This window comes from Pedobacter sp. AC402 (assembly GCF_979252805.1).
Map to the genome: position 1 here is coordinate 1 of NZ_CEEDAI010000009.1, position 115,343 is coordinate 115,343.

The 115,343-nt window shown below is 37.3% G+C and carries 111 protein-coding genes, 7 tRNA genes and 4 pseudogenes (1 of these 122 running past the window's edge); 51 read left to right on the plus strand and 71 right to left on the minus strand.

Going from position 1 to position 115,343, the window contains the following annotated elements:
- From AC0IWE_RS10305 to AC0IWE_RS10315, 3 genes are all read left to right on the plus strand, one after another.
- On the plus strand, positions 1-186 hold a 186-nt coding region (locus AC0IWE_RS10305), incomplete at its 5' end, for a hypothetical protein (RefSeq protein ID WP_471793008.1).
- Between the two features lie 102 nt (positions 187-288).
- Positions 289-585 carry a hypothetical protein gene (locus AC0IWE_RS10310; protein WP_471793009.1) on the plus strand — a complete coding sequence of 99 codons (297 nt, stop codon included), beginning with the start codon at positions 289-291 and terminating at the stop codon, positions 583-585.
- A gap of 140 nt (positions 586-725) precedes the next feature.
- Positions 726-1,106, plus strand: coding sequence for a hypothetical protein (locus AC0IWE_RS10315; protein WP_471793010.1), 381 nt, complete (start codon positions 726-728; stop codon positions 1,104-1,106).
- Between the two features lie 452 nt (positions 1,107-1,558).
- On the opposite strand, the gene AC0IWE_RS10320 is transcribed toward AC0IWE_RS10315, so the two are convergent.
- Both AC0IWE_RS10320 and AC0IWE_RS10325 read right to left on the minus strand, forming a co-directional pair.
- A complete protein-coding gene (locus AC0IWE_RS10320) occupies positions 1,559-2,017 on the minus strand; it encodes a DUF502 domain-containing protein (RefSeq protein WP_471793011.1) in 459 nt (152 codons plus the stop codon).
- 115 nt (positions 2,018-2,132) lie between these two features.
- Complete coding sequence (locus tag AC0IWE_RS10325) at positions 2,133-4,592, minus strand: bifunctional UDP-N-acetylmuramoyl-tripeptide:D-alanyl-D-alanine ligase/alanine racemase (protein ID WP_471793012.1); 2,460 nt, start codon at positions 4,590-4,592, stop codon at positions 2,133-2,135.
- A 61-nt stretch (positions 4,593-4,653) separates the two neighbouring features.
- Between AC0IWE_RS10325 and AC0IWE_RS10330 the strand changes: the two genes are divergently transcribed.
- From AC0IWE_RS10330 to AC0IWE_RS10370, 9 genes are all read left to right on the plus strand, one after another.
- Complete coding sequence (locus AC0IWE_RS10330) at positions 4,654-5,142, plus strand: regulatory protein RecX (protein WP_055910922.1); 489 nt, start codon at positions 4,654-4,656, stop codon at positions 5,140-5,142.
- A 94-nt stretch (positions 5,143-5,236) separates the two neighbouring features.
- Positions 5,237-5,312 (plus strand) — tRNA-Gly (locus AC0IWE_RS10335).
- Positions 5,313-5,383: 71 nt separating this feature from the next.
- Positions 5,384-5,467: transfer RNA gene (locus tag AC0IWE_RS10340), tRNA-Leu, on the plus strand.
- Positions 5,468-5,807: 340 nt separating this feature from the next.
- A tRNA-Gly gene (locus AC0IWE_RS10345) sits at positions 5,808-5,880 on the plus strand.
- A gap of 70 nt (positions 5,881-5,950) precedes the next feature.
- Positions 5,951-6,034: transfer RNA gene (locus AC0IWE_RS10350), tRNA-Leu, on the plus strand.
- Between the two features lie 118 nt (positions 6,035-6,152).
- Complete coding sequence (locus AC0IWE_RS10355) at positions 6,153-6,971, plus strand: helix-turn-helix domain-containing protein (RefSeq protein ID WP_471793013.1); 819 nt, start codon at positions 6,153-6,155, stop codon at positions 6,969-6,971.
- Between the two features lie 38 nt (positions 6,972-7,009).
- Positions 7,010-7,252 (plus strand): FAD-dependent oxidoreductase, encoded by a 243-nt coding sequence (locus AC0IWE_RS10360; RefSeq protein WP_471793014.1) that lies wholly within the window; start codon positions 7,010-7,012, stop codon positions 7,250-7,252.
- Complete coding sequence (locus tag AC0IWE_RS10365) at positions 7,209-8,570, plus strand: FAD-dependent monooxygenase (RefSeq protein ID WP_471793015.1); 1,362 nt, start codon at positions 7,209-7,211, stop codon at positions 8,568-8,570. Before AC0IWE_RS10360 ends, AC0IWE_RS10365 begins: the two co-directional genes overlap by 44 nt.
- 152 nt (positions 8,571-8,722) lie before the next feature.
- A complete protein-coding gene (locus AC0IWE_RS10370) occupies positions 8,723-11,263 on the plus strand; it encodes a multicopper oxidase domain-containing protein (RefSeq protein ID WP_471793016.1) in 2,541 nt (846 codons plus the stop codon).
- Positions 11,264-11,589: 326 nt separating this feature from the next.
- Here AC0IWE_RS10370 and AC0IWE_RS10375 read toward each other — a convergent pair whose 3' ends face one another.
- Both AC0IWE_RS10375 and AC0IWE_RS10380 read right to left on the minus strand, forming a co-directional pair.
- Positions 11,590-11,844: a hypothetical protein gene (locus AC0IWE_RS10375; RefSeq protein WP_055903959.1), complete on the minus strand. Its 255-nt coding sequence runs from the start codon at positions 11,842-11,844 to the stop codon at positions 11,590-11,592.
- A 183-nt stretch (positions 11,845-12,027) separates the two neighbouring features.
- Positions 12,028-12,846 (minus strand): alpha/beta hydrolase, encoded by an 819-nt coding sequence (locus tag AC0IWE_RS10380; protein ID WP_471793017.1) that lies wholly within the window; start codon positions 12,844-12,846, stop codon positions 12,028-12,030.
- 186 nt (positions 12,847-13,032) lie between these two features.
- Here AC0IWE_RS10380 and AC0IWE_RS10385 point away from each other — a divergent pair, with 186 nt between their 5' ends.
- Together AC0IWE_RS10385 and AC0IWE_RS10390 are read left to right on the plus strand one after the other, a co-directional pair.
- Positions 13,033-13,449: an AI-2E family transporter gene (locus AC0IWE_RS10385; RefSeq protein ID WP_471793018.1), complete on the plus strand. Its 417-nt coding sequence runs from the start codon at positions 13,033-13,035 to the stop codon at positions 13,447-13,449.
- Between the two features lie 8 nt (positions 13,450-13,457).
- Positions 13,458-14,084, plus strand: coding sequence for an AI-2E family transporter (locus AC0IWE_RS10390; protein ID WP_471793019.1), 627 nt, complete (start codon positions 13,458-13,460; stop codon positions 14,082-14,084).
- 395 nt (positions 14,085-14,479) lie between these two features.
- On the opposite strand, the gene AC0IWE_RS10395 is transcribed toward AC0IWE_RS10390, so the two are convergent.
- A complete protein-coding gene (locus AC0IWE_RS10395; RefSeq protein ID WP_471793020.1) occupies positions 14,480-15,019 on the minus strand; it encodes a peroxiredoxin in 540 nt (179 codons plus the stop codon).
- Positions 15,020-15,139: 120 nt separating this feature from the next.
- On the opposite strand from AC0IWE_RS10395, the gene AC0IWE_RS10400 reads away from it, so the two are divergent.
- The 9 genes from AC0IWE_RS10400 to AC0IWE_RS10440 all read left to right on the plus strand — a co-directional run bounded on the left by AC0IWE_RS10400 (position 15,140) and on the right by AC0IWE_RS10440 (position 27,008).
- Positions 15,140-16,330: an SGNH/GDSL hydrolase family protein gene (locus tag AC0IWE_RS10400; RefSeq protein WP_471793021.1), complete on the plus strand. Its 1,191-nt coding sequence runs from the start codon at positions 15,140-15,142 to the stop codon at positions 16,328-16,330.
- A 169-nt stretch (positions 16,331-16,499) separates the two neighbouring features.
- A complete protein-coding gene (locus tag AC0IWE_RS10405; protein WP_471793022.1) occupies positions 16,500-17,012 on the plus strand; it encodes a protease in 513 nt (170 codons plus the stop codon).
- 122 nt (positions 17,013-17,134) lie between these two features.
- Positions 17,135-17,551, plus strand: a complete 417-nt coding sequence (locus AC0IWE_RS10410; RefSeq protein ID WP_471793023.1) for an SRPBCC family protein — start codon at positions 17,135-17,137, stop codon at positions 17,549-17,551.
- Positions 17,552-18,020: 469 nt separating this feature from the next.
- Positions 18,021-19,412, plus strand: coding sequence for a TolC family protein (locus AC0IWE_RS10415; protein ID WP_471793024.1), 1,392 nt, complete (start codon positions 18,021-18,023; stop codon positions 19,410-19,412).
- A gap of 13 nt (positions 19,413-19,425) precedes the next feature.
- On the plus strand, positions 19,426-22,710 hold the full coding sequence (locus tag AC0IWE_RS10420) for an efflux RND transporter permease subunit (protein WP_471793025.1): 3,285 nt from the start codon (positions 19,426-19,428) through the stop codon (positions 22,708-22,710).
- A 14-nt stretch (positions 22,711-22,724) separates the two neighbouring features.
- The gene (locus AC0IWE_RS10425) at positions 22,725-23,825 is read left to right on the plus strand and encodes an efflux RND transporter periplasmic adaptor subunit (protein WP_471793026.1); all 1,101 of its coding nucleotides are present in this window, start codon (positions 22,725-22,727) and stop codon (positions 23,823-23,825) included.
- Positions 23,826-23,849: 24 nt separating this feature from the next.
- The gene (locus AC0IWE_RS10430) at positions 23,850-24,791 is read left to right on the plus strand and encodes a helix-turn-helix domain-containing protein (RefSeq protein ID WP_055903935.1); all 942 of its coding nucleotides are present in this window, start codon (positions 23,850-23,852) and stop codon (positions 24,789-24,791) included.
- 287 nt (positions 24,792-25,078) lie between these two features.
- The gene (locus tag AC0IWE_RS10435; RefSeq protein ID WP_471793027.1) at positions 25,079-26,083 is read left to right on the plus strand and encodes a phosphotransferase enzyme family protein; all 1,005 of its coding nucleotides are present in this window, start codon (positions 25,079-25,081) and stop codon (positions 26,081-26,083) included.
- A gap of 61 nt (positions 26,084-26,144) precedes the next feature.
- A complete protein-coding gene (locus AC0IWE_RS10440; protein WP_471793028.1) occupies positions 26,145-27,008 on the plus strand; it encodes a dienelactone hydrolase family protein in 864 nt (287 codons plus the stop codon).
- Between the two features lie 330 nt (positions 27,009-27,338).
- On the opposite strand, the gene AC0IWE_RS10445 is transcribed toward AC0IWE_RS10440, so the two are convergent.
- From AC0IWE_RS10445 to AC0IWE_RS10520, 16 genes are all read right to left on the minus strand, one after another.
- Positions 27,339-28,301 (minus strand): hypothetical protein, encoded by a 963-nt coding sequence (locus AC0IWE_RS10445; protein WP_471793029.1) that lies wholly within the window; start codon positions 28,299-28,301, stop codon positions 27,339-27,341.
- A gap of 8 nt (positions 28,302-28,309) precedes the next feature.
- Entirely contained in the window at positions 28,310-29,407 is a 1,098-nt protein-coding gene (locus AC0IWE_RS10450; protein WP_055903923.1) for a toxic anion resistance protein, read from the minus strand.
- A 27-nt stretch (positions 29,408-29,434) separates the two neighbouring features.
- Positions 29,435-30,049, minus strand: a complete 615-nt coding sequence (locus AC0IWE_RS10455; protein ID WP_055903920.1) for a TerD family protein — start codon at positions 30,047-30,049, stop codon at positions 29,435-29,437.
- 4 nt (positions 30,050-30,053) lie between these two features.
- Positions 30,054-30,608, minus strand: a complete 555-nt coding sequence (locus AC0IWE_RS10460; protein WP_055903917.1) for a TerD family protein — start codon at positions 30,606-30,608, stop codon at positions 30,054-30,056.
- 2 nt (positions 30,609-30,610) lie between these two features.
- On the minus strand, positions 30,611-31,447 hold the full coding sequence (locus AC0IWE_RS10465) for a phosphoribosyltransferase family protein (RefSeq protein WP_055903913.1): 837 nt from the start codon (positions 31,445-31,447) through the stop codon (positions 30,611-30,613).
- Entirely contained in the window at positions 31,434-31,700 is a 267-nt protein-coding gene (locus AC0IWE_RS10470) for an HAD family hydrolase (RefSeq protein WP_471794028.1), read from the minus strand. Before AC0IWE_RS10470 ends, AC0IWE_RS10465 begins: the two co-directional genes overlap by 14 nt.
- On the minus strand, positions 31,700-32,137 hold the full coding sequence (locus AC0IWE_RS10475; RefSeq protein WP_471793030.1) for a hypothetical protein: 438 nt from the start codon (positions 32,135-32,137) through the stop codon (positions 31,700-31,702). Before AC0IWE_RS10475 ends, AC0IWE_RS10470 begins: the two co-directional genes overlap by 1 nt.
- Before the next feature lie 46 nt (positions 32,138-32,183).
- A complete protein-coding gene (locus AC0IWE_RS10480; RefSeq protein ID WP_055903906.1) occupies positions 32,184-32,999 on the minus strand; it encodes a DUF475 domain-containing protein in 816 nt (271 codons plus the stop codon).
- 334 nt (positions 33,000-33,333) lie between these two features.
- Positions 33,334-34,239, minus strand: coding sequence for a WD40/YVTN/BNR-like repeat-containing protein (locus AC0IWE_RS10485; protein WP_471793031.1), 906 nt, complete (start codon positions 34,237-34,239; stop codon positions 33,334-33,336).
- Complete coding sequence (locus AC0IWE_RS10490) at positions 34,211-34,351, minus strand: hypothetical protein (RefSeq protein WP_471793032.1); 141 nt, start codon at positions 34,349-34,351, stop codon at positions 34,211-34,213. Before AC0IWE_RS10490 ends, AC0IWE_RS10485 begins: the two co-directional genes overlap by 29 nt.
- 7 nt (positions 34,352-34,358) lie before the next feature.
- Positions 34,359-34,790 (minus strand): DUF2147 domain-containing protein, encoded by a 432-nt coding sequence (locus AC0IWE_RS10495; protein WP_471793033.1) that lies wholly within the window; start codon positions 34,788-34,790, stop codon positions 34,359-34,361.
- Positions 34,791-34,889: 99 nt separating this feature from the next.
- Positions 34,890-35,270 (minus strand): DoxX family membrane protein, encoded by a 381-nt coding sequence (locus AC0IWE_RS10500; RefSeq protein WP_055903898.1) that lies wholly within the window; start codon positions 35,268-35,270, stop codon positions 34,890-34,892.
- A gap of 411 nt (positions 35,271-35,681) precedes the next feature.
- Positions 35,682-36,098 (minus strand): VOC family protein, encoded by a 417-nt coding sequence (locus AC0IWE_RS10505; protein WP_471793034.1) that lies wholly within the window; start codon positions 36,096-36,098, stop codon positions 35,682-35,684.
- Positions 36,099-36,416: 318 nt separating this feature from the next.
- Complete coding sequence (locus AC0IWE_RS10510; RefSeq protein WP_471793035.1) at positions 36,417-36,833, minus strand: hypothetical protein; 417 nt, start codon at positions 36,831-36,833, stop codon at positions 36,417-36,419.
- Positions 36,834-37,349 (minus strand): DinB family protein, encoded by a 516-nt coding sequence (locus AC0IWE_RS10515; protein WP_471793036.1) that lies wholly within the window; start codon positions 37,347-37,349, stop codon positions 36,834-36,836.
- Between the two features lie 150 nt (positions 37,350-37,499).
- A complete protein-coding gene (locus AC0IWE_RS10520) occupies positions 37,500-37,847 on the minus strand; it encodes a hypothetical protein (protein ID WP_471793037.1) in 348 nt (115 codons plus the stop codon).
- Between the two features lie 135 nt (positions 37,848-37,982).
- Here AC0IWE_RS10520 and AC0IWE_RS10525 point away from each other — a divergent pair, with 135 nt between their 5' ends.
- Together AC0IWE_RS10525 and AC0IWE_RS10530 are read left to right on the plus strand one after the other, a co-directional pair.
- Entirely contained in the window at positions 37,983-38,810 is an 828-nt protein-coding gene (locus AC0IWE_RS10525; RefSeq protein ID WP_471793038.1) for a GlxA family transcriptional regulator, read from the plus strand.
- A gap of 16 nt (positions 38,811-38,826) precedes the next feature.
- Positions 38,827-38,943: a helix-turn-helix domain-containing protein gene (locus AC0IWE_RS10530; protein WP_471793039.1), complete on the plus strand. Its 117-nt coding sequence runs from the start codon at positions 38,827-38,829 to the stop codon at positions 38,941-38,943.
- Positions 38,944-39,355: 412 nt separating this feature from the next.
- Here the strand turns inward: AC0IWE_RS10530 and AC0IWE_RS10535 are convergent, their stop codons facing one another.
- The 4 genes from AC0IWE_RS10535 to AC0IWE_RS10550 all read right to left on the minus strand — a co-directional run bounded on the left by AC0IWE_RS10535 (position 39,356) and on the right by AC0IWE_RS10550 (position 40,691).
- Positions 39,356-39,568, minus strand: coding sequence for a hypothetical protein (locus AC0IWE_RS10535; protein ID WP_055903882.1), 213 nt, complete (start codon positions 39,566-39,568; stop codon positions 39,356-39,358).
- Positions 39,569-39,819: 251 nt separating this feature from the next.
- On the minus strand, positions 39,820-39,993 hold the full coding sequence (locus AC0IWE_RS10540) for a helix-turn-helix domain-containing protein (protein ID WP_471794029.1): 174 nt from the start codon (positions 39,991-39,993) through the stop codon (positions 39,820-39,822).
- On the minus strand, positions 39,950-40,393 hold the full coding sequence (locus AC0IWE_RS10545) for a hypothetical protein (RefSeq protein ID WP_471794055.1): 444 nt from the start codon (positions 40,391-40,393) through the stop codon (positions 39,950-39,952). Before AC0IWE_RS10545 ends, AC0IWE_RS10540 begins: the two co-directional genes overlap by 44 nt.
- Positions 40,394-40,448: 55 nt before the next feature.
- On the minus strand, positions 40,449-40,691 hold the full coding sequence (locus AC0IWE_RS10550) for a cupin domain-containing protein (RefSeq protein WP_471793040.1): 243 nt from the start codon (positions 40,689-40,691) through the stop codon (positions 40,449-40,451).
- A gap of 183 nt (positions 40,692-40,874) precedes the next feature.
- Here AC0IWE_RS10550 and fucP point away from each other — a divergent pair, with 183 nt between their 5' ends.
- The 3 genes from fucP (at position 40,875) to AC0IWE_RS10565 (ending at position 44,789) form a co-directional block, all read left to right on the plus strand.
- A complete protein-coding gene (fucP, locus tag AC0IWE_RS10555) occupies positions 40,875-42,185 on the plus strand; it encodes an L-fucose:H+ symporter permease (RefSeq protein WP_471793041.1) in 1,311 nt (436 codons plus the stop codon).
- Positions 42,186-42,191: 6 nt separating this feature from the next.
- On the plus strand, positions 42,192-43,829 hold the full coding sequence (locus AC0IWE_RS10560; RefSeq protein ID WP_471793042.1) for a UxaA family hydrolase: 1,638 nt from the start codon (positions 42,192-42,194) through the stop codon (positions 43,827-43,829).
- A gap of 177 nt (positions 43,830-44,006) precedes the next feature.
- Positions 44,007-44,789, plus strand: a complete 783-nt coding sequence (locus AC0IWE_RS10565; protein ID WP_471793043.1) for an L-fucose dehydrogenase — start codon at positions 44,007-44,009, stop codon at positions 44,787-44,789.
- Positions 44,790-45,504: 715 nt separating this feature from the next.
- On the opposite strand, the gene AC0IWE_RS10570 is transcribed toward AC0IWE_RS10565, so the two are convergent.
- The 7 genes and pseudogenes from AC0IWE_RS10570 to AC0IWE_RS10600 form a co-directional block, all read right to left on the minus strand.
- Positions 45,505-45,774 carry a hypothetical protein gene (locus AC0IWE_RS10570; protein WP_471793044.1) on the minus strand — a complete coding sequence of 90 codons (270 nt, stop codon included), beginning with the start codon at positions 45,772-45,774 and terminating at the stop codon, positions 45,505-45,507.
- Positions 45,737-46,135: a DNA glycosylase family protein gene (locus AC0IWE_RS10575; RefSeq protein WP_471793045.1), complete on the minus strand. Its 399-nt coding sequence runs from the start codon at positions 46,133-46,135 to the stop codon at positions 45,737-45,739. The genes AC0IWE_RS10570 and AC0IWE_RS10575 overlap by 38 nt, the downstream gene beginning before the upstream one ends.
- A gap of 176 nt (positions 46,136-46,311) precedes the next feature.
- Positions 46,312-46,398, minus strand: a tRNA-Leu gene (locus AC0IWE_RS10580).
- A 42-nt stretch (positions 46,399-46,440) separates the two neighbouring features.
- Complete coding sequence (locus AC0IWE_RS10585) at positions 46,441-47,205, minus strand: MBL fold metallo-hydrolase (protein ID WP_471793046.1); 765 nt, start codon at positions 47,203-47,205, stop codon at positions 46,441-46,443.
- A gap of 43 nt (positions 47,206-47,248) precedes the next feature.
- Positions 47,249-47,521 carry a hypothetical protein gene (locus AC0IWE_RS10590; protein ID WP_055903999.1) on the minus strand — a complete coding sequence of 91 codons (273 nt, stop codon included), beginning with the start codon at positions 47,519-47,521 and terminating at the stop codon, positions 47,249-47,251.
- Between the two features lie 530 nt (positions 47,522-48,051).
- Positions 48,052-48,759, minus strand: a complete 708-nt coding sequence (gene lolA1, locus AC0IWE_RS10595) for an outer membrane lipoprotein periplasmic chaperone LolA1 (protein ID WP_471793047.1) — start codon at positions 48,757-48,759, stop codon at positions 48,052-48,054.
- A 61-nt stretch (positions 48,760-48,820) separates the two neighbouring features.
- Positions 48,821-51,420 (minus strand): annotated as a pseudogene (locus AC0IWE_RS10600) (FtsK/SpoIIIE family DNA translocase).
- Positions 51,421-52,325: 905 nt separating this feature from the next.
- On the opposite strand from AC0IWE_RS10600, the gene AC0IWE_RS10605 reads away from it, so the two are divergent.
- Positions 52,326-52,982, plus strand: a complete 657-nt coding sequence (locus AC0IWE_RS10605; RefSeq protein ID WP_463493707.1) for an ankyrin repeat domain-containing protein — start codon at positions 52,326-52,328, stop codon at positions 52,980-52,982.
- Between the two features lie 69 nt (positions 52,983-53,051).
- On the opposite strand, the gene AC0IWE_RS10610 is transcribed toward AC0IWE_RS10605, so the two are convergent.
- The 7 genes and pseudogenes from AC0IWE_RS10610 to pyrF form a co-directional block, all read right to left on the minus strand.
- Positions 53,052-53,270: a PspC domain-containing protein gene (locus AC0IWE_RS10610; protein WP_029277136.1), complete on the minus strand. Its 219-nt coding sequence runs from the start codon at positions 53,268-53,270 to the stop codon at positions 53,052-53,054.
- A gap of 110 nt (positions 53,271-53,380) precedes the next feature.
- The gene (locus AC0IWE_RS10615) at positions 53,381-53,596 is read right to left on the minus strand and encodes a hypothetical protein (RefSeq protein WP_055903824.1); all 216 of its coding nucleotides are present in this window, start codon (positions 53,594-53,596) and stop codon (positions 53,381-53,383) included.
- A 51-nt stretch (positions 53,597-53,647) separates the two neighbouring features.
- Positions 53,648-54,931 (minus strand): DUF2851 family protein, encoded by a 1,284-nt coding sequence (locus tag AC0IWE_RS10620; protein ID WP_471793048.1) that lies wholly within the window; start codon positions 54,929-54,931, stop codon positions 53,648-53,650.
- 97 nt (positions 54,932-55,028) lie between these two features.
- Positions 55,029-55,937: a DMT family transporter gene (locus tag AC0IWE_RS10625; RefSeq protein WP_471793049.1), complete on the minus strand. Its 909-nt coding sequence runs from the start codon at positions 55,935-55,937 to the stop codon at positions 55,029-55,031.
- A gap of 13 nt (positions 55,938-55,950) precedes the next feature.
- Entirely contained in the window at positions 55,951-56,142 is a 192-nt protein-coding gene (locus AC0IWE_RS10630; RefSeq protein WP_471794030.1) for a GxxExxY protein, read from the minus strand.
- An 86-nt stretch (positions 56,143-56,228) separates the two neighbouring features.
- Positions 56,229-56,342 (minus strand): GxxExxY protein, encoded by a 114-nt coding sequence (locus AC0IWE_RS10635; protein ID WP_471793050.1) that lies wholly within the window; start codon positions 56,340-56,342, stop codon positions 56,229-56,231.
- A gap of 64 nt (positions 56,343-56,406) precedes the next feature.
- Positions 56,407-57,245: pseudogene (pyrF, locus tag AC0IWE_RS10640) on the minus strand (orotidine-5'-phosphate decarboxylase).
- 425 nt (positions 57,246-57,670) lie between these two features.
- Here pyrF and rho point away from each other — a divergent pair.
- Both rho and pssA read left to right on the plus strand, forming a co-directional pair.
- On the plus strand, positions 57,671-59,425 hold the full coding sequence (gene rho / locus AC0IWE_RS10645) for a transcription termination factor Rho (protein WP_055903813.1): 1,755 nt from the start codon (positions 57,671-57,673) through the stop codon (positions 59,423-59,425).
- A 65-nt stretch (positions 59,426-59,490) separates the two neighbouring features.
- Positions 59,491-60,186 (plus strand): CDP-diacylglycerol--serine O-phosphatidyltransferase, encoded by a 696-nt coding sequence (gene pssA, locus AC0IWE_RS10650; protein ID WP_471793051.1) that lies wholly within the window; start codon positions 59,491-59,493, stop codon positions 60,184-60,186.
- A 112-nt stretch (positions 60,187-60,298) separates the two neighbouring features.
- Here pssA and folK read toward each other — a convergent pair whose 3' ends face one another.
- The gene (folK, locus tag AC0IWE_RS10655; protein WP_471793052.1) at positions 60,299-60,805 is read right to left on the minus strand and encodes a 2-amino-4-hydroxy-6-hydroxymethyldihydropteridine diphosphokinase; all 507 of its coding nucleotides are present in this window, start codon (positions 60,803-60,805) and stop codon (positions 60,299-60,301) included.
- Between the two features lie 40 nt (positions 60,806-60,845).
- Between folK and sppA the strand changes: the two genes are divergently transcribed.
- The gene (gene sppA, locus AC0IWE_RS10660; protein WP_471793053.1) at positions 60,846-62,612 is read left to right on the plus strand and encodes a signal peptide peptidase SppA; all 1,767 of its coding nucleotides are present in this window, start codon (positions 60,846-60,848) and stop codon (positions 62,610-62,612) included.
- A 932-nt stretch (positions 62,613-63,544) separates the two neighbouring features.
- Here sppA and AC0IWE_RS10665 read toward each other — a convergent pair.
- Positions 63,545-64,174: a hypothetical protein gene (locus tag AC0IWE_RS10665; protein WP_471793054.1), complete on the minus strand. Its 630-nt coding sequence runs from the start codon at positions 64,172-64,174 to the stop codon at positions 63,545-63,547.
- 89 nt (positions 64,175-64,263) lie between these two features.
- Here AC0IWE_RS10665 and AC0IWE_RS10670 point away from each other — a divergent pair, with 89 nt between their 5' ends.
- The 7 genes and pseudogenes from AC0IWE_RS10670 (at position 64,264) to murA (ending at position 71,111) form a co-directional block, all read left to right on the plus strand.
- Complete coding sequence (locus AC0IWE_RS10670; protein WP_463493686.1) at positions 64,264-65,943, plus strand: helix-hairpin-helix domain-containing protein; 1,680 nt, start codon at positions 64,264-64,266, stop codon at positions 65,941-65,943.
- Positions 65,944-66,004: 61 nt separating this feature from the next.
- Entirely contained in the window at positions 66,005-66,607 is a 603-nt protein-coding gene (locus AC0IWE_RS10675; protein ID WP_055903794.1) for a DUF4254 domain-containing protein, read from the plus strand.
- Positions 66,608-66,638: 31 nt separating this feature from the next.
- On the plus strand, positions 66,639-67,670 hold the full coding sequence (locus tag AC0IWE_RS10680; RefSeq protein ID WP_471793055.1) for a glycosyltransferase family 9 protein: 1,032 nt from the start codon (positions 66,639-66,641) through the stop codon (positions 67,668-67,670).
- Positions 67,663-68,160, plus strand: a complete 498-nt coding sequence (locus tag AC0IWE_RS10685) for a SixA phosphatase family protein (protein ID WP_471793056.1) — start codon at positions 67,663-67,665, stop codon at positions 68,158-68,160. The genes AC0IWE_RS10680 and AC0IWE_RS10685 overlap by 8 nt, the downstream gene beginning before the upstream one ends.
- A gap of 115 nt (positions 68,161-68,275) precedes the next feature.
- Positions 68,276-68,686 carry a hypothetical protein gene (locus AC0IWE_RS10690; protein ID WP_471793057.1) on the plus strand — a complete coding sequence of 137 codons (411 nt, stop codon included), beginning with the start codon at positions 68,276-68,278 and terminating at the stop codon, positions 68,684-68,686.
- Between the two features lie 311 nt (positions 68,687-68,997).
- Complete coding sequence (locus tag AC0IWE_RS10695; RefSeq protein WP_055903785.1) at positions 68,998-69,690, plus strand: DUF4290 domain-containing protein; 693 nt, start codon at positions 68,998-69,000, stop codon at positions 69,688-69,690.
- A 93-nt stretch (positions 69,691-69,783) separates the two neighbouring features.
- Positions 69,784-71,111 (plus strand): annotated as a pseudogene (murA, locus tag AC0IWE_RS10700) (UDP-N-acetylglucosamine 1-carboxyvinyltransferase).
- Between the two features lie 301 nt (positions 71,112-71,412).
- On the opposite strand, the gene AC0IWE_RS10705 reads toward murA, so the two are convergent.
- From AC0IWE_RS10705 to AC0IWE_RS10740, 8 genes are all read right to left on the minus strand, one after another.
- Entirely contained in the window at positions 71,413-72,774 is a 1,362-nt protein-coding gene (locus tag AC0IWE_RS10705; protein ID WP_463493675.1) for a pyridoxal-phosphate dependent enzyme, read from the minus strand.
- 155 nt (positions 72,775-72,929) lie between these two features.
- Positions 72,930-74,024 carry a DNA-processing protein DprA gene (dprA, locus tag AC0IWE_RS10710; protein ID WP_471793058.1) on the minus strand — a complete coding sequence of 365 codons (1,095 nt, stop codon included), beginning with the start codon at positions 74,022-74,024 and terminating at the stop codon, positions 72,930-72,932.
- A 51-nt stretch (positions 74,025-74,075) separates the two neighbouring features.
- Complete coding sequence (locus tag AC0IWE_RS10715; protein WP_055903776.1) at positions 74,076-74,342, minus strand: hypothetical protein; 267 nt, start codon at positions 74,340-74,342, stop codon at positions 74,076-74,078.
- 145 nt (positions 74,343-74,487) lie between these two features.
- Positions 74,488-75,978, minus strand: a complete 1,491-nt coding sequence (locus tag AC0IWE_RS10720) for a S41 family peptidase (protein ID WP_471793059.1) — start codon at positions 75,976-75,978, stop codon at positions 74,488-74,490.
- Between the two features lie 2 nt (positions 75,979-75,980).
- Entirely contained in the window at positions 75,981-76,430 is a 450-nt protein-coding gene (locus AC0IWE_RS10725; RefSeq protein ID WP_471793060.1) for an HAD hydrolase-like protein, read from the minus strand.
- A gap of 8 nt (positions 76,431-76,438) precedes the next feature.
- Positions 76,439-76,588, minus strand: a complete 150-nt coding sequence (locus AC0IWE_RS10730; protein WP_471793061.1) for a hypothetical protein — start codon at positions 76,586-76,588, stop codon at positions 76,439-76,441.
- On the minus strand, positions 76,588-77,067 hold the full coding sequence (locus AC0IWE_RS10735; RefSeq protein WP_055903767.1) for an ATP-grasp domain-containing protein: 480 nt from the start codon (positions 77,065-77,067) through the stop codon (positions 76,588-76,590). The genes AC0IWE_RS10730 and AC0IWE_RS10735 overlap by 1 nt, the downstream gene beginning before the upstream one ends.
- A gap of 92 nt (positions 77,068-77,159) precedes the next feature.
- Positions 77,160-77,810: an ABC transporter ATP-binding protein gene (locus tag AC0IWE_RS10740; protein ID WP_055903763.1), complete on the minus strand. Its 651-nt coding sequence runs from the start codon at positions 77,808-77,810 to the stop codon at positions 77,160-77,162.
- Positions 77,811-78,093: 283 nt separating this feature from the next.
- On the opposite strand from AC0IWE_RS10740, the gene AC0IWE_RS10745 reads away from it, so the two are divergent.
- The 8 genes from AC0IWE_RS10745 (at position 78,094) to sucC (ending at position 83,522) form a co-directional block, all read left to right on the plus strand.
- Positions 78,094-78,729 carry a hypothetical protein gene (locus AC0IWE_RS10745; protein WP_471793062.1) on the plus strand — a complete coding sequence of 212 codons (636 nt, stop codon included), beginning with the start codon at positions 78,094-78,096 and terminating at the stop codon, positions 78,727-78,729.
- 2 nt (positions 78,730-78,731) lie between these two features.
- The gene (locus tag AC0IWE_RS10750) at positions 78,732-79,028 is read left to right on the plus strand and encodes a winged helix-turn-helix domain-containing protein (protein WP_025142943.1); all 297 of its coding nucleotides are present in this window, start codon (positions 78,732-78,734) and stop codon (positions 79,026-79,028) included.
- 44 nt (positions 79,029-79,072) lie between these two features.
- Positions 79,073-79,384 (plus strand): hypothetical protein, encoded by a 312-nt coding sequence (locus AC0IWE_RS10755; RefSeq protein WP_471793063.1) that lies wholly within the window; start codon positions 79,073-79,075, stop codon positions 79,382-79,384.
- A 2-nt stretch (positions 79,385-79,386) separates the two neighbouring features.
- Positions 79,387-80,079, plus strand: a complete 693-nt coding sequence (locus AC0IWE_RS10760) for a hypothetical protein (protein WP_471793064.1) — start codon at positions 79,387-79,389, stop codon at positions 80,077-80,079.
- A gap of 74 nt (positions 80,080-80,153) precedes the next feature.
- A complete protein-coding gene (locus tag AC0IWE_RS10765; RefSeq protein ID WP_471793065.1) occupies positions 80,154-80,954 on the plus strand; it encodes a DUF4153 domain-containing protein in 801 nt (266 codons plus the stop codon).
- A gap of 98 nt (positions 80,955-81,052) precedes the next feature.
- Positions 81,053-81,361: a hypothetical protein gene (locus AC0IWE_RS10770; RefSeq protein ID WP_471793066.1), complete on the plus strand. Its 309-nt coding sequence runs from the start codon at positions 81,053-81,055 to the stop codon at positions 81,359-81,361.
- A 110-nt stretch (positions 81,362-81,471) separates the two neighbouring features.
- Entirely contained in the window at positions 81,472-82,158 is a 687-nt protein-coding gene (locus tag AC0IWE_RS10775; protein ID WP_471793067.1) for a hypothetical protein, read from the plus strand.
- 164 nt (positions 82,159-82,322) lie between these two features.
- A complete protein-coding gene (gene sucC, locus AC0IWE_RS10780) occupies positions 82,323-83,522 on the plus strand; it encodes an ADP-forming succinate--CoA ligase subunit beta (protein ID WP_055903741.1) in 1,200 nt (399 codons plus the stop codon).
- A gap of 386 nt (positions 83,523-83,908) precedes the next feature.
- On the opposite strand, the gene AC0IWE_RS10785 is transcribed toward sucC, so the two are convergent.
- The 3 genes from AC0IWE_RS10785 to AC0IWE_RS10795 are packed head-to-tail and all read right to left on the minus strand — an operon-like array spanning position 83,909 to position 85,132.
- Positions 83,909-84,115, minus strand: a complete 207-nt coding sequence (locus AC0IWE_RS10785; protein WP_082458621.1) for a helix-turn-helix domain-containing protein — start codon at positions 84,113-84,115, stop codon at positions 83,909-83,911.
- Positions 84,116-84,119: 4 nt separating this feature from the next.
- Positions 84,120-84,713 (minus strand): hypothetical protein, encoded by a 594-nt coding sequence (locus AC0IWE_RS10790; protein WP_471793068.1) that lies wholly within the window; start codon positions 84,711-84,713, stop codon positions 84,120-84,122.
- 2 nt (positions 84,714-84,715) lie between these two features.
- On the minus strand, positions 84,716-85,132 hold the full coding sequence (locus AC0IWE_RS10795) for a hypothetical protein (RefSeq protein ID WP_471793069.1): 417 nt from the start codon (positions 85,130-85,132) through the stop codon (positions 84,716-84,718).
- 372 nt (positions 85,133-85,504) lie between these two features.
- On the opposite strand from AC0IWE_RS10795, the pseudogene AC0IWE_RS10800 reads away from it, so the two are divergent.
- A pseudogene (locus AC0IWE_RS10800) lies at positions 85,505-86,367 on the plus strand (sigma-70 family RNA polymerase sigma factor).
- Positions 86,368-87,281: 914 nt separating this feature from the next.
- Here AC0IWE_RS10800 and AC0IWE_RS10805 read toward each other — a convergent pair.
- The 19 genes from AC0IWE_RS10805 to AC0IWE_RS10895 form a co-directional block, all read right to left on the minus strand.
- Positions 87,282-88,145 (minus strand): AMP nucleosidase, encoded by an 864-nt coding sequence (locus AC0IWE_RS10805; protein WP_055903993.1) that lies wholly within the window; start codon positions 88,143-88,145, stop codon positions 87,282-87,284.
- Positions 88,146-88,230: 85 nt separating this feature from the next.
- On the minus strand, positions 88,231-89,469 hold the full coding sequence (clpX, locus tag AC0IWE_RS10810) for an ATP-dependent Clp protease ATP-binding subunit ClpX (protein WP_055903726.1): 1,239 nt from the start codon (positions 89,467-89,469) through the stop codon (positions 88,231-88,233).
- Positions 89,453-90,160 (minus strand): ATP-dependent Clp endopeptidase proteolytic subunit ClpP, encoded by a 708-nt coding sequence (clpP, locus tag AC0IWE_RS10815; protein ID WP_055903722.1) that lies wholly within the window; start codon positions 90,158-90,160, stop codon positions 89,453-89,455. Before clpP ends, clpX begins: the two co-directional genes overlap by 17 nt.
- 58 nt (positions 90,161-90,218) lie before the next feature.
- Positions 90,219-90,578 carry a four helix bundle protein gene (locus AC0IWE_RS10820; RefSeq protein ID WP_471793070.1) on the minus strand — a complete coding sequence of 120 codons (360 nt, stop codon included), beginning with the start codon at positions 90,576-90,578 and terminating at the stop codon, positions 90,219-90,221.
- Between the two features lie 53 nt (positions 90,579-90,631).
- Positions 90,632-91,981, minus strand: a complete 1,350-nt coding sequence (tig, locus tag AC0IWE_RS10825) for a trigger factor (protein WP_471793071.1) — start codon at positions 91,979-91,981, stop codon at positions 90,632-90,634.
- A 166-nt stretch (positions 91,982-92,147) separates the two neighbouring features.
- Positions 92,148-92,229: transfer RNA gene (locus tag AC0IWE_RS10830), tRNA-Leu, on the minus strand.
- Positions 92,230-92,440: 211 nt separating this feature from the next.
- Positions 92,441-92,522: transfer RNA gene (locus tag AC0IWE_RS10835), tRNA-Leu, on the minus strand.
- 163 nt (positions 92,523-92,685) lie between these two features.
- A complete protein-coding gene (locus AC0IWE_RS10840; protein ID WP_471793072.1) occupies positions 92,686-92,988 on the minus strand; it encodes a hypothetical protein in 303 nt (100 codons plus the stop codon).
- Between the two features lie 76 nt (positions 92,989-93,064).
- Complete coding sequence (locus AC0IWE_RS10845; protein ID WP_471793073.1) at positions 93,065-93,862, minus strand: ABC transporter substrate-binding protein; 798 nt, start codon at positions 93,860-93,862, stop codon at positions 93,065-93,067.
- 104 nt (positions 93,863-93,966) lie between these two features.
- Complete coding sequence (locus AC0IWE_RS10850; RefSeq protein WP_471793074.1) at positions 93,967-94,644, minus strand: ABC transporter ATP-binding protein; 678 nt, start codon at positions 94,642-94,644, stop codon at positions 93,967-93,969.
- A 74-nt stretch (positions 94,645-94,718) separates the two neighbouring features.
- Positions 94,719-97,139, minus strand: a complete 2,421-nt coding sequence (locus AC0IWE_RS10855; RefSeq protein ID WP_471793075.1) for an ABC transporter permease — start codon at positions 97,137-97,139, stop codon at positions 94,719-94,721.
- Positions 97,140-97,215: 76 nt separating this feature from the next.
- On the minus strand, positions 97,216-97,776 hold the full coding sequence (locus tag AC0IWE_RS10860; RefSeq protein WP_471793076.1) for an ABC transporter permease: 561 nt from the start codon (positions 97,774-97,776) through the stop codon (positions 97,216-97,218).
- A complete protein-coding gene (locus AC0IWE_RS10865; protein ID WP_471793077.1) occupies positions 97,776-99,617 on the minus strand; it encodes an ABC transporter permease in 1,842 nt (613 codons plus the stop codon). The genes AC0IWE_RS10860 and AC0IWE_RS10865 overlap by 1 nt, the downstream gene beginning before the upstream one ends.
- Before the next feature lie 232 nt (positions 99,618-99,849).
- Entirely contained in the window at positions 99,850-102,225 is a 2,376-nt protein-coding gene (locus AC0IWE_RS10870) for an ABC transporter permease (RefSeq protein WP_471793078.1), read from the minus strand.
- 77 nt (positions 102,226-102,302) lie between these two features.
- Complete coding sequence (locus AC0IWE_RS10875; protein ID WP_471793079.1) at positions 102,303-104,684, minus strand: ABC transporter permease; 2,382 nt, start codon at positions 104,682-104,684, stop codon at positions 102,303-102,305.
- 73 nt (positions 104,685-104,757) lie between these two features.
- Entirely contained in the window at positions 104,758-107,130 is a 2,373-nt protein-coding gene (locus tag AC0IWE_RS10880; protein WP_471793080.1) for an ABC transporter permease, read from the minus strand.
- An 84-nt stretch (positions 107,131-107,214) separates the two neighbouring features.
- Positions 107,215-109,584, minus strand: a complete 2,370-nt coding sequence (locus tag AC0IWE_RS10885; RefSeq protein ID WP_471793081.1) for an ABC transporter permease — start codon at positions 109,582-109,584, stop codon at positions 107,215-107,217.
- Positions 109,585-109,755: 171 nt separating this feature from the next.
- Positions 109,756-110,454 carry an ABC transporter ATP-binding protein gene (locus AC0IWE_RS10890; protein ID WP_113951873.1) on the minus strand — a complete coding sequence of 233 codons (699 nt, stop codon included), beginning with the start codon at positions 110,452-110,454 and terminating at the stop codon, positions 109,756-109,758.
- A 132-nt stretch (positions 110,455-110,586) separates the two neighbouring features.
- Positions 110,587-111,831: an efflux RND transporter periplasmic adaptor subunit gene (locus AC0IWE_RS10895; RefSeq protein ID WP_471793082.1), complete on the minus strand. Its 1,245-nt coding sequence runs from the start codon at positions 111,829-111,831 to the stop codon at positions 110,587-110,589.
- Positions 111,832-112,101: 270 nt separating this feature from the next.
- Between AC0IWE_RS10895 and AC0IWE_RS10900 the strand changes: the two genes are divergently transcribed.
- The 3 genes from AC0IWE_RS10900 to AC0IWE_RS10910 all read left to right on the plus strand — a co-directional run.
- Positions 112,102-113,472: a sigma-54-dependent transcriptional regulator gene (locus AC0IWE_RS10900; protein WP_471793083.1), complete on the plus strand. Its 1,371-nt coding sequence runs from the start codon at positions 112,102-112,104 to the stop codon at positions 113,470-113,472.
- Between the two features lie 67 nt (positions 113,473-113,539).
- Positions 113,540-114,895 carry a sensor histidine kinase gene (locus tag AC0IWE_RS10905; protein ID WP_055903678.1) on the plus strand — a complete coding sequence of 452 codons (1,356 nt, stop codon included), beginning with the start codon at positions 113,540-113,542 and terminating at the stop codon, positions 114,893-114,895.
- Positions 114,896-114,979: 84 nt separating this feature from the next.
- A protein-coding gene (locus AC0IWE_RS10910) for a bifunctional alpha,alpha-trehalose-phosphate synthase (UDP-forming)/trehalose-phosphatase (protein WP_471793084.1) crosses the window boundary here: on the plus strand, positions 114,980-115,343 show its 5' portion. Its footprint extends 1,826 nt past the window's final position; only the first 364 of its 2,190 coding nucleotides appear in the window; it begins with the start codon at positions 114,980-114,982; the stop codon falls past the right edge of the window.

The window sequence follows — 115,343 nt, forward strand, 5'->3', positions numbered from 1 at the left end:
TTTTTTGCCGTACTTCGTTCGGTTGTGCAGCCACCGATATTAACCAGGTCTACCTCGCTAACACCACTGGTTTTCGCATTTATCGTGAAACACTTTCGCGTTTTCGTGCGCCGCTTCAAAGGCAAATTTTGCGACTTTTTGTTGATGGGCTGCAAAGGTGCAATAACTTTGCGACGTGGAAGGTAATACAGAAAGCGTTTTTGAAGATAAAAACTATCAGTTTATAAATGAGGGGATTTGGCAATAGATTGCGAAAGTGGTTGATCAAAAACGAACGAAACGGTAGCCATGATTACTTACGACTGTTGGAAATCAAAAGCTGTAATTAGTTTAAAATCTGGTGAGCAATATGAATGGAAATCAAGTGGAATATGGAAAAAACAGTGGACGGTAAGCAATTATAACAACGAACACATCATGTACAGTTCCAGCAACAATTATGGCGCAATCTCTTCAGATACCGACAATGAATTATTGATTTTAGCAGGTCTATTTATTAAACAGATTTTGCCCAGACAAACGGGCATTGCTACTTATTGTATGTATTATGCCAATTATCTCAACATCAACGCTTCATCACCATAATTAATAGTAAAATTAACCCTTTTGTGAGATGGAACAGGTATTAAACTGGAGAAAAGGTTTATTTGATAGTAACTATCAGGTAGTAAATAATGGTTTGCTGAGATTTTCTTTAAATTTTAGTTCATGGAAAAATTCTGCAATTGCCACTACTAGGAGGAATCTACCTGTTAAAGAGCGAAGGATTTTCTAAACCCGAAACTAAGATTGTAGATCATAAAAACACAGTTTTAGCCGTAATTACGTATGATTGGTTGAGTTTTAAAGCCAGAATCATATTTGCCACAGGCGAAACTTTCGATTGGAGCTACCAGAACAGTTGGTTAAGTCGCTGGTCGTTAAATAACCATAAAGATAAACAGATTTTATATAACGCATCTGCGGGTAATGGATTGATACATACGAATGTAGATGATGATATGGTTATATTGTGCGGCCTTTTTATAAGAGAATACTATTCACGGCTCCTCTTCGGATTTATCATTGTTGTATTTATCATGCTTAGTTTCAAAAGCGTTTTTTAAAGCTTATTAGAAACTTTTATGTACATAGCCTGGTCTTTGCGCCTCCAAGTTATTGAGTTAAGAGTTTCTCACCACAGATGGACACAGGTAAACACGGATCTTTAGGGCTGAGTATATTCTTTTGATCTGTGGGTAATTTTATTTGGCGGTGACTAGGGCTTACTCAATGTCATTGTTAGCGTGTAGCTAAGTTTAAGTGACAATGATTAGAAAAGTAATCTTAAATAATTCATAATATGATAGATGCTGAAACAAGTTCAGAAGGACGGTTACTCGGGAGAGTAGAGCTAGAATTGTTACAGGAATTACTAGTTGTTTTAAAGCCCGCTAACGCCACCACTCACTACCAGTTTCATAGCGTCGGCTGCTGTCATGTGTAAATCGGTAACCTTTTCTCTGCTTCCGATACCAAAGCTGGCCGGCAAAAGAATAAGATAATGGAAAATATACTGCTACCTCATTAGGCAGGTTCGTTTATGCAGATCGTTCTGTGTTAAAAATCCAATCTTTTTTAATCCACCTTCCACCTCTACCGGCGCAGGGTGATTAAACTTCTTTTCATCGCCCACAAAGGCTTCTGTTAAATCTTTGATGGATGAATAGATAAAGTTAAGCAAGGGCAGCCTTTGCATAATCCGCTGGAACCAGTTATACATTGGTTCGGTTACCAAATTGGTTACAAAAATTCCTGCAAGTAAAATGAGGGTTAATACGGTTAATAAACCCAAACCTGGGATATTCCGGCTTTCGCCTGTGCGTGGATTTACACCTAAAATATTGTTTACGTTTAACCAGCTATCAACGGTTGTAACTGCCCAAACTACAATAAAAATACTCACGGCAATGGGCACAACAATTAATAAACCTTTAATCAAATAGTTTAAAATAGCTTTCCCGACTTTATTATTCATGGTGCAAAAATAACAATTTTTAATTCATTTGCGTGGCACGTTCAATAGTCATTCGCCATTGGTTCAATCGTAATTGATTCATCGGTGTAGGGTGCATAATCCATCAATTGATAAACTATTCATAAAAATAAACCCGCTTAACCCGCTGGGAGATATTTGTCAAAATTTCATAAGGGATTGTATTGATATCTTTTGCCAGTTGCATAATACTGTGTTCTTTATTAAAAACGATGGCCTCATCACCAGGTTTTACATCAATACCGGTTACATCCAACATGGTCATATCCATACAAACAGAACCTACTACAGGAACTAAATTACCGTTAATCAGCATTTTACCAACACCGTTACCAAAATAACGTGTATAACCATCAGCATATCCAATTTTTACAGTCGCTATTTTACCGCCGTTTGGCATTACACCTTTTCTGCTATAACCAACAGTTTCACCAGGTTGCAGGGTTTTTACTTGTGTAACGGTTGTTTTAAGTACCATTACGGTTTGCAAGCCCCGATTATTGGCCAAAGCAGAATCAAAACCGTATAAACCGATGCCTAAACGCACCATATCCAGCTGCCCTTCAGGCCAGCGCGAAATGCCGGAAGTATTAGAAATGTGGAGCAAAGGTTTGTAACCTAAAACATTGATCAGTTGATTGGCAACGGTTTTAAATTTAGTAATCTGTTGTTGGGTAAATCCATCGTGTTCTGCAGCATCACTTGCCGCCAGATGAGAAAATATACTCTGAACTTTTACCCGCTCCGAATCTTTCAACAACATGGAAAGCTGGTCTATTTCTGACTCATCAAAACCCAAACGGTGCATTCCGCTGTCTATTTTGATGTGTATAGGGTAATCAAAATCATAATCAGAGAGGGAATTTAAAAAACTGTTCAAAATTTCAAGACTGTAAATTTCGGGTTCGAGGTGATGTTTTATGATCGCTTCGAAAGCAGATTCTTCAGGGCTCATTACCATAATAGGCAAAGTAATTCCAGCTTTTCGTAAAGCAATACCTTCATCGGCATAAGCAACAGCCAGATAATCTACCTTATGAAACTGCAATAAATTGGCTATTTCAAAACTTCCGCTACCATAAGAGAAAGCCTTCACCATAGCCATTATTTTTACTCCCGGTTTAACCTTTGCACGATAAAAATGCAGATTGCCCACCATGGCATTCAGATCGATTTCTAAAACAGTATCATGTATTTTTTGGGTAAGCAATTTACTGATTCTACCGAATTCGAAGCGCCTAGCTCCTTTTACCAATATGGTTTCATGGTTAAACTGCAAACCCGGAAAAGCTTCAATAAAGGCATTGGTATCATCAAAAAACTGGGTTTCGAAGTTAAAAATGCCAGCAAAGCGCGAAATATGTGCGCCAATACCAATTAATCGGTTTACTTTCTTCTGCAAGAGCAATTCGGCTATTTCCGTATATAAATCGAAATCGTCCCTTCCTGTTTCAAATAATTCGGAAAGAATAACTGTTTTCTTAGGATGCTGGTTTTGCTGATTTAAGAAATCAAGTGCTATCGCCAGCGATGAAATATCAGCACTGTATGAATCATCGATAATGGAACATTGGTTAATTCCGTTTTTCAGTTCCAAACGCATGCTCACATGACTTAGCTTCTCCAGACGCAAATCGGCCTGCTCTGGTGTGTAACCTAAAGCGAGCAGCGTTGCCCAGCAAATCATGCCATTTTCTATCGAAGCTTTATCTTTAAAAGGCAGAATACATTCAATCTCACGATTTTGATAAATTGCCCGCAGATAACAATTTCCTTCAATGGGCTCTACAGCAACCACCTGTAAATCAGCGGCCTGCTTACTGCTCCAGCTAAACTGTTTTTTACCTGGCAATTCTTTAATGCTTATTTCGCTTACATATTCTGGCGAATAAATAAAAAGTTCGGATGAAGCAAAAAGTTTCAGTTTCTCAGTCAGTTTTTCTTTTTTGGAACTGAACCCTTCGGCATGTGCTTCGCCAATATTGGTTAAAATCCCTACTTCAGGTTTTATAATTTCAGCCAGACTTTGCATCTCATTTACAGCAGAAATTCCGGCCTCAAAAATACTAAGGGTATGATCTGCTTCAATCTGCCAGATGGAAAGCGGTACGCCAATTTGAGAATTATAACTTTTCGGACTTTTAACAATGTTAAAATCAGCGGCTAATAGCTGATACAACCATTCCTTAACAATCGTTTTACCATTACTGCCGGTAATGCCAATCGTTTTTAAATCGAACTGTTCGCGGTGATAAACGGCTAGTTTTTGCAGGGCAGACAAGGCATCGTAAACCAATAAAAAATTGCAATCGGGGTATTGGTTTACATATTTTGCTTCGGTAATTACGAAATTACGGATATCTTTTGCGTAAGCGTCTTTTATAAATTCGTGTCCGTCGCGGTGGGATGATAGTGCAAAAAAAACAGAATGCTCCGGCACCAAAACAGAACGGCTATCAATCACCAGGTATTGAATAATAACCTCTCCATCAACCACTTTGGTATCGGCTTTTAAAATTTCGGCTATTTTGGCAACGGTATATATTGGGTTTAGCATGCTATTATATTCAGAAAAATACGGTAATCGCTTTAATTTTTACGAATTTCAGTAATTAATTATGAAAAGCAGTAAACAAGAGACAGTAATATTAGATAAAAAACAAGCTTTGGCCAAAGCAGAAAGTTTTTGTGTTTACCAGGAGCGTTCGCAGAAAGAAGTACGTTATAAATTGGTAGAATGGGGCATGCGTGGCGATGAACTTGAAGAAATAATTAGCGAGCTGATTGTAAACAATTTTTTAAATGAGGAAAGGTTTGCAAAAAGTTATGCATCAGGTAAATTTAACATTAAACACTGGGGCCGGATTAAAATTAAACAAGGTTTAAAATTGAAAGGTGTACCGGATAAAATTTTGCAAAAGGCAATTTACAGCATCGATGACGATGATTACATACTTACCATAGAAAAATTGGCCCTTAAAAAAGCACAGAGTTTAAGTGAAAATGATCCGTTTAAAAGAAAAAATAAGCTGATGAACTATCTTCAGGCAAAAGGTTTTGAAACTGATTTAATTTTACTTGCACTGAAAGCCAGCAATTTAAATTAAATATTAATTTTTTAACAAGAAATCTCTTGACAGAAATATAAATCTGCCTATATTTGCATCACCAAAACGAAACAACAACATCAGTTTTGTAAATGCGAAAGTAGCTCAGTTGGTAGAGCACGACCTTGCCAAGGTCGGGGTCGCGAGTTCGAATCTCGTCTTTCGCTCCAAATAATGCCTTCCTACCAGAAGGCATTTATTTTAAAGTTAACCAAGCCGATGGAGATCGGTAGCGGCTAATGCTCGGGTGGTGGAACTGGTAGACACGCAGGACTTAAAATCCTGTGCTTTCAAAGGCGTGCGGGTTCGATTCCCGCCCCGAGTACACAAAAAAAATCGAACAAAAACCTTTCAGAAATGAAAGGTTTTTTTGTTTATAAGGATTTTTGAATCCATTAAATTTAAAATTACTCTTAGTTTTATTTTTTTCATCAGCCATAATTCCACGATCATTAAAGTTAGTGCAACAAAAAACATGATCAGCAATGCGCTTTGAACCGTAGTTTCTACAGAAAATTTGTTTCTATTTAAAAAACACAATTTTTATCCCGCTGATTATGAGACTTTAACAATCACTATTGAAAATTTTATTTTATTTTTTTGATTTGGAAAGTTTAATTTCTATATTTGCAACCCCAAAGGAATACAACACAATGTATTAATTTGCGAAAGTAGCTCAGTTGGTAGAGCACGACCTTGCCAAGGTCGGGGTCGCGAGTTCGAATCTCGTCTTTCGCTCTAAATGCCTTCCTACCAGAAGGCATTTATTTTAAAGTTAACCTACCGAAGGATTTCGGAACAGGCTAATGCTCGGGTGGTGGAACTGGTAGACACGCAGGACTTAAAATCCTGTGCTTTCAAAGGCGTGCGGGTTCGATTCCCGCCCCGAGTACACAAAAAATCGAACAAAAACCTTTCAGAAATGAAAGGTTTTTTTGTTTCGTAACTATTGCCAATGTGCAACGTGGCAAATATTTGGAAAACCAATCCAAAATTGATTAACTTTCGATATGCAGCACCAAGAGTTCGAACCTTATGAAGCACTTCAGGATACCATAAAATGTTTCTGGCACAACAAAAGAGAATTCGGGCCAATTGAATCAGGTTTTGAGGTAATTCCCGATGGTTATGCAGAAATTATCTTTCATTTTGGAAATGGATGCAGTGCTTTTTATAATGGTAAACTACAACCTTTGCCATCACCATTTATGATTGGCCTGCTCAACCAACCTGTTCATTTTTATGCAAAAAATCAGTTGGAGATTTTGGCCATCAGGTGTTTCCCGTGGACGGTATTCGATCTGCTTGGGTTATCGGCCGACAAAGAAGAATTACACATTTTTGAACATCCGCTCGCACAGCTACAGCCTGTTTTAAGTGACCTTGTTAAGCAAGATAGAATAAAAGAGGCTATAGAACAGTTACAAACTTTTTTGCTGAATTTGAGATCGGGAATCGCTACCGACAGTTTGTTATTTAAAGCTGGTGCGGCCATGCAGTGGGCAAATGGTGCTATCCAGGTAAGCGAAGTGGCTATAGCTGCACACGCCACAGTGCGTACATTGGAAAGAAACTTTAAGCAATCTTCGGGCTACACTGTTAAAGATGTGGCAGGCTTAATGCGCTTTGAGCAAGTACGGAACCAGTTATGGCTTAATCCAAGTGCAAACATTGCCAGCCTGGCCCACGAGTTTGGCTATACAGACCAACCGCACCTCAGCAGGGAGTTTAAACGTTACAGCGGCACCACACCAGCAGCCTTTGCCCGAAAGGCAAAAAAGGGCAAAAAGCTGGTGAGCAATAATTTTGTCGCATTTATACAAGGCTAAACAGATATTAGTGGTGAATTTTGTGCTTCAATTATTTAATGATGAACACAACAATTAAAAACCATACCTTAACTGATACAAATCTAATTTACGATGTTATTATTTCAGGTGCCGGGCCGGTAGGCCTTTTTCTCGCCTGCGAACTGGCACTGGCCAAATGTTCGGTATTGATCTTAGAAAAAGCTGATGATCGATATTCTCCCCTGAAAAAACTTCCTTTTGGTTTGAGAGGACTTAATGCAACCAGCATTCGAAGCACTTCACAGGCGCGGCCTGCTTGAAGATCTTCAGTTACATAAACAGATAAAAAATCCTCACTTAAAACAAGTATCCCAACGCCAGGGCGGGCATTTTGCAGGCATCGTGTTTTATGAGGATCATATCGATACTGCACAATGGAAATATCGATTGCCAGGCAAAACGCAAACCAGTTTAATAACTGAAATGGAAGAGCTTGAAACAATACTGCAACGCCGCGCAACAACACTTGGGGTAACCATTGAATACGGAAAAGCACTAAAATCTTTCCAACAAAACGATGAGAGTATAACAGTTCAATCAGAGCATCAAATTTTTCAAAGTAAATGGTTAGTAGGCTGCGATGGTAGCAGAAGCATAGTACGTAAAACCGCTGGTTTTGAATTTGCAGGTACAGAACCAGAATTTACAGGTTATTCTACAAAAATTGATCTTTTAGATCCCGAAAAGCTCAGTCCTGGGCGAAATGTTACCCCTACTGGCATGTATCTGCAATCGCAGCCAGGCTATGTAATTATACAAGATTTTGATGGCGGTGCATTTCACCATTCAAAAAAGCCAATTACCCTCGAACATGTTCAGCAGGTTTTACGAAAAGTATCAAATACAGATGTTACGGTAACTGCATTGCACATTGCCACCACCTGGACCGATCGGGCGAGGCAAGCCACCACTTACCGTAAAGGACGGATACTTTTAGCCGGAGATGCCGCACATATCCACGCGCCATTGGGCGGCCAGGGGCTTAACCTAGGTTTAGGAGATGCCATGAACCTCGGTTGGAAACTTGCAGCAACGATTAAAGGTAAGGCACCACAAACTTTGTTGGATACTTATTTTACAGAAAGACATCCCATTGGAGAGCAGGTACTGGATTGGTCGCGTGCCCAGGTAGCCATTATGCAACCAAACCCACATGCAAAGGCATTGTATGCAATTTTCCGTGATCTGATGAACACAAAAGATGGTGCTACCTATTTTGCAGGGAGGATTTGGGGCGTTAATACCCATTACAAATCAGATTCCCAACATCCATTGGTTGGCCGCAGCGTACCGGATTTTGTATTGGAAAACGGCACAACAATCGGACAGTTAATGCATAATGGCAAAGCAATATTACTTGATTTTAATACTGATACTAACCTTGAACAGTTTGTGGCCGATTGCAGCAATCAAATTGAATACATTTCAAATCATGCGAAAGATCAACTTGGCTTTGGCGCAATCCTGATCCGCCCTGATGGAATTGTGGCCTGGGTTTCTGAAACCGAGGTAGATTACAGCGAACTTTACAAAGCTATTGCTCGCTGGTTTGCAATTAAACCAAAAATTGAACACTAAAATTAATTCATCTTCTGTACTCATGCATCAGTTTGATAAATTAGTGCATAAACCCATCCTGAAACCATATAATGATATAAGATTTACCTAAAATTATATAAACTTCCACCCTCATTTAGCGATAGGTTTGCTGTACAATGAACAGCATATAGATGAGAAATATAATTTTTAGTATTTTAATGGGTTTTTCAATGGCAGTTTCTGCCCAGGATATGAAAAACATGAAGATGCCCGATCAGGAAAATCCCAATCCTACAACATACACTTGCCCAATGCATCCTGAAGTACTATCGGCCAAACCCGGGAACTGCCCAAAATGCGGAATGAAACTGGTTGAAAAAAAAATAAGTGCAGCAAAAAGCAAAACCCAAAACATAAATATGCCCAGTATGCAACATGACGCAAAGCATGATGCGATGGAAAATAAAGAAACGGGTAATATGGAGATTGGCAAACCTTCCGCTTTGTTTGATAATATTAAAAATGCAAAGGCGAACCTTGGTCCGATTAAAACCCTGCCGGCTCACTATCCTCCCCGTACAGTACGCTACGATTTATATGTTGCAGATACAACGGTTACCTATGCAGGCAAACCAAAACATGCCATCGCAGTTAATGGAAGCATCCCTATGCCTACCCTAACCTTTACCGAGGGCGATACCGCAGAAATTTATGTACACAATAAGCTAAAAGAAGAAACCTCTTTACATTGGCATGGGCTTTTTTTGCCTAACCGTTATGATGGTGTACCCAATATGACACAGATGCCTATTAAACTAGGTGCAACGCATCTATATAAGTTTCCGATTGTGCAGAACGGCACACATTGGTACCATAGCCATACCAAGCTTCAGGAGCAGATTGGCATGTATGGCGCATTTATCATCAAAAAAAGAAGAGAGTGGGATATTCCTTCCATCCCCTTGGTATTGAGCGAATGGACCAATATGAACCCCATGGAAGTACAAAGGAGTTTACATGCAGCTACAGATTGGTTTTCCATTAAAAAAGGAACCACCCAGAGTTATACGGAAGCCATTCGGACTGGCAATTTTAAAACCAAGGTGGCCAACGAGTGGAAACGAATGAATGCGATGGATGTAAGCGATGTTTATTACGATAAATTCTTAATAAACGGGAAAAATGAAGTTAGTAATCCTCAATTTAAGGCGGGTGATAAAGTACGGTTGCGCATTGCCAATGCAGGTGCATCCTCATATTTCTGGCTTAAATATGCTGGCGGAAAAATAACCGTGGTAGCAACCGATGGAAATGATGTTGAACCTGTAGAGGTAGACAGGTTGATTATTGCAGTATCAGAAACCTATGATGTGGTGGTAACCATTCCGGAAAATAAAAGTTACGAGTTTTTAGTTACCCCCGAAGACAGGACAAAATCGGCCTCCTTATGGCTGGGAGATGGTGAAAAAGTTTCAGCAGGAAAAATGCCAAAACTAAAATATTTCGCCGGAATGAAGATGATGAACGACATGATGGACATGAATGGAAACATGGTAGAAATGAAAGGAATGAAAATGCAGAATCAGGTTATGGACATGAACACCGTAATGTATCCGGAGATTACAGGGCCGGAAAATGGTACTGATACGCATGACCCAGACCAAATGGCGGGCATGAATATGAATACAGAACCTGCAAAGGTTGTTACTTTAAATTACAACATGCTGCGCGATCCTAAAAAAACGATTCTACCTAAAGGGCCGTTAAGAACTTTAAAATTCGATCTTACCGGAAACATGAACCGTTATGTGTGGACATTAGATAATAAAACTGTTTCAGAATCAGATAAGATTTTGATTAAAAGGGGAGAAAATTTAAGAATCATTCTTTACAACAATAGCATGATGCGCCACCCGATGCATTTGCATGGCCACGATTTTAGGGTAATAAACGGACAGGGCGAATATGCACCAATGAAAAATGTACTCGATATTATGCCTATGGAAAGGGATACCATTGAATTTGCAGCATCGGAAGCGGGCGGAGACTGGTTTTTTCATTGCCATATATTATACCACATGATGAGTGGCATGGGCAGGGTATTCAGTTATGAAAACTCTGCACCAAACCCTGATCTGCCAAATCCAAAACTTGCCCAACGCAAATTATTTTGGGACGATAGGATGCCGCACTTAATGGGCCGGATCGGTATAGAAAGTAGTGGTAGCGATGGTCAGTTGATGTTGGCACAAACCCGCTGGTCGCTCAATACCATGTGGCATTTAGGCACCAATGCCATGATGGGGTATGAAAGTGAAACCACGCTTGGCCGATACATTGGACGAAACCAATGGCTGTTTCCTTATGTAGGCTTCGATTACCATTACAAAAAATTTAATCCTGATGAGAAAAATATCTTTGGAAGTGACGAACGCAATATGTTCGGCCAGCTTAGCAACAAAGAAAACAGAAAAACAATTGTTGCCGGTATTGCCTATACCCTACCCATGCTATTGATTGCCGATGCCAGGATTGATGGAAATGGAAAACTGAGGTTTCAATTGGGGAGAGAAGATATACCGGTATCTAAACGGTTACGTGCTAATTTTATGGTTAATACCGATAAAGAGTATGCCGCTGGCCTTCGCTACATACTTACCAAATACATTGCAATTTCTACCCATTACGACAGTGATATGGGGATTGGAGGGGGCTTTACTTTTAATTATTAGTGTTCTCCGCATTTATGTGTTAGCGAGAAATTCTATTTAATAATCGTTTTCAACTACAGAAAAACATGAAATCACAAAGCACCAGTTGTACGATAGACCTTGTTAAGGTATGAAGCATTTTTAAAGCAATAGCTAATAGTGATCGTTGTAAATTGTTTCGCAGGCTGAAAAAGCCTTCGCGCAATGACGATTCAGTTGTGCCTGTAGCCATACCATGATACTTTTAAAATTTACCTAATGGTCGGTTCCTCACCGACCATTAATTCAAATGCAAAACGCCTTAACTAAAATAACAGCCTCAAACGCTTGCTCAGCAAAACAGACTGTTAGCTTAAAATAATCTGATAATTCACATTTACTCTTTTCGGATAGTTACTTTGTTCGTTGTTTAAGGAAACAAATGCAGCATTACCATGAACTTCATTTTTTAATGCGTGCTCATAATGTGCCTGGATAGTTTCTTGATAATCGTGCTGAAGGCCTTTTGTAGTTTCGGCTAAAAGATTTCTGTCATTCAAGTTTTCTGGCAATAAAGTAATATCGCAGTTTCCTTCACTGATTTCTTTGACTAAGTATTTCATTTTTGGTTTTAAATCTTCGTTTCCTGTTTTATAAATAAGATTTCGAGAACGGTCAAAAATATGGTAAGTCTTTATTTTGTATGTAATCTAAAAGTTAATTTTTTACCTAAAATGATGTATCAGTTTTAATGCAGCATGTATGCTTATCACCACATTAAACTTCTTTATTGCTAAAAAAACTGCTTATTGTTTGGCATTAAAATAATTATTCATAAAAACACTCTGAAACTTGATGGCATTTGCCCAGTAATCCCAGTTATGTACACCGGGCCGGATTGTAAAATCGTGAGGGATATTGTTGTACGAAAGCTCATCGTGCAAACGCACATTCATTTTATAAAAAAAATCTTCAGTACCACATTCAATTGCAATGGCAAGCGAGCCAGGTTTTATTTTGTAAATCATATCAATCACACTATTCTGTTTCCAACGTTCAGGATATTCATCCTCAGGACCCAATCGTTTTGATATATTCCATCCATTTGGAAAAGGTTTAATATCCACACCACCGCTCATACTGCCAACGGCACCATATACATCAGGGTGTTTAATGGCCAGATAAAGCGCACCATGCCCACCCATACTCAAACCCGTAATTGCACGGCCTTTCTTTTCGGCAATGGTTTTGTAATGTTCATCAACATAAGTTACCAACTCTTTGGCTACATAGGTTTCATATTTCCATTCGGGATCAACCGGACTATCGAAATACCAGCTCGTTACATTTCCATCAGGGCAAACGATGATAAACTGATACTGATCAGCCAGATTTTTAATTCCAGGTACTTTTTTAACCCACTCTGCATAATTGCCACCAGCACCATGAAGCAGGTAAACCACCGGAAAAGATTTTCCGGTTTTATAACTATCAGGTTTAATAATTACAGCTTTGATATTCTTGTTCATCGATTTGCTATAGGTAGAAGCCGTATCAACTTCGGCAGCCTGAATAACATTTACAAAAAGGAAGAGACAGATGACTATTGAAAAATAATTTTTCATTGGGAATTTACCGTTAAAAAGACAAAAATTGATGATAAATTTATAAAATAACTTAACATTGTTTACCATTTCAATGGAATGAAATAAAAAAGATACCTGCAACCGAAATTGCATTCCCATAAGATCTACATAACTTTAAAACAATTTTGTTACATTACGGTTATTGAACGACGAAACAATATACAAATGCTTAAAACTTACCCATTTTACATCAAGGCTCCTGTTATTTTATTAGGGCTTGTAATTACTGTATTTATGATGAGTGTGCTGAGGGATATCCTTGTGCCACTGGCCTTTGCCGCGCTAATAGCCATTCTGCTAAATCCACTCACCAATCGTTTCGAACGAAAAATGCCCAAAATATTAAGCATCATATTATCAATGCTTATTGGAATTTTAGTAGTAGTGGCCATACTTTATTTTCTCTCCTCTCAAGTGGCTCACTTTTTTGATGACCTGGAAAGCATTAAACAAAAACTATCTCAATTGTTAGAAGAAATCAGGCATTGGCTGCAAACAACTTTAGGCATTTCGTCGCAAAAGCAAATGCAAATGGTTAACGATGCTGCAAATGGAAGCAAAGCATTAATTGGCCAAACCTGAGTGGCTTAATGGGGGTTTTAAGTGTTGTGTTTCTAATTCCTGTTTATACTTTCTTGATTCTGTTATACAAAACCTTAATTCTTAATTTTATTTACGAAGTATTTTCGGAAGAAAACAAAGAAAAAGTTGCAGAGATTTTGGGCGAAACCAAAGCTGCAATCCAAAGTTACATTATTGGCTTACTGATCGAAACCTCGATTGTAGCGGTAATGAATTCTGCAGCCTTGTTAATTCTTGGCGTGCAAAATGCGATTTTAATAGGCGTTATTGGGGCAATACTTAACCTGTTACCTTATATTGGTGGTATTATAGCCATCGCTTTACCCGTATTAATGGCCACTTTAACCAAAGATGGTTTTACCACTCAACTGTTAATTATCGCGGCTTATGCATTAATCCAATTTATTGACAATAATATTCTTGTACCGCGTATTGTATCGAGCAAGGTGCAAATAAATGCCTTAATTTCCATCGTGATTGTATTAATGGGAGCAGCATTATGGGGCGTACCAGGCATGTTCCTTTCCATTCCATTTATTGCAGTACTAAAAATCATTTTCGATCGGATTGAAGGATTAAAACCCTGGGCAAATTGCTCGGCGACAATATACCTACTGAACACATGGGGCAGGTAAAAAGGTTTAGAAGAAAGAAAAAGTTGGCAACCACTACTTAGCTGGGAAATAACTAAGTAGCTTAACATCACAATACATTATTGCAAGATTAGCTTTTAGCAATGCTTCGGTAGCGGCTCATACTGATGAAAAATCATAACGGCTGCTACCGGATTTATTAATAATTTGCTAAAAACAATCCATACAACCGATTAGCTTGGCATTACTTGTGCTACATGGCCCCTATTAATTGCCACCACAATATTAATCTGGATAAAATGGAAAGCGGGAACAAGCCTACATCGAGGGTCCAAATTGCGCGCCTGATTTTTCAAATGATTGTTATCTTTAAAATTGCCCTTCAAGTGAAAGATTGCTTTCAAATGGTCATCTGCATTTATAATTAGCGACTTAAATTATTTCTTTTTTAAAAAAGCCAACACACTACTGGCATGTTCATCACCTTTAAGCATACCTTTAAATTTGAATACTACTTTTCCATCCAGGCCTACTAAAAACGTTTCTCTTCCGGTTAAAAACATCACGTCCTTTACACCAAACATTTTTAAAACTTCATTATTTGGATCACTCAAAAGGGTAAATGGCAAATTATGGTGTTTCTTAAAATCGGCATGACTTTGCACGCTTCCAGAATTTATTCCGATAACCATAGCATCAGTTGATTTAAATTCTTCGTAACTATCCCTAAATGCACAGGCTTCTTTAGTGCAAACACTGCTTTCATCTTTCGGGTAAAAATAAATTACCAGTTTTTTCTTTCCGATATAATTGCTAACCTTAAAATCTTTCCCGGCGTCATCTTTAAGTATAAAATCAGGAATTTTACTCCCAACCTCTATTCTTTGGGTTTTCATTTGTGCTTTTTCCTGAGCTTGAGTGGCTATACATACAATGCATATAAAGGTTAATACAAGGCTTGTTATCTTCGTTTTCATAAATTTATTAGGGTTTATAGTTACATACGTTAAATTATACCAAATGGATGGCAGTTTTCTGCACGAATCTATCCAATAATACTTTACAAATTTTATTACTTTTGGCTTAATCTGATTGATATGAAATTAACCTCTTTTCTTTACTTAATGGTTTTGTTAACTGCATTAAATGCTAAAAGCGTTGCACAAAACAAACTTGAATCTTCTTCATTTATTACATTTAATAATTTTAGCAGCAATACAGCCGAAAAACTGACCAAAAATGAGCCTGTAACTGTTGCATTTTTAGGTGGATCAATTACCAATATGGAAGGCTGGCGCGGTTTGGTATGCAATTACCTCAGCAAAACCTATCCTCAAAACAAATTTAAATTTATTAACGCAGGTATTCCATCATTAGGAAGTTTACCCCATGCTTTCCGCTTGCAACGCGATGTGTTGGATAGTGGAAAAGTAGACCTGTTATTTGTAGAATCGGCAGTGAATGACCATGTGAATGGAACACCAGAACAAGCCCAAAAACGGGCATTGGAAGGCATAATCAGGCACGCTTTAAGTAAAAATCCAAAAACCGATATTGTACTGATGGCATTTGCCGATGAAAATAAAAACGAAGATTTTAACAAAGGTACAATCCCCGCTGAAGTAAAAATACATAGCGATTTGGCCGAATATTATCATTTGCCATTTATTAACCTCGCTTTAGAAGTAGATAAACGCATAGCCAACGGAGAATTTACCTGGAAAACTGATTTTAAGGATCTTCATCCATCACCATTTGGTCAACAACTTTATTTTAACACGATAAAAACCTTTCTCGAAGAAAACCAGAAAAACACCAAAAAAGCATCAGCAGGGATTCCCAAAATCATTGATAAATTTGCGTATACCAAAGGGCAGTATCTTAACATTACTGCTGCCGGAAATTTAAATACGTTTAGCATCAATAAAAACTGGAAACCCAATGATGGCATCAATACCAGAACCGGTTTTGTAAATATCCCTGTTTTAGAAAGCACCACCAGAAACAGCACTTTCGATTTGATTTTTAAAGGTAATGCGGTCGGAATTGCAGTATTATCTGGTCCCGATGCCGGCGCGCTGCACTATCGGATAGATAATGGTGTTGAAAAAATGGTCGATCTTTACACCCAATGGAGTTCGGGCCTGCATTTACCCTGGTACCTGTTACTTGCCGATCAATTAGGGGCTGGCGAACACAAGTTGAGCGTTCGCATCAGCGATATGCATAACCAAAAATCAACAGGTTACGCCTGCCGCATTGCCTACTTTTTAGTGAATGCTAATTAATTGCATTAAAACTTTCATCCTTCGCGAATAGCAATCCAAAACCATTTAAAATGCAAATTTACAACCTGCATTAAATTCATTTAATCAAAATAGTTAATCGTTTTAGTAAAATCAGATTCCAATCAAACAATATCAATTTCCATTTGCTTATATAAACAAAAAACATCTCATGAAAAACATTAAATTGATTATCCCTGCTCTTTTATTATTACTTTCTGCCTGCAGCGAAGCCACCAGAAATACAGCCAACAGCAAAAGCGAAAATAGTACAACTCAAAATGAATGCGATTCATTGGTAGCTAAAATCAAAGTAAACGGAAACGTAACGCCCGGCGATCCATTATTATTAAGATTTGTGGTATACAATAATACAACTGCCACCAAAAGTTTTTGTATTTGGCATACGCCGTTTGAACCGCTAATGAGCAGTTACCTAAGCATAACCAATGAGAAAGGCGAAGAAGCGCAATACAAAGGCGCAATGGCTAAAAGGGTAATGCCACCTCCAGCCTCGAGTTATACCAAGGTAAACCCTGGTGATAGCCTTGTAGGAAACGCTGATTTATTAAAAGCTTACGACCTAAAAAAAGGATCGAGCTATAAAGTAACCTACACTGGTGGCAACATTAGCGGATTGGTTTCTACAGATACTGTGATCTTTATTTATAACGAACTGCGTTAGCTAAGAATTTTTTGTTCAAGGATAGTAATTGAGGTTATTCTACCCCCTTTTTTGTCGCATTAGCACTTTTGCACTTGTAAAAGTTAACATAACTTTACATATACAATTTAAACAAACAAAACATGGAAAATAGAACTTTAATTACTGTTGAAACCACTGTAAATGCACCTGTAGAAAAAGTATGGGAATTTTGGAACAACCCTGATCATATTACTAAATGGAGTTTTGCCTCACCTGAGTGGCATACTCCATATTCGGAAAACGATTTAAAAGCTGGTGGTAAATTTAAAAGTACCATGGCTGCAAAAGATGGTAGCATGAGTTTTGATTTCGGCGGAACGTACACCACAGTTGACACCAACAAAAAAATAGAATACACGCTTGAGGATGGTAGAACTGTGAGCATTATTTTTAATGCATTAAGTGAACAAACCAGGATTACTGAAACTTTCGACGCTGAATCTACCAATCCTGTTGAAATGCAGCGTGGAGGATGGCAGGCCATACTTGATAACTTTAAAAGTTATACAGAACAGTAAAGCAGTATTCGATGTTTTTTATATCATGTTATTGATATAAAATTTGAAGATTTCTCCACTACTGTCGAAAAGGACGAAATTTCCCATCAAATTTGGTTCTTCGTCAAGCTATTACTAACGAAATCCGGTAGAGCGGTCGGCATTGCGAGTCACGAAGCAATCGTTGTAGCAAGGACTAAAAATCGTCATCCCGACCGAAGCAACGCGAAGTGGAGAGATCATTAAAACAATGGTTTCATTTCTAGCGAGGACGATAAAATCACAATTTGCTTTTTCCGCCCCAATAAAGCCTAATGTGGTTATGTTGAGTATGTAAAAACACGATTATATTTTATTTAACCTTTCGAAATAATTTACAACTCTGCTTAAGTAACAATTCGATGATTATTTGATTCGCATAATTTTTGATTTGAACCGAATACTTTGATATTGCTGCCATAATTTACATTTGCCGTGTAAATTATACACTATGCATCGTATATCTTTATTTTGTTTATCGTTATCACTTTTTTTTAGTTCCCCTTTCAGTGTAAGCGCACAAACGCTGAGTTTAAAACAGGCTGTAAACACCGCATTAATTAATTATGGCACCATTAAAGCCAAAAATAATTACGCTAATGCATCAAAATCCTCCATCCAGCAGGCACGAAGAGAATATCTGCCAAATTTCAGCCTGAGTGCGCAACAGGATTATGGAACAATAAATGGCCAAAATGGCCCACAATATGGTTTAGGTGGCTTAGGAACTGCTTCATCTGGACCAGCTTTAGACAAACAAAATTGGAACGCTGCCTTTGGCGGGTTGTACCTTGCGAATGTTAACTGGGATTTCTTCACTTTCGGAAAAATCAGAGAACGCATCAAAATTGCTGATGCTGCTTATCAAAGAGACAAAAATGACCTGGAACAGGAAAAGTTTCAACAAGAGATCCGTGTTTCTGCAGCATATCTTAATTTGTTGGCCGCACAACGGTTAACAAGATCACAACAGAACAACCTCAATAGAGCTATTACTTTTAAAAATACTGCAGTAATCAGGGCTAAAAATGGCTTAATTGCTGGCGTTGATTCTTCTTTTGCAAAAGCAGAGGTTTCGAATGCGAAAATTGCGCTCACAAAAGCAAAAGATCTGGAACAGGAACAGGCCAACCGCTTAGGTGTTTTAATGGGCGTAACAGCAACATCCTATGATGTAGATACAGCTTCTATTACGCGAATACCTAACAATCTGCTCCAGGATACAGTAATCAAAACTTCGCATCCCCTGTTAAAGTTTTACCAGAACCGCGTGGATGTTAGTCTGCAACAAGTTAGCTATTTCAAAAAATTATACTATCCAACATTTACTTTTTTTGGTGTAATGCAGGGCAGAGGATCAGGCTTTGGCTCCGGCTATGCGCTAGATCAAACTGCTTATTCTACCAGTTATGCTGATGGCATTAATCCTACACGCGGAAACTATTTGATTGGCATAGGAATGACGTGGAATCTCTCCACATTACTTAAAAACCGACCGCAGGTACGGGCACAAGAATACATCAGTCAGGGTTTAAAAGAAGAATACAACATGGTTGATCAACAATTGAAAGCACAACTGGCCCTTGCAGAAACTAAACTCGCAAATGCACTGGCGAATTACCGCGAAGCACCTATCCAGGTAAAAGCAGCATCTGATGCATACCTGCAAAAAAATACGCTTTACAAAAATGGATTAACTACACTGGTTGACCTTACACAGGCATTATTTACCTTAAACCGTGCAGAAACCGATCGCGATATTGCATTTACCAATGTTTGGCAGGCCTTGCTTTTAAAATCGGCAGCTTTGGGCAATTATGACATATTTATCAACGAATTTTAATCTGGTTATATAAATGAACTTAATACGTTTCGCACTTCGCAAACCCATATCCATCCTGGTTTTAGTAGCAGGATTGTTTTTTTTCGGTATTGGGGCCATCAACCAGATTAAAGTTGATATTCTTCCGCAAATGAACCTTCCGGTGATTTACATTGCCCACCCTTTTGGCGGTTACACGCCCGACCAAATGGAAGCTTATTTTGGTAAACAATACGTTAATATTTTACTTTTCGCAAACGGTATCAAAAGCATAGAAACCAAAAACACGCAGGGTTTAATGTTAATGAAATTAACCTATTACGAAGGCACAAACATGGCTCAGGCCGCAGCAGAGTTAAGTGCACTTTCTACCAGGGCACAGGCCATTTTCCCGCCGGGCTCGCAACCGCCCTTCGTTATCCGTTTCGATGCCTCTTCTCTTCCCGTTGGACAGTTGGTATTAAGCAGCCCTATCCGTACCAATAATGAATTGCAGGATTTAGCCAATACCTATGTTCGCCCTAGTTTCTCGGCCATTCCGGGTTTGCTTTCTCCTGCTCCTTTCGGTGGTAGCCCCCGAACTATAGAGATTAACGTTAACCCTTCACTGCTACGTTCGCACAATTTAACGGTAGATCAGGTGGTGGAGGCCATTAGGTTAAACAACCAAACTGCGCCTTCAGGAAATGTAAGAATAGGTGATAAAAACTACCTTACCCCTACCAATTACACCATAAAAAAGGTTAAAGAGTTTGAAAACATTCCTTTATTTAAAGGCAGCGTACAAAATCTGCAACTGCGCGATGTGGCTACAGTGAAAGATGGCGCCGATTTAGTGGCCGGTTACGCCTTAATCAATGGCAAACGTTCGGTATATTTAAGTATTGCAAAATCTGGCGATGCATCAACCTGGGAAGTGGTTAAAAATTTAAAGAAAAATTTACCAAACATCCAAAGTTCCTTACCCGAAGATGTTAAGCTTTCTTATGAGTTTGATCAATCTGTTTATGTAATTAATGCGGTAAAAAGCCTAATCAGCGAGGGCGCAATTGGTGCAATATTAACCGGATTGATGGTTTTACTTTTCCTGGGTGATAAACGCGCTGCCTTAATTGTAATTTTAACAATCCCAACATCAATCATTGCGGGGGTATTGTTCCTTAAGTTATTCGGACAAACAATTAACATCATGACGTTGAGCGGATTAGCTTTAGCTATTGGTATTTTGGTTGATGAATCTACAGTGACCATAGAAAATATCCACCAGCATTTTGATATGGGAAAACCCAAGGCACTGGCCATTTGGGATGCCTGTAAGGAAATTGCTTTCCCTAAATTATTGATTCTGTTCTGTATCCTTGCCGTATTTGCACCTGCTTTTACGATGACGGGAATTCCTGGTGCATTATTTTTACCATTGGCATTGGCAATTGGCTTTTCAATGGTGGTCTCCTTCTTGTTATCGCAAACTTTTGTGCCGATTATGGCCAACTGGCTTATGGTGGCACATCCAAAAAAAGGAAATGAAAACCATCCCGGCATTACACAGGATGAAGCTGATTTTAACGCAACAGGCATTACACTCGAATCGGAAAAAGATACCCTTAACCAAAAAAAGGTTTTGGTAGCACGAGAAGATTTTAGTGGCAACGGTAAAATTGGTTTCTTCGATAAATTCAGGAACCGTTTTATGCGTTTCCTTGATCGCATATTGCCACATAGAAAACCAGTGGTATTAGCATATTTAGTAGTTATTATTGGTCTGGCTGCATTATTATTGGTTAATATTGGTCGCGATGTTTTACCAAGAGTAAACTCAAGCCAGTTTCAGTTGCGTTTGCGTGCACCAGATGGAACCCGTTTAGAACGTACGGAAGAAAAAGCAAATGTAGTATTGGCAGAGCTGAAAAAAATGGTTGGCGAAGAGCATATGGGCATTTCTTCAGTGTATGTTGGGCAGCACCCGGCGCAATTTTCGGTAAACCCAATTTACCAGTTTATGGCTGGTCCGCATGAAGCTGTTTTCCAGGTAAGCTTAAAAGATTTTGAAGAAGACATGGACGATTTTAAAGATCAGTTCAGGGCGAAAATTAAACAGGTATTACCTGATGTTAAGCTGTCTTTTGAACCGATAGAATTAACAGATAAAGTATTGAGCCAGGGCTCTCCCACCCCTGTAGAGGTACGCATTGCCGGTAAAAACAAAAAACTGAATGAAAAATATGCGAATAAAATTTTAGCAGAGCTGAAGCAGATCCCTTACATGAGGGATGTTCAGATTGCGCAACCCATTAAATACCCTTCATTAAATATCGATATCGACAGAACGCGTGCTGCACAAATCGGAGTAGATATGGCAGATATTTCGCGATCATTGATTGCCTCAACCTCATCATCACGTTATACAGATAAAAATATATGGCTGGATGAAAAAGCCGCCTTACCATACAGCGTACAGGTACAGGTACCGCTTAACCAAATGACGAGCAAGGATGATATCGGAGAAATTCCTTTATTAAAAAACTCGGCCAGACCTGTACTAAGCGATGTAGCTAAAATTACACCCGATACCACTGCTGGTGAAAATGACAACATCGGTGCCATGCCTTTTCTATCAGTTACGGCAAACCTTTACCATACCGATTTAGGTGCAGCCTCAAAAGATGTAGAAAAAGCCATTCAAAACGTGGGCGAACTGCCTCGGGGACTAAAAGTTAACGCCATAGGGTTAAGTAAAGTATTAACCGATACGTTAGACAGTTTGCAATCGGGCCTATTTGTGGCCATTGTAGTAATTTTTCTGATGTTGGCAGCCAATTTCCAGTCGTTTAAAGTGCCTTTGGTTATTTTAGCTACAGTACCGGCCGTAATTTTAGGTTCATTATTACTTTTAACCATCACCGGATCAACCTTAAACCTACAGTCTTATATGGGAATTATCATGTCGGTTGGGGTATCTATTGCCAATGCGGTGCTATTGATTACCAATGCCGAACAACTGAGAAAACACAATGGTAATGCGCTCGAATCTGCACGCGAAGCCGCAGCATTACGTTTACGGCCGATTATAATGACGAGTATTGCGATGATTGCAGGGATGTTACCAATGGCAATTGGCCATGGAGAAGGTGGTGGAGCTGTTTCACCTCTTGGAAGGGCAGTTATAGGTGGGTTATTCGCCTCAACATTCGCAGTATTAATTATATTGCCACTGGTATTTGCATGGGTTCAAGGTAAACAGACTACCAATTCAATATCGCTCGATCCGGAAGACGAAGAAAGCATCCATTACATTAAAGGTTTACAAGAAAACGAATAAATCATCATCAACAAATGAATACGAAGATATTTTCAACAGGATTAATAAGTTCAGGATTGTTAATGTTAACAGCTATTTATGGCTGCGGGCACTCAGAATCGAAAGTAGCACCCAAGAAGGAAAAAGAGGCAGCTATTGCAACTTTCGACCTTAAAAAGGAAAAGCTATCAACCAAATTGAGTTTGCCAGGAGAACTAATTGCTCTACAACAGGTTGATTTATATGCTAAAGTAAGCAGTTTTGTAAAAAGCTTGAAGGTAGATATTGGATCAGAAGTAAGTAAGGGCCAGTTGTTGATGACTTTAGAAGCACCAGAAATGACCTCGCAACTTGCCGCAACTCAATCGAGAATAAAAGCACAGGAAGCAATTTATACAGCAAGCAAAGCCAATTACAACCGTTTGTACGAAACCAGTAAAACACCTGGTACAATTTCTACCAACGATTTGGATCAGGCTTTGGCCAAAAAGAATGCTGATTTAGCCCAACTTGAAGCAGCCAAAGCGGCCTATAAAGAAGTGGGTTCAGTGCAGGATTATTTAACAATCAGGGCACCATTCAGTGGAATTATTTCTGCTAGAAATGTAAATTTAGGTGCCTATGTAGGTCCAACAGGCAAGGGTTCTGATTTGCCGCTGTTTACTTTACAGGATCAGAAAAACTTGCGTTTAGCGGTTTCCATTCCTGAGGTTTATACAGGCTATTTAAAAGCAGGAGATGAAATCAGTTTTACGGTTAAATCTTTGCCAAGTCAAATTTTTAAAGCAAAAGTGAAACGTTTATCAGGTGCTTTAGATCTCCGCCTACGCTCTGAACGTATTGAAATGGATGTTCCAAATGCATCAAAAGTTTTATTGCCAGGTATGGTGGCCGAAGTAAATATTCCGCTTCCGGCCAATGCAAGTACCTTTATTATCTCCAAAAAAGCCTTGTTAGATACCAGCGAAGGATTATTTGTATTAAAAGCAGTAGATAATAAGGCTGTTAAAGTAGCTGTTAAAAAAGGCAGAGAAACGGATGATCAGGTTGAAGTTTTTGGGGACTTGGCAGAAGGTGACAAATTAGTTGCAGAACCTACGGAAGAAATGCATGAAGGAACGCTGATTAAACCCTAACTTTACGTATTAAGCACTTAAGTTATGTTATCAAAAAATCAAGAGCTTTCTACCCTTCAAAAAAAGGAAACCCTGGAAGATTTTTATAATAAATTAAAAATCACCCGTCCGGAAATCCCTACGCCAAGTTTAGGAATGATTAACGACATTGGCCATTTCAATGTTTTTAACCGCGGTACCGTTTGTACCAATGTACCATCAGCTTTTAGCCGGAGGGATTTCTATAAAATTTCATTAATAATCGGCAACGGGATTTTGCATTACCCTGATGCACAGATCGAAATTAAAGGCCGGGCGCTATTATTTACCAACCCGAATATTCCGTATTCATGGGAAAGTACTTCGCCAAAGCCTGCTGGTTTTTTCTGCTTATTTACTGAAAATTTTATCCATAACCGCAACGAGACCCTTCGCGATTCGTTGTTATGGCGCATTAACGATAGTCCGGTAATACATATTGATGAGGAGCAGGAAATAACCTTAAGGGATATATTTACCAAAATGATGAAAGAAATGGATGGTGATTACATCCATAAATATGATTTATTAAGAAATTATGTTCAATTGATTGTGCATGAGGCTTTAAAAGTAAAACCACAGGATGCTGTTTTCAAACAGAACACCGCCTCGGCAAGGTTAACTTCATTATTTCTTGAATTACTGGAAAGGCAGTTCCCCATTGGTTCTACAGAGCATATTCTGGAGTTAAAAACAGCTCATGATTTCGCCTGCCGCTTATTGGTGCATGTAAATCATTTAAATCATGCAGTAAAAGAAGTAACAGGAAAAACCACTTCAGAGCATATTTCGAGGAGGATAGCAACTGAAGCTGTAGCTTTATTGAAACATACAGAGTGGAATATTGCACAGATTGCTTATTGTTTGGGTTTTGAATACCCAGCCAATTTTAACATATTTTTCAAACGCCAGATGCAGTGTACCCCGAAAGGTTTTCGGGCCAATTAAATTGCAAATGAGTTAAACTTTTAAACTAGTCGTTTAAGTATCCAAAGCGCCAATCTTACAATGAGGAAACGGCGCTTTTTTATTTTTTAATTTCAACGCGGTGTAAAGCAATTCCGAATCTTGTATTGGAAATCTATCCATGAAATTTTAAAGTTTCATCAATAATGTTTTCAAAAAAAAATGCTGAAACAAGTTCAGTATGACGCTGCTAAGGTTGGTAAGTAGTCATATTTAATGATTCGGAAGTCGTTTATAACATTTATATTTGAAACCCCAACGCGCTACTTATGCAAAACATTTTCCCCGCACAATACTCCACCTTATCAGCAACTGCTTTAAAAGATTATTTAATTGAAGCTTATCATTTACAGCCCGATACAACCTGTAAGCTTTTGATTAGAAATGTAAGTGATACGTATATCCTGGAAAATAAGAACAAAAAATACATCTTCAAAATTTACCGTGATGCACACAGAAAGCTGAACCAAATTGAAGCAGAAGTAGAACTGCTCAATATTTTAAAAGCAAATGGAAATTCGGTTTCTTACCCTATAAAAGATGTAAATGGCAAACAGATTCAGCAGTTTAATGCCATTGAAGGGATACGGAACGGCATACTTTTTTCTTTTGCTGAAGGAAACGTTATTTTAGATCTTGAATCAACACAGCTCATTCAATTGGGAAAGGATATAGCCAAACTGCATCAAAGTACCTCTTCAATCAAGCTCCATAATCCACGTCCGGTATTCAATTTTGAAACTACCTTATCCGGGCCATTGCAATCTTTAAAACCTCACTTTGCAGAAATGCCTGAAGAATTTAAATACCTTTCTGATGTTGCTGATAAAGTGGTGAAAAAATTCGAAGAATTTGACACATCCAAGTTCAGTTGCGGTTATTGCCATTACGATCTCTTCCCTAAAAATTTCCATTTTGATGAAGCAGGGAACATTACATTTTTTGATTTCGATTTTGCGGGTGAAGGTTATTTGATCAATGATTTAATGACTTTCCTTAATCATTATTTCTTCCATCAGCTAAATAACCTGATCGCTAAAGAACAGGCTGAAAAGGATTTTGAAGTTTTTTTAAATGCCTACCAACAAGTGCGCCCCTTAACTGATGATGAGTTAAAAGCCATTCCTTTCCTGGGCATTACCTTTCATATTTTCTTTTTAAAATTCTTTTACGACAACTATGATGATTGGTCGAATACTTTTTTAACGCCCAGATATACCAAACACCGCGTAGCAATGATTAAAAAATGGGAAGAAATGTATTGTAACTTTTAGGCAATGCGGCTAAAATCTCAACTCCCTTGTTTATCTTGTAAAGTAAATCAAAATCAATAAGATGGATCAGAAAATAATCAACCTGTATGATGAGTATACCCATAGTCAGATCGGCAGAAAAGATTTTATGAAAAAATTGGCTGTTCTTGCGGGCAGCACAGCACTTGCAATAACTATTTTGCCCATGCTCGAAAATAATTATGCTGCAGCTGCAGATTTTCATAGTGATGATATTGAAGTTGAAAACATTACCTATCCAGGCGTTGATGGTGATATGAAAGCGGTTTTAGCCAAACCAAAGGGAAAAAAGAACTTAGGCTGCATACTCGTAATACACGAAAACCGAGGGTTAAACCCACATATTATTGATGTAACCAAACGTGTGGCGGCAGAAGGTTTCTTAGCTCTTGGAGTGGATGCACTTTCTCCATTGGGCGGTACACCTGCCGATGAAGATAAAGGCCGCGAACTGATAGGTAAGTTAGATCCTGAAAAAAACTTGCAGAACTTTTTAAAAGGACTGGAATACTTACGCAATAGAAAAGATGGAAACGGTAAAGTGGGCTGTGTGGGTTTCTGTTGGGGAGGTGGAATGGCAAATAAATTAGCCGTTAACGATCCTTCATTGCAAGCTGCCGTTGCTTACTATGGCGCACAGCCAAATGCTGCCGATGTTCAGAAAATTAAAGCCAGTGTAATGCTACATTATGGTGGTTTGGATGAACGCATTAATGCAGGAATACCAGCTTATGAGCAAGCCCTAAAAGAAAATAAAATTGATTATAAAATATACATTTATGATGGTGTAAACCATGCATTTAACAATAACACCTCACCTACCCGATACAATGAAGCTGCCGCAAAACTGGCCTGGAGTAGAACAATTGAGTTGTTTAAACATAAGTTGGCGGTATTGACGAGGTAATTGTTGCACCTTAGAGAAAAGAAGTCAAGTTTTAAAAACTTGACTTCTTAATACCTTAACCTTTCTATTTAAGAAGATAACAAATAAAACACTTAAATAGCAATAAGCTTTTAACAAGCGGCGGTATTTCTTAATGATTGATGCAGAGACCATTCATTCACAGCCCCGATTGTACGGAAAGCCCGGAACGAAGCACGAGGGAGGACTTGGAGTAAAAGCGGGATAGTATTTTACCAAGCACCACTGGTTTTGCGCTTCAAAAAAAATGATATACTGAAATTATTAATCGCTTTAATTAGCAGGATAGCCCCTTTGGCTAGGAATTAACCCTTAAAACAAATCCGTTTTAAGCATCGTTTTTAAAATATTCGATTGTACGTCGAAATTATTAAGGTGATTTAAGAAATTAATATCCGAAATTTTATGATAACTGTCTTCCAGTAAATTAACAACTTCCTTTGGGATAGCCGTTTTCAACACCGCAGCATTACTTTGCAGTTTATCGTTTTTATACTGCAACTCCTGTACAATTCTTTCTCTTTCAGAAAGATTTGTTGACTTATCCAAATCGTTTAAAATGGTTAAATCGCAGAACAAAAACAGGTTCCTGCTCGGAAAAAACAGGTAATAACTATCTATATCCAAAAACTTATAAATTTCAATTACCAGCTCACCAGATTTTAATCCGATATAAAATTCAGTTCGGAAATCATATTTACACAACTTTCCCATCAGTTTTTTCTCAATAGTTGCATACACATTGGTATACACCTGCTTATCCTGAAAATTAATCAGTTTAGAAAATTGATCGGTGGTGAGATCGAAATAAAAATCGTTGGCGTATTTAGAACTAAAAACGTTAATGTTTTTTGAAAAAGGGAAATCAGCGCTTAAATCGGACAGTACACTAAATAATTTTCGCAGTGATAAATTAACTTTAAGAGATTGTTTTTGTTTATCCTGCTGGAAACTTTTCTGATCAACAAGTGCACTCGCCATACGATCAATCAGCTCCTCGTTCAGGTCGATTTCATCGTAAATGAGTGAAACATTTTTCTCATTGCTCTTTTTGATCTTTTTAAGCAGTTCGATTACACTATCGGTAAACTGAAGGTGAAAAAGATCTAATTTTTCAACCTCAAGTTCTTCATTATTGGCAAAAAGCTGATGAATAACCTGGCTCCTTAAGTAGATTTTATAAATCACTTCATCATCAAAAAACACAGAGAGCAACTGTAAACGGTTGATCTCTGCGCTTGATTTTTTGAGAATATTTAAGCGGTATTCATCCATAGATTAAATTAGTTCACCCGCGTAACGTTCTTTTTCAACTCTGTTTCCAAAGTTTTAAGTTCGCCATCCAACACACGTCTGCTTTGTGCACCTGCCTCATGAATTTGTTTCACTTCATTTAGCGTTTCAATTAGTGATGATGTGGTACGTTTAAGGGTTTCCAAAGATACCACAGTTTTTTCATTTTCTTTGGCTACATCGATACTGTTCTGTTTCAGCATCTCCGCATTTTTTTGCAAAATGGTATTCGTCGTGTCCGAAATCTTTTTTTGCATTTCTACATTGGCTTTTTGCCTTTGTAAAGCAACTGCAATGGTTAATTGGTTTTTCCACACCGGAATGGTTGTAGAAACAATCGACTGTGCCTTTTCTGCAATTGAAGTATTGTTATTTTGTACCACGCGGATTTGCGCCAGTGATTGCAACATAATAAAACGAACAATTTTCATATCGGCCAGTCGTTTATCCAAACGACTGATGAAATCCCTTAAATCGGCAATTTCATAATCCTGGTAATCGGCCGGCCTTCCTTCCATTTCAGCAAGCTTAATATTCAGTTCGTTGTATTTTAGCTGTCCGGCAATAATCAGTTCTTCCATCTGGTGGATGTAACCAACATTACTATCGAACATGGTTTGCAATGAACTGTTATCCTTAATTGAATTTAACCTTCCTGCTTTGATTTTGTTGGTAATTTTATCAATATTATTCACCACCACATCATACTTCTGAAAAAGTTTTTTCACATCAACAACCAAACTCTTTAAGAAAGGAATTTTGGAGATAAAACTCTTAAAACCACTTTGTTCGAGTTCAGAAACATCGATATAGTTCAGTTCGGTAAGCAGTTCGTTAATTAAACCGCCCACTTCGCCGCTATTATAGGTACGTACAGACGATAAGAATTCGTTACTGTATTTCTCCATTGAGTTTTGGGCATCGCTTCCGTAATTCAGGATCGAATTAACATCTGATGGTTCTAACGATTTTCCAATCTCTTTATATTTAGTCGTTTCCTCGGAAGTTATCTTCTCAAGATCCACATTGCCCTCTTTATCCAGTTTTACCGGAGTAAGGGCTTGGGTAACGTTTGGGTTGGTTTCCATAGTTTGATCAATTATCGGCTTTGCAGCTTATAAATAATTTTGGGTTACGGTTTTAACGGTATCTTCCAGCTTTCTATCTTTGGTTGGTTCGCCTATGGCATTAAATTTCCATTCGCCGTTTTTCTTGTAAAAAACACCCATTACCATCGATACATGCCCTGCAAAGTTAGCTCCGTGCGCAATATCAAATTTAGCAAAAACTTCGTTTACACGCTTGGTTGTACCTTCATAAATGCGGATGGACGCAAATGGAATGCTCCCAAAATCGTGACCTCTAAAACTGTTCAATACAAAAGCAACATAAGCAACGTTTGCATCCAGTTGAGAAAAATCGAGCGTGATGATCTCATTATCCAAACCATCATCACCACCCATATCGCCGGTTAAATCGTCGCCGCTATGTTTTACCGAACCATTTTTAGATTTAAGGTTACCAAAGTAAACCACCTCTAAAAGTTGTTTATTTTCGTTATATAATGCACAGCTTCCATCTAAATCTACGGCTTCTTTTGAAGATCCGAAACCGAATAAGCCCTTCTTTTCAATAGCACCCCAGTTAATGCCTACACAAACATTTTGAAGTTTGCTCCCGTTGCTTTTTTCCAGACTGATGCGCTGTCCTTTTTCAAGATTGATTGCCATAATATTATTGATATTTGTTTAAATAATCCTGTAAACCACCTTTCATACCTACGCCAACTGCTTCAAACTTCCATTTGCCTTCACGTTTGTAAATCCGACCGAACTCTACCGCGGTTTCGATAGAAAAATCTTCTTCCAACTCATATTTTAAGATTACTTCGTTGGTTACCGCATCAAAAATACGGATGAATGAATTTCTTACCTGACCGAAGTTTTGTCTTCTGCTTTCTGCCTCATGGATCGTTACCACAATACAGATTTCATTTACTTTAGCATCTGTTTTGGTTAAATCAATTTTAATCTGCTCATCATCTCCATCACCGTCACCGGTTAAGTTATCGCCAGTATGTTCAACCGAACCATCCGGAGAAATCAGGTTGTTATAAAATACAAAGTTCTCATCAGAAACCAGTTTCTTCTGATCGTTTAATATAAAAATCGAGGCATCTAAATCGAATGCAGAACCTGTAGAAGAGCTGTTGGTATCCCAACCCAAACCTATTGTAAATTTAGGAGCATCGATATTTTCTCTTTGCCCCTTTTGCAAATTAATAGCCATATTTAAATTAATTTATAATTATTGTTTTTGATATAGTCTTTTATAAGATGTAAATTTTTAGAATAAGCTTCTATCGTATGGTAATTATTACCTAAAGACAGATCATAAAGCTGATTAATGAAATCGGTGCTCCTACGTTCTAAAAAGATGGTAAAACTGCTCGAAGTACTGTTTAAAATGTATTTCACAATGCGGGTATTGAAACTGAAACTTCCACCATCAATTATTTCTTCAAGGTCGAATATAGATTTGATCTGATGGTAGTTGAGGAAATTTTCTACATTGGGATGGATGTTTTTATTCACCAATTCGGCAAAATAAAGCATGTGCATTTCGTTTTTTAAGCCATATGCTTTCGCCATTTTTAAAATCATGCGTTCATGGCTTCCGGTAATCCGGATATCATCCAGAAACAAAAGTGTTTTACCTGCCAGAAATTCCTTATCAATATGGAAAGAATCATTTCCGATTAGCGAAAGGCGTTCTTCGGCACTTAATTCGCCATAATCTTCTTTGTAAGTAATGGTGCGGTGCACTTTCGTTTCCTGTACGGCCAAACCTCCATTTTCGACAAGCCAACGGTTAAGCTGGCAAACGAAATAGTTTTTCATGGCAAAAGTTGCCGTTGGAATAAAGCTGTAAGGACTGGAAATTACCACAATCTGATCGGTAATGAGGTTATCGGCGAGGTAATACCTGATAAAACCATCGGCAAGATCTTTCCCGAAAGAACGGGCAACCAGATCATCGCCAAATTTAAAGCGGCTATAATCATCAGGATTAAAGCCAAAATCGACGGTATTGTCAATTTTATGGAGTGAGAAATTAAACGGTATCATAGAGTAGGTTTGAGATAGATAGGTTGTTGGAATTGATCAGCATGCTGTTAATACCCATGGCTTCTGCCCCGCGTACATCTGCATAAGGGTTATCACCAACATGGATAACCTCTGTTAATAATAATTCAGGGTGTTTTTCCCTGTCGATGGTATCCAGCATCAGCTGAAAAAAGCCTGCGCTGGGTTTCGACATGCGCACTTCATCAGAATATAGCTGAAAATCGATAAAGGCATCAATGCCTAAATGTTTAATTACTTTTTTAAGGTTTTACCTTTAATAAAACCGGTGTTACTGAGTATGTTGGTAGAGCTTTCGCCCGATTCTTTAATTTTAGCAAGCACATCCAAACAATCGCTGCAATAGAGTTTGGGCATGTGGTTAAACACAATCTGTTCCATATCATGATCGAGCATTTTCAGGTCTACATCTCTAAAGTTGTAATCGTAATCATTGATTATACTGATGATCATTAGATACATTTCATCAGCATCAACATTTTTCCCTGCTTTTTCATTTATGGCATTCACCATTAAATCTACCTGCCGGAAAGTAATGGCAATTTCATCAAGGGTTTTATGCTTGCCGTTATAATTCCTGTAAAAATACTGTACCCGTTCCTGCTTGTACGTTGGATTAGATTTAATCAGCGTTAACCAAAGATCGAATGAGTAATGTTTGTAAAAAGCCATCGCACCTTGTTTTCTAATCTGTTTTATAAATACTAAGCTTTAAGTACTAAGATTTATCCAATACTTCTTCCGCATCTTCCGAAATGATGATGTCGCTTTTATGCTTTTTAGGAAAGTTGAACAAAAGAGATGTTATTACTGGTATAATGAATATGGCTACTGTAAAAATAGACACGAAAAGATCTGTTTTTTCACCTTCTATAGCATGCGAAACAGGAGATTCGGGATAAAAATGTGTAAATAACGATGAAGTAAGTTTAACACCAAGAACCCCGATTACTATAAAAGCAACTGTTTCTAAAAAGGTAAACTTCTCCATTAGTTTTACAAATGCCTGCGCTACAAAACGCATGGCAAGGATACCGATGAAAACACCGATATAAATTAACCAGATATGATCGGTAAAAGCAACCGCAGCAAAAACATTATCAATTGAGAAGGCTAAATCCATTACTTCTACCAGCGCAACGGTTGCCCAAAAAGTACCAACCAACCCAACGGTAGATTTATAAATCCAGCTTTTACTTTTATCTACTTCCTCTTCTTCCTCGTTCTTTTTGCTGCTCTTTTTTCTAAAATAATCGAAGGCCAGGTACAACAGGTATAAACCGCCAAGTGGTTTTAACCACCAGATTTTTACCAGCCACGCCGCGAGGAATAAACAGATCCCCCTGAAAACATATGCACCAATAATACCATACTTTAAAGCCTTTTCTCTTTGCGACTTTGGCAAATCCATTACCATGGTAGCCAAAACTGCTGCATTATCAACCGAGAGCAAACTCTCAATCACAATTAAGTTTAAGATAATTAATAATCCGGCCTGTATATCGTCACCTAAAATCGTGTGCAAAAAATCCATTGAGTGAATGTGTTTTTTAAATTAAAGTTTTAGTTAGACAACAAAGAAACAAAATTTTATCATTTCCGCTGTCTCATTCAGTTTTATTTATTGAATCGTTTTACGGATTAGATACTTAATCGATAAAACTGTTACGTACAGGATTGAAATTTATTAATGGGTTTACGCCAAATTTCATAACCTTTCGTCACCCTGAATCTATTTATTAGCAGTTTTTATTGTTTTAAAGGTCTGATAACTACTTCGTGGTCAGCGTCTTTCTTGCTAAAAGATGCTGAAATAAGTTCAGCAGGATGATGAGGTGAGATAAAATGAATTTGTTATGCACCCTTTATTAGTTAGTGGTTAACTGATAAATAGCACCCTTTTCTCCGGCCAGTAATACTACATTACCCTTTTTTGCTTTTTGAACGGCATTAAAACTTTTATCAGCAATATGTTTCCAGTTTAAACCGCCATCTGTAGAAATATCGGTACCGGATGTACCTGTGGCAATTAATGTTTTCGCATTGGTATAGCTTACAGCCGAGCGAAAGCCCAAAACCGGGCTAACTGGTTTCTGCCATGTTTTACCACCATCGTTACTTAAAAGTACATTATTTGCATTTTCCTTATCTTTAACATAATTACCGCCTACAACAATACCTTTTTTCGCATTAAAAAAATCGATAGAGAAAGGTCCTGTACTATTTTCGCCCTGTAAAATAGGACATTTAAATATTTGCCAGTTTTGACCATAATCAGGAGAGAAATAGATATTAGAAACCGTTCCGCCGGTGGCAATCCAGGTTTTACCATCTGCTAATGTTTTAATGGTAGTACCACTGGCCGCAAAACTCGCTTCGCCTTTGGCCATTTGGCTTTTTAGGTTTGCAGAAATATCCTGCCAGGTTTTACCCGCATCTATGGTTTTAAGCAATTGCAGTTTATCATTTATCGGATCACCGAAGATTATACCCTTGTTTTTATCCCAAAAACTTACTCCATCCAAAAATATGGCAGAATCGACGTTTTTATAGTTTTCTGTCCAGGTTTCGCCCCCATCTGTTGTTTTAAGAATATATGCTGGTGATGCAATACCTACAATAACAGCATTTTGCGCATCAAAAGCTTCAATATCCCTAAAATCGATTTTCTCATACCCTTTTGGTTTCATCCATTTCCAGGTGGTTCCGCCATCGGTAGTTTTACCCACCGAGCCGTTGCTCCCGCTAACCCCAGGCAACCTGATCTGAAACAACACTTAAGCCGCGTATACTGGTTTTGGCACTTTCATTCAATGGTTTTATCGAATACGACTGTGCGGCGCAAAAAAAAGGTGCCAATAAAAGGCACCATAAAATTTTCTTCATCTATGTATTATTTAACCCGTCTGAAAGTTTCCGATCTACCTAAAAGTGAAATGCCTACATAACCACGGATGTTTAGTACGTCAGCACTTTTTAGCGTCATGTTGCAGCTATAAGTTTTACCACTTTTCGGGTCGTATATTGTTCCATCAGTCCATTTACCATCATCGTAAACAAAATCTTTAAGGATTTCGAGATTTAACAAAGCACGTTTCTGTAAACTGGCATCAGGGTTTTTTATATCCAGTTTTGGTTTACCATTGATATTGGGTTCCTTTATCCATGCCAGTTTTCCGAAAAACTTATCGCCTTTTTTATAGATTTCAATTTGTCCTTCTCCTGATGGATTAATCCATTTGCCTACAATCGCATCTTTATTTTGTGCAAAGGCAGAAAATGATACCGCTACAAAGAGCAGCATTAAAAATGGTAACTTTCTCATATTTTTATTTCTAGTTAGTTTTTAAAGATAATTAATTAAGCTTTATATCGAAACACTAAATAAAGAGAAAAAGTATAAGAAAGTTTTAAAAACCCAAATTTACTTAGAAATGATTGGTAAATACTTGGCCCTGTAAGCATAAAACAGGAATAAGTTAAAGAGTAGCATTACTGCAACCATTGGTAATTGTTTCGGACCTAAGAATGCATGGTAAAGAAAAATGTTTAAGGTAACCGGAAAAATAAGGAGTGCAGCTAAAGGCGCAGTACGACCAATAAGCAAAAGTACCCCACCTATTAACTCTGTAACCTTAATTAAGGGCATTAAATAAACTGAGGCCATTACCCCAGACATAAATGTGCTTTGTGCGGCCGACATTGCCGGAGCATCTTTAGGCATTAAATGGAGAAAAAAGCTTACGGATGCAAAAAGATACATGGCGCCCAAAAGAACGCGAACAATAATAACTGCAATTTTCATGGTGCTTAAAATTTTGGTTTATATAGTTAAAAATAATAATTTATTAGATTATTTTATTAGTGCTTTGCTCAGGATAGTTAATTGGTTCATGGAGTCGAAAAGTTTAAATAAGCCACCTTTTTCATTAGATTCTGAAACAAGTTCAGGTGGACGATATATAATGAATGACCAATGCTATGGTTTTGTGCCAATTATTTATGAACTATGAACCATAACGAAGAGCCATGAACTATTAACCATGAGCCCTTAGCCATTGACTATCAGCTATGAACTATCAACCATGAGCCATTAACCTCGAGCCATTGACTATCAGCTATGAACTATCAACCATGAGCCATTAACCACGAACCATGAGCCATTGACTATGAGCCATCTGCAAAAGACTTAGGACTCAAGACTTCCGACTCAAGACTATTTATAATCATAATTCACCATCCACTGAATACCGAATTTATCAGTTGCCATACCAAACAGTGCGCCCCAGAAAGTTTTTTCCAAAGCCATGGTTATCTTTCCACCAGCAGAAAGGCCATCGAATAGACGTTTAGCTTCTTCTTCGCTTTGTGCATCAACCGATAATGAAATACCAGTACCAAAAGTAGCTGCCGGCATTGGGTCGGTGATATCTGTTCCCATTAAAATGTTCCCACCAATTGGTAAAGCGATATGCATTAATTTTTCCTGATCGCCAATTGGCATACCTTCACATCCGGGCGAATCTTTATAGCGTTGCACCACCGCAAACTCGCCTCCAAATACTGATTTATAAAAGTTAAATGCCTCTTCGGTATTGCCATTAAAGTTTAAATACGTGTTTACTGTTGCCATTGTTTTGTTGTTTTATCTTGTTAAGACTGGTTATTTATTATTTGTTTAATTATTACACTAGTTGTTACCCTGAGGGATAATATATTTTTATAAAATCTATATAAATAACAGGAGATAATGTTGGTAAATCGCTTCAAAGTATCGTCATCCGATAGCTATAGGATGCAAGAAGGAACGACGAAGCAATCTTTCATGTTTGGTAACCCAGCGATAAAGATTGCTTTACTGTAGTCCGTTAATAGTAGCGTAGTCGAACGGCTGCTTATCATAAGATTCTTCGCTACATCCAATCTATCACATCTAAATAACCAAGTACGTTTACGATACAAGCTTCGTCAATTTAATATCCATCCAGTCCACCCATTTTGTACCGTCAAACTGCTCCCAGGTACCTTCAATCGTATTGTGTTTAAAATTCCCTTTAAAACGTTCGTTATCAGCAAATATTAAAATGATATCATCAAAAATTTTAAGCGTAGCTATTGAAATGTTTCCTTCATTATCGAAGGATTGTGACCTGAATACATCTTCCATGTCATCATAAAGCATAATCTCCAATGCCTGTACCTGCCTTTTACCGAACATTACCTCTACCCGATGAGTTAAGAAAAAACCTCCTTCAATCCATTCGTAAGTATCTGTTCCGGTAATTACTTCACCTGTTTTTGTTAAACCATCTGTTTTCCATTTACCAATATAAGGATTTAGCAGATCGAGTTTATTGTTTCTAACCATTTAGTTTAGTGGATTAACGACAAGCTTTTGGTAAATATTCTTTAACTGGTGCACATGCCGCTGGGTATGATAAATTACAAAATAAACAGCCTCTAACCGTGTAAGATAACCATAGCCGGGCAATTTGTACAAAGCACAGGTTTTGGTTAAATCCAACCCTGTTACCGCATTAGATATTCCTGCTCTGATCTGCTTTAAATTTTGCAGTAATGCCAACTGGTTGTAAGCTTTATCTTCAGGGTAGATCTCTTTTGGCGAATTATACTTTACATTAAAATTTAAAAAATCCTTCTTTATTTCCGCTACCAATAAATCGGCAGGCTTATCTGTTTCTGTTACCGGACCATTAATTACCTGTAAAAATCCATTGTTAGCTAAAACGAGGTGCTCTGCCAACTGCCCTGCAGACCAGCTGCCTGCATAAGGGATTTGGTTAATTAAATTTTCTTCAAAATCCGAAAAAACACGCTCCAATGTCAATAATGTTTCATTGGTTTCATTCAATACCTTTTCCATAATTACATATAATTCATTCCGGCGTAGCCCAATAACCTGCGCCACAAAGCAATCTGCCCGATACAGTTGGCCTCGCGGTAGGTGGTAAAACCAATCATTTCAAACAGCGTAATTTCCATCCCGGGCATACTTAGCTTCTCTTCTAATTTTTCATCTGTAGCCTGGGGTTAGAGCATCCTGCAATTGCGGCGAAATGCTTTTCCAATCTCTAATAAGTGCTTCCAATGATGGATAATCAGCATCATCAACAATGCCTTTGTTATTGGCAAAAAGTTCGTCGGTTATGGATGGCAGGTTGATACCGAATGATTTGGCGAGGAAATAACGGCCCTGCACAATACTCCCTGTAATCCACGCAATATGGTTGGCATTGGTATCCAATCTTTTTTGCTTATCCTTTTCCGCTATGCCATCAAGCGCCCTTAATAAAAAATCTGTATGCATTTCGTACAGCACTATAAAGCCATACATTCTGCTACTTGTTGGGGTGGTTTTCATATCGTTTATATTTAGCTGATGAAAGTAAAATAAAGTTAAAGCTAAATGCAGCTGCACAGCGTTGCCGTAAAAGTCAATCTTAAGGGGCATTTCAGACAAATTTTATATATTTACGATACCTAAATTTTTAACCAAATGATACAAGTAGGTGTTTTACTACCCAAAAACTTTCGTTTATTAAGCATAGCGGCCATTTTAGACGTATTTGATACCGTTAACGGATTTTACCGGAAAGATGATCTTGAAATTCCATTTAACATTAGTTTAATCACACTGGATGATAAAGATTACCGTTTTAGCGATCATCCATGCGTTCCTTTACAAAAAGCGACAAACCTTAACCTCATTCTTGTACCATCGTTTGCAACCAATGACATTAAAGATTGTATTGCTGTAAACAGTATATACATACCATGGTTAAATAAACAGCACCAGGCGGGGGCAGAAATTGCCACCTTTTGTACCGGTGCTTTCCTGCTTGCGGCATCCGGCTTGTTGGATGGCAAAGCAGCTACCACTCATGTTGATGCCTGCAGTGCATTTACCTCGGCTTTCCCATTGGTAAATTTAAAGGCCGATAAAACGGTAACGCAGGATGGCAGATTATTTACCAGCGGAGGTGCAACCTCCACCTTCCATTTATTGTTACATCTTTTACAGCTTCATTGCGGAAAGGACATGGCCGTTAAAGTGGCAAAAATTTTCGCCATCGATATGGACCGGGTAAACCAATTGTACTTTAGCACCTTTCAGCCTATCCGCCACCATAATGATGATCTGGTAGCTTCGGCGCAAGAAAAAATAGAAAACAATTACCAGGATGTAGCCACTATTGAAGAAATGATTAAAGATATTCCATCAAGCAGGCGGAATATTGTGCGCCGGTTTAAACAGGTAATTGGCATTACGCCTATCGAATACCTCCAGCAAACCCGAATAGAAGCGGCAAAAAAAACTCCTTGAGCAAACTGCACAGCAGATGACGGAGGTGATTTACAACTCTGGCTATAACGACCCTAAAGCGTTTCGAAAAGTGTTCAGGAAATCAGTTGGGATGACACCGACGCAGTACCGAGATAAATTTCAGGCGAGGTAAAAACAAATAATATTAGGCTGAGATGGCTGAATAACTATAAACGAAAGTTTAACTACGTAAATAGTTTTCAACATTAAAATAAAATATGTTAATAATTAACATAAAATAAATGCACCACCATGCATAATTTAAGATAACTTAACGTTATAATTACACTAACCAAATAACTATTTATATGAGCACATTCCTTTTAATCACCGCGGCATTTTATATTATTTCCTTTGGATTAATGTTATACTGCTATTTCTCCGCTGAACAGATTTCCAGTGAAGACGAAAATTTTTAATCAGTTCTATTTCCCGTCATCAAAATTAACGTCTCCCTTTAAATAAAATACATTAGGCTTTCTCACAGAAAGACAATAAAATGTATGGCTAAACTTAGTCCACGTTCTTCTTTAAAAAATTATTGATTATTTATTTGCGATCCACTTAATTAAGTAGGGTGCTGCACCAGTGTACCATAGAACTGCTGAGATTAAAAATATAGCAATCAGGATCCACAAAATTGGCCATCCTTCAAATTTATGCTTTGAAGCCGGGATATAAGACTCATCAAGTTTATTATGGTCATTGTCCATCCTTTCACCCCTTTTTTCTGGTTTCGGATTAGATATATTGCTCATAAAATATTTAGTTAGGAATGCAAACTTAAGCTATAAACCTATAAATCAAAAATTAGTTTTAACATATATATAATTTAATTTCAAAAAGAAATTAAAAAAACTCATAAAGCTATACAAAACAGCCCTCAGTGAGTCAAATACTAACAAAAGCCAAATTCTTTGCAATTATTTTAAATACAGTGATCAAAATATAGGCTAAAAACCTGTAGCATAGTGAAGTCAATTTATTAAAATAAGGCCTTCGGGTATTTTTATTGTTTGGAAAATGCCTGCTGGTATTTTAATGGGGTTTTGCCAGTAATTTCGCGAAAGTATTTATGGAAACTGGTAAAGTTGTAAAAGCCGCAATCGTAACAGATTTCTTTTACCGTAAGGTCGTTTTCAATCAGCAGTTTGCAGGCTTGTCCCACCCTGATTTCGTTCAGAAACTGCGTGTAGGTTTTTTCTGCTTTTGGTTTTAAAAAACTTGCAAAATGAGTTGGGACTGATTTTCGCCACGGCGGCAATTTCTTTCAGTTCGATTTTATTTTTGTAGTTGCTGATGGTGTAATTGTAAATTGATTGAATCCTGTCTTTTTCATTCTCCAGGAAATTGGGTTTAAAACCTAAAGAAACCAGGATACTTTTCTCCTCACAGTTGGCTATTTCGGTTAAAACCTCCAACAGTTTGATGATGCGCATGGTACCTGTAGCCGCAATAATCTGCGGCATTAAAGCAGCGATTTTTGTTTTAGAAGCACCCTCCAGTTTAATTCCCTGTTTAGATTGTGCGATGACTTTTTTGAGTTCCTGATTCTCGGGAAGGTCTATAAATTCCTTTCCCAAAAAATCTTCTTTAAAATGAATCGCATATACATCAACGGATTCATCGGTTGTTTGCTCAAAAAACTTCAGGATCGAAACGCCAGTAATGCGGCAAATTGCTCCCAAGTAAAACAACATCGCCATCACTAAAATTTTTAATGCTATCACCGATAAACTGCGTGCCCCTACCTTTTTTGATGTAGATTAACTCCAAAGCAGAATGGTAATGCCACAGGTTGTTTACATCGGGCATAATATCTCTTCGAGCACTAAAAGAATCTACCGTATTGGTAGATACATTGAGTAAATGCGGTTTCATAAATTCTTAAAAAATCAATCTAATATGCAGTAATATTTCGCAATGTATAAAATTGAGACAATATCATTTAATAATTAGATCATAAAGTTAAATTTTTATTAGCACTTATCGGCTTAATTTGTAAAGCAACATCTCACCATCCTGGACAGATTTTGCTTAACCAATACCATAACCAAATCAAATATGAGCCACACCACACCAACAAATTTTAAAGTCTCTGATGTACCAAAGAATGGTAAAGGATACTTATTTCCATTAATTTTGGTTACCAGCCTTTTTTTCTTTTGGGGCTTTGTACACAATCTCGATCCGGTATTAATTCCGCATTTGCGTAAAGCTTTCCAATTAAATGTTTTCGAATCCACATTGGTCGATTCTTCGGTGTTTATTGCTTATTTTCTTTTGGCCCTGCCTGCAGGTTACATCATGCGGAAGTATGGTTATAAAAGCGGTATCATATTGGGGTTGGTATTGTTTGCAATTGGTTGTTTATTGTTTATACCCGCGGCAAATACGGCACAATATATCTTTTTTTTAGGTGCCCTTTTTGTAATTGCTTGCGGTTTAACCTTTTTAGAAACAGCAGCAAACCCTTACGTTACAGTATTGGGACCGCCAGAAACAGCAACACAGCGTTTAAATTTTTCACAATCTTTTAATGGTTTAGCAGCATTTTTAGCCCCTGTTTTAGGAGGCAAATTTATTTTTACCGAAGCTAAACACACTGATGCCGAACTGGCTAAACTGCTTCCTTTAGAAAAGCAGGCTTATGTGCTCGAAGAGGCTTCTACCGTGAAAGCACCCTATTTAATTTTAGGCATCCTGATTATTGTGGTTGCTGTGCTTTTTATTTTTACTAAACTGCCCGATATTAAAGAGGAGGAAACTGGAAATGAAAAAAGTTCTTTTGGTCATGTTTTAGGGCATAGGCATTTGCGCTGGGCCATTATCGGGCAGTTTTTCTATGTTGGCGCACAGGTTTGCGTACTCAGTTTGTTCATCAGTTTTATCACATCATCTGCAGGAATCAGTCAGTACGAAGCAAAATGGTATGCTAGCGCGGCAGGATTAGCCTTTCTGCTGGGCAGATTTGCCGGTACGTTTTTTATGAGATTTGTTGCTCCCCACAAACTGTTAATGCTTTATGCCATCATCAGTGCAGCACTCACCCTGGTGGCCATTTTTGCAACCGGAATGATAACTGTGTATGCTCTAATTGGAGTAGCATTTTTTATGTCAATCATGTTCCCTACCATATTCTCATTAGGCATAGCAGGTTTAGGTAAAGATACCAAACTGGGTTCGTCGTTAATTGTAATGTCGATTGTTGGAGGAGCTTTTTTACCACCGGTATTGGGTTTAATATCAGATGCCGCACACAACATACAATACGGCTACCTGGTACCTTTCGTTTGTTTTTTAGTGGTATTTTATTTTGGATGGAAAGGCTGGAAACCCAATCATATAGAAAAAGAAATAAGTTTAGAAGTATAAGTAAGGATGAAAAAATTAGTCATTAAGATTAACGGTGCAGATAATGTTTTGGTTGCGTTACAGGATTTGCCAGCACAAACCACAATACTTTACGATGGGCATACCTACATAACCGTTGAAGAGATTGCGGCAAAGCATAAATTTTTTATGCAGGATATGAAAGCGGGGGATGAAGTTATAATGTATGGTGTTTTGGTAGGTAAGGTTCAGTTTGATGTGAAAGCAGGCATGCGGATGAATGTAGAAAATACCAAGCATGCTGCCGAACCCTTTGCGTACCGCAATGTTAATTTTAAGTGGGAAGCACCCGATGTGAGCAAGTATGCGCAAAGGAGTTTTAATGGCTATCACCGCAAAAACGGAGCTGTTGGTACAGCAAACTACTGGCTTTTCATTCCAACGGTGTTTTGCGAAAACAGAAACCTTGATATCATAAAGGAATCATTATATAGCGAATTGGGTTATGCTGTGGATGCTCAATATAAATCATACACACACAAACTCGTTCAGGCCTTTGAAAATGGAGAAGACATTAACAACATCAGCTTTGAGCCTAAGGTAAACAGCGCCAACCGCACTTTTAAAAATGTAGACGGGATTAAATTCCTCACCCATAATGGCGGTTGTGGCGGTACGCGGCAAGATTCGGATACGTTGAGCAAGCTATTGGCCGCTTATGCAAACCATCCAAATGTAGCGGGCATTACGGTTTTAAGTTTGGGTTGCCAGCATTTACAGGTTGCAGATTTTAAACGTGATCTTTTTGCGCTTGACCCTGATTTTGATAAACCTCTTTTAACTTTTGAGCAGCAAAAAGCACAAAGTGAAGAACAATTGATTCAAAATTCGATAAAAAGTACGTTTGAAGGATTAATGTTTATTAACCAGCAGAAACGCGAAGCAGCACCTTTGAGCAAATTATGTGTAGGTGTAAAATGCGGTGGCAGCGATGGATTCAGTGGAATTTCTGCCAACCCTGCTGTTGGTTATTGCGCCGATTTATTGGTAGGCTTGGGTGCGAAAGTTTTGTCTGCAGAATTTCCTGAGTTGTGTGGTGTAGAGCAAGAGATGATCGATAGATCTGTAGATCGACCAACGGCAGAGAAATTTATCCGCTTAATGACAGAATATGACGATTTAGCGCATAAAGTTGGTTCGGGTTTCTACATGAACCCTTCTCCGGGTAATATTAAAGATGGTTTAATTACCGATGCAATAAAATCGGCTGGTGCTGCACGTAAAGCAGGTTCTTCGCCAGTTGTTGCTGTTTTGGATTATACTGAACCGGCAACCAAACCAGGCTTAAGTTTGGTTTGTACACCCGGCAATGATGTAGAGGCCACCACCGGAAAAGCTGCCGCAGGCGCAACTTTAATTTTGTTTACGACTGGCTTAGGTACTCCAACAGGAAATCCGGTTTGCCCAACTATTAAAGTGGCAACAAATTCCATTTTGGCCAAACGCATGAGCGATATTATCGATATTGATACCGGAGCAATAATAAATGGTGAGAAAACCATTAACGAAATGGGAGAAGATATTTTAGAATACTGTATCAAAGTGGCCAGTGGTGAAGAAATTCCTAAAGCTGTACAACTCAATCAGGATGATTTTATTCCATGGAAAAGAGGTGTAAGCCTTTAGGTGATGGATAAGATCTTCGATATAATCTCAAAAGATTCATTGCTTATTTAAGTAAACGAATGTCAAAGTAATCGAAGATCAATCTTTTATGGTTACTGAATGATAGTGTCTAATTACGCTCAACTGATAATCATGATCATTTTGCTATTTAATACAACAACAAAACATTAACCAAATATGAATTTAAATTTAGACGGAAAAATAATACTTGTAAGTGGTGGTGCAAAAGGAATTGGTGCTGCTATTGTTAAGGCTTTGGCCATTGAGAAGGCGTTTCCGATCATCATCGGCAGAAATGAGGATGATAATCAAAAAATGCTTCAAGAGGTTAAAGATTTAGGTTTAACAGCCGATTACTTCACCGCAGAACTTACCGCACCCGAAAGCTGTAAAACTATTGTTGATGCTGTTTTAGCAAAATACAACAGAATTGATGGTTTGGTGAACAATGCCGGTGTTAACGACGGTGTGGGCCTTGAAAACGGAACCTATGAAGCCTTTATGGAATCGTTGCATAAAAACGTAGTACATTATTATTTACTGGCCAAACATGCCTTACCTGCACTAAAAGTAAGCAAAGGTGCTATCTTAAACATCGGGAGTAAAACTGCAGAAACCGGTCAGGGCGGAACTTCTGGTTATGCTGCATCCAATGGTGCCCGCAATGCGCTCACCCGCGAATGGGCGGTAGAATTATTGCCATTTAGCATTCGCGTTAATGCCATTATCGTTGCCGAAGCCTGGACTCCGCTATATGAAAAATGGATCGGTTCTTTCGAAAACCGGGATGAAAAACTGAAAAGCATTACCGATAAAATCCCATTCGAAAATAGAATGACAACCGTTGATGAAATTGCAAATACCGCGGTGTTTCTGTTGTCTGATAAATCAAGTCATACCACGGGCCAACTAATTCATGTAGATGGTGGTTATGTGCATTTGGATAGGGCTTTGTTGTAAAAACCCCTCGGTCTGTGTTCTGAAAGGCCGAAATGAAAATAAAGTTTAATGGTCTGTGAGGACACAGACCATGGATTTAACTACAGATTTATATTTATTTCATGCCTCGTCGGTCTGTGTCCCCCCAGACCGAAACCTATATAACCTAAGTGCATTAAGATTCCCAATCGAGTTGGGAATGACGTATTTCGCTTAAGTAACTTACCACTAACGCCTCGGTCTATGTCCCCAGAGACCGAAATAAAAATAAAGTTAATGGTCTGTGAGGACACAGACCATGGATTTAACTACGGATTTATATTTAATTCATGCTTCCTCGGTCTATGTCCCCAGAGACCGAAATGAAAATAAAGTTAATGGTCTGTGAGGACACAGACCATGGATTTAACTACGGATTTATATATTTCATGCTTCCTCGGTCTGTGTCCCCACAGACCGAAATGAAAATAAAGTTAATGGTCTGTGAGGACACAGACCATGGATTTAAATACAGATTAATATTTAATTCATGCTTCCTCAATCTGTGTCTCCAATACCAAAATGAAGAACAAAGTTTAATGGTCTGTGAGGACACAGACCATGGATTTAACTACAAATTTATATTTATTTCATGCCTCCTCGGTCTGTGTCCTCACAGACCGAAACCTATATAACCTACTTGCATTAAGATTCCAAATCAAGTTGGGAATGAAACGTAACTAGCTCAGGAAACATATTACTTTCTCTTCCTTTCTTCCAGGTAAACATGCCATAAAAGCATAGTGGCGATGGTTCGGTAAGGTTTAAACTGATCCGCAGCAGCCAATACCTCATCTTTACTTGTACCCGCCGCCAGGCCCTTTACTTTTTTCAAAGCATTAACCGCTGCCAAATCACCTATCGGAAAAACATCGGTGTGGTGGAGCATAAAAATCAGGTAAATATCCACTGTCCAATCGCCGATTCCTTTAATTGTTTTGAGCTTGCTTCCGGATGCTATGATCATCCATCTTTTCCAGTTCGCTTAATGATAATGATCCGCTGAGGAGGCTTTCAGCCAAATGTCGAACATAAACTGTTTTTTGTCTGCTAAAATAACAGCCTCTCAACTCCTGGTCGGTGAGTAATAACAACTTTGCTGGCGTAGGCTCACCTATTTTCTCTTTCAATTTATTTAGCGTAGCCAATGCCGAAGCCAAAGAAACCTGTTGTTCTAAAATGATATGTACCAACGATTCAAAGGTATTGGGCCTCGACCAAAATGGAGGATAACCATACTGATCTAAAATGGCTTGCAGATCTGCATCTCTGTTGGCCGTTAAATCGCAAAGTTGGTGAAAGTTGGCTTGATCAAAGGTTTCGAACATGAAAGTGATTTTATTCAAATTAAAAGCAAGAGTAATTTACCACCGCCAGCAAGTTAGCCTTACACCTGGTTGCCACAGATAGCGTTTGCAAGCTACATATAACTAAGAATTGTATATTTAGATGTATATCTAATAAATAAATGCCTTGCAAAATATTTGCAAGGCATTTTTATTTTTGGTACCCAAGAGGAGATTCGAACTCCCACACCCATACAGGCGCCAGCCCCTCAAGCTGGTGCGTCTACCAATTTCGCCACCTGGGTTTGTGCTGCAAATATAATTTAATTTTGGATTTTAAAAAGCCTTTAAACTTCTATTTTTAAACCATCGAAAGCCAGTTTAATATTTGCTGGTAAATCTTTATCTACATCGGCATGTTTACCCAAATTATGGCTAATGTGTGTAAGGTAAGTAGTTTCGGCCCCTACCCTTTTGGCAAAAGCAATGGCTTCGTTTAAGGTGAAATGAGAAATATGCGGCTCATTTTGCAAGGCATTAAGCACCAATACCTTTGAGCCTTGTATTTTTTCGAAACTTTGTGCTGATATGGTTTTGGCATCAGTGATATAAGTAAAATCGCCAATCCTATAGCCGGTAATCGGTAGTAAATGGTGCATTACCTCGAAAGGAATAATGGTACTTTGGCCAATTTTAAAATCTTCTCCATTGGTTACCGTGTGCAAATTAATTTGCGGTAAACCATGGTATTTGGTTTCGGCAAAAATGTAATAAAACTCTCTTTTTAAAGCCGTTTGTACCCTTTCGGTGGCATAAACATCTATTACCTTATGCAATAAATAATTAAATGGCCTAATATCATCCAAACCGGCAATGTGATCTTTATGCTCGTGTGTAAACAGAACGGCATCAAGATCTTTTACCTGCTCACGCAAAAGCTGGTAACGAAAATCTGGTCCACTATCTACCACGATGGTTTTATCGGCTGTTTCAATTAAAATAGAAGTTCTTAAACGGTTATCTTTCTTATCAGAAGATAGACATACCTCACAGGTACAGGCAATTACAGGAACGCCTTGTGATGTACCGGTACCTAAAAAAGTAACTTTCATCTGCTCAAACTTTCCTTTCTAAAATGGCTGTGCTGTATCTTCATTAAAATAATTCGGTTTGTTGTAAGGATTGATAAAACTGACGCTGTTTTTCGTCTAACCCGTTTTCATCTGTATTGGTCTGTTTTACAAGTGTAACCAATGCGGCAATTTTTCCTTCCAGGTTAGAAAATTTATTCACTACAATTACCTTATTGTGCTCGAGCAAGCAAGAACCTGTTTTAAAGTTCCCTTTCTCGTAGCGCACCTTATAACCCATTGCGAAAAGCAGGGCCTCTAATTTCTCTAAAGTATGGTTTGTTAGTGATAACGACATTGGAAACAAACTTAGATAAATCTGCGCAGCATTCATAAACACATGAGAAAAATTTATCAACCACTATGTTCATTACGAAAAATCAGCGTCATCTCGACCGGAGCAAAGCGTAGTGGAGAGATATTTGAAATAGACGAAAAGATCTCTCCTCCAAGGGAGCTCCTTTAGAACACTACGGTCGAGACGATTCATTGTAAAACCTGTCATCGAGTTCCTGTGTTTTAGCCAAATACTAACTTCTACCAGTGTTCAGGAACCGCGTTCGCTCCCTACCAGTTTTATTGAAATGTGCTAACCTTATTATTCTAAAGAATTTATTCGATTTTTTGAATGTTGCTAGAAAACCATTGTTTCTTAAAAGGACCGTGCCACTTAAACCCGACAGCAGCGGCAGCGCCTGATTCTTCATCGGGCCTATAGCGAATGGCGGGACTAGTGTAACCTAAGAATTACTGTAAATGCTTTCCAAAAAAGCAATATATAGCCTGCGATACACCTAAAAATCTGATTTCAATAAAACTAAAAAAGGTTCAGTTGTTTCCAACTGAACCTTTTATGTTTGATCCGCTTGGCGCAGAAATTATCATTATCTTTAAATCTACCACTTCAACACCAGGATATTTCTTTGCATCGAAAGCAAAAGTAGTTTCTGGCACATTTACATTAGGTGAAAAAGTTTTCACGTTGTAAGTATACTTATTCCCGTTTTTATCAAATAAAACAACATTTGCAATTTGCTTAGCAGCTTTATCAATACTTAAACGCACTTTAAAAATCGATTTTTTTGCATCCACAGGAGTTAAATCAATCATTTGATAAGTTTTAGCACCAGCTTTTTCTTCGCCGGTATAAACATATTTAAATCCTTTTTCATAAACTGTAAAAATCTTTGCAGGGTTAATGGCATCGCCGCTGTTATCTACATTGCTTACCTGCACTTCTTTATCTTTTTTAAGGTAAGTCCACTGGCTTTTACCATCGCTAAACAACTCCTGGTTAGTCATGGCAACTTTGTATTTGTTAGAGTTGGCTTTAACGTATAAAGTACCTTGTTGTGTTTCTTTTACTTTAGCTTTTGGATTATCCAGGGTAAAGGTAAAATCAGTTTTTACAACATTATACGATTTGTATTTTTTACTTACCTCAGCTAAAATTGCTTTAGCTTTCGCATCAGTTTGAGCATAGGTTGATGTTGTAAAAGCAACTACAACCATCAATGCTGAAATTAATTTCTTCATCTTTTCTTTTTTAAGTTTTTTCTTTGAAACGTTAGAGTAGATTTTTTGGTATTGGTTTAATCTAGTCTTTGTCGTTCATGCTATTCAAGAACTGTTCCAAAGCGTATTCATCAGGATATAAAACCTCGCGGGCCTTACTTCCTTCAAACGGACCAACAATACCGGCAGCCTCCAACTGATCGATAATCCTTCCTGCCCTGTTGTATCCTAACTTAAGTTTACGCTGTATTAACGACGTAGATCCTTGCTGATGCATCACAATCAATCTTGCAGCATCTTCAAAAAACTTATCGCGCTCATTTGGGTCGAAATCAGCTTTGCTTCCCTCGCCTGCTTCATCTACATATTCTGGCAGCTGATAAGCATCTGCATAACCGCGCTGGTTACCGATATATTCAGAAATACGATCAACCTACAGGTGTATCAACGAAAGCACACTGTAGCCTGATTAAGTCGGTCCCCGTAGATAAAAGCATATCACCACGACCGATTAACTGATCGGCACCACCACTATCTAAAATGGTACGCGAATCGATTTTCGACAAAACCCTAAACGCTAACCTTGCCGGGAAATTGGCTTTAATTGTACCCGTAATAATATTTACCGATGGCCGCTGTGTAGCCAAAACCAGGTGAATACCGATTGCCCTTGCCAACTGAGCCAAACGTGCAATTGGGGCTTCAACCTCTTTACCGGCCGTCATCATTAAATCGGCAAACTCATCAACCACTAACACAATGAAAGGTAAAAACCTGTGCCCGTTATTAGGGTTAAGCTTGCGCTTGATAAACTTATCGTTGTACTCTTTTAAATTTCTTACCTGTGCATCTTTCAATAAATCATAACGCTGATCCATTTCAATACAGAGTGAATTTAAAGTATTTACTACTTTTTTGGTGTCGGTGATAATCGCATCAGCCTCACCAGGGAGTTTGGCCAAAAAGTGCCTTTCTATCCGGTTGAATAAAGTTAACTCTACCTTTTTCGGATCGACCAACACAAATTTTAATTGTGCAGGGTGTTTTTTAAATAACAGGGATACCAGAATGGCATTAATACCTACTGATTTACCCTGACCGGTTGCTCCGGCCACCAATAAATGGGGCATTTTAGCTAAATCGGCTATAAAAACCTCGTTACTAATGGTTTTACCTAAGGCAATCGGTAAATCCATAGTGGTTTGGCTCCACTTTTCGGTATTTAAAATACTGCGCATCGGCACCATTTCAGGGTGTTGGTTAGGCACCTCAATACCAATTGTACCTTTACCGGGCATTGGGGCAATAATACGGATCCCTAATGCGGCCAGGGAAAGTGCAATATCATCCTCAAGGTTTTTAATCTTCGAAATCCTAACCCCTGGTGCAGGAATAATTTCGTAAAGGGTAACCGTTGCGGCCAATTGTTGCCTTAATCTTATCAATTTCTATATTGTAATGGTTAAGGGTTTCTACAATTTTATTCTTATTGGCTTCTAATTCTTCGGCATTAACCGAAATTTTATTGGTACCATAGTTCTCCAGCAAATCGATTGTAGGGTATTTATAACCTGATAAATCTAATTTCTCGTCATAATTACCAAACTGCTCAACCAGATCTTCTGATTTTTTTTCTTCTTCTGTTTTCTCAATGGTAAAAGCAGGTTCTTTTTCTACTTCTATTGGTGGCTCAACCGTTAATGGCAACGAAGCAGCCGCAGCAGTGGCCAGAGGTAAATTTGTAGCCAATGGAGACAATACAACCGGTGGAGCTATTGCTTCTTCCTCTTCTTTTTCTTCTCGTAACGGCTAGGCTGTAATACTACATTTTGTTGTTTACGCTCATTACTTACAGGTGGTTTATCGCGCACAGGGAATTCAATCGGCTAGTTGGGTCTTCAAAAGTTTTGCTTTTTACCGATTGCTCCCTGATATCGTTAACATAATCTGGTGTCTCATTATCCAGGTAAACTTCTTTCTCTTTACGCTCAGGAAATTTAAAATCGATATTGTATGCAATTATTAAAATGGTTAAACCAGCAAAGGCAATTAAGCCGGCAACTCCAGCTGCCCCAATTTGAGCACCCAATAATTTATTGCTCCAATAACCAAATTCGCCCTCTAAATAATGTGGTGATTCTGACCAGAAACTGTGTGCAAAACCTAACGTTAAAGAAATAAACAGTAAAAAGAAAAAGCTATAACCCAATGTTTTAGAAATGGAAAGGATTTTAACCTTAAATAACAAACGGTAGCCGATAATAAAAAAAGCAAGTACAAATAAAAATGAGGCAATACCGAACCATTCGTAAATAAACTGGTGCGATAATAAAGCACCAAATTTACCCAACCAGTTTTGTACTACAGGTGTGGTTACCCCGGCTTCTTTAAGCTCATCGGTTGTTTAAAAAGATTGCTCCACCCACCATTGGCATCAATTACATAACTCTGATCATCTTGCCAAGTAAATAAATACGAAGTAAAAGCAATTAAAAAATATAGCGACAATATCACAAAAAACAGACCTACAATTTTAATTGCACGCCCATCAGCCAGATCGAAACTTGGCAAAAATTCTCGTTTTTCTTTTGCCTGGCGGCCTGATGATGATCTGCCGGGTGCATTTTCTGCACCTTTATCTCTGAATGTATTGGTTTTAAACTGGTTACCCCTTACCGACATTTTCTATCCTAAATAATTTAATATTGAACAAACTTAGATAAAACTGCGCAGCATTAACGAAAGCCTTACAAAAAAAATAATCACTTATCGCAACTGATACTGTAATAAGCAGTTTTACTACCTCATTTATTATAATTACATCTAATTAACTACGATAGAAACATTAACTATCTTTAATTTAGTGTAATTCTATAATCCGCCTTAAATTAAATAAAAATATTCAACGGGCATTAAACCTTAAACAGAAATTACTGTCTATTATTTTAACAACGCACAAGTTGTTACGTTTTGTCAAATGAGACGGATTTTGTTTTAGGTTTTCATCCCGTTTTACCTGGAGAGGTTAAACGGGATTTTTTATTGTAGAATATAATCAAACTTACTTAGGTTGGAATAGTTGGCTTATTTTAGAAAAGCAGGGTTCGGTGCTTTTGGGTTATAACAGTCCTGCTACCGCTCCAAGTCCTCTCCCGATGGAAAAATCAGGATCCGGGCTTTCCGCTTTATCAGGTTTATTTTACTTAAAATGTTAATTATTAGGTTTCTAAATAAGTATAACAAATGATTTTTGGGAACACGAACCCTAGCGGCAGATATAAAGATTCTGCCTAAAACCTTGGGTTTTGCGTTAGGGATTGTAAGGGTTCAGTACCGATTATTTCATCGGTACCGGACGCAGCGCAGCCCTGTAAAGCCCGGCCCTTGCGTAGCTTGGGTAACGCCCAAATCAATTAACAGTTTTCAGTTAGCAGTTTTCAGTTAACAGCTTTCAGTTAAAAGCTTTCCAGTATGCAGCTTTTTGAGGTACTATATCTTGATAGATTGCTCTACACTATATATATTTAAGCATTAATTTAACATTTTCTTATTTTTTGTTAATTTAAAGCGATTTATGAAATAATATTATGAGCATAGCGCAACTTGAGGAGCAAATAGAAACAGGAAATCTACAATCGGTTAAAGAAATTCTGATTGAAAACCCAAAACTGGCAAATGTTGACACCTCTCATCACATTTCTCCGTTATTATTGGCCTGTTATTACAAAAAACAGGAAATAGCCGATTTAATTGCAGAATTTGTTGATAATATTACCTTATTTGAGGCCTGCGCAGTTGGCAAATTTGATGCCGCGTCACAATTAATTTTTCAAAACCCTGATGGTATTAACCAATTTTCTGAAGATGGTTTTACTCCACTTGGCTTAGCTTGTTATTTTGGGCATGAGGATTTAACCCGCTTCCTGGTATTAAAAGGGGCAGATGTTAACCTGGCATCTAAAAATGGGTTTAATGTTTTTCCAATCCACTCAGCAGTTGCTGCAAATAATTTCAACATCACCAAAATGCTTTTAGATGCTGGTGCATATCCTAATGTTTGTCAGAAAGCAGGATTGGCTCCTTTGCACACGGCAGCACAATTGGGAAATATAGAGCTGATTATTCTATTGCTTGAACACGGCGCTGAAGTTTCTTTACGAATGGAAGGTGGAAAATTGCCGGCAGATTTAGCCGCAGAAAAGGGTTTTAATGAAATAGCCGAAATTTTGAGAGATGATGATTAGTTTCCAGTTAACAGTTTATAGTTTTCAATTGACTTTACTGCAAATCAAAATTAGAACTTTCAACTAAAATCATTCCCAAATTCTAAGTCGCATTCTTTTCATGTAAGTCCTGATATCAAGCACTACTGCTGCTAAAAAATAAAATAATATCGGGAAACCTACCGCTAAAAAAGAGGAGTAGATAAAAAACAAACGGACTTTGGCAGTGCTCATATTTAACTTATTGGCTAAATAGGTAGAAACCCCAAAACTCTGTTGCTCAAAATAAGTTATAATTCTCTGGAACATATTAAGCCTATTTTAAAAATTATAATAACGGCAATATTAAATCAATTATTGCAAACCCTAATCTAACAAAATTAATCGGTTAACGGTGCGATTAATTTTTAGGCTGAAGTTTATGCCAACACGAGTTTTTCAAAATCCTGTTTATCTTCATGTTTTATAAAAAGTGTTTGTTGCTCTTCTAAATCTGAAAATTTATCGATCAAATCTGCTTTAAATTTATGAATGTCGACATCTTTGTTCAAAATAACAGTCAATGCATCTGCATTTCCTCTTACTTCTATAATCTGATTTGGATAAAGTTCTTTTAGTTCGTGTGGGAATTCCATAATTTAAAAACAGATTATAAGGTAGAAAGTTTTGTATGCAATTGTTATTGGTTAGGCTTGCTTTAAAATTTTAATCCCAATACCACAAGATAAGCATTTTTTCTGATCACAATATTGCTTTTTTAACTGCAAAATTCCTTGTGAAGCAAAAGCGTGTTCCATTTTAACGCCTGCACTCATAAATTTATCAGTAATGGCATTTCGTTCAGCAGGCAGACTTTCTAACAATTTTATCGAACTATTGATATAAAACTGTGTGGCTATATGTTTTCCGTAAGCAAATAAAAACAGGGCAACAGTGTTTAACAGGATATTATCTACAGATGTTTTTCCAATTTGGATACCAACAGCAGCAGTTTCTTTTTTAAAATGATAATGCGTTTTCCAGTATTCATTTACAGGTAAATTTTCGAACAGCATGCGCAATTGTGCTACATCTTTAATCTCCATAACCTTTGAAAAAAGATGATTGGTTTTTACAATTAATGCTGCAAATTGTGCAAGCCGGATGGTTGGGAAATTTTGCGGGCGCATTCTCATAAATTTCCAAAGCGAAACTTCTACAGGCTTGATGTTATATTTTTTTCGGAGAAACTGAAATTCAGCCTTTAGTTTATTTGGATACTCTTCCTCAAAATCATCATTTAAAAAGCCAGCAGCACCAAATACCAATGCCTCTATTTGGTATGGATTATTTTTATGCTTGGCATAAATTTGTTGTGGAACAGCTTTCGCCAACAGTTCGAACGGAAGGGCATTTACTTTGAAACCAAAATTACGCGCCATAAAACGGTAAAAAGTTTCATCCCAATTGCCTTTAAGTTCATTTAGCGTTTCGGTAACAGCACGCGTTTTTTCTTCAAAACGCTCTATTAAAGTGCGGGATAAAAAGGAATTCACTATTAAATTATCTAATGTTCCAATTTGAGCAATACATGGAAAATCAGTTAATGTAAGAAACAGGTTTTCGTATTTTTGAATGAGTGCAGGAAAAACCCTGTTCTTTAATTCTAAAACCGGTACTGTAGAATTATCTATTCTTTTAATCTCTATATCATGCTCAAAAACAACATGCAGAATTACATTTTCGTATGCAGGATTAATTTGATGATTGTGTTTTAGCCAATCTGATGATTTGAGATGGATTTCTACATTCCCTGCCCATGTAGTTATACCAATCTCAACTTTCGCGTAAAAAAAATCTGGACCTGCGTTTTTATTAAGTAAACCCGGATTAATAATTTTCAGGCTTTTTCCATTGGTAGTTTGCAGCCCATTGTTATCAAACGACCTGAACTGCCATACATAATGAAGAAAATCTTCAGGAAAATTCATCCCTAAAAGTAATAAAATATTCTTTAATGTAGTATTAAATAAATTTATTTGTCGTAGTAAAGTATTATTAAGTATTTATTACTAATACAATTCATATTTATGCCTCTACAACTTTTATTTTCTTTTTATAATTGGTTATAAATACTCCGGCAATAATCAAAGCAGTGGCAACCACTAAATCCAACCCTACTTTTTCATTTAAAATGAGCCAGCCTAAAAAGATTGCAATGATGGTATTGAAATAAGTAAGGATAGAAACTTCGGATGCAGAAACTTTTTTAAGCGCATAATGGTAGCAAAAATAGCCTAAAACGGAACCAAAAACTGCCAGGTAAACCGTTGCAAATATGCTTTCTATCTTCCACGAACTTACATCGGCTGCGCCAGAAAAAATCTTGGCTAAACCCAATTGAATGATGGCTGAAAATACAAATTGATAAAATAGATTTAAGAAAATATATTGTGGTTTACCGCTATGTTTTTTTGAATAGATGGTGCCGATTGTCCAGCCTGATACAGCAACAACCAAAGATAAAATCCCGTTCCGGTAACCGGGTTCAAGTAGATCATTCAAACCATCTCTAAAAATAAAGAGGATACCTAAAAAACCTATAAACACACCAATAAAGCCCTTTAAACTTGCTTTTTGAATCCCCAAAAACACACAACCCATAAATACAAGCAATGGAGAGGTTGCATTAATCAGAGAAGCCAATCCGCTTGGAATGGTTTTTTCTGCTACAGTAGTCATTCCGTTTGCAATTACTACCATTAATATCGATAAAAGTATCTGCCTTTTAAAGCTTGTCCATCCGATCCATTTTAATTCTTTCTGTTTAATCAGGAGCACAAAAATTATTAAAGATGCTATTGCCTGACGGATAGCGGTAACATACCAGGCAGGAATACTTTTTACAGCCACGCTAATTCCTAAGTACGTTGTACCCCATATCAGCGCTACGCCAAATAAGGCGAGTATAAGTTTAAGATCTATTTTCGATTTCATGATTGATATATGTTTAACCACAGATAGTATAGAGGTTATAACCGCTGAGCATTCTTTTTATTTCAACTCTGGGCATTCCAAAATTTATGATTAAAACACATTGTCTGTTACAAGCGATCAGATAGTTCATTAATTGTACCTGGTGAATATCGGTTATTACTTTAGCTGTCTTTAATTCATTCACAACTTCATTTTCAACAAACAGGTCTACAAATAATCTCCAACAACCTGAACATCATAAAAAACTTGCAATGCATGTTGTTTTGTGACGATTAATCCAGCTTTTTTAATTTAAATGAACAATGCATTTTCATACACCTTTTCTAAAAAACCACTACCAAAAGTATTTGAAATTTTATATGCAGCTCCAATTATTTTTTCGGTGATTTCATTTAAATTATCCATAAAACCAGTTTATTAGAAATATTTCAACACAAGTGATGAAAACCCAAATCTGTGTTTATCCTTTCTATCCGTGGTTAACTAGTTCAGCAGTAATGAGAATCTGCTCCATTTCTTTTTGCAGTTTCAATGCTTCTTCCCTTGCTTTTTCGGCAAAATCTTCTCCATTACCGGCATAAATAATTCCTCGAGAAGAGTTGATCAGTAAGCCACATTGCGAATTTAATCCATATTTACATACTTCATTTAAATCGCCACCTTGTGCGCCAACACCTGGTACCAAAAGAAAATGATCTGGTGCAAGTTTACGTACATCGCCAAATGCGGCACCACGGGTTGCCCCTACTACATACATCATCTGTTCATTTGTGGCCCAGGTTTGGGAGGTTTTAATTACTTTTTCGAAAAGTTTATCTTCACCAATCTCCTGCAATTGAAAATCGGCATGGCCTGCATTTGATGTTAAAGCCAATAGAATTACCCATTTATTTTTGAAAGTTAGAAACGGAGTAACCGAATCGCTTCCCATGTAAGGTGCTACAGTTACCGAATCGAAACTCATTTCGGAAGATGCAGCATTAAAAAATGTTTCGGCGTACATGGCCGAAGTGTTGCCAATATCACCACGTTTTGCATCAGCAATAGAAAAATATCTTGCGGAATATATTTCCAGGTTTCGATTAATGTTTCCCAACCCTTTTTTCCATAACACTCATAAAAGGCAGTATTTGGTTTGTAAGCTACGCACAAATCTTTTGTTGCATCGATGATTTGTTTATTGAATTCCAAAATTGGATTTTCGTACTTCAATAGGTGTTTTGGAATCTTATCTAACGAAGAATCTAATCCGACACATAAAAAAGAACGTTTTTTTTGTATCTGCTCGAAAAGTTGTTGCTTGGTCATATATGGGCTTATTTGCTGCAAATATGAAGATTTTTAAGTTTTCTGAGCGACAAAATAATCCTCACATGAAATATTTTTATAAACATTTTAAACTTTTGCTTGCAGATTACGTTTCAAATACATACAATTGCAACATAATTTCTCAACCGTTTATCTGAATATCCCAGAAAAATTTATCAAGACTTGTTTTTTGTTACCATTTTTTAAAAGCAAAATTTGCTTTTTATTCAGCTTATAAACAATTATGAAACAATGTGAGCATTTTCTCTAATGAACTCATTTAATGTTTTATAGCCTTAAGAACTTATACACAATGAAACTGCCGGGCATACGCTAACACAAATATATTTAAGCCTGTGTAGATTTATAACAGAAAACATCCGTTATAAACAAATGAAAAATTTCTTGAAACATATATATTTAGAATGTTTAGTAAAACAGAATTAAATGATAAGCTCACAACAGAATTACGTGAGCTAGCAAAAAGCTATGGCATTGAAGGTGCCGACTCCCTAAGAAAAATCGACCTTGTTGAGGTTCTTTTACACCAACAAGAAATTATAAATGCCGCTAAAGCCGGTGCAGACCCTTATAGCGAAATTGAACCTGTTGCAGCAACTCCTGCACCTAAAACAAAAGCTACAAAAACTTCTAAAGTTGCTGCAGCTGCTGCCGCATCTGTAGCAGTAGCAGAAAACGCAACCGTGGCTGATAAGCCTGTTGCAGCAGATAAACCTGTTGTTGCAGATAAGCCAGTTAAAAAGAGAGCCCGGTTAAGTAAAGATGAACCTGCAGCTCCAATTGAAAGAAGAAGAGATGCCGTAACTTTGTTTGATGAGCCGCAACACCATCAGCAGCCAGACAGAATTGTTGAATCTGAGGAAAGTGTAAAACCCATCTCAGCTTTAATTGAAGAAAGTGCAGAAGTACTGCCTGTAGCGCCAAAACAGAAACAAGAGCCAAAAGAGAAACAGGAAAAACAACAACGTGATGAAAACCGCCCGCAAAAGCAACCAGGCGGAGGCAATCACCACAAAAATGAAAACAGTTATTCAAACCTGGATTTCGATAATGTAATTACAAACGAGGGTGTTTTAGAAATTATGCCTGATGGTTATGGTTTCTTACGCTCTGCGGATTATAACTATTTAACCTCTCCTGATGATATTTATGTATCACAGTCGCAAATAAAACTTTTTGGCTTAAAAACCGGAGATACTGTAAAAGGTAGCATCCGTCCGCCAAAAGAAGGCGAAAAATATTTCCCATTGGTGCGTGTTGAAACCATTAATGGCAGAATCCCTGCCGAGGTTCGCGACCGTGTTCCTTTCGATTATTTAACACCGCTTTTCCCTACCGAAAAATTAAATTTATTTACGGATAACAGTAACTACTCTACCCGTATTATGGATTTATTTACACCAATTGGTAAAGGACAGCGTGGTTTAATTGTAGCGCAACCTAAAACAGGTAAAACCAATTTATTAAAAGAAGTTGCCAATGCAATTGCCAAAAACCACCCGGAAGTTTATTTAATTATTTTATTGATTGATGAACGCCCTGAAGAGGTTACCGATATGGCACGCAGTGTTAGGGCTGAGGTTATTGCCTCAACTTTTGATGAACCGGCCGAGCGCCATGTTAAAATTGCCAATATTGTTTTAGAAAAATCTAAACGTTTGGTAGAAAGCGGCCATGATGTGGTAATCCTTCTAGATTCGATTACCCGTTTGGCAAGGGCTTACAATACAACTGCACCAGCATCAGGTAAAATATTATCAGGTGGTGTTGATGCAAATGCATTGCATAAACCTAAACGTTTCTTTGGTGCGGCACGTAACATCGAAAATGGTGGATCATTAACCATTTTAGCTACTGCATTAACCGATACAGGTTCTAAAATGGACGAAGTAATTTTCGAAGAATTTAAAGGAACCGGTAACATGGAGTTACAGTTAGACCGTAAATTATCTAACAAACGTATTTTCCCTGCTATCGATATTACTGCATCGAGTACCCGCCGTGATGATTTATTACTTGACAGAGATATTTTACAACGTGTATGGATTCTACGTAACCACCTTGCTGATATGAACAGTCAGGAAGCGATGGAATTTGTTCAATCTCAAATTAAAGGAACAAAAAGCAACGAAGAGTTCTTAATTTCGATGAATAGCTAAATAAGTTTGGCGTTTGGGGTTTGGAGTAATGCGTTTCAAACCCCACGCGCTTAGCGCCCAACCCCATGCTAAAAAAACATCTCCCTAATGCGATTACCTGTGCAAACCTTTTATCAGGCTGTATCGGAATCGTTTTTGCATTTAAAGGAAATTTAGAAGCCGCAGCTTATTTCGTTATTTTTTCTGGAATTTTCGATTTTTTCGATGGAATGGTTGCCCGTTTATTAAATTTTAAATCGGCAATCGGGAAAGATCTCGACTCTTTGGCAGATATGGTAAGCTTTGGTTTTTTACCTGGTGTAATTATGTTCCACCTTTTAAAAGCAAGCGATTATTCATCTGATTACCTCCCTTATTTAGGTTTTCTGATTACTATTTTTTCAGCCTTGCGTTTGGCTAAATTCAATAATGATGAAAGGCAAACAGAAGATTTTATTGGTTTAAATACGCCAATGAATACCTTATTTATCTGTTCATTGCCTTTTATTGCTAAAGATTATCCTCAAATTATTTCTTCCAGTATTTTACTTATCGCCATTACTGCTATAACGAGTTTTTTACTGGTAAGCGAAATCAAAATATTTTCATTAAAATTCAGCAATCTCAGCTGGACAAAAAATAAAATTAAGTTTATCTTTCTTATCCTATCAGCTGTATTAATTGCCGCATTAAAATTTGCTGCAATTCCGTTTGTGCTGGTTTTATATATTGCTTTATCTTTTCTGCATTTTAAGGGAGCTAGTGCGAATAATAAGGTATAATTAAGAAAAAGGTCAACCAGAGCAGGTAATATCTTTTGATTTTCATTAATAAAATCCTTTTACTCCGCTTATACTTACATTAACAGGAGATCAACATTATTAATTTATAAAATCAAAGCTTTTTAACCTCCAGTGGATCTTCGATGTTTCGGCATATTGATAGCATTGTTTCGCCCAGTATAGGGTGTACAACATCTGGTGCAATCTCTGCCAAGGGTTCCATTACAAATTTCCTTTTTTGCATGTGAGGATGTGGCACCTGAAGTTTATCGGGAATATTGATGACTTGATTTCCAAATAAGATAAGGTCAATGTCAATCAAACGTTCGCCCCACTTATCTTTTCTAACCCTGCCCAATTCTTGTTCAATACCCAACGCTAAATCCAAAACTGCTAATGCACTTAAATGAGTTTCCAACGCTACCGCCTGGTTTAAAAAAGCTGGTTGATCGGTTTTACCCCAGGCAGCCGTTTCGTAAAGGGATGAAACCGATGTTACCTTGCCAATTTTATCGTTTAAAAGTTCGATGGCTTTTTTTAAATTTCCTTCCCTATCCCCTAAATTTCCACCAAGTAACAAATAAGCAGTGTGGTACTCTAAAGCTTTATTAAGCATCATGTATTTTTATATCTTTACAGCACAAAATTAAAACATTTAAATGAGAGAATTCTTTAAGTATTTATTTGCCTCCATGTTGGGCTTTTTCTTATCGATGGTGATTATATTTATTATCTGCTTCGTAATTGTTGTAGGTGCCATATCATCTATCGATAGCGATAAAACAGTTGTAGTATCGAACAATTCGGTACTGTTTTTAAATTTAGACCAGCCCATTACAGAACGTACACCAAAAAACCCTTTCGGAAACCTGCCAATAGTTGGTAGTGAAGAAAAAGACGGCATTGGTTTAAACGACTTTTTAAAAGCGGTACAGAAAGCAAAAACAGACGATAATATTAAATGTATTTACCTAAATGTAAGCAGTCCGAATGCTGGTTATGCCACCTTACGCGAGGTGAGGAATGCATTGATTGATTTCAAAAAATCACATAAAAAAATTATCGCATATAGCGAAGTATATACACAAGGTGCTTATTACCTGGCATCAGTAGCAGATAAAGTATATTTAAATCCAGAGGGTGCATTAGAATTTAAAGGATTTAGCTCAGAACTTACTTTTTTTAAAGGAACATTGGAAAAAGTTGGTGTAGAAATGCAGGTTATCCGCGTAGGAAACTATAAAAGTGCTGTGGAGCCATTTATTTTGGATAAAATGAGCGATTATAACCGCAAACAGGTTACAGCTTATGTTGGTGGTTTATATAACACTTTTTTAAGCGACATTGCACAGAGCAGAAACATTGAAAAAGACAGTTTATACAGCATTGCTAATAATTATAAAGTACAACAGCCACAGGATGCGGTAAACTTTAAGATGATTGATGCATTAAAGTATAAAGATCAGATTTTAGAAGAATTAAAAGGATTATCCGGCCGAACCAGGGGTGAAAACATCCGTTCGGTTAGCATTAACGATTATGCAAAAAACAACACCGATACCGGTGAAGGAAAAGATAAAGTAGCAGTAATTTATGCAAATGGTGAAATTAATGGCGGCGAAGGTTCTGATAACCAGATAGGTTCGGAACGTATTTCGAGAGCCATCAGAAAAGCACGTTTAGATGATGACATTAAAGCTGTTGTTTTGCGTGTAAATTCTCCCGGAGGTAGCGCTTTGGCTTCGGATGTAATTTGGAGAGAGATTGTACTCACCAAAAAAGAAAAACCTGTTATTGCCTCTTTTGGAGATGTGGCCGCATCTGGTGGTTATTACATCGGCTGTGCAGCAGATAGTATTTTTGTTCAGCCAAATACCATTACTGGCTCTATTGGTGTGTTTGGCATTATACCGAACTTTCAAAACTTAATGACCAACAAGTTAGGAATTACCTTTGATGGGGTTAAAACAGGTAAATATGCCGATATTATGGCTACTAACCGCCCTATGACAGCAGGTGAGCGATTTATTATTCAGAATGAATTGAACCGGATTTACAGCGGTTTTGTAAGCAGAGTGGCCGATGGCAGAAAGAAAAGCAAAGCATATATCGACAGCATTGGCGGTGGCCACGTTTGGATTGGAACTGATGCCGTACAAATTGGTTTAGCAGATAGAATAGGAAGTTTTAACGATGCGGTTAAAGCAGCAGCTAAAAAAGCTAAACTGAAAAAATATAAGGTGGTAGAATACCCTGATGTTATTGATCCATGGAAATCGTTGATGGATGAAGGTACAGATAAGGTTAAAACCTACTACACTAAACAAGAACTTGGCGACAATTACATGCTTTACCAGCAAATGAAAAAGGTTATAGCAAGTTCAGGAATTCAGGCCCGAATGCCTTTTGAAGCAGTAATTAAATAACATAAAACCCCGCAGACCAAAAAACCTGCGGGGTTTTGCAATTATAGGTTCCATTAAACGCTGGGTTTGCGTTAGGGATTGTAAGGGTTCAGTGCCGATTTTTCATCGGTACCGAAGCGTAGCGCAGCCCTGAAAAGCCCGCACCTTGCGTAGCTTGGGTAACGCCCAAAAAAAATAGCAACATCGTTCCTTTAAAATAGACAGAAAAACTCCGGATCATTTGTCTCGTTCATGATAAAATAGTCAATAGCCATGTTGTATGTCCCCGCAAGCAATTGACCATGAACCATTAAACTATGACCTAATTAACTTCTTTTTATTCTATCAACTTCCACTCCGGATGCAAAGTAAGGTAAGTAGCATTAACCGAAGTATCGACCGGATCAAAATAATGTAAACACAGCAAAGCACGACAACCTGCGAGGTTATTTATAAAATGGATATATTGTTAATAGTCCATAGTAAATAGCTGATAGCCATGTTGTATGTCCTCGTAAACAATTAACCATGAACCATTGAGCTATGAGCTAATTAACTTTTTTCTATTCTATCAACTTCCAATCCGGATGCAAATTAAGGTATGTAGCATTAACTCAAGTATTGACCGGATAAATAATATAAACTCAGCAGAGCAAGATAACCTGCGGGGTTTTGCAATTATAGGTTTCATTAAACGCTGGGTTTGCGTTAGGGATTGTAAGGGTTCAGTGCCGATCTTTCATCGGTACCGGAGCGTAGCGCAGCCCTGAAAAGCCCGCCCCTTGCGTAGCTTGGGTAACGCCCCAAAAAAAATAGCAACATCGCTCCTTTAAAATAGACATAAAAATTCAGATCATTTGTCTCGTTCATGATAAATAGCCAGTAGCTATGTCGTATGTCTCCGCAAACAATTGACCATGAACCATTGAGCTATGAGCTAATTAACTTCTTTTTTATTCTATCAACTTCCACTCCGGATGCAAAGTAAGGTAAGTAGCATTAACCGAAGTATTTACGGGATGAACAGTGATGGAAATACTTCTGCCTTTTAAAAATTCAAAGCCTATACCCTCTTTCATAGCATCATAAACGGCAACAGTATCTTTATCTGCATTTAAATAGGCTGATAGTTTTTCAATAGCTGGGAACATCTTCTTTGTTTCTTCTATAGTACTACCAGTTGTCAGGCCATCCCGGGTTTTAAATTTATCTGAAGTAATTCTGATTTGTTTAACATCTTTCACCCGCATGCTCGTATCGCGATAGGAAGAATATACGGCAATTTCGTTGCGCTGATTCCCCGTAGAATCATCGCTGTACCAAATGCCCCAGGCTTTTCCCATTGCGGCATCACCTGCATTTGGCCTTCCTAACTTTTTCCCAACCTGCTCCATATCTTCGCCAAGCGTAATTTCGCCAACAGCACGGCCAGCAACAATTAAAAAACGCTCATCTAAAGTTTGTACTGTAGCAGCAGTTGTTTTAGCTGATGAATCAGCCTTGATTTCACCTGATTTAGTGTTGGATTTACATGCCGCCAAACCTATAGATAACCCTAAGAGTGCAAATTTTATATTTTTCATGAGTGTAAAACAACACTTTATTAAAATTGTGTTTTAATTTATAAGCACAGAACAAGATTTGAGGCATTATTTCCTAATTTTACCCCCTTATGGAAAATAAAACCATCGCCCGCACCTTACGCCTTTTATCGCAGCTCATGGAACTGCATGAAGAAAATCCTTTTAAAATTAAATCTGTAGCAAATGCCTATTTCAAAATAGACAAATTGCCAGTGGCTTTAAAGGATAAACCTGTTGATGAAATTGACAAAATTGATGGTATTGGTAAAGGATTGGCCTCCAAAATTATTGAGCTTTTACAAACGGGAGAGCTGAAAGAGTTGAACGAAATTCTGGAAAAAACGCCTGAAGGAGTAGTAGAAATGCTAGCCATAAAGGGAATCGGACCGAAAAAGATTTTCATCATCTGGCGCACACTGGGAATAGAAAGTATTGGTGAATTGTATTATGCCTGTAACGAAAACCGCTTAATTGAGGCGAAAGGTTTCGGTTTAAAAACACAGGAAGAAATTAAAAATGCCATCGAATTTAAACTGGCAGCAAACGGGCGCTTTTTATATGCCCAGGTAGAAGGTTTTGCCAAAATGTTGTTTACTCAACTATCTGCGTGGACGGCAAACATTGAAACTGATGCACTTTTAGCTTTCGCTGGTCAGTACCGCCGTGCCTGTGAAATTATTGATGAATTAGAAATTGTAATCGGTGCAGCACAAATTGATGCCATTAAACAAAACTTACCTGCTTTTGAACCACTTTCACTCATAGAGACAGAAAATTCTTTCATCTGCACCACTGAAGCTGGTTTTAGAATAAGAATTTACACAGTTGAAAAAACTGATTTTTATTTGAACTGGTTTAAACTAACCGGAAATACCGAACACGTGCAAAAGGTTTTGGCTTTGGCGGGTGAAGGGCCTTTTGCCAGCGAAGAAGAAATTTACAGTAAAGCGAGTCTATCATTTATTGCGCCCGAACTACGGGAAGATTTCGACGAGATTGAACTGGCAAAAGCAAATAAATTACCTACATTAATTCAATATGAAGATTTAAAAGGCAGTTTGCATAACCATTCTACCTGGAGCGACGGTGTACATACCCTCGAACAAATGGCGGTATACTGCAAAGAAAACTTAAATCTTCAATATTTAGGCATTTGCGATCACTCTAAAACCGCTGTATATGCCAAAGGATTAAATGAACAACGCGTATTTGGCCAGCACCAGGAAATTGATGAATTAAATAAAAAACTAGCCCCTTTTAAAATCTTTAAAGGTATTGAGAGCGATATTTTAAGCGATGGCTCATTGGATTATTCGGATGATATTTTAAAAACATTCGATTTCGTAGTGGCCTCGGTTCACAGTAACCTGCGCATGGATGAAGCCAAGGCAACAGCGCGTTTGTTAAAAGCGATTGAAAACCCATACACCACTATTTTAGGTCACCCAACTGGTCGTTTATTGTTAAGTAGGGCCGGATATCCGATCGATTATAAAAAAATTATCGATGCCTGTGCAGCAAACAAAGTAGTGATCGAAATCAATGCCAATCCTTTGCGTTTGGATTTAGATTGGCGCTGGCACAGATATGCATTAGAAAAAGGTGTATTGCTTTCTGTAAATCCCGATGCACACCGTACCGAAGGTTTCCACGATATGCATTATGGTGTTTTAGTAGCCCGCAAAGGTGGTTTAAGTGCTGATAAATGTTTGAATGCTTTTACTTTAGAGGAGATTACTGCATACTTTAATCATAAAAGGCCAAATTAACCACGGATGAAAAGGATGAACACAGTGAAAATCTGTGGTAAAAAAACATAACTTTGCCCCCATGATAAGTGAAATTGCCAACCGCATATTTAATCAGGTAATTACAGACTACCACAAGTTTGATGATATTGACCATCCGGTTGAAAACCCGTACGACGCCGAAAGTTTGGAACATCTTTTTTATGTTAAAAACTGGATCGACACAGCGCAATGGCACATGGAAGATGTAGTGCGCAATCCTCAGATTGATCCTGTTGAAGGTTTAAGCTGGAAACGACGAATTGATGCACAAAACCAGGTACGCACTGATATGGTCGAATTTATTGATGGCTATTTCTTAAATCTTTACCAGGGAGTTTCGCCCCTTCCAGATGCTAAAATCAATACCGAAAGTCCGGCATGGGCAATAGACAGGCTTTCCATCCTGGCATTAAAAATTTATCACATGCAGGAAGAAGCAGCGCGCGAAAGTGCTTCAGCAGATCACCGTGCACAATGCCAAACAAAATTGAATGTACTCTTATCGCAGCGTGATGATTTATCAACAAGTATAGATGAATTATTGGCCGATATTGAAGCAGGCAAAAAATACATGAAAGTATATAAACAAATGAAAATGTACAACGACCCGAGTTTAAACCCGGTATTGTATAAAAAAGGTTAAAAAGAAGAAGACCAAGCTGAAAGCGGAAAGCATGTCATCAACCCAAAAAATTATCGTTTTACGTTTTTCTGCAATGGGCGATGTAGCAATGGTTGCCTCCGTTTTACGCGAGTTTTCTGAGCAAAACCAATCTGCAGAAATCATCATGGTTAGCCGGCCTGCTTTTAAACCATTTTTTGATGGGATCCCAAACCTAATCTTTCATGCGATACAACCTAAAACCAATCATAAAGGAATTGATGGCTTGTATAAACTTTATCAGGAACTTCGCAGCTACAAGCCAACAGCAATTGCCGATTTACACGATAATTTAAGAAGCAGGGCGATATCTACTTTCTTTCGTTTAACAGGATTGAAAATTAAGCGGATAGATAAAGGAAGGGCAGAAAAAAAAGCACTAACCAGAGAGCACAATAAGATTTTTAAACCCCTTCGCCAAACCGTAGAGCGTTATGCCGACGTTTTTCGTGCATTGGGATTTAACATTAAATTGAGTCATCAAATTACTAAATCACCTCAGCCTATCCCGGCGAAGGCCGAAAACTTTTATACCGGCAAAACCAGCAAAAAAATAGGCATCTCCCCTTTTGCGCAGCACATTTATAAGGTTTACGCTTTACAAAAAATGGAAGTCGTAATTGCTTCATTAAGTAATTTGGGCTATGATCTATTTATTTTTGGTGGCGGAAAATCGGAACAGACCGTTGCCGAAAAATGGGCTGAAACATATGCCAACACCTATAATTTAATCGGTAATTACAACCTTAAAGAAGAACTGTCCATTATTTCGAACCTCGATCTGATGTTAAGCATGGATTCTTCAGGCATGCACATGGCATCTTTAATGGGCGTACCCGTTGTATCAGTTTGGGGCCCAACACATCCTTATGCCGGCTTTTTAGGGTACGGACAATCGGAAAGTGATTGTATTCAGATTGATCATCCATCAAGGCCAAATTCTATCTATGGAAACAAACCCTGTATGTGCGGTGTTGAAAATTGTATAGACTTAATTCAACCTGAAACAATTGTTAACAAAATCAAAGAGAAACTAAATGGCTAAGCAACTATTATTGGTCCGACATGGGAAATCGGATTGGGGAAATTTAGATTTAAAAGATTTCGATCGCCCACTAAATAAACGTGGCAAGGAGAATGCCCCAGAAATGGCAGAGCGGTTGGTAAAACGGGGTTTCAAACCAGATTTAATTCTAAGCAGTCCGGCAAAAAGAGCAAAATCTACTGCGAAATTCTTTGCCGAAGCCTATAATATTGATCAGATCCAATTCGAGGAATCTATTTATGAAGCCAATACCACTGCCTTACTGAAAGTAGTTAATGGCTTAAATGATGAAGCTGAAAAAGTAGTGATATTTGGTCACAACCCTGGTTTTACAGATTTCGCAAACGAATTGAGTGATGCCGATATTTATAACATTCCAACTGCGGGTATGGTGTTAATCTCTTTTCCGTTCGATTCGTGGAAAATGGTAAGTAAGGGAACGGGAGAACTGGTCTTTTTTGATTACCCGAAGAATAGTGATGAGGTTTAGTTTTATTTTACCATTGAGCAATTAAGAACATTCGAGTTTATTAAAGGAACAATGAGCCAAATCGAGCTTGGGTTGGTTTAGCCCACTGAACCAATGACACGTAATCTATGAATTGATGAAGCATCTCATCGAAGCTAACCACTCAAAGAACACCAATATCAGTGTAGATAACGCCATTAACGGAGTAAAGATCCCCATCAATGGAGTAAAAACACAAAACATTGCAGCTCCGAACGCCAACATCGGGGTAAACAAGGCCATTAACGGAGCAAATTACATCAATAATGGAGCAATGAACGCCATCAACGGAGTAAGGAACGCCAACATTGGGGTAAGTAAGGCCATTAACGGAGCAAAGAACAGCAACATCGAAACAAAAAACACCGTTAATGAGCAATATAGCGCCATTAACGGAGCAGTGAACACCAAATTGGGCGCAAATAAACACGTCGACGGTTACATAGCATTACCCTTTCTTATAAGAAGAATCATAGGTTTAGCCTTTATTAATCAAATGAACGCTTGAACGGTTTCTCCGAACAGCACAAACCTCAGTTAGATAAGCCCGGTAGTAGCGGTAGCCCCAGATCCTTTTCATCGGGGCTATAGCGTATAACGGGACAATAAAGGCCAAGAACTCCTGCACCCTCATTTCCAAAAAACTAAAGTATATATTTTGAATCCAATATTAACATCTCTAATCAAATAATTTTATTATCTTTGACTATATAAAACGAAAATCTGGCAATAGACATTTCGGTGAATTCATAACCTAATCTCCTCTGGTTATTTCATAATTCGTATCGCCAGAAAATTTATCCATTAATTTATCTGTACATGAATTTTGATTATAATACTACGCGTAGCCATTTAATTCTATCCGAATATGGCCGTAACGTACAAAATATGGTGAAGTATATCTGCGAATTGCCCACCATTGAAGAACGAAATAAATATGCCCAGGCGGTTATCGACCTGATGGGATTTTTGCAACCGCATTTGCGCGATGTTGCCGATTTTAAACATAAACTTTGGGATCACTTACACATTATTTCTGGCTATCAGATTGATGTAGACAGTCCTTACCCAAAACCTTTGATTGAAAATGCTTACATCAAACCAGAGCCTCTGGCCTATCCTCAACAAAGAATTACCTATAAACACTATGGTAAAACAGTTGAAAATCTGATCGAGAAAGCCATGCGGGAAGAAAATCCTGAATATAAAAAAGTAATGGTTCAGGGCATTGCAAATTTTATGAAGATGGCTTATGTTACCTGGAACAAGGATAACGTAAGTGACGATACCATTATTAAGGATTTAAAATACCTGTCAGGCGGATTATTATCTCTTGATGAAGGCGTAAACCTTGCCAAAGTTGAATTTAGGGCACCAAATCCACGTCAAAGTAACAACAACAATAATAACCGCGGCAGAAGCAACAACAATAACAACAACGGAAAAAACCGTCAAAATAATAATAACAATAATAACCGCAGGCCGAACAATAACAATAAACCTAAATATTAATAACCATGCGTCATTTTGAATTTGATTCAGAATCTTTAAAATAGATACTGAAATAAATTCAGCATGACGAACGAGTTAGCAAAAAAAGCATATATGAACGCATTTGAAATAACAGGCGGAATTAAATTAAAAGGCGAAATTACCCCTCAGGGTGCCAAAAACGAAGCACTGCAGATTTTATCAGCTGTATTGCTCACAGAAAAGAAAGTAACCATCAGCAACATTCCTGATATTAAAGATGTTAATAAACTGATTGAACTGCTTGGCGATTTAGGCGTTGCAGTTGAACGCATCAATAAAGACACGTATACTTTTGAAGCTAAAAATATTGATTTAAACTTCTTTGAATCTGATACCTTTAAAGCTAAAGGTGGTGGTTTGCGTGGCTCGATAATGATTGTTGGTCCTTTATTGGCACGTTTCGGTAAAGCAGCAATCCCTAAACCAGGTGGCGACAAAATTGGGCGCAGAAGATTGGATACCCACTTTATCGGTTTCGAAAAATTGGGAGCTAAGTTTGTATATGATAGTAAAAAAGCATTCTTTAATGTTGATGCAACCAATTTACAAGGTGCTTATATTTTATTAGATGAGGCATCGGTTACGGGAACAGCTAATATTGTAATGGCGGCTGTTTTGGCCAAAGGCACTACCACTATTTACAATGCCGCCTGCGAACCATACTTGCAACAGCTTTGCAAAATGCTTAACCGCATGGGCGCAAAAATATCAGGCATTGGATCTAATCTATTAACCATCGAAGGTGTAGCTGTTTTAGGTGGAACCGAGCATAGAATGCTGCCAGATATGATCGAAATCGGTTCATTTATTGGGATGGCAGCAATGACAGAATCTGAAATTACCATCAAAAATGTGTGTTATGATGAACTTGGCGTTATACCAGAGGTTTTTAAGAAACTTGGAATTAAATTAGAACGCCGAGGCGACGATATCTATGTACCTTCTCAAAAGCATTACGAAATTGATACTTTTATAGATGGTTCGATTTTAACCATTGCCGATTCTCCATGGCCAGGTTTTACACCCGATTTATTGAGCATTGTACTTGTGGTGGCCACACAAGCGAAAGGAAACGTTTTAATCCACCAAAAAATGTTTGAGAGCCGTTTATTCTTTGTTGATAAATTAATCGATATGGGTGCTCAAATCATTTTGTGCGATCCACACCGTGCTACCGTTAATGGTATCGATAAGAAATATAAATTACGTGGAATCAGCATGACTTCTCCGGATATTAGAAGCGGGAAGTTTCGTTGTTAATTGCTGCTTTATCAGCTGAAGGCAAATCGACCATTTATAACATCGAACAGATTGAACGTGGCTATCAGGACATCGATACCCGTTTGCGTGCCTTAGGTGCGCAGATTAAGCGTGTAAATGCTGATGCGCCAAGCCACTAAGGGTAAAGGCGTAAAGGTGGAGGGTAGAAGGTAAAACCCAAAGCAAAAACATCGATTATAAGAATGCCCGGGTAAAATTTTACTCGGGCATTCTTATTTTATAAATATCGTCATGCTAAATTTATTTCAGCAACTTATCTTCTCTTAAGACCCTGAAATATTCAGGGTGACGACCAAGAGATTGCTTTTGGATGAGCATCTTTCATACTACAAGATCCTGAAACAAGTTCAGGAAGACGATCGCTCGACTTAATCCACTTTCCATCTCACATCTCACATCTCACATCTCACATCTTGTCTCTTACCCCGATATCGCATTAATAATATCATACTGGGTAATAATCTCAATCTTGCCGGTTTCATCTTCTACTAAAACAGCCGAGTTTTCTTTGTTAATCAAAGATGAAATTTTGTCGATTGAAGTATTTAAATCTACAAAAGGGAAAGTAGCTGTCATAATTTCTGAGATTGGTGCAGATTTTAATCCAGGATTTTCCAACAATGCGCTTAAAATATCGCTTTCCGCAATTTTTCCCACAATCATTCCTTGTTGAGTAACCGGAATTTGAGAAATATTCATCGATTTAATGGTATTAATTGCTTCCAATACAGATTTTTGAGCATCTAAGGTTACAATCTCCGTACTTTCTTTCTTAGCAAGAATAGATTTAGCAGTTAATTTTTCATCTTGTAAAAATCCTCGCTCACGTAACCAATCTTCATTGTACATTTTGCCCATGTAGCGACTTCCATGGTCATGAAAGATAACGACAACAACATCTTCAGGTTTTAATTTATCTTTTAATTGAATCAAACCACCAATTGCTGCACCGGCAGAGTTACCTACAAAAATACCTTCCTTGCGGGCAATATCACGCGTCATTAAAGCAGCATCTTTATCGGTAACTTTTTCAAATAAGTCAATCACATCAAAATTAACGTTTGCGGGAAGAAAATCTTCTCCAATACCTTCTGTGATGTAAGGATAAATTTCATCCTTATCAAATATTCCAGTCTCTTTGTATTTCTTGAAAACCGATCCATAAGTATCAATTCCCCAGATTTTGATGTCAGGATTTTTTTCCTTTAAATATTTTCCCGTTCCGGAAATGGTTCCACCTGTACCCACACCAACAACCAAATGGGTTATTTTCCCTTCAGTTTGCGCCCAAATTTCAGGTCCGGTTTGCTCATAATGTGCTTGAGAATTGGCCAGATTATCGTATTGATTGGGTTTCCATGAATTTGGCACCTCACGCTCTAATCGCGAAGAAACCGAATAGTAAGAACGGGGATCTTCAGGCTCCACATTGGTTGGGCATACAATTACCTCTGCACCAAAGGCACGCAAGGCATCAACCTTTTCTTTTGATTGTTTATCAGTTGTGGTGAAAATACATTTGTAACCCTTTATAATGGCCGCCATAGCTAAACCCATCCCTGTATTTCCTGATGTTCCTTCGATAATTGTTCCTCCTGGCTTAAGCTTACCACTTTTTTCAGCATCTTCAATCATTTTAACCGCCATACGGTCTTTAATTGAATTACCTGGATTGGTAGTCTCTATTTTTGCCAGAATTGTTCCGGGAACGCCTTTCGTTATCGTATTTAATTTAACTAAAGGCGTATTGCCAATAGTTTCTAAAATATTATTGTACCACATGATACAAAATTAAGCAAAGGCATTAAGTATTTTACAAACTATTATTTATTTGAAACATAATTTCGAAAATCAAAAATTTATAGAATTTAATTACATAATCTATAATAATGATAGGCATTATAGATTGATTATTGGGCGAATGGCAATTCCTTTTGTTATGCAAGCTTATAAATTTTACCCGGCAAAGAAACAATTATGCCCTGCATTTCTAAAGTCAGGATCACGATTGCAAGCTTACTCTGCTGAATATTTAGTTGAATGCTAAGTTCATCAATTGAAAGCTGACCATTTTGCAAAGCTTCAACAACTTTTTGTTCGTTTGGCGTTAAACTAAGTTGCAATGTAGTTTGGGCCACTCTTTTTTTCTCTTTCACTTCATCATCCCAACCCAAATAATAAATCAGATCATGGGCGTTATTTATTAAGCCTGCCCGATTTGTTTTAATCAGAAAATTACAACCTTCCGAAAAAACATCGTTTGTTCGTCCAGGAAAAGCATAAACATCTTTATTGTAAGAATTGGCTATTTCGGCTGTAATTAGTGCCCCTCCTTTTATCGAAGCCTCTACTACAATGGTTGCGTCGGCAATTCCTGCAATGATCCGGTTTCTTTGTGGAAAATTCTGCCGGTCTGGGTTAGTTAATATCGGAAACTCAGTAAGCAAACCACCATTTAAAACCATTTTCTGTGAAATACTTTTATGAACTTTAGGGTATAAACGGTCAAGGCCATGCCCAAGTACGCCAACTGTTGGAATCTGATTTGCCAAACATTCTTTATGGGCAGTAATATCGATCCCGTAAGCAAGGCCACTTGTAATTACTACATTGTAGGGAGCTAAAACTTCGCATAACTCTTTACACAGATTTTTGCCGTAAGTTGTTGCATTTCTTGTTCCAACGATACTCACAATGCGTTGATGGTTCAAATCTACAGTACCTTTGGCGTAAAGCAAGATGGGAGAATCGAAACAGTTTTTTAATCGTTTCGGATATTTTTCGTCTGAGAAGAATAAAACATCTATGCCGTGTTTTTCAACAAAATCCAATTCCTGCCTAGCTCTTTCGAGGGCATTTGTTCCGTTAATTGCTGCTATTGTTTTCTCTCCAATACCTGGAATTTCCAGCAACTGCTTCTTTGATGCCGAAAATACATTTTCGGCACTTCCACAATATGCAAGAAGGTTTTTGGCCGTTACCGGTCCAATAGATTTAATAAATGTTAAGGCAATTTTATGGAGCGTGCTCATATTTTAATAAGGTTAAATAAATGCGGGATGATTTATTTCCTTAAAGCAAGCTTAAAAATCAATATCGATTAAACTTTTTAATGGAATGTGAATGTTATTTTTTAGTTGTATATATTTCTCTGTAACTGCCCAAACTGTAGTATCAACACGCTTAGGGCCAATTGTTGTGTTGAATGTAATTACGGCTTTGGATTTAAATTCGTTACCAAGGCGTTGGGCTTCTTCTAGTTTGGTTTTTAATTCACTGGAATGATCTTCTTTTGAATTGATAATATTTAAATAGCTTATATGTTCCTTTTCTACAATTTCTATTGGCATGGTATCTCTTTAACGATTAATGTTAAACAAGCTTATCAAAATTTTAGAAAATAAACAACAGTATTTATTCAATTTTTGTAATAATTATTAAAAAAAGGCCGATTTTGAAATACAAAACCGGCCTAAATAACTTATTTATTGTTAATTACTTTAATTTCAGCTTCCTGGTTTCAACCATTCCCTTAAATTCATGGTTTAACTTTTCGTTTGCATTGTCTGTTGCAATTTTTGAGGCTCCACTGGTGCTACTTAATGCATTATCTTTGGCTAAAGCCATAAAATTATTGTTTGATGAATAATATAGAGCCTGGGCCAACATTCTTTCTTCCGGATCTCCAAAATCTCTGCCTAAATCATCCGTTACATCTTTATCAACTGTCATACCCGAAAAGTAATCACCTTGATCAAGTTGATTTTTGGTCTGGAACTGTGGGATGTACAAGTCGTTTTTATCGATTCTTATAGAGAAAAATCCGACAGGCTTACCATACGTGGTTTTACCAATCAATTTAACATCCATTACAGGTTTTAAATTATTAATTAACAGCTCACTGGCAGAAGCTGTACCTCCGGTTACTATAAAATATACTCTTGTTAAGCCATTCAATGCACCACGTTTTTTAAAAAGTTCCTGATTTTCGGCTGCTATTGTTGGTTTATAAGAATAATCAAACAAAGAAAAAAGACGTGTATTGCCCTGGGTATCTTTACCGTAAAATTTCTGGTTTTGTAAAATCGTTGCTGCCCCATCCTGCATGGTTTTGGTCCAATAGGTAGTATACATTATTTTCCCATTTTGTGATGGCGGTGCGATCAGATTTGTAAAGGCCTCAGACGTAGCTACCGAACCACCACCATTATACCTTAAATCGACAACTAGTTCGGTTACACCATCTGCCGTAAATTTTGCAAAAGCGACATCCAAAGCAGGAACTGCATTGGTGGTAAAGCTGTTAAATACGATATAACCTACCTTTTTTGCACCTATTGTATAAGTATTGGTGTATAAAATAGGATTAATATTGTAGTTGGCCCGGTTAATTACAATGTCCTGTGAACTTCCATCCATTTTTTTAACCGTGAGAGAAATAGAAGGATTATCTCCAAATATTGAAGCATTTAAGTTAGCAATATCGGTACTGCTTGATCTTGAAGTTCCACCTCCGTTAACTTTAGTAATCTGGTATCCTCTTTTTAAACCTTGAACATCTGCAGGAGAGCCCGGATAAACATATTTCACACGCAAAAGATCAGAGAGATCAAAATTGGCTGAAAAACCATAATCCTCACCTGCCCCGCCAAGTTGAGTTGCTACGCTACCATCATCAATAAAAGAATATTTATCCTTTCCTCCAGTGCTCGGTAATAATTTTATTGCCGATAAAACCGCATTATTTGATGCATACTGCCTTGGGTTGAAAGATGCATAACTAGGCATGCCAACATTCCAATAATAGGTTTGTTGGGCGTAGAGGTAAATTGAATCTTTGGTTAATTCTGTCCTTGTTCCGGAAGCACCCTGCTCCACTCCATTTGCATCGCCACCGTTATTGGATTTTTTACATGATGTTGTAAAACCAATAACTAAAAGTAAAGCACCTATAAAAGCATTTTGCGTAATGAATTTTCTAAGCATATTTATTTGTAAATTTCTAGTGACTCAATATACGGCAAATTAATTGATTTAGATTGTTGCTCATCAAAATTATTTGCACCAACAACTAACGCTTTATCGGATGATAAATTATTGTTGTTTAGTATGTTCTGGAAAATTTCTGCTTTAGGCTGATCTAATTCTTCGGCAAAGAAAACAGTAAGGTATTGTTCTAATCCATTCCACTCGGTTTGCTTGATTTTATTCAGCTGTTGTTCCGGATTTCCGGCTGTTACAATAAATATCTGCTTACGGTCTACCACAAGTTCCTGCATAAACTCAAGTATATTTTTGTAGAGCAATAACTTTAATGGTAAGCGTGCATTTTGATGCAAAAGATCGAAATTATGTAGGTATTTATGATCAATTCCGAATTGCTTTGCCGTTTTTTCAAAAAGTTTGTCTGCTCCTGTATTTTCATACTCAGCCCGCATAAATTCAATTATAGGCTGCGCCCCTTTTGTTCAGTATACTCTATAAACTGTGCAAAAAGGTAATATACCTGGAGCAAATAATCTTTTTCAGGAAAAAGCACATTGTCTAATTCAAAAATTACAATCTGCTTGTCTTTAACGTATTCGTATGCGTTCATTAAATTGTAAAAAGTTTTAGTTCATTGTTATTGTTGTAACCGAATACCCCATTAAAGGTTGAAGGTAATTTATTGGCCACCGAATTGCTTTCACTGGAGAAAATGCAGTCGCCATGAATGTAAACCGCAAAATTTTGATAGTTTACTTTTTCCTCAGTGATATAACCTGCAATTAAATCAGCATCAGGAAGCAAAACCTGAATACCATATTCGCTAAACAATACTGAAGATTTAGCCAGGGGTTCAACTTCATAATCATGCAGCGGGATAATACAATCTATTGCTTCTGTAATGCAAAAATTAAGTAAAATATGTGCTATGCTGTCTTTATTTAATAAACCGAGCGATGAAAATGCATAGTTTTCTGTTATTATGCCTGGTACATCACCATAATCTGCCAGCAAAACAAAATGGCTCGGAAATGCTTTCATCAACTTTAAAGCTTTGGCATTATTTCCGCCTGTTATCAGTATTTTCAAGATTTAATGATTGAGTGAGTAAATGACTTAATTTTGAATGATTGAATGAGAAATTTAATGAATGCCCGAAAACCTTTTAGAATCCTTTAATCCTATACAATTAGTCCATCTTTCATGCTCACCACCCTATCGCTTGTTTTAGCCAGGTGTTCATTGTGCGTAACAATTACAAACGTTTGGTGGAAATTATCGCGCAAGGTTACAAACAGCTGGTGTAAGCCGGCAGCATTTTCAGAATCGAGGTTACCAGAAGGTTCATCAGCTAAAATAATCGAAGGATTATTGATCAGTGCTCTTGCAATTGCCACACGCTGCTGTTCTCCACCTGATAGCTGATTGGGTTTGTGCTGAGCCCTATCTTTCAATCCAAATAAATCCAATAATTCGAGTGCCCTTGTTTCTGCCTGTTTTTTATTTGTTTTCGCAATAAATGCCGGGATGCAAATATTTTCAATCGCGCTAAATTCGGGCAAAAGATGGTGGAACTGGAATACGAAACCGATATTCTGATTGCGGAAAGCACTCAACAAATCGCCACTCAATTTATTGATTACCGTTCCTTTTAATTCTACAGTACCATCATCAGGTTTATCCAAAGTGCCTAAAATATGTAATAAAGTACTTTTACCAGCACCCGATGGACCTATTATACTTACAATCTCCCCTTTTTGCACTTCAAAATTTACACCTTTTAAGATTTGTAGATTTCCGTACGATTTTCTTATTCCCGTGGCTTTTAGCATGCTTCAAATTTAGTAAAATGGTTGGTTAGTTCAATAGATCGTTGGTCATTAGTTCATGGGTTAATTGGTTCATAGCTTATTTCGTTCACTGGGCAAAAGTTCAATAGAAAATAATGTATCAAAGATTGATTATTGGTTATCTCAATGAGCTCTATTATCTAATTCCAATGTTTGAATTTCATCATCATAAGCTATCCAACCGTTAGCATCAACCAATTTAAATTAAAAAAGATTTGGATATAACAAATTTCTATTTAACTTTGAAAAACAAAGCACTTTCAAAATGAGTAATCAAGAAGAACAATTAAATGCCTTAAAAGATATCAGACAAATGATGGATAGGTCGTCGAGATTTATCTCTTTGAGTGGCTTATCTGGTGTTTTTGCTGGGGTTATTGCACTAATTGGAGCTTATTTTGCCAACGATGAAATCAACAAATACATAAATAAGCGTGGTTACGGTTATGGTGTTGATGGAGAAATGGATCTTGAATTTAACCTGGTAAAACTTGGTATTTTTGTACTGATTATTGCTTTGGCCGGTGGGATTTTGTTTACTTACAGGAAAAGTCAAAAAAATAATCTTCCAATCTGGGATAAAACTTCAAAATCACTCCTGATCAACCTCATGATACCTTTGGTGGCTGGTGGCCTGTTTATTATTGCGCTTTTGATCAATCACCCCAACACCTATAGTATTATTGCACCCAGCTGTTTGATTTTTTATGGGTTATCACTCATCAACGCCAGTAAATTTACTTATAGTGATATCCGCTACCTGGGTTTTTGTGAGGTTATCCTCGGATTAATCTGCATGTTTTTTGTAGGTTATGGCTTAATTTTCTGGGCTTTCGGTTTTGGTGTTTTGCACATTGTTTATGGTCTTTTAATGTATTTTAAATATGAGAGAGGTCAGTAAGGATGAAAAACCCGATAGCAGATTTAAATAAAATATTCGATAGCCGGATCAGGTTGGGCGTAATGTCTATGTTGGTGGTTAATAATGAAATTGGCTTCAACGACCTTAAACAGATGCTAGAGCTAACAGATGGAAACCTGGCCTCACACCTGAACACTTTGGAGCAGGCCGAATTTATTAAAGTGCATAAAGGTTTTATCGGTAGAAAAACAAGCACTACCTATTCTATTACAGCATTAGGCAAACAAGCCTTTAAAGCACATTTGGATGCACTTGAAAAAATGATCAAGAAACTATAATTTTTTTTTACCTATTTACTTTGAAACTCAAAGCACTTTTAAAAATGGAAACTAAGGAAATAAAACGGCCTTTACTTATTGAAACCGGCAAATGGATGGCCGTACTTTCTGCGGCAATTGGCACCATTATACTATTAGCATATTTTGCGTTAAAGGTTAGCGAACTGGTGTTAGTTGGCTTCATCTACATATATTTTGCAGCCGCCATAAACGGACTATTCTTCCTTGTTCTCCTCCTCGAGTGTTTCAGACAACAAAATCATTGGAGAAAAATTGTAGCAACCATGATTATCATGCTGTTAAATATTCCCTTAGTCATATTCTACATACTTATTGTAAGTTATTTCAATTCTTAAACATGAAAAATAAATCCAACCTCTTGCTAATTTCTACCTTAATTGGCGGACTTCTCTTTAGCTACATTTTTTGGGATCAATGGTTAGCGTTAAACCAATTGATCTATAGTGTTTTTATAATCACAGTTACCATTTTTAATCAAGAGGTAATTAAAAGTACCAAGTTTAAAATGTATGCACTGGCACATTTACTTGCAGCCGTTTTGGTAGTGGTAAATAATTCTGCACTAACCGCTGTAAGCTATTATGTTAGTTTAATGCTGTTTATTGGCTATGCACACTACCCGGCCGTAAAAACCATTTATATTGCAGTTTTGGCAACTATTGTGCAAATGGTAACTGTTCCTGCAAGTTTAATTAAAAAACTGTCGGAGGTTAATATTGGGAAATTTAATTTGAAACCCGTTTTCAGGCCGATTAAATACATCATACTTCCAATAATTATTCTTATTGTATTTACAGCTATTTACAGCGGTGCAAACGAAGTTTTTGCACATTACATGGATCTGCTACTCACCAATATTTCTAATTTTTTCAATAATATCTTCGGGTTTATATTTAAGGATTTAAGCCTGCCCCGTTTCTTTCATTTCTGCCTGGGTATATTGGTAACTGCAGGTTTAATAATCACTTTTTATAATAAAAGTATCGAAAAACTGGAGGCCAAGCTGGTAATGAACAACTTTTACGGATAAGGCGAAGTCAGAAACCGAAAAGCATCTGGTATGAAGTTGCTCATACCTTTACAAGTCAAATTATTACCAAAAAGATGGCGTTAAAAACGGAGTATGTGATCGGTTTTATTTCATTTATTTCACTAAACGTACTCTTGCTCAGCGTTAATTTAATCGACATTTCTACACTATGGTTTGGCTATAAACCTGCCGGTAATTTCTCTGCCGACCTTCATGATGGTACCAATGCATTAATTTTTAGCATTATATTGGCTATGGCGGTGATTTTATATTTTTTCCGTGGCAACTTAAACTTCTACAGCAAAAGTAAAACCCTTAAAAATTTGGCCATTACCTGGATGGTTCAAAATTTTATTCTCATTATTTCTGTTTTTATCCGCGATGGTTATTATATCGAATTTCATGGCTTAACCCACAAAAGAATTGGCGTACTGGTTTTTGCCATTCTTTGTATTATTGGTTTGGCAACAGTTTATTTAAAAGTAGCCAAACAGCGAACCTTATTTTATTTATTTAAAATAAATGGCCATATCTGGTTCGTTTTATTGCTAGTTTTTAGTCTTGTTAACTGGGATGTATTTATTGTAAAATATAATTTAGCCAAAAGTGACCAGGTGGGTGTAGACGCCGATTATTTGCTTTCACTCTCAGATAAAACTTTGCCTATTTTAGATAAAAACCGCACAAAATTACATTATGAACCTTCTAAAAGGCTTTATGAAAGAGAAATTGCAAAACCGGGAACTGCCGATTTTTATGAAAATAAACTAGACGAACGTATTGGTTATTTTAAAGAACGATATGAAAGCGTAGGTTGGTTATCGTGGAATTTACCAGATTGGAATGCTGCAGAATATTTTGGGTTGAATAAGTAATTATATTAAATATAAAGTTAACCTCTCAATCATTTAGCTCCCTGGTGCGAACTGCATCGGGGAACCTAAAGTATTTATTAAAATAAAAATATAAAATCATGAAAAATCAAACATCACTTAGTACAAGTAAATTCAGAATTATTATCATTTTGAGTATAATCGTATTTTTACTGGCCATTCCACTTATTGCAATGCAATTCACCAAGGAAGTAGTATGGACTTTCTCCGATTTCTTAATTGCAGGAATTTTGTTGTTCAGCACCGGACTTGCTTTTGAATTGGTAATCAGGAATCTAAAAACAGGTACTTTAAGAACAATAGTACTTGTTGTAATTTTATTAGCCTTATTCCTTGTGTGGGCAGAGTTGGCCGTTGGTATCTTCGGAACACCCTTTGCCGGGAGTTAACCTGTTTTTAGGATAGGTTCTAATGTACTGCGAGATACGACCTGGCATCCGCAACTTAAAAATAATAAATACTTATCGGCTATATTTCAGCCTAATCAAAATTAACGACAATGAAAAAAGCAATCTCAATAACAGTATTAGGTTTTACCTTACTGGCATCATCTTGTACAGAGGAAGCCAAAAGCATATCAACAGATGAAAAAAGTAATATCGAAACTAAAAGTCAGCCAAAAATTCAATATGATTCTCCAATCATTATTGGAAAAACAGATATTATAATATATCCATTAAGGCTTAATGGTGGGGATTATGAAAGTTATAAAAGAGACGTAAATTCCAACTACTGGAACCTCATCTTTCACAATGTTATTTCCGGTAAAAATGAATTATTGACTAAAGAAAAAGTTATTATCAATTCCTTTGATATTGGTCAGGCAAAAAATAATCAAAATACTTTATCCGACCAGTTTATCTACTATACCATCACCGATTTGGATTATGATGGCAATAAAAAGCTAACAGACAAAGATCCTAATAAACTTTACCTCTCTACTTTGGACGGAAAATCATTTATCCGGATTTCTCCAAATAATTACGACTTGTATAGTTGGAAAATAGATGACAAACATGATTTAATATTAATGGATCTGATAAAGGACACCAATAAGGACAAGGAGTTTAATGAAAAGGATGAAATTGAATATTTTACCTACAACTTAAAAACGGGTGTGCTTAAAAGTGTTTTTGATCAGAATTTTAAAGAAGAAATTGAAAATTTAGCAAAAAGAGTGTTATAAGGCTTTTAGGCGTGATGCTTTTATTAAGGTTAAACTACATTTATTAATTTATGCACCACACCGCTTTTAACGATTAACATAAAACGTTCATTTTCTGAAAAAATCGGCAATTGCTATTTGTTTAAAGGGTTTGAAATTGTAGCTTTGGGCAAATTTTGTAGCAAATGAATATTCACGAATACCAGGGTAAACAAATATTAAAAAGTTTCGGTGTTAACGTTCAAGAAGGAATAGTTGCCGATACTCCCGAGCAAGCTGTTGAGGCTGCTAAGCAACTGAAAATAGATTACAATTCTGATTGGGTTGTTATTAAGGCGCAAATCCACGCTGGTGGTCGCGGTAAAGGTGGTGGTGTTAAATTGGCCAAAAACCTTGAAGAAGTTAAACAACGCGCAACCGATATTATCGGCATGCAATTGGTTACTCCTCAAACCGGACCGGAAGGTAAATTGGTGAGTAAAATTTTAGTTGCTCAGGATGTTTATTATCCAGGTGCTTCTGAAACCAAAGAATTCTACATTTCAGTATTGTTAGACCGTGCAAAGGGCCGTAACATTATTATGTACAGTACCGAAGGTGGTATGGATATCGAAGAAGTTGCTGAGCACACTCCACACTTAATTTTCAAAGAAGAAATCGATCCTAAAGTTGGCTTACAAGGTTTCCAGGCTCGTAAAGTTGCTTTTAACTTAGGTGTTAGCGGAGCTGCACATAAAGAAATGGTTAAATTTGTAACTGCTTTATACAAAGCATACGAAGCTACCGATTCTTCAATGTTCGAAATTAACCCGGTATTAAAAACTTCTGATGATAAAGTAATTGCTGTTGATGCTAAAGTTAATTTAGATGAAAACGCATTATTCCGTCATGCTGATTATGCAGCAATGCGTGATGTAACAGAAGAAGATCCAATGGAAGTTGAAGCAAGTGCTTCTAACCTTAACTTTGTTAACCTTGATGGTAACGTTGGTTGTATGGTTAACGGTGCTGGTTTAGCAATGGCTACCATGGATATTATTAAATTGGCTGGTGGTGAACCTGCTAACTTTTTAGACGTAGGCGGAACTGCAAATGCTCAAACCGTTAAAGCGGCTTTCAATATCATTTTAAAAGACCCTAACGTTAAAGCAATCTTAATTAACATTTTCGGTGGTATTGTTCGTTGCGACCGCGTTGCGCAAGGTGTAATTGATGCATATAAAGAAATCGGTAATATACCAGTGCCAATTATTTGCCGTTTACAAGGTACAAATGCTGAAGAAGCTAAAAAATTAATCGATGAATCTGGCTTACAGGTTTATTCGGCTATTGCTTTAAAAGAAGCAGCTGATTTAGTAACCAAAGTATTGGCTGAACAAGCATAAACTTAGGCTCAAAGTTGAAAAACTAAAGCTTAAAGCAATCACATTTTAAAACCTTTCGGTGAAAACTGGAAGGTTTTTTTATTACTCTCTTTTAGAAGGGTTTCCGCAAGCCGGGGTATTTTTTAACCTAATCACTACCCAAAACCTGATAGGTTTAAATTTAATAGCCATTTCACTAAAACGTAATATGTGTATAAGGTGGTCAATATTATTTTGAAAATTAGTGGTACTGTTATTATGGCGGCCTCCTCTCCTGCTATCTCTTCAAGTCCTCACCCGATGAAAAATCGGGTTGCGGGCTTTTCGTTCTATCAGGTTTATTTAACATGGGTTCGTAGTTATTCTGAACCCGATCAAACCTCGCAGGTTTTTGAAACCTGCGAGGTTTACTCTGCACGAAATTCTAAAATATCACCTGGCTGACAATCCAACACTTTGCAGATGGCCTCTAACGTTTCCAACCGGATGGCTTTCGCCTTCCCTGTTTTCAATATTGATAAATTAGACATGGTGATGCCTACACGATCACTTAATTCGGTAAGCGACATTTTACGACGGGCAAGCATTACATCTAGATTTATAATTATAGGCATGAGCTTATATCGTTAAATCATTTTCTTGTTTCAACTTTCTTGAATATGAGAGCAGCTCATAAACTACAGTAAAAACAGCTACAATTGATAATACATTCAAATTAACATCTCCAATGCTTGAATAATAATATTCGAATGCATGATGTGTTAAATCATCAACACAATTATCAACAAGAAACTTTGTTAAAAACTTTAAAGCGAAAAACAAAACTGATCCTGCGCAAACAAACTGCCATAACCTATTTTCAGTTAGGTTTTCGAGCCATTTTGGTTTTAGGTAGGCGAGCATAGTAATAATCGACCCTAATATCAGGTAAAACATTGCATTGGAGCCATTATCAGCAATTCCATCGTTAGACAAAAGTATAGACTGCAATAATGTTGGTTTAAATTCATATGAACCAATATGACTATTGGTAAACATTGCTCCATCAATCACCTGTACATCTTTTGGTACATTTTTCTTTACTAAGTGAACTGATATCAATCCTTCATTGTAATCAACGATTGATGAAATTAAATGGTTGGAAATAAATATTATTGAAATAATTATTAAGCTCAAACCTGCAAATCTAAAAACTTTTAAAATATTGTTCATTATTATATAGTTAAATCGTTTTCTAGTTTTAGCACCTCATTTCTTTTGAGAATAGCAGAAGCATAAAAAATTAATAGGGTAATTATGATAAAACTCATATTAGGAATAAAAACCATCGGCCACACCCGTGTGTAGGCATAAATAAGATATGCAGTAATTTCTTTAGGCCAGGCAAACAGGTTGTTTTTAGCTGTTAAGCTAATTAAAATCAATGTAAAGCAAAGCGGAACCCACTTTAAAATGTTGAGCCATTTAATTAGGTTGTCTTTCAGATCGTGTTTTAAAGAAGCTTTTAAATACCATTCTAAAAACACAAAAAATAGCGCATAAAAAACTGTAGATGTTAAACTATACCAGTATTTTGGTCCATTGTTCCTGTCTGCATCAAAACAGACTAAAAAATAAAATACGGTTATCATGCCGAGTAATCTGACAAAAATTCTTAGGCTTAAAATCTTCCAATAACTGGCAGATGAATTTTTAAGCTTAAAGATGAGAAATTTAAGAAACGTCATATTTATTTAATTATTTACACCACAAACATAAAAATTTATTTATTACAAATCAAAATATATTTATTGATTTACAATAAATATTAATTGAATATCATCTACTACACAACAACATACCTAAATTATGTCAAAAACTTTCTTGGAATGATTTTTGTTATAAGTAAAAGTGTAAAAAACATGTGCAAACGGTAACATTTTCAGCATTTTATCCTTTCGGATTGCCATACAATTTCGTAACTTTGCACACTTCAATAATTAAAGAGCACACAAAACGTATAAATGAGACAACTCAAGATAACGCAATCCATTACCAACCGTGAAAGTCAGTCGTTAGATAAATACCTACACGAAATTGGTAAAGTAGATTTAATAACAGCAGAAGAGGAAGTAATTTTAGCAAGGAAGATCCGTGAAGGCGATCAGGCTGCATTTAAAAGCGGTTAACAAAAACCAACCTACGTTTCGTTGTATCTGTTGCAAAACAATATCAAAATCAAGGTTTAACCTTAGGAGATTTAATTAACGAAGGTAATTTAGGTTTAATTAAAGCAGCAAAACGTTTTGATGAGACTAAGGGTTTCAAATTCATTTCTTATGCTGTTTGGTGGATCCGTCAATCTATTTTGCAAGCAATTGCAGAACAAAGCCGTATTGTACGTTTGCCTTTAAACCAGGTAGGTTCATTAAGCAAAATCAGTAAAGCTTTCTCTAAATTAGAGCAGGAATACGAACGTGAGCCTTCTCCAGAAGAACTTGCAGATATTTTAGAAACTACGGTAGATAAAATCTCTGATACTTTGAGTAATTCTGGTCGCCATGTATCAATGGATGCGCCTTTCGTTCAAGGTGAAGAAAATACATTATTGGATGTATTGGAAAACCACGAACCAAATACTGATAGCTCGTTGATTAACGAGTCATTATCAGAAGAAATTAAACGTTCTTTATCTACTTTAACTGAAAGGGAAAGAGAAATTATTGTTTTATTCTTTGGTTTAGGCTCTAACCACCCACTTTCTTTAGAAGAAATTGGTGAGAAATTTAACTTAACCCGCGAACGTGTTCGTCAGATTAAAGATAAAGCGTTACAACGCTTACGTCATACATCAAGAAGCAAAATTTTAAAATCGTATTTAGGATAAGTAATTATCATCATACAAATAATTGAAAGATCGGCAAATGCCGGTCTTTTTTTTTGAAGATTCTCAAACAAATTAAGTAGAAGATTGGCGAACTTGACATTCCCTCACTAAATGTCCTTTTAAATTTATTTCAGCATCTATTAGAATACAAGTTAAAGATCCTGAAACGAGTTCAGGAGGACGATTGCGCTATAAACTCAGGAATACCATTGCCCCACCCCATACGTCCTGCTGAATTTATTTCAGCATCTATTGAAACACAGGTTAAAGATCCTGAAACGAGTTCAGGAGGACGATTTGTTTCATAAACTCAGGAATACCATTGCCCCACCCCATGCGTCCTGCTTAATTTATTTCAGCATCTATTGAAACACAAGTTAAAGATCCTGAAACTATTTCAGGAGGACGATTGCTCTTTAAAATCAAGAAAGACGATCGCCTCATCCCATACGTCCTGCTGAATTTATTTCAACATCTACTGAAACACAAGTTAAAGATCCTGAAACGAGTTCAGGAGGACGATTCCTCCACCCCGTACGTCCTGCTGAATTTATTTCAGCATGTATTGAAACACAGTTAAAGATCCTGAAACGAGTTCAGGAGGACGATTGCCTCTATAAACGCAGGAATACCTTGCCCCACCCCATGCGTCCTGCTGAATTTATTTCAGCATCTACTGAAACAAAAGTTAAAGATCCTGAAACGAGTTCAGGAAGACGATTGTTTTAAAAGTTCAGCGAGTCATAAACTTGAAGTTCAGGAATATAATTGCTCCACCCCATACGTCCTGCTGAATTTATTTCAGCATCTATTAGAATACAGGTTAAAGATCCTGAAACAAGTTCAGGAGGACGATTGTGTTAAAAATTCAAGAGGACGATTGCGCTATAAACTCAGGAGGACGATTTCTTATGTTAAAACAACAAATGTTTAACCGTTAATCCATTATTGATTAATTGCTTTAATGAATCAATACCAATTCTCAAATGTGTTTCTACGTATTTTTCGGTAACACTGCTATCACTTTCGGCAGTTTTAACACCCTCTGGGATCATCGGTTGATCTGAAACCAACAGTAATGCACCTGCAGGAATTTTATTTGCGAATGCCGTCGTAAAAACTGTTGCAGTTTCCATATCCACAGCCATAGCCCTCAAAGTTTTCAGATATTTTTTAAATTCCTTATCATGCTCCCAAACCCTGCGGTTGGTAGTATAACAAGTACCAGTCCAGTAATCTCTTCCGTGATCGCGTATTGTGGTAGAAATCGCTTTCTGTAGTGCAAAAGCTGGCAATGCAGGTACTTCAGCCGGAAGATAATCATTTGATGTTCCTTCGCCTCTAATGGCCGCAATAGGAAGAATCAAATCACCCAATTGATTTTTCTTTTTCAAACCGCCACATTTACCCAAAAATAAAACGGCCTTTGGTTTAATTGCAGTTAATAGATCCATCATCGTAGCTGCTAAAGGACTCCCCATACCAAAATTGATAATGGTTATTCCATTTGCGGTAACACTTTGCATCGGCTTATCTAAACCCATAATAGGGGCATTATCATTCCATTCAGAAAACATGGATACATATTTGCTGAAATTGGTTAACAGGATGTAATCGCCAAATTGATCTAACGGCCTGCCTGTATAGCGTGGCAACCAGTTTTTAACAATTTCATCTTTGGATTTTAAGCCTGATTTAACCGGACTTTCTACTTCTTTTATTTTTTTAGCTTTCTCTACTATTTCTTCGTCTTTTTTTACGTCTTTTTCTTCATTCATACTTTTTGGTTTAGAGCATGGCGCAAAGCGTTAACAATACTATATTACAAAAAATCCCTCCCGATTACGGGAAGGATTTGATTTTTTATGCGGCCTGCAACTTTTTAAAGTCGGCCTTTTCAAATTTCTCTATCGCATAATCGAGATTAATGTGCAATTCCTTGACATCCGTCTGTGTTGGCGTATCAAACATGGCATCCAACATAATCGCTTCACAGATTGATCTTAATCCACGTGCTCCAAGCTTATATTCCATTGCTTTATCAACAATAAAATCCAAAACTTCATCCTCAAAAACCAATTTAACATCTTCGTAAGCGAAAAGCTTAACATATTGTTTAATTAATGAGTTTTTAGGCGCAGTTAAAATGTTTCTTAAAGATTCTTTATCTAAAGGATTAAGATGCGAAAGTACTGGTATACGACCAATTAATTCCGGAATCAATCCAAAAGATTTTAAATCCTGAGGTGTAATATACTTATAAAGATTTTTAAGATCTAACACTGTCTCATCTTTCTTTACCCTATACCCTACAGCCTGTGTACGCAAACGATTGGCAATTTTACGCTCAATCCCATCAAATGCCCCTCCACAAATAAATAATATGTTATTTGTATTTACAGGAATCATTTTTTGATCTGGATGTTTACGTCCGCCCTGAGGTGGAACATTTACCACGGTACCTTCTAAAATCTTCAATAAAGCTTGTTGAACACCTTCTCCTGAAACATCACGTGTAATGGATGGGTTATCACTTTTACGCGCCACTTTATCAACTTCATCAATGTAAACAATACCGCGTTCTGCGGCAGCAACATCATAATCGGCAGCCTGAAGTAAACGCGTTAAAATACTTTCAACATCTTCACCAACATAACCTGCTTCTGTTAAAACAGTTGCATCGCAGATACAGAATGGCACATGAAGGATTTTTGCAATGGTTTTGGCCAAAAGCGTTTTACCTGTTCCGGTTTCGCCCACCAACATGATATTTGATTTTTCAATCTCAATCTCGTCTTTATCAACTTTTTGATTTAGTCGTTTGTAGTGATTATAAACTGCAACAGCCAATACTTTTTTTGCATCATCCTGACCGATCACGTACTGATCGATATGTTGTTTTATTTCAAGAGGCTTTAATAAATTAATCGCCTCCTGAATATTTTTAGTCCCTTTTGTCCCCAATTCCTGAGCAAGCAACTGATTGGCCTGTGTTACACATTTATCGCAGATAAATGCATCCATGCCTTCAATTAACATTAAAGTTTCATGCTTGCCAGAATGGCAGAATGAGCAACGGGATTCTTTATTTTGTTTCGCCATTTTTTCTTGCGTTTCTCGATAACACTTCATCAATCATACCAAATCCTTTGGCTTCTTCGGCACTCATCCAGTAATCACGATCTGATGCTTTCTCTACCCAATCATAAGTTTGACCAGAGTGCTCTGAAATGATATCGTATAATTCTTTTTTCAATTTCAACATTTCTCTTAAGTTGATCTCCATATCAGATGCTACACCTTGTGCACCTCCTGATGGCTGGTGAATCATTACTCTTGAGTGAGGTAAGGCAGAACGTTTACCCTCTGCTCCTGCAACCAATAAAACAGCACCCATTGATGCGGCCATACCGGTACAAATTGTAGCAACATCCGGCTGGATATATTGCATAGTATCATAAATACCTAAACCAGCATATACTGAACCGCCTGGTGAGTTAATGTAGATTTGAATGTCTCTATCCGCATCTGTTGATTGCAAAAACAATAACTGAGCCTGAATAATGTTTGCATTCTGATCATAAATTGCATCTCCCAAAAAGATAATACGGTCCATCATTAATCTCGAAAAAACATCCATTTGCGCTACGTTCATCTGGCGTTCTTCTATAATATATGGCGTCATGTTCTGAGGGTTCAGATTAGCCTGTGCAATAAATTTATCTACGTGTAAACCGCCAATTCCCTGATGTTTAACGGCAAATTTTCTGAATTCTTGTGAATCTATGTTCATGGTTATAGAGTTTGGCGTTTTGCGGTAAGCGTTCTAAGTGCCTAATCAAATACGCGAGTTATTTTAATAAATATTTTCTGAAGTTGGTTAATTTCCGTGCCAATTTATCTAATTCTTCTAGATAATCGTTCAGTTCTATGTCAGAAATATATTTTCTCCGTTCTAAAACTACTAAAATATTTGCATTCTCAAAGGCCGAACGATGCGCAATATTCAGATAATGAGCGAATTCCTTATTGGAAACAGAACCTGAGCCTTCGGCGATATTATTGGATATGCTAAGAGCAGCCCCATTGAGCTGCTCTGCAAATCTATATTTTTTATCAACTGACAATCGGTCAGCTATATCAAGTAATTTATCAGTTAATACAATTGATAACTGCCAAACTTCGAGCGATTGAAATTTAAATTGAGCCATAACTAAATATAGGCATAGCACAATCATTTTCAAAGCGCTTTACGCCAAACGCACTACTTTTTCTCCAACTCAATAAACTTATCGTAATCAATATCTTTTTGTTCTAAAGTAACAATAGATTTGATTTGTTCGAAAGTTTTTAATGCTTTTACTTCTTCGAAAACACGGTTTGCATTTTCTTTTTCCTGTAAAAACTGAACTGCATACTGAGCCAATTGATCTTCAGGAAGTGGACTTGGACTGTACATTCTGAACTGTGCATCTAATTTTGCTTTAGCTGCCTGAACTACATCCTCGTATTTAATATCGATAGCGTTATCTTTAATGATTTTATTTTCGATTAAAGTCCATTTAAGGTTTTTAGCAAAATCATCATAACCTTCAGCCAGTTCTTCGTCGGTTAATTTTTCATTTGTTGCTTTTAACCAGCGGCGTAAAAATTCATCCGGCAATTCGAAGTTGTGTTTTACTAAAAGTGCTTCGTAAATATCGTTCGATAATTTACGTTCAGCATCTTGTTTAAACATGCTTTCTACTTCTTCAGTTATTTTAGCTCTGAATCCTGCTTCGTCAGTTACAACACCTTCACCAAATATTTTATCAAAAAACTCCTGGTTTAATTCTGATTCTTCTAAACGGTTTACGTTTTTTACATGAAGTTTAAAGTTTGCTTTCAATTCAGCAGCTTCTTCTTCAGAAATATTTAAAGCTTTAGAAATAACCGTAGTATCGTCAAATGCTTTTTGAATATCGATAGTTACTTCATCATCTTTCTTTAAACCGATTAACGATTTAAGGATTTTTTTATCTTTAATCTGATCTAAACGAACACTTGCAGTACTGGTTATACCACCTTCAACAGTTGCACCATCTGCATCAACCTGGGTTAATTCTGCATAAAGAACATCATCATCGGCAGCAACTTCAGGGTTAGTCATTTTACCATAACTGCGACGGATGTTTTTAATGCGGCTTTCTAAAGTTTCCTGATCAGCTTTAACCACGTATTCAGTAAATTTATCTTTAGATGAAACATTTACATCAAAAGCAGGTGCTAAACCCAACTCATAATCAAACTCGAAATCATCAGTATTGTCCCATTTGAATTCGCGCTCATCATCCATTTTAGGCAGTGGCTGACCTAAAATCTCTAATTTTTGTTCAGCAATGTAATTTGATAAAGTATCGTTTAACAGGTTGTTAACCTCTTCTACCAGGATACTTTTGCCATACATTTTTTTAATATGGGCAGCAGGAACCATTCCTTTACGGAAACCAGGTAATTGTGCTTTTTTAGCTTGATCTTTAATGGCTTTCTCTACTTTTCCAGAGTAATCAGCAGGTGCGATTTTGATTTTTACAACAGCATTTAAGTTGCCGGTTTTTTCCTGTGTAATATTCATTTTTTTGAGATATGATATTGAGATGTGCAATTAGAGTTGATGATGGAGATATGAGACAAACGAAACATATCACTTCAATTAAAACAGCACATCAATTTTTATTAATCAATGTTTTTAAAAACAAAACCGTTTCGATGTTTAAATCGAAACGGCCTTTATCTTGTTGTGCGGAAGAAGGGACTCGAACCCCCACGCCGTGAAGCGCCAGATCCTAAGTCTGGTGCGGCTACCAATTACGCCACTTCCGCAGTTAGGATGTTGTAAGGACTGCAAAGATAGAAACAAGATTGAATAATCAAAAGGCAATAACAATATTTTATTGATTATTTCCATCTAAAACCGCTAACTGTTTAATTTTTAAGCAGAAAAATTTCAATAACCAAGGCTTTTTCAATATCTAGGATGACTCAGGGGCATAAAAAAACCATTCTGAATTATTTAGAATGGTTTTTGTTTTTGTGCGGAAGAAGGGACTCGAACCCCCACGCCGTGAAGCGCCAGATCCTAAGTCTGGTGCGGCTACCAATTACGCCACTTCCGCATTAGGATGTTTTAAGGATTGCAAAGATAGAAACTAAATTGAATAATCAAATTTTTGCGATACTTTATGAACTACAGAATTAATTGATGTTGGAAGTGCAGCACAAATCATTGTTAGCGAGAAAAATCGTCAACCACAACTTCTCTTGCCCTATCATCTCAACTTAAAACTTAACCAGTGTAACATCAATCAATTCTGGTCCGCCATCAACCGGATAACCAACAACTTTTCTTCCTTTAATGGTTACCTTTCTATCTAAATAGATATCAAGATTTATAGACCCACTTTTTAAAGCGTAAGTTTTATTTTCTGTTTTTAACAAGTGCGTACCATATTGAAAAGTACTCATTCCTAACTTTTGAAGAGTTCCACTCGCCGTTACAGGAGCTCCTAAGTTTGCATTTTTCAATGGACTACAGCCAGAAATTACGGCTATGAACAGGGATAACGTCAATATTTTTTTCATGGATATTATTTTGTTTTACTGTTAACGGGATGATTTAACCTTTTGCTACAAATTACCAAAATATAATTGCCAATAACTAATAAAGTTCTTTTTGGAATTCAAAAAAGTATTGAACGGCTTTGACCAACCTACTTCCGTACCAGCTAAACATCTCACCATCGACTAAGATAATTTTGGCGTTGGGAATAGCTTCTTTTATTTCTTGCATGTGTTTTTCGCCAAAGGGATATGGTTCGGACGACAGTAGAATTAATTCACAGTTTAAAGCTTTCAGTTCTTCTAGTGTAACTGATGGATAACGGTCTTGTTTAATTACATTCGTCATTCCATTGATCAGTAAAATATCGTCGATATATGTATTTTTACCCGCTACCATGTAAGGTTTACGCCAGATGAGGTAAGCTACCTTTTTATCGATACCGTGTTGAAGGGCAAGGGTTTTAAGGTCGTTAAACCCGGCAGAAATTAAATGGTTAAGGTATGCTGCTTCAGGCTCCCGATCTACCAAAGCGCCTACCTCAGCAATGGTTTTTATCGCATCTTCCAAAGTAAAAATATCACTCATCCAAACCGGAAAATCTTCAGCAAGCTCTTCTATATCACTTTGTGTGTTTTCTTCTTTATTGCCAATAATCAAATCGGGCTTTAAATCTTTGATTAAATCGATATTGAGTTTTTTCGTCCCTCCTACTTTAGTCCGCTCTGCAAATTTTTCTATCGGATGGATGCAAAACTTGGTTAATCCGATAATTTCTTGATCCAAACCCAAATCAAACAGCAATTCAGTTTGTGATGGAACGATAGAAATAATCCTTTTCGGTGGAAAATTAATAGTGATTTCCCTCCCCATCTGATCGGTGAATGATTTTTGCATGAGGCAAAGGTAATTTAACCACAGCTAAAAATGGGTAAACACAGCTAGAAATTGTTAAATTTCAACACTGCCTTTACCTAAAAAAATTTTGATGTTGGGCTAACTTATACGGCTAAATCCTCTTTCACTACACCATCGGCAATGTGCAGAATCCTGTTTCCGTACTGTGCATTTTTCTCTGAATGTGTTACCTGGATAATGGTAATTCCATCTTCCTGATTCAATTTTTTAAAGAGTTCCATAATTTCTTCAGCCTGTGCAGATTGAAGGTTTCCGGTAGGCTCATCTGCCAAAATAATGGATGGCTGGGCTGCCAATGCCCTTGCAATACCTACTAATTGCTGTTGCCCGCCAGAGAGCTGATTGGGAAATAAATCTTTTTTGGCCACAATATTAAAACGATCCAGCAGATCTGCAATCCTGCTTGCACGTTCTGAGCTACCCACTTTTTTATACAGCAATGGTGCTTCTATATTTTCGTAAACCGTCATTTCATCAATTAAATGATAAGCCTGAAATACAAAACCGATATGGTTACGGTAAAGTTCAATGCGTTTGCGTTCGTTCAGCGAGGTTACATTTTCACCTAAAAATTCGTAGGTTCCATAAGTAGGCTCCTCTAGCATGCCAATAATGTTCAGCAAGGTAGATTTGCCGGCTCCAGAAGGGCCCATAATGGAAACAAACTCTCCCTGTTTAATGGTCGTAGTAACCAAACGGAGCACATAATTTTTAATGCCTTTGTTGGCGTAATATTTTTCGATGTTGGTTAATTGTATCATATTTTGTGTATTAGGTGATATGCGTTAAGTGACGGCATCGATTTACCGATATAGGATAAGCATTACACGCAGTTTTATTCATATTTTAGGGCATTTACCGGATCGCCTATTGCTGCTTTACGTGCCTGAATGGTTACTGTTAAAACAGCTATTATAATTGAAACTGCGGTTGCAAGCAAAAAAGGAAAAATAGGCATTTCTATCCGATAGGCAAAGCCTTCGAGCCATCTTTTAATTAAAATATAAGCTATAGGCCAGCTGATTAAATTGGCTATAATAACCAGAATTAAGAATGACTTATTCAATAAATTTACAATCTGAACATTAGATGCACCCAAAATTTTTCTTACAGCTATTTCTTTGGTACGGCGTTTGGCTATAAAAGTAGAAAGTGCAAATAAACCGAGTAATGATAATGAAACTGAAACCGCACTAAAGAGGATAATCATATTCATAAAGCGGTTATTTTCTTCAAGCACGTTTGAAAAAGCTTCATCCATGGATTGATAATGCAAAGGAAAATCTGGATAGAGTTTTCTCCATTCGTTTTGAATGTTGTTAATAATGCCTTTATAATTTTTGGTTTCAAAGCGTACCAGTAGGTTATTTGTATTAGAGGTACCACCTAATTTGGTTACCTTATAAACTGTAGGGAGCACCGTTTTATCAAAGCCTTCGTTATGGTAATCTTTAATCACCCCAACAATTTGAAATGAAATGATTTTGTTATCATAATTTACCTTATTATAGGTTTTTCCAACCATATTTTTGCCCAGTAAATTTGCCGCAGCCTCATTAAGAATCACTGCGTTGATGGTATCCTGTTTATGTTCTTTAGCAAACAATCTTCCTGATACCAGTTTTACACCAAGGGTTTGTAAGGCATCCATGCTAACGCTTACCCCGTTAAGGTTAAAGGTTTGGCCCTTATAAATAATCTCACTTTTGTTGTTAAAGGCATTTCCCATCACTTGGGTAGTTGTAGATACGTATTGAACACCTGGAATACGTCTTATCTTATCGGCAAAATTTTGCTCGTATCCAGTTTGAAGATTAATTAACCGATCGCGCTCAAAGCCTAAATCTTTATTGCTGATGTATTTCGTCTGCAGCTGCATCACACCAATTGCAATGATGAATGTTACCGAAATGATAAACTGAAAAACAACAAGCACGTTACGCAAAGCCATGCCTTTTAAACTGTTTCCATAATTGCCTTTTAGCACAGCAACAGGGTTATAATTAGATAATACCCATGCCGGATAAAAACCTGCCAGAAGTGTAACAAATGCAAAAAGCGCCACAAGCTGGATCATTAACATGAGCAAATGATCGTTGTACCAAAAACTCAGTTCAACATTGAAGTGGTGGTTAAATGCAGGCAAAAGTACTTCAATTAAAATAATGCTTAAAAACAATGAAATTATACTTTGCAGTGCCGATTCTATCAAAAACTGACTTACAAGTTGTTTTTTATATGAGCCAAGCACTTTCCGCACCCCAACTTCTTTAGCCCTTTGTACTGATTGTGCAGTTGCAAGATTAACAAAGTTTATAATGGATACAAGCAGTAAAAAAATAGAGATCCCGATTACTGGTTTGAGCTTTGTTAACCAATTAATTGCAAACGGTGGATTGGCATGAACATCTTTAAGGGCAATTGCTTTAAGGCCTGGCCTTTTTCCATCCTTATAAATGTCTTTAAAATTGATGTTTTGCTCGGCAAATGACTTTTTCTTATAATCTATATATACTTTTTGTAAACTGTTATTTGCCGCCAAGGTATCTACTTTGCTTGCAGATTTGGCATATACCTGGTTGTAATGGGAACTTCCCGGCTGATCGGGATCGTGATCCTGATCGCCAGTATGGCTGATGGCATTAAAGGTTACACTTTCGGGCGTATTTACATCGGCTACAACGCCGGTAATCTTCATCGGTGTGCCTTTATCATCCCGCCATCTCACCAATTTAAATTCTTTTCCCAGTACATGGTCGGTTCCATAGAGTTTAATGGCCAGGCTTTGCTTTAAAACAACTGTATTAGGTTCCTTTAAAGCTCTTTCTCTATCACCCTGAATAAATTTGTATGGAAAAACATTAAAAAATGCTGTATCAGCATCTTTGATAGCCTTAATTAATATCGGATCGGCATGATCGATCTTAACCGAAAAGCCATTTCCCCATTCCGAATCTACCTTTGTAACGGCTGTAAATTGCGGCACATTTTGTTTTATAATTCCTGCTACACGAGAATTGCTGATCTCTTGCCAGTGATCTTTATTATCGGGTGTGAAAAACTCATGCTTTTCACGGATTTGATAAACGTGTTGCAGATCAGGCGACCATGTATCGTAACTTTCTTCGTGGTTGATATACAACAACATTAACAGGAATGCGGTTAAACCCAATGCCAATCCACCGATATTTATAGCCGCGTAGATTTTGTTTTTCCAGAGGTTTCGCCAGGCGATTTTTAAATTTAATCTGAACATATTTTTAAGGTTGAGCACAAAGCGTTTAAGGTTTGGCGTGGATTTATCGCCTTACGCCAAACGCTGTCCGCAGGTCTTACTCATATTTTAACGCATCAATGGTATTGGCAACCGCAGCTTTGTAAGATCGGATGCTTACCGTTATTAATGTAATCACCATAGAAACAACCATAGCAAGTATGAATGGCCAGATGTTAAGATCAATACGGTAACTAAAACTAGCCAACCACTTGGAAACAAATAAATATGCCAGTGGCCAGGCCACCAGGTTGGCAATAAAAACCATCAGCAGAAATGAACCATTTAACATTTTAACCAATTCTATTGTAGAAGCACCCAAAACCTTACGGATGGCTACCTCACGCGTTCTTTGTGTGGCTACAAAAGAGATTAAACCGAACAAGCCGATAAAAGAAATAAAAATAATTACTCCCGCAAATACTTTAAACAGGGCACCCATTATTTTTTCAGTTTCATAATATTCACTGATCTTATCATCCATAAAACTGGCATCGTATACGTACTCGGGCAGCACAGTGTTCCACGTACTTTCTATAGCTTTCATTGCGGGCAAAATGAGTTTGCTATCTAGTTTAACCGCTATTGTGGTATACGATTCTTTGTCGCTGCTGATCACTATCGGAGAAATCGAGCTTCATGCAGGCTTCTATTGTTAAAATCTTTAACCACTCCACTAATAATACCTATTTTACCATGAATCCTGATGGGTTTACCAATGGCATCGTAATGGTTAACAACGTTTAGTTTTTTGAGCATGGTTTCATTAACCACAAATTCTTTAAGGGTATCGCTTTTTGATAAACCTTTACCAGCGATAATTTCCAATCCAAATGTTTTGAAATAATTATCATCCCCTGTTTTGGTATTGACCTGGAAATTAGCCAGAGCTGTTCCGTTATACCTGAAATTACTTTCGTTATTAAAATCAGAAGATGGCGCTGCACTGCAATAGCTGGTCGTTATTACCCCAGGAATTTTACTGATCCGATCCTGCAGACTATGGTAACGGGTAATGGCGATACTATCGGATGGAACATCAATCAGAGCAACTGCTGTAGGGATAAAGCCTAAAGGTTTTTCTCTCATGTAATTCATTTGCCTTAACACCACCAAAGTACCTATTATCAATATAATTGTAATGGCAAACTGCACCACAACAAGTATTTTCCTTAAGCTTAAACCACTTGCGTTTGCAGTAATTTTATTTTTGATGGCCAATGCAGGACTATAACCAGACATCACCATTGCGGGATAAAAACCTGCTAAAAAGCTTACCAACAATACCAAAACAACCATAAATACAAATATGACCGGGTGTTCGATAATGCTAAAAGAAATATGATCATCAAAAAGACTTTGCATACCCGGCAGGGCAACTTCGGTAAGCACGCACCCTACAAGTAAAGAGAGTATGGTAATGGTTAATGTTTCGGTTAAAAACTGAACAATCAATTGCCTGCGCAAACTGCCCATCACTTTACGTACACCTACTTCTTTACCCCTGCTTACGGCTTGGGCCGTGGCAAGATTTATAAAATTAATGCATGCTGTTAGCAGTAAAAAAGCACCGATGATGCCCAGGCCATAAAGTTCTTTTTGGGGCATTACTTTGTTTGCAAAATTGCCGAGATCTGCATTGTAATGGATATCCCGAAGTGGCTGAAAGCGGTGCCCTTCTTTAGAAATGGCATCTTTCTGGTAATATTTGTTTGTAAACTGAGGAATACTTTTATTTGCCTCATCAATAGCAACACCCTCTTTTAAAAGCACATAACATTCTGAATTTGACGAAACTGTACCCCAATTTGTTAACTCCTCGGGAGCTAAATTTTGGTAGGTTTTATAAGAAATAACAATTTTAAGCGGGAAGGAGCTATTATCAGGGGTTTTTGCTATAATCCCTGTTACTTTAAGATCAACCTTGTTCTTAAAATTAATACTTTGACCCATTGCCTTATGCCAATCTCCAAAAAGCTTATCTGCCATTTCATCAGAAAGCACAACGGTGTTCGGCTGACCAAGTGATTGCTGTGGATGCCCTTCGAGCCATTTGAAACTTAAAATTTCAAAAAAATCTGGCTCGGCATAATATACCCTTTCAGAAGTTTTGATTTTTTCTTTACCCGATTCATCTTTCACTTTAATAATACCACCGCCCGACTGGATAGCGGCAACCTTATCAAACTGTTGCTTAAAATCATTTCGCATAGCCGCAGGAAGAGGTCGCGGTGTTCCGGCAGATTCAAAAAAGTTATCGGGAGTAGTCCAATTGCTAATTACCCGATATATGCGGCTTTCGTTTTTAAAGCCTTCATCGAAACTCAATTGGTAACGGATAAAAATAAAGATGAGAATACAACTTGCCATCCCGATGGAAAGACCTAAAATATTGATTAAGGTGTAACCCTTGTTCTTCCAAAGGTTTCGCCAGGCAATTTTTAAATTTAATTTAAACATGTATCCAATAATTAATAGAATGATATCTTAACTACTTTATGCCAATTTTATACCAAGCGCAAATAAAAATATAAAAAACTGATTACCAGTTAGATAAAAATACACAATAAGAAATTTTGTCCGTTAATGAACAGTAGCTGTACGGTAGCGAACGGCGAGTAGCGCGGAGCGTTTGGTGTTAAGCGTTTGCGTTTGGCGAGAAACCGCGCTAATCGCCAAACGCCGCCCGCACCTACTCGTACTTAAGCGCATCAACCGGATTTGCCTTTACAGCACTATTGGCCTGGATACTTACTGTGATAATGGTGAGCAAAATGGTTACTGCAGCACTTAATATAAATGGTAAAAGCGGCAAATCAATGCGGTAGGCAAATGTTTCGAGCCACTTTTTGGTTAAAATATAAGCTAATGGCCAAGAGACGAGGTTGGCTATCATAACCAAAATGAAAAACGAACTGTTAATCAGTTTAAAAATTTGCAAATTGCTGGCACCCAAAATTTTCCTTACGGCAATTTCTTTAATCCTGCTGGTTGTAATGTATTTTGCAAAGGCAAAAAGACCAAGTATAGCGATAAAAATAGTGAGCATGGCTGCCGCAAAAAACACAGATTGCAATTGCTCCTGTTTTTTAAACAACCTACCGTACATTTCGTCGAGAAACTGGTAGCGGAAATTTTCACCGTCCAACTTATTTATTCCCGGCCATTGTGATTTTAGGGTGTTGAGCACTTCCGACATCCGGCTTTCCTCTATTTTCACCATAATTTGTGTTTTGGGATTTCCACAGGGATCATTTATAGAATATATAGCTGGTTCTACAGGTTTTTCAAAACCTAGCGTTTTAAAATCTTTAATTATTCCTACAATCTTATATTCTTTATTCTGGCAACCTTTAATTGTTTTGCCAATTGGATCGGTTAATCCGTATTTGGCTACTGCAGCTTCGTTAAGAATGGCAGAATTTGCCGTGTCGGTTTTAAATTCCCTCGAAAATAGCCTTCCCTCTTTAATCTTGATATTCAAAGTTTCGAAGTAATCAAAATCTACATCTGTAAAACTTAAACTTTGCTCTTTCCCATCAATTGTATACCTGTTTTTGCCACCTTTAGAACCATCTGGTAATTCATTGGCTACAGTTACTGATTTTACTCCCGGAATATTCATTATTTTATCCCGGATAGGGTCAAATTTACTTGGAGATACAAAATATGCCATGTTTTTAATATACACTACCTGTTCTGGTTTAAAACCAACATCCTGTGTACGCATGTACTTAAGCTGTGCATTAATGATCAATAATCCTATTATAAAAACGACTGCTATACTAAATTGAATAACCAATAAACTGTTACGCAACCAGTAACTTTGCTTGCTGGTTTGAAAATTACCTTTTAAAACAAGTGCGGGCTTAAATCCGGATAATACCATTGCCGGATAAACGCCAGCAACCAGGGTTATAAGAATGAGAATTAAAGGAAGTTGCCAGAACAGGCTGTTATTAGCCGTCCAAATGGATAAGTTAACCACAAACAGATTATTAAATTCCGGTAAAATAATTTCAGCAACTATCAGTGCCAATATGGTGGCAGCAATACATTGAATTAAAATTTCTGTTAAAAATTGTAAGGCCAGTTGAAAACGGTAAGCTCCCATCACTTTTTTAACGCCCACTTCTTTTGCTCTTTTGGCTGCCTGTGCAATACTCAGGTTAGTAAAATTTATACAAGCAATAACCAAAATCAGGATACCTAAAACAGATAACGCGATCAGGATTTTATAATTTGCATCTGAACCTGCCTTTGGCCTGAGGTGTTGATTTTTTAGCGGATCAAGAAATGCTTTTGCGGCCTTAAATGTTACATTATTTGGATCTTCTCCATCTTTAAGGAGTTCCTTTTTATAAAGGGCATTAATTTTATTTTCAACTGCTTTAATATTGGTACCCGGCTTTACCTGAATGTAAGTGTTGTAATTGTTATAGCCGTAATTTTCACCTAAACCCATCTCTTTTACAACCGAAATGGCGTCAAAAGCAATATTAGAATGTGGATTGGCAAAAATACTTCCACTTAATCGGCCGGTCATACCTAAAGATTTGCTACCTACCCCAATCATTTCAGGCTTTCCGCTTTTATTATTCGGGAAAAGCGTTTGATAGTTTTCGTTGCTAAGGTAAAACAGATTTTCGGTCGTGCTTTCTGGCCTGATTAAACCACCGCTGGGTTTAATGTTAAACATTTTTGCTGCATCATAATCGAGGTAAAGGCACTTACTTAAAAAAACCACTCCATTATGGCTGGTGACTTGAAACTCGAAAAAGCTCATTTTCATAGTACCAACAGATACCACTTCTGGTATTTCTGCCTTAATCACCTTACCCAATGGCGGTGGAGTATTATTGGTTTTTAAATCGGGTAACTGCCTGCCCACGATATAAATATCATTGTAATTCGGATTATCCTTATCAAAGCCTGTTTCGTAGGTAAAATACATTGTAACCAATATAAATGCAGCCAAGGCGATCGCCAGGCCACCAATATTGATAGCAGTAATTACCTTATTTCTCCAAAGGTTGCGCAATGCGATTTTTAAGTTTAATCTGAACATAGGGTGTAGGGTTTAGGGTGTAGGGTTTAAGGTCTGGGCGCTTTAACCTTACGCCCTAAACCTTCTAGCCTTCCACCTTATTCATATTTAAGTGCATCAACAGCATTTGCTTTGGCCACTTTAAAAGTTTGCAGGCTCACCGTTAAAATGGCAATAATTACCGAGGTTAAAAGTGCGAGTAGAAAAGGCCATGGGTTAATGGAAATCTTATAATCGTATTTCTCGAGCCATTTGGCAACCAGAACATAAGCAACCGGGATGGCAATTACATTGGAAATAATCACCAGCTTCATAAAATCTTTATTCAACAATACCAGGATATCAGAAAGATTGGCTCCAAGAACTTTGCGGATACTGATTTCTTTACTGCGCTGTTCTGCTGTATACAGTGCCAAACCAAGCAAGCCCAGGCAGGAAATGAAGATTGCAAAGCCACCAAAAATATTCGAAAGCACACTTAACAACCTTTCGCTACGGAGCTTTTCGGCCATGCCCTGACTAATCATTTTTACCTCGATCGGGTAGGCTGGGTTTAAACGCTGACTTATTGATTTTATCTTATCAATGGATGTGGAAAGCGATTGTTGTGGATTGAGTTTTAGCAGCAAAATGCGACTGGTTTTAACATTATAATAGTATACTGTTGGTTGTGTTTTGGAAGCTAACGATTCACTTGAATAATCCTGTACCACACCAATTACTTTTAGCGGCGGGTTATCGCCCCAATGGATAATGGTACCGATAGGATTTTTAAGACCCATAATCTTTACTGCACTTTGGTTAAGTAAAAGCGATGTAGCGGTATCGGCAGAAAATTTAGGATCAAAATCCCTTCCCTCAAGCACTTTTACGCCAGTTGTTTTAGCGAAATCGAAACCTGTACTTCTATAATTAATGATGGATACGTCATTTTTAGCTTTGCCCGGCCATTCAATATTTCCAGTAATTGATCCCCCATTGGTAAATGAGCTGGCATATTCTGTAGTTGCAATTGTAGCTCCTGAACGTTCGAGTTCACTTTTAAACGTATTTAATTTTTCGGGTTTGGTCCACTCCCCTTCCAAATCAATTTGTGCCAATGCAGACTGATCAAAACCCAAAGGTTTATTTTTTAGGTGCTGAATCTGGCTGTAAATTACAATTGCTGAAATAATCATGCAAATGGATAAACTGAATTGCACCACTACCAATGTTTTTCGGATTGATAATGAACCTGCCGAACCTTTAAAGCCTTTTAAAACCTTTACCGGAATAAATGAAGAAAGGTAAAATGCAGGATAACTTCCGGCAAGAAAACCAGTAATGAGTACAATTGAAAGCAGCACGCCCCAAAACTGATAAGCATTGTAATCAATTTTGATGGAAATATCGAGCAGGTTATTAAAATATGGCAAAGATACTTCGAGCATTGCAAAAGCAATTAACATGGCAAGGAACGACAATAACAATGATTCGACCATAAACTGCCCCATTATTGTATTGCGTGTCGATCCTAATGCTTTTCTAACACCAACCTCACGTGCACGTTTTTCTGACTTTGCCGTAGAAAGGTTCATGTAGTTGATACAGGCGATAAATAATACGCAGATGGCAAGGAAAACAAATAACCTTAACTGATCAATTTTACCTCCAACTGCTTTTCCACCTTCAAAATCATCGTATAAATGAATTTTACTTAACGGAAAAAGAAAAGGCTCATAGGTCATTTTTTTTAAGTCAGGCTCTTTGTTTACGATAAAATACTTTAAAGCTGCGTTTGTGGCAGTATATGAAGCATTTTCTTTAAGTTGAAACAAGGTTAAACAGGTAATTGCCCCCCACGCGTTTTCATTTTGGGAAGGATCTTCCTTTTCTAAAAAGGTCCAGGGTTGTAACAGATCATACTGCATGCTCTGGTTTTTAGGAAGATCTTCGATTACTGCACTCACTTTTAAGTTAATGCGGTTATCGTACTTAATAAGCTGCCCCACCGGATTTTCATTACCAAATAATTTTCGCGCTGTAGATTGACTAATGAGCACGTTATTGGGTTCGTTTAAAGCTGTATTGGCATCTCCGTAGATAAATTTCTGATCGAGAATTCTTAAAAAATCAGGATCAACATTCATCCCCACAAATTTATAATGATGCTGATTGCGGCTGTACAATTTCTGCCCGTTATTCATTGATATCCGCGCAGCACTTTTAATGCCTGGCAATTCTAAGGCTGCAGCTTTGGCCAGTTTATTGGGTACGGCCATTGTTGTAGCCAGTTTACCGTTAAACTTTAAATTTAAAGCTGCAAAATATACTTTATCGGCATTTTTATATTGCTTATCGAAGCTCCACTCGTAGTTAACATATAGCAATAACATTAAACAGCATGCCATCCCAATGGCAAGGCCACCAACATTTATTAGGGTAAAACCTTTGTTTTTCCAAAGGTTACGCAGTGCTATTTTTAGGTTTAATCTGAACATATTTTTGAGGTTTGGCGTAGCGTTTGGCGGTCAGCGTAAATTTATTGCTTATCACCAAACGCCTCACGCAGGTTTATTCATATTTAAGTGCATCAACCGGGTTGGCATGGGCTGTTTTATATGCTTGGAAACTTACGGTGATCAATGCCATCATTAAAGTGCCAAATCCGGCAACTGGCATAATCCACCATGATATTTCGGTATGAAACTCAAACTTCAACAGCCATTTATTCATCAGCAAATAACTCAATGGGATAGCGATAACTATAGAAACGGCAATCATTTTCACAAAAGAAAGCGACAATAACTGCATCAGATTAAACAATGAAGCACCCAGTACCTTACGCACGCCAAATTCTTTGGTTCTTTGCTCTGCGCTGTAGGCTACCAATCCAAAAAGCCCTAAACAGGAAACGAAAATTGCCAAACCACCAAAAAGATTGGAAAGAATACCCAAAGTTTTTTCGGCGTTGTATTTTTCACTGTATAAAGCGTTTAAAAAATTGATTTCGGCTGGATATGCTGGATTTATAGACTTTGTGATTCTGCTAATGGTTGCAATATTACTTTGTAAACTATTTTTTTCATTAAGACGCATGGTAATTGTTCCTGTACGTTTTTGATCGAAGAAAACAATCATCGGGTTATTTGATTTGTATGGAGAATCCCACACATAATCATTAAAAACGCCGATAATATTAAACCTATCTCCAAAAATAGTTACACTTTTACCTACCGGATTTTTGTACCCAAAAGTTTTTACAGCAGAAGCACTTACCATTACAGCGCTAGAATCTGAAGCAAAATTTTCGGAAAAATCTCTTCCCTCAGTTATTTTAATTCCATTTGTTTTAATGAAACCATAAGTGGTAGAAACCTGGTTAAACAGTTGTGTATTATCAGGCTTAGTCATGCCCTCCCATTTAATATCCATAAAGTTATGCCCACGATGAGATAAACTCACAGATGATTGAAACATGGAGGTTACGGCTCCGGATTTAAGCAACTGAGCACGTAAAACATCATATTTTGTTTTCAGTTCTCCATCTTGTGGCATCTCTGCCAAAGCATTTACATCGAAACCAACAGGCCTGTTTTTAATGTACTGGATCTGTTTATAAATTACCAGCGTAGAAATGATCAGGATAATGGCAAAACAGAATTGCCCTACAACAAGCACCTGCCTTAAGCTGATTGAAAAGAAACCGCCAGTTTTAGTTTTTCTCTTTAAAGTTTGTATTGGGTTAAAAGATGACAGGTAAAATGCAGGGTAACTTCCGGCAATTAAACCTGTAGCAAATACAATCCCTAAAATGCCTATCCAACTTTTACTGTCGAAATAAGACATATTTAATTTTATCGCAATCAGGTTGTTAAATGTTGGCAAAAAGACTTCTAAAATTGCAATTGCAACAATTACCGCAATAAAAGTTAGCACCATCGATTCCGTTAAAAACTGCATAATCAATGAGCCCCTGTTTGCGCCAATGGTTTTCTTGATGCCTACTTCTTTTGCACGTTTTTCTGATTTGGCCGTGGCCATGTTCATAAAATTAATGCAGGCAATCAGCAAAATACCAAACGCAAGGCCCATAAAAAGATAAATCTGTTCTATTGCACCACCCACACTTTTACCTTCCTCAAATTTACCATGCAGGTGAAGTTTTGCCAATGGAAAAAGCATTTGCGATTGGTAGTTGTCGTTGTTGTGCTTTTTGAGGACTTTGAATATTTTTTGATTGACTAAATCTAAATTTGCCTCATTTTTTAACATCACCAGGGTTAAAAAACTATAATTGCTCCAGTTGAGGTCTTTAGCGCTTGGATCAACTGTTTCGTATAAAGCCCAAGGCATCAAATAATCAAATTTGTTTGAGCTGTTATCAGGCTGATCTTTAATTACTCCGGTTATATTCAAATCGTAACGATCTTTAAAACGGACGGTTTTATTTAATACATCAGTAGTTCCGAAAAGTATTTTAGCTGTGGATGCGGTTAAGATAACAGAATTGGGGTTATTTAAAGCAGTATTGGCATTGCCTTGAATAAATTCATAATCGTACATTTTTAAAATGTCGGCTTCGGCAAACTTAGATTGACGCTTGAATGAATTCTGCCCATTGGCAATTAAATTTTTGCCACCGTAATCCATTCTTGCAGTATATTTAACCTCAGGTATTTCCTGTTTAATGGTTGGTGCGAATGCCGTTGTAGAACCATCAAAAGTTATTGAAATTTTATTATTATCGCCAGGAATATTGGTCATTGTCATAAAAACATGGTCTGCATTTTTACCTTGTTTGTCGAATTTCCATTCGTAGGTAACATACAACAGCAATGTTAAACATGCAGCCAAACCAATAGCAAGGCCAATTATATTAATAAATGAGCTTACCTTATTTTTCCAAAGGTTACGCAATGCTATTTTGAAGTTTAATTTGAACATAAGGTTTAAGGTTTGGGGTTTGGGGTATAAGGTTTAAGGTTTGGGCGTTTTAACCTTACGCCCTAAGCCTTTCAACCTTACACCTTATTCGTATTTTAAAGCATCTACAGGGTTTGCTTTTGCTACCTTAACCGATTGAATACTTACGGTAAGTACAGCGATTATCACTGATAAACTAATGGCTGCAATAAACGGTAATGCGGAGATAGATACGCGATATTCGTAGCTTGAGAGCCATTTATTGATGATAATAAAAGCCAACGGAAAAGCAATTACGTTTGCTATAGCTACCAGTTTGATAAAATCTTTATTTAACAAAGTAAGGATATTGGCTGTTGTGGCACCCAAAACTTTCCGGATACTGATTTCTTTTTTACGCTGCTCTGCCATAAACAATGCTAAGCCCAATAAGCCTAAACAGGAAATGAAAATGGCAAAACCACCGAACCAGTTTGAAAGCGTACCTAAAAGTTTTTCATTTTTGAATTTAACCTCAAATGATTCATCAACAAATTTTCTGGTAACAGGATAATTTGGTTCCATTTGTTTAACCAATTGATCTATTTTTTCGAGCGATGAGCTAATATTCTGCTCCGGACTTAGACGGGCAATAATTACCTCGGCACCATCTCTATAACTTGGATAAAATATCATTGGTGCAACTTTTTGATAAGCACTTTCCACAACGAAATCTTTAATAATGCCAACATTTTTTAATTTAGTATCTCCCCAAGTAATGATGGCACCAACAGGATTTTTTAGCCTCATCATTTTTACAGCAGCCTCATTTAGCATTACACTACCGCTATCATTTTTAGTCGTCGATAAAAATTCTCGCCCCGCAACTAACTTGGTTCCAATAGTTTTAATAAAATCTGGACCTATGCCTCTGTTATTGAATAAAATAGATTCATTAGGATTTTTTCCCTCCCATGAAATGGCTGTAGTATTGTTGCCATTTTCAGTAATATCTCTACTAAAAAAAGTAACTTGAGATGCCGCCCCAGATTTTAAAAGTTGAGTTTTTAGTAATTCAAGTTTACTATTTTCGGCCATTTTACCCTGTATCGCAATTTGGACCAGGTTAAACTTATCGTAACCAATTGGTTTGTTTTTTACATAATTAAGCTGTTGATAAATAACCGATGTGCAAACAATTAAACAAGCAGCAAAAACAAATTGAACCACTACAAGAACTTTACGGATAGAAACGGATGAATCTGATTTTATTCTTAGCCCTTTTAACACTTTAATTGGTTCAAAAGAAGATAAGTATAGTGCAGGATAACTTCCCGCAATAAATCCTGTAAAAGTCATTAAAGCAAAGAAAGTAATCCAGAAAGTGGCATTTCGATAATCAAGCTTTAACTGAATATTTAATAAATTATTGAAGTAGGGCAAACTAACTTCAACCAAAATGAATGCTAAAACACCTGCCATACAGGTTATAAATACGGACTCAATCAAGAATTGTCCAATTAACGATTTACGGGTTGAGCCAATTGCCTTACGGATTCCTACTTCCTTTGCTCTACGCTCAGAACGGGCAGTAGATAAATTCATAAAATTTACACAGGCAATTAATAAAATACAAAAAGCAAGCATTAAGAATGTTCTGAGTTGTTCTATTTTACCTCCTACAGATTTTCCATTTTCAAAATTATCATATAAATGCCACTTGGTTAATGGGTGCAATAAAGCCTCTGCATTATTCTCTTTTTGATTACGCTTATAGATACCCTTCATTGAGGCATTCGATTCAGTAAAAAAATTATTATCCTTTAATTGAACCAGTGTTAAACACATGTTATTTCCCCAATTAATATCTCGTGACCACGATTCTCTTTTTTCAAATAACGCCCAAGGCATTAAGCATTCAAAAGCTATGCTGCTATTTGCTGGAATATCTTCAATTACAGCTTCAACTTTTAATACATCCTGGTTTTCAAGCTTTACAATTTTATTTATTGGATCCGCATTGCCAAATAATTTTTTGGAGAGAGATTTTGTTAAAATAATTGTATTAACACCTTTTAAAACCTCATTGGGATTCCCTTTAATAAATTTATAATCTAATATTTTCAAAAATGATGGATCTGCGAAAACAGCTCTACTATTTATCTTACTTTCACCACTGCTAAGTAACTTATTGTTTGGGTAAGTAGAATGAGATGCAAATTTAACCCCTTGTATTTTTGTTTCAACCTCTCTAGCCATAGCGTTAGGTGTCCATGCCCAGCTAAAAATTTTACCATTTGCAGGTGCGTTTTGATAAACTACATACGTTTTATCGTGATTGGAGAATTCCTTGTCATAACTCCACTCATAAGCAACATACAATAACAAAATCATACAACTCGCCAAACCAATGGCCAAGCCACCAAGGTTAATCAAGGTAAAACCTTTGTTTCTCCAAAGGTTGCGCAATGCTATTTTAAAATTTAATTTAAACATATTTTTTCTTGTTTGGCAATAGGTGTTCAGCATGTGACATTTAAAACTGACCGCTGATGGTTTTTAACATTGCGCCTATCCCAAATCTCCCCATCCGGGAAGATTGTTGGGCGGCTATCATTAACTAAACTAAAATCTTTTTTGGGGTTGAAAACTGCAGGTTTTAAGCCTTTATATCAGTTCTTCATTTCTACTCTTATTTATCTTTTCAGATATTACATGTCCATCTTTCAGGTTGATAATCCGGTTCGAAAAACTGGCATCATGACTGGAGTGCGTAACCATTACAATGGTGGTTCCGGTTTCATTCAGTTCGCAAAGCAATTCCATTACTTCATTACCGTGAGAGCTGTCCAGGTTTCCGGTAGGCTCATCAGCTAAAACCAATTTAGGTTTGGTAACCAAAGCCCTGGCAACGGCCACACGTTGTTGCTGACCGCCCGATAACTGCTGCGGAAAATGGCCGCTACGGTTTACAATGTTCATCCTCTCGATAATTTCGTTTACCAGTTTTTTACGTTCTCCTGCTGCAATTTTATTATAGATTAACGGCAGTTCGATGTTTTCGAAAACTGTCAATTCATCAATCAGGTTGAAATTCTGGAAAACAAAACCCATATTCCGCTTACGGAAATTAGAACGTTCCCGATCGTTAAGCGTTAAAAGCTCTGTATCGATAAATTTATAACTTCCGCTTTCAGGCTTATCCAATAAACCCATTACATTTAATAAAGTAGATTTTCCACAGCCTGAAGGACCCATAATGGAAACAAATTCGCCAGCTGCTACATGGAGGTTAATCCCATTAAGTGCGGTTGTTTCTACCTCTTCAGTTTTGTAAACTTTTTCCAGATTTTCTATTTTAATCATCTTATTAAGTATTATTCAAGTATCATTTATTTTGTATCAAGTATCAATACGTGATTATATTAATTCTTAACTTTATATTCTATTTTTTCCAAAGACCAAAGACCAAACCCCAAACTCCAAACTCCAACCACTCTACTTATTAATCTCCACCTGATCGTATTGATTAAATTGATCATATGAAGAAGTAATTACTTCGTCGCCTTTCTGCAAACCATCCAATATTTCGTAATAGAGGTAGTTTTTTCTTCCAATTTTTACATTTTTCTTGGTCGCTTTGCCATTGTTTACCACAAATACCCACGAGCCACCGGTACTTTGAAAAAATTGACCCTGTGCTAAAAGCAGTGATTTACTATTGTCAGACAAGGTTAACTTTGTTTGTAGGGATAAACCACGACGTAAACCTTCCGGGGTTGCTCCTTTAAAAACCATTTCTACCTGAAACTGACCCGCAGTAACCTCCGGAATAACCTTACTCACTATTAAATTATAGGTTTTTCCGTTAAATTCACAATTGGCAGTCTGCCCTTCTTTAACCCTATTAATATAATATTCATCCACACCTGCCTGAAGTTTGTATCCTTGCAACACATCAATTTTTCCTATCATTTCATTAGAATTATAAGATTTTCCAATTACCGGATCATAGGATGATAATTTGCCCGAAACAGGGGCTTTGATGGTCATGTTTTCGATGTTTTTACGGATCATTTCTAAACTTTCGTTCATTTGCCCCATCGATTGATCAATTTGAGCCAATTGCATTTTTCTGCTTTGATTTTCCTGTTTAATGGCCTGACGAACAATTTTTAATTTTCCCTGGTAATACTCGTAATCCTGACTTGATTTATTAAACTCTTGCAGCGAAATTACTTTTTTGGAAAATAATGAACTGTCTAAACTGTATTGTCTACTTGCCGTTCTTAAGCTATTTTCTACATCCAGAACGTCTTGATTTAAAACCCGTTGATTTTGCTCTAAATCTAACCTCGATTTGCGTAACTGGTTAATCTGCTCCGTTGCCGCGGTTTGGCTGGAAGTATAACTCAACATGGCATTGGAATTGGAAATCCGTAACAGCGGTGTACCTTTTACTACAGAAGCACCGTTTTCGGTAAAAATTTCGGCAACCGTACCGCCTTCTGATGAACTTACAATTACAGAAGTTAATGGAACAACACTGGCATTCAATAACACTACATCTTCAAAATCGCCATACGCTACTTTACTGATTGTTAATTTGTCGGCGTCGGCACTGTATACTTTTTTTAGTGATAAAGTATAGCCATAAATCACAACCACTACAAAAGCAATTGCGCCACCTAATATTAATAAGGTTTTTCTGCTAAATCTTTTCTTCTCTATTTTCTTATCCATGTGTTCGGTTGTACTGTTCGGTTTCTCTAATAACCAAGCTTGTGCCAAAAGCAAAAACATTAGATAAAACCTTAAATTACAATCTATTAAATATTAATATCAATTCCACATGTTCATTATCGAACAGTTTATGTGCGGGAACGGACAGTTTTATTAAATTTGCTTCACCGAGAATAAAAGCAAGGTTCAGGCTTAAGCTAAGCTTTCTTTTTTGGATGCAAAAGATTGATTGAAAAAGAATAAATACATACTAAATAATAGGGAGAGGTTATGCTTGATACCACAGTTTTAATTATCGATGATGACGACGACATTCTGCTTAGTGCCCGTTTGTTTTTAAAGCAACAGGTTAAGCAGGTAATTACCTGTAAATCGCCAAAAGAGATTAACGTTTTGTTGAGCAAAGATGAAATAGACATCATTTTGCTTGATATGAACTACCAAAAAGGAGCAAGTGATGGTAGGGAAGGATTATATTGGCTCGAACATATTTTATCGATTGATAAAGATTATGTGGTTATTTTAATGACTGCTTTCGGCAATGTAGAACTGGCTGTTAAGGCAATTAAAAAAGGAGCTACTGATTTTATTCTCAAACCATGGGAAAATGAAAAGCTGTTCGCCACCATTTCTGCAGCATCAAAACTCCGCGAATCGACCAGAAAAGTAAAGAAACTCGAAAAAATACATTCTTCGCTACAAAAAGACCTGACACGTGGTTTCGAAAACATAGTGGGCCAGGCCGAAGGCATAAAACAGCTCCAATCTACCCTGGTAAAAGTGGCACCTACTGATGCCAATGTACTTATTTTGGGCGAGAACGGTACCGGAAAACAGGTTTTTGCATACGAAATCCACGGAAACTCGCAACGCAAAAACCAGGTATTTATGCATGTAGATTTAGGCTCGCTGAACGAAAATCTTTTCGAAAGTGAACTATTCGGCTATGCCAAAGGTGCTTTTACCGATGCTAAAGAAGATAAACCAGGTCGTTTTGAACTGGCCGATGGGGGAACAATCTTTTTGGATGAGATTGGAAATTTAACCTTACCCCTGCAAGCCAAACTACTGAGTGTTTTGCAAAACCGTACCGTAACACGCCTGGGCGAAAGTAAAGAACGGAAAGTAAATGTACGCTTAATAACGGCTACAAACATGCCTTTAAATGAAATGGTAACGAAAAATACCTTCAGGCAGGATTTACTTTTCCGCATTAATACAGTAGAACTTCTATTGCCACCCTTACGTAAACGTGGAACTGACATTTTGCTGCTGGCCAATCATTTTATGCAGGTTTTTAGCTCAAAATACCACAAAGAGATTAGAAATTTAAGCAATAAGGCACAGGATGTACTCTTAAATTACAAATGGCCGGGTAATGTAAGGGAGTTGCAGCACGTTTTGGAACGGGCCGTAATTATGAGCGACGGAAATGACATATCGGAAGAAGATTTACAGTTAAGTCCGCAGCGTTTTGCACAAAACAATTCCATACCGGATGAAATGGCATTGGAAGATATGGAAAAAATGATGGTGCAAAAAGCAATCGACAAACACAAAGGCAATATATCCAAAGCCGCAGCAGAACTAGGCTTAACAAGGGCTGCACTTTACAGAAGAATCGAAAAATTTGGAATCTAAGCTGAAAGCTAAAAGACCAGAGCTTAAAACTTTAGTCTTTCACCTTTAAGCTTTCAGCTTTAAAATAATGTTTTACCAACGCTTTACCTTCCGTTTAATATCCCGCCTGCTCGTAATCAACCTGCTTGGCTATCTGTTATTTTACCTGATTAAAAATACACAGCTTTGGTTTACTATTATTGGCGTTGCCTTAATTTTATTGTGTACCATTATTTCGCTTTGGTTTTACATTAACGAAATCCGCTCAGACATTAACCGCTTTATACTTGCAGTAAAAACTCGCGATCATACCTTAAATTTTAAAAACAAAGTAACAAAAGGAAGTTTTCCTGAACTCTATGAATCATTTGGTGACATTTTACAGGTGCACAAACAGATCAGACTGGAACAGGAAGCCATGTTTCAACTCATTAAAACCATTTTAGAGCAGGTTCCTGTTGGCGTAATTGTAGTAAACAATACCAATGAAGAAGAAAATGAAGAGGTTGCATTTTTTAATCAGGCCGCATCCAACCTTTTAGGCGTACCCGCGTACAAATACTGGCACAGATTAAAACAGCACCTACCTGGCTTTGCAACAGAAGTAGAACAGATTTTAACAGGGGGCAAACGGTTTCTCGAATTGAAAATCCAGGATAAACTGATTCAACTGTCAACAGAAGTTATTCCACTTAACCTTTATGGTAAAAATTATACCATTATCAGTTTTCAAAATATAAAAGATGAAATTGAGCAAAAAGAAACAGAGGCATGGAATAGGCTAATCGGAGTAATTTCGCATGAGATTTTAAATTCCATTACCCCCATCAGTTCATTATCCGATACCATAAACAAGATGGTTACCGATAAGAAAAACCTTACGGAGGATGAAATGGACGACCTTAAAACTGCATTGCAAACGATACAACGCAGATCATCAGGCTTACTGGATTTTGTTAAAGATTATAGGTTGATTGCAGAATTACCTACGCCAAACCTCGAATCGCATACCATTGGCGAGATACTGAAACACATCAAGGTATTGATGCAGCCCTTTGCAAAAGTTAAAAATGTGGTATTGGATGTAGAACAAACCTCCTCTAAAATTACTATTCAGCTCGATTTAAAATTGATTGAGCAAGTGCTGATCAACCTTATTACCAACAGCATTTACGCTGTAGAAAATAGCAATCAACCCTACATCAACGTAAATTACCGGTTAGAAAACACCAAAGTTTATATAGATGTTACCGATAACGGGAAAGGTATAGATGCCGACGATTTAGAGAAAATTTTTGTCCCTTTTTACACCACACGGAAAAACGGATCAGGTATAGGGTTAACCATTAGTCGCAACATTATGAAAATGCACAGGGGAAGTATAGAGGTAATTTCTACTCCTGGTGAGGGTACCACTTTTTCATTGGTGTTCAATTATGTTTGATCATATTAGTGTTGTTTTGACCTAAAAATCCAAACAAAACCAGTTTGATATGCTTTTATTAATGTGGATACATTAAATACAAGCATGAAGACAGTTATAATATCGAACAGACTACCCGTTAAAATCATCGAAGAAAACAACGAGTATACATTTATTCCGAGCGAGGGAGGCCTCGCTACCGGACTGGGAGACGTATACAAATCCGGAAATTCCATCTGGATCGGCTGGCCCGGAATAGATGTGCCGGAAGAACGCCAGGAAGAAGTTACACAAAAACTCGCTCAATTAAACCTCTACCCTGTTTTTCTTACTCAGAACGAAATCAATTTATATTATGAGGGCTTTTCAAACGAGGTATTATGGCCCGTTTTCCATTACCTGGTAACCTACGCCAATTACGAACAAAGTTATTGGGACTGCTACAAATCTGTTAATGAAAAATTTGCCA

What these genes read in the sequence shown, in the direction of transcription:
- AC0IWE_RS10310 (WP_471793009.1), top strand. Translation starts at nt 289, where the DNA reads ATGATTACTTACGACTGTTGGAAATCAAAAGCTGTAATTAGTTTAAAA.
- AC0IWE_RS10320 (WP_471793011.1), bottom strand. Translation starts at nt 2,017, where the DNA reads ATGAATAATAAAGTCGGGAAAGCTATTTTAAACTATTTGATTAAAGGT.
- AC0IWE_RS10325 (WP_471793012.1), bottom strand. Translation starts at nt 4,592, where the DNA reads ATGCTAAACCCAATATATACCGTTGCCAAAATAGCCGAAATTTTAAAA.
- AC0IWE_RS10330 (WP_055910922.1), top strand. Translation starts at nt 4,654, where the DNA reads ATGAAAAGCAGTAAACAAGAGACAGTAATATTAGATAAAAAACAAGCT.
- AC0IWE_RS10355 (WP_471793013.1), top strand. Translation starts at nt 6,153, where the DNA reads ATGCAGCACCAAGAGTTCGAACCTTATGAAGCACTTCAGGATACCATA.
- AC0IWE_RS10360 (WP_471793014.1), top strand. Translation starts at nt 7,010, where the DNA reads ATGATGAACACAACAATTAAAAACCATACCTTAACTGATACAAATCTA.
- AC0IWE_RS10365 (WP_471793015.1), top strand. Translation starts at nt 7,209, where the DNA reads ATGCAACCAGCATTCGAAGCACTTCACAGGCGCGGCCTGCTTGAAGAT.
- AC0IWE_RS10370 (WP_471793016.1), top strand. Translation starts at nt 8,723, where the DNA reads ATGAGAAATATAATTTTTAGTATTTTAATGGGTTTTTCAATGGCAGTT.
- AC0IWE_RS10375 (WP_055903959.1), bottom strand. Translation starts at nt 11,844, where the DNA reads ATGAAATACTTAGTCAAAGAAATCAGTGAAGGAAACTGCGATATTACT.
- AC0IWE_RS10380 (WP_471793017.1), bottom strand. Translation starts at nt 12,846, where the DNA reads ATGAAAAATTATTTTTCAATAGTCATCTGTCTCTTCCTTTTTGTAAAT.
- AC0IWE_RS10385 (WP_471793018.1), top strand. Translation starts at nt 13,033, where the DNA reads ATGCTTAAAACTTACCCATTTTACATCAAGGCTCCTGTTATTTTATTA.
- AC0IWE_RS10390 (WP_471793019.1), top strand. Translation starts at nt 13,458, where the DNA reads ATGGGGGTTTTAAGTGTTGTGTTTCTAATTCCTGTTTATACTTTCTTG.
- AC0IWE_RS10395 (WP_471793020.1), bottom strand. Translation starts at nt 15,019, where the DNA reads ATGAAAACGAAGATAACAAGCCTTGTATTAACCTTTATATGCATTGTA.
- AC0IWE_RS10400 (WP_471793021.1), top strand. Translation starts at nt 15,140, where the DNA reads ATGAAATTAACCTCTTTTCTTTACTTAATGGTTTTGTTAACTGCATTA.
- AC0IWE_RS10405 (WP_471793022.1), top strand. Translation starts at nt 16,500, where the DNA reads ATGAAAAACATTAAATTGATTATCCCTGCTCTTTTATTATTACTTTCT.
- AC0IWE_RS10410 (WP_471793023.1), top strand. Translation starts at nt 17,135, where the DNA reads ATGGAAAATAGAACTTTAATTACTGTTGAAACCACTGTAAATGCACCT.
- AC0IWE_RS10415 (WP_471793024.1), top strand. Translation starts at nt 18,021, where the DNA reads ATGCATCGTATATCTTTATTTTGTTTATCGTTATCACTTTTTTTTAGT.
- AC0IWE_RS10420 (WP_471793025.1), top strand. Translation starts at nt 19,426, where the DNA reads ATGAACTTAATACGTTTCGCACTTCGCAAACCCATATCCATCCTGGTT.
- AC0IWE_RS10425 (WP_471793026.1), top strand. Translation starts at nt 22,725, where the DNA reads ATGAATACGAAGATATTTTCAACAGGATTAATAAGTTCAGGATTGTTA.
- AC0IWE_RS10430 (WP_055903935.1), top strand. Translation starts at nt 23,850, where the DNA reads ATGTTATCAAAAAATCAAGAGCTTTCTACCCTTCAAAAAAAGGAAACC.
- AC0IWE_RS10435 (WP_471793027.1), top strand. Translation starts at nt 25,079, where the DNA reads ATGCAAAACATTTTCCCCGCACAATACTCCACCTTATCAGCAACTGCT.
- AC0IWE_RS10440 (WP_471793028.1), top strand. Translation starts at nt 26,145, where the DNA reads ATGGATCAGAAAATAATCAACCTGTATGATGAGTATACCCATAGTCAG.
- AC0IWE_RS10445 (WP_471793029.1), bottom strand. Translation starts at nt 28,301, where the DNA reads ATGGATGAATACCGCTTAAATATTCTCAAAAAATCAAGCGCAGAGATC.
- AC0IWE_RS10450 (WP_055903923.1), bottom strand. Translation starts at nt 29,407, where the DNA reads ATGGAAACCAACCCAAACGTTACCCAAGCCCTTACTCCGGTAAAACTG.
- AC0IWE_RS10455 (WP_055903920.1), bottom strand. Translation starts at nt 30,049, where the DNA reads ATGGCAATCAATCTTGAAAAAGGACAGCGCATCAGTCTGGAAAAAAGC.
- AC0IWE_RS10460 (WP_055903917.1), bottom strand. Translation starts at nt 30,608, where the DNA reads ATGGCTATTAATTTGCAAAAGGGGCAAAGAGAAAATATCGATGCTCCT.
- AC0IWE_RS10465 (WP_055903913.1), bottom strand. Translation starts at nt 31,447, where the DNA reads ATGATACCGTTTAATTTCTCACTCCATAAAATTGACAATACCGTCGAT.
- AC0IWE_RS10475 (WP_471793030.1), bottom strand. Translation starts at nt 32,137, where the DNA reads ATGGCTTTTTACAAACATTACTCATTCGATCTTTGGTTAACGCTGATT.
- AC0IWE_RS10480 (WP_055903906.1), bottom strand. Translation starts at nt 32,999, where the DNA reads ATGGATTTTTTGCACACGATTTTAGGTGACGATATACAGGCCGGATTA.
- AC0IWE_RS10490 (WP_471793032.1), bottom strand. Translation starts at nt 34,351, where the DNA reads ATGAAGAAAATTTTATGGTGCCTTTTATTGGCACCTTTTTTTTGCGCC.
- AC0IWE_RS10495 (WP_471793033.1), bottom strand. Translation starts at nt 34,790, where the DNA reads ATGAGAAAGTTACCATTTTTAATGCTGCTCTTTGTAGCGGTATCATTT.
- AC0IWE_RS10500 (WP_055903898.1), bottom strand. Translation starts at nt 35,270, where the DNA reads ATGAAAATTGCAGTTATTATTGTTCGCGTTCTTTTGGGCGCCATGTAT.
- AC0IWE_RS10505 (WP_471793034.1), bottom strand. Translation starts at nt 36,098, where the DNA reads ATGGCAACAGTAAACACGTATTTAAACTTTAATGGCAATACCGAAGAG.
- AC0IWE_RS10510 (WP_471793035.1), bottom strand. Translation starts at nt 36,833, where the DNA reads ATGGTTAGAAACAATAAACTCGATCTGCTAAATCCTTATATTGGTAAA.
- AC0IWE_RS10515 (WP_471793036.1), bottom strand. Translation starts at nt 37,349, where the DNA reads ATGGAAAAGGTATTGAATGAAACCAATGAAACATTATTGACATTGGAG.
- AC0IWE_RS10520 (WP_471793037.1), bottom strand. Translation starts at nt 37,847, where the DNA reads ATGAAAACCACCCCAACAAGTAGCAGAATGTATGGCTTTATAGTGCTG.
- AC0IWE_RS10525 (WP_471793038.1), top strand. Translation starts at nt 37,983, where the DNA reads ATGATACAAGTAGGTGTTTTACTACCCAAAAACTTTCGTTTATTAAGC.
- AC0IWE_RS10530 (WP_471793039.1), top strand. Translation starts at nt 38,827, where the DNA reads ATGACGGAGGTGATTTACAACTCTGGCTATAACGACCCTAAAGCGTTT.
- AC0IWE_RS10535 (WP_055903882.1), bottom strand. Translation starts at nt 39,568, where the DNA reads ATGAGCAATATATCTAATCCGAAACCAGAAAAAAGGGGTGAAAGGATG.
- AC0IWE_RS10550 (WP_471793040.1), bottom strand. Translation starts at nt 40,691, where the DNA reads ATGAAACCGCATTTACTCAATGTATCTACCAATACGGTAGATTCTTTT.
- fucP (WP_471793041.1), top strand. Translation starts at nt 40,875, where the DNA reads ATGAGCCACACCACACCAACAAATTTTAAAGTCTCTGATGTACCAAAG.
- AC0IWE_RS10560 (WP_471793042.1), top strand. Translation starts at nt 42,192, where the DNA reads ATGAAAAAATTAGTCATTAAGATTAACGGTGCAGATAATGTTTTGGTT.
- AC0IWE_RS10565 (WP_471793043.1), top strand. Translation starts at nt 44,007, where the DNA reads ATGAATTTAAATTTAGACGGAAAAATAATACTTGTAAGTGGTGGTGCA.
- AC0IWE_RS10570 (WP_471793044.1), bottom strand. Translation starts at nt 45,774, where the DNA reads ATGATCATAGCATCCGGAAGCAAGCTCAAAACAATTAAAGGAATCGGC.
- AC0IWE_RS10575 (WP_471793045.1), bottom strand. Translation starts at nt 46,135, where the DNA reads ATGTTCGAAACCTTTGATCAAGCCAACTTTCACCAACTTTGCGATTTA.
- AC0IWE_RS10585 (WP_471793046.1), bottom strand. Translation starts at nt 47,205, where the DNA reads ATGAAAGTTACTTTTTTAGGTACCGGTACATCACAAGGCGTTCCTGTA.
- AC0IWE_RS10590 (WP_055903999.1), bottom strand. Translation starts at nt 47,521, where the DNA reads ATGTCGTTATCACTAACAAACCATACTTTAGAGAAATTAGAGGCCCTG.
- lolA1 (WP_471793047.1), bottom strand. Translation starts at nt 48,759, where the DNA reads ATGAAGAAATTAATTTCAGCATTGATGGTTGTAGTTGCTTTTACAACA.
- AC0IWE_RS10605 (WP_463493707.1), top strand. Translation starts at nt 52,326, where the DNA reads ATGAGCATAGCGCAACTTGAGGAGCAAATAGAAACAGGAAATCTACAA.
- AC0IWE_RS10610 (WP_029277136.1), bottom strand. Translation starts at nt 53,270, where the DNA reads ATGTTCCAGAGAATTATAACTTATTTTGAGCAACAGAGTTTTGGGGTT.
- AC0IWE_RS10615 (WP_055903824.1), bottom strand. Translation starts at nt 53,596, where the DNA reads ATGGAATTCCCACACGAACTAAAAGAACTTTATCCAAATCAGATTATA.
- AC0IWE_RS10620 (WP_471793048.1), bottom strand. Translation starts at nt 54,931, where the DNA reads ATGAATTTTCCTGAAGATTTTCTTCATTATGTATGGCAGTTCAGGTCG.
- AC0IWE_RS10625 (WP_471793049.1), bottom strand. Translation starts at nt 55,937, where the DNA reads ATGAAATCGAAAATAGATCTTAAACTTATACTCGCCTTATTTGGCGTA.
- AC0IWE_RS10635 (WP_471793050.1), bottom strand. Translation starts at nt 56,342, where the DNA reads ATGGATAATTTAAATGAAATCACCGAAAAAATAATTGGAGCTGCATAT.
- rho (WP_055903813.1), top strand. Translation starts at nt 57,671, where the DNA reads ATGTTTAGTAAAACAGAATTAAATGATAAGCTCACAACAGAATTACGT.
- pssA (WP_471793051.1), top strand. Translation starts at nt 59,491, where the DNA reads ATGCTAAAAAAACATCTCCCTAATGCGATTACCTGTGCAAACCTTTTA.
- folK (WP_471793052.1), bottom strand. Translation starts at nt 60,805, where the DNA reads ATGATGCTTAATAAAGCTTTAGAGTACCACACTGCTTATTTGTTACTT.
- sppA (WP_471793053.1), top strand. Translation starts at nt 60,846, where the DNA reads ATGAGAGAATTCTTTAAGTATTTATTTGCCTCCATGTTGGGCTTTTTC.
- AC0IWE_RS10665 (WP_471793054.1), bottom strand. Translation starts at nt 64,174, where the DNA reads ATGAAAAATATAAAATTTGCACTCTTAGGGTTATCTATAGGTTTGGCG.
- AC0IWE_RS10670 (WP_463493686.1), top strand. Translation starts at nt 64,264, where the DNA reads ATGGAAAATAAAACCATCGCCCGCACCTTACGCCTTTTATCGCAGCTC.
- AC0IWE_RS10675 (WP_055903794.1), top strand. Translation starts at nt 66,005, where the DNA reads ATGATAAGTGAAATTGCCAACCGCATATTTAATCAGGTAATTACAGAC.
- AC0IWE_RS10680 (WP_471793055.1), top strand. Translation starts at nt 66,639, where the DNA reads ATGTCATCAACCCAAAAAATTATCGTTTTACGTTTTTCTGCAATGGGC.
- AC0IWE_RS10685 (WP_471793056.1), top strand. Translation starts at nt 67,663, where the DNA reads ATGGCTAAGCAACTATTATTGGTCCGACATGGGAAATCGGATTGGGGA.
- AC0IWE_RS10690 (WP_471793057.1), top strand. Translation starts at nt 68,276, where the DNA reads ATGAAGCATCTCATCGAAGCTAACCACTCAAAGAACACCAATATCAGT.
- AC0IWE_RS10695 (WP_055903785.1), top strand. Translation starts at nt 68,998, where the DNA reads ATGAATTTTGATTATAATACTACGCGTAGCCATTTAATTCTATCCGAA.
- AC0IWE_RS10705 (WP_463493675.1), bottom strand. Translation starts at nt 72,774, where the DNA reads ATGTGGTACAATAATATTTTAGAAACTATTGGCAATACGCCTTTAGTT.
- dprA (WP_471793058.1), bottom strand. Translation starts at nt 74,024, where the DNA reads ATGAGCACGCTCCATAAAATTGCCTTAACATTTATTAAATCTATTGGA.
- AC0IWE_RS10715 (WP_055903776.1), bottom strand. Translation starts at nt 74,342, where the DNA reads ATGCCAATAGAAATTGTAGAAAAGGAACATATAAGCTATTTAAATATT.
- AC0IWE_RS10720 (WP_471793059.1), bottom strand. Translation starts at nt 75,978, where the DNA reads ATGCTTAGAAAATTCATTACGCAAAATGCTTTTATAGGTGCTTTACTT.
- AC0IWE_RS10725 (WP_471793060.1), bottom strand. Translation starts at nt 76,430, where the DNA reads ATGCGGGCTGAGTATGAAAATACAGGAGCAGACAAACTTTTTGAAAAA.
- AC0IWE_RS10730 (WP_471793061.1), bottom strand. Translation starts at nt 76,588, where the DNA reads ATGAACGCATACGAATACGTTAAAGACAAGCAGATTGTAATTTTTGAA.
- AC0IWE_RS10740 (WP_055903763.1), bottom strand. Translation starts at nt 77,810, where the DNA reads ATGCTAAAAGCCACGGGAATAAGAAAATCGTACGGAAATCTACAAATC.
- AC0IWE_RS10745 (WP_471793062.1), top strand. Translation starts at nt 78,094, where the DNA reads ATGAGTAATCAAGAAGAACAATTAAATGCCTTAAAAGATATCAGACAA.
- AC0IWE_RS10750 (WP_025142943.1), top strand. Translation starts at nt 78,732, where the DNA reads ATGAAAAACCCGATAGCAGATTTAAATAAAATATTCGATAGCCGGATC.
- AC0IWE_RS10755 (WP_471793063.1), top strand. Translation starts at nt 79,073, where the DNA reads ATGGAAACTAAGGAAATAAAACGGCCTTTACTTATTGAAACCGGCAAA.
- AC0IWE_RS10760 (WP_471793064.1), top strand. Translation starts at nt 79,387, where the DNA reads ATGAAAAATAAATCCAACCTCTTGCTAATTTCTACCTTAATTGGCGGA.
- AC0IWE_RS10765 (WP_471793065.1), top strand. Translation starts at nt 80,154, where the DNA reads ATGGCGTTAAAAACGGAGTATGTGATCGGTTTTATTTCATTTATTTCA.
- AC0IWE_RS10770 (WP_471793066.1), top strand. Translation starts at nt 81,053, where the DNA reads ATGAAAAATCAAACATCACTTAGTACAAGTAAATTCAGAATTATTATC.
- AC0IWE_RS10775 (WP_471793067.1), top strand. Translation starts at nt 81,472, where the DNA reads ATGAAAAAAGCAATCTCAATAACAGTATTAGGTTTTACCTTACTGGCA.
- sucC (WP_055903741.1), top strand. Translation starts at nt 82,323, where the DNA reads ATGAATATTCACGAATACCAGGGTAAACAAATATTAAAAAGTTTCGGT.
- AC0IWE_RS10785 (WP_082458621.1), bottom strand. Translation starts at nt 84,115, where the DNA reads ATGCCTATAATTATAAATCTAGATGTAATGCTTGCCCGTCGTAAAATG.
- AC0IWE_RS10790 (WP_471793068.1), bottom strand. Translation starts at nt 84,713, where the DNA reads ATGAACAATATTTTAAAAGTTTTTAGATTTGCAGGTTTGAGCTTAATA.
- AC0IWE_RS10795 (WP_471793069.1), bottom strand. Translation starts at nt 85,132, where the DNA reads ATGATAACCGTATTTTATTTTTTAGTCTGTTTTGATGCAGACAGGAAC.
- AC0IWE_RS10805 (WP_055903993.1), bottom strand. Translation starts at nt 88,145, where the DNA reads ATGAATGAAGAAAAAGACGTAAAAAAAGACGAAGAAATAGTAGAGAAA.
- clpX (WP_055903726.1), bottom strand. Translation starts at nt 89,469, where the DNA reads ATGGCGAAACAAAATAAAGAATCCCGTTGCTCATTCTGCCATTCTGGC.
- clpP (WP_055903722.1), bottom strand. Translation starts at nt 90,160, where the DNA reads ATGAACATAGATTCACAAGAATTCAGAAAATTTGCCGTTAAACATCAG.
- AC0IWE_RS10820 (WP_471793070.1), bottom strand. Translation starts at nt 90,578, where the DNA reads ATGGCTCAATTTAAATTTCAATCGCTCGAAGTTTGGCAGTTATCAATT.
- tig (WP_471793071.1), bottom strand. Translation starts at nt 91,981, where the DNA reads ATGAATATTACACAGGAAAAAACCGGCAACTTAAATGCTGTTGTAAAA.
- AC0IWE_RS10840 (WP_471793072.1), bottom strand. Translation starts at nt 92,988, where the DNA reads ATGAAAAAAATATTGACGTTATCCCTGTTCATAGCCGTAATTTCTGGC.
- AC0IWE_RS10845 (WP_471793073.1), bottom strand. Translation starts at nt 93,862, where the DNA reads ATGCAAAAATCATTCACCGATCAGATGGGGAGGGAAATCACTATTAAT.
- AC0IWE_RS10850 (WP_471793074.1), bottom strand. Translation starts at nt 94,644, where the DNA reads ATGATACAATTAACCAACATCGAAAAATATTACGCCAACAAAGGCATT.
- AC0IWE_RS10855 (WP_471793075.1), bottom strand. Translation starts at nt 97,139, where the DNA reads ATGTTCAGATTAAATTTAAAAATCGCCTGGCGAAACCTCTGGAAAAAC.
- AC0IWE_RS10865 (WP_471793077.1), bottom strand. Translation starts at nt 99,617, where the DNA reads ATGTTTAAATTAAATTTAAAAATTGCCTGGCGAAACCTTTGGAAGAAC.
- AC0IWE_RS10870 (WP_471793078.1), bottom strand. Translation starts at nt 102,225, where the DNA reads ATGTTCAGATTAAACTTAAAAATCGCATTGCGCAACCTTTGGAGAAAT.
- AC0IWE_RS10875 (WP_471793079.1), bottom strand. Translation starts at nt 104,684, where the DNA reads ATGTTCAGATTAAACCTAAAAATAGCACTGCGTAACCTTTGGAAAAAC.
- AC0IWE_RS10880 (WP_471793080.1), bottom strand. Translation starts at nt 107,130, where the DNA reads ATGTTCAAATTAAACTTCAAAATAGCATTGCGTAACCTTTGGAAAAAT.
- AC0IWE_RS10885 (WP_471793081.1), bottom strand. Translation starts at nt 109,584, where the DNA reads ATGTTTAAATTAAATTTTAAAATAGCATTGCGCAACCTTTGGAGAAAC.
- AC0IWE_RS10890 (WP_113951873.1), bottom strand. Translation starts at nt 110,454, where the DNA reads ATGATTAAAATAGAAAATCTGGAAAAAGTTTACAAAACTGAAGAGGTA.
- AC0IWE_RS10895 (WP_471793082.1), bottom strand. Translation starts at nt 111,831, where the DNA reads ATGGATAAGAAAATAGAGAAGAAAAGATTTAGCAGAAAAACCTTATTA.
- AC0IWE_RS10900 (WP_471793083.1), top strand. Translation starts at nt 112,102, where the DNA reads ATGCTTGATACCACAGTTTTAATTATCGATGATGACGACGACATTCTG.
- AC0IWE_RS10905 (WP_055903678.1), top strand. Translation starts at nt 113,540, where the DNA reads ATGTTTTACCAACGCTTTACCTTCCGTTTAATATCCCGCCTGCTCGTA.